The organism is Streptomyces sp. NPDC006872 (assembly GCF_040635845.1).
GTDB lineage: Bacteria > Actinomycetota > Actinomycetes > Streptomycetales > Streptomycetaceae > Streptomyces.
On record NZ_JBEYIL010000024.1, the window covers coordinates 57,415 to 164,818 of the forward strand.

The 107,404-nt window shown below is 69.8% G+C and carries 72 protein-coding genes and 5 pseudogenes (1 of these 77 cut by a window edge); 33 read left to right on the forward strand and 44 right to left on the reverse strand.

Annotation, left to right across the window (positions count from 1 at the left end; translation table 11 throughout):
* A protein-coding gene (locus ABZ725_RS45510; RefSeq protein ID WP_358808252.1) for a DUF2809 domain-containing protein crosses the window boundary here: on the reverse strand, window positions 1–59 show its beginning. Its footprint begins 376 nt before the window's first position; the window shows 59 of its 435 coding nt (coding positions 1–59); it begins with the start codon at window positions 57–59; its stop codon lies beyond the left edge, outside the window.
* Window positions 60–657: 598 nt separating this feature from the next.
* On the opposite strand from ABZ725_RS45510, the gene ABZ725_RS45515 reads away from it, so the two are divergent.
* Complete coding sequence (locus ABZ725_RS45515; RefSeq protein WP_358808253.1) at window positions 658–1,380, forward strand: hypothetical protein; 723 nt, start codon at window positions 658–660, stop codon at window positions 1,378–1,380.
* A 401-nt stretch (window positions 1,381–1,781) separates the two neighbouring features.
* Window positions 1,782–4,274, forward strand: a complete 2,493-nt coding sequence (locus ABZ725_RS45520) for a glycoside hydrolase family 2 TIM barrel-domain containing protein (protein ID WP_358808254.1) — start codon at window positions 1,782–1,784, stop codon at window positions 4,272–4,274.
* Between the two features lie 16 nt (window positions 4,275–4,290).
* On the opposite strand, the gene ABZ725_RS45525 is transcribed toward ABZ725_RS45520, so the two are convergent.
* Window positions 4,291–4,866 (reverse strand): helix-turn-helix domain-containing protein, encoded by a 576-nt coding sequence (locus ABZ725_RS45525; protein WP_358808255.1) that lies wholly within the window; start codon window positions 4,864–4,866, stop codon window positions 4,291–4,293.
* Window positions 4,867–4,946: 80 nt separating this feature from the next.
* Between ABZ725_RS45525 and ABZ725_RS45530 the strand changes: the two genes are divergently transcribed.
* Entirely contained in the window at window positions 4,947–5,714 is a 768-nt protein-coding gene (locus ABZ725_RS45530) for an SDR family NAD(P)-dependent oxidoreductase (protein ID WP_358808256.1), read from the forward strand.
* Window positions 5,715–5,814: 100 nt separating this feature from the next.
* On the opposite strand, the gene ABZ725_RS45535 is transcribed toward ABZ725_RS45530, so the two are convergent.
* The 12 genes and pseudogenes from ABZ725_RS45535 to ABZ725_RS45590 all read right to left on the reverse strand — a co-directional run bounded on the left by ABZ725_RS45535 (window position 5,815) and on the right by ABZ725_RS45590 (window position 24,533).
* Complete coding sequence (locus ABZ725_RS45535) at window positions 5,815–7,164, reverse strand: alpha/beta hydrolase domain-containing protein (protein ID WP_358808257.1); 1,350 nt, start codon at window positions 7,162–7,164, stop codon at window positions 5,815–5,817.
* A 19-nt stretch (window positions 7,165–7,183) separates the two neighbouring features.
* Window positions 7,184–8,935: a CocE/NonD family hydrolase gene (locus tag ABZ725_RS45540; RefSeq protein ID WP_358808258.1), complete on the reverse strand. Its 1,752-nt coding sequence runs from the start codon at window positions 8,933–8,935 to the stop codon at window positions 7,184–7,186.
* Window positions 8,936–8,972: 37 nt separating this feature from the next.
* Window positions 8,973–9,722, reverse strand: a complete 750-nt coding sequence (locus ABZ725_RS45545) for an SDR family NAD(P)-dependent oxidoreductase (protein WP_358808259.1) — start codon at window positions 9,720–9,722, stop codon at window positions 8,973–8,975.
* A 4-nt stretch (window positions 9,723–9,726) separates the two neighbouring features.
* The gene (locus tag ABZ725_RS45550; protein WP_358808260.1) at window positions 9,727–10,485 is read right to left on the reverse strand and encodes an enoyl-CoA hydratase/isomerase family protein; all 759 of its coding nucleotides are present in this window, start codon (window positions 10,483–10,485) and stop codon (window positions 9,727–9,729) included.
* Window positions 10,482–12,146: an AMP-binding protein gene (locus tag ABZ725_RS45555; protein WP_358808261.1), complete on the reverse strand. Its 1,665-nt coding sequence runs from the start codon at window positions 12,144–12,146 to the stop codon at window positions 10,482–10,484. Before ABZ725_RS45555 ends, ABZ725_RS45550 begins: the two co-directional genes overlap by 4 nt.
* A gap of 151 nt (window positions 12,147–12,297) precedes the next feature.
* Window positions 12,298–12,969: a TetR/AcrR family transcriptional regulator gene (locus ABZ725_RS45560; protein ID WP_358808262.1), complete on the reverse strand. Its 672-nt coding sequence runs from the start codon at window positions 12,967–12,969 to the stop codon at window positions 12,298–12,300.
* 48 nt (window positions 12,970–13,017) lie between these two features.
* On the reverse strand, window positions 13,018–14,829 hold the full coding sequence (locus tag ABZ725_RS45565; protein WP_358808263.1) for a glycoside hydrolase family 3 N-terminal domain-containing protein: 1,812 nt from the start codon (window positions 14,827–14,829) through the stop codon (window positions 13,018–13,020).
* Window positions 14,826–16,460 carry a hypothetical protein gene (locus tag ABZ725_RS45570; protein ID WP_358808264.1) on the reverse strand — a complete coding sequence of 545 codons (1,635 nt, stop codon included), beginning with the start codon at window positions 16,458–16,460 and terminating at the stop codon, window positions 14,826–14,828. Before ABZ725_RS45570 ends, ABZ725_RS45565 begins: the two co-directional genes overlap by 4 nt.
* Window positions 16,461–16,506: 46 nt before the next feature.
* Entirely contained in the window at window positions 16,507–18,324 is a 1,818-nt protein-coding gene (locus ABZ725_RS45575; RefSeq protein WP_358808265.1) for an NAD(P)/FAD-dependent oxidoreductase, read from the reverse strand.
* 62 nt (window positions 18,325–18,386) lie between these two features.
* A pseudogene (gene uidA / locus ABZ725_RS45580) lies at window positions 18,387–20,186 on the reverse strand (beta-glucuronidase).
* A 73-nt stretch (window positions 20,187–20,259) separates the two neighbouring features.
* Window positions 20,260–23,310 (reverse strand): glycoside hydrolase family 2 TIM barrel-domain containing protein, encoded by a 3,051-nt coding sequence (locus ABZ725_RS45585; protein WP_358808266.1) that lies wholly within the window; start codon window positions 23,308–23,310, stop codon window positions 20,260–20,262.
* Window positions 23,307–24,533, reverse strand: coding sequence for a family 1 glycosylhydrolase (locus ABZ725_RS45590; protein ID WP_358808267.1), 1,227 nt, complete (start codon window positions 24,531–24,533; stop codon window positions 23,307–23,309). The genes ABZ725_RS45585 and ABZ725_RS45590 overlap by 4 nt, the downstream gene beginning before the upstream one ends.
* A gap of 195 nt (window positions 24,534–24,728) precedes the next feature.
* Here ABZ725_RS45590 and ABZ725_RS45595 point away from each other — a divergent pair, with 195 nt between their 5' ends.
* On the forward strand, window positions 24,729–25,349 hold the full coding sequence (locus ABZ725_RS45595; RefSeq protein WP_358808268.1) for a TetR/AcrR family transcriptional regulator: 621 nt from the start codon (window positions 24,729–24,731) through the stop codon (window positions 25,347–25,349).
* Window positions 25,346–26,329: a Gfo/Idh/MocA family oxidoreductase gene (locus ABZ725_RS45600; protein WP_358808269.1), complete on the forward strand. Its 984-nt coding sequence runs from the start codon at window positions 25,346–25,348 to the stop codon at window positions 26,327–26,329. The genes ABZ725_RS45595 and ABZ725_RS45600 overlap by 4 nt, the downstream gene beginning before the upstream one ends.
* Window positions 26,330–26,396: 67 nt before the next feature.
* On the opposite strand, the gene ABZ725_RS45605 is transcribed toward ABZ725_RS45600, so the two are convergent.
* The 4 genes from ABZ725_RS45605 to ABZ725_RS45620 form a co-directional block, all read right to left on the reverse strand.
* On the reverse strand, window positions 26,397–27,257 hold the full coding sequence (locus ABZ725_RS45605; RefSeq protein WP_358808270.1) for an ATP-binding cassette domain-containing protein: 861 nt from the start codon (window positions 27,255–27,257) through the stop codon (window positions 26,397–26,399).
* Window positions 27,254–29,044: a dipeptide/oligopeptide/nickel ABC transporter permease/ATP-binding protein gene (locus tag ABZ725_RS45610; RefSeq protein ID WP_358808271.1), complete on the reverse strand. Its 1,791-nt coding sequence runs from the start codon at window positions 29,042–29,044 to the stop codon at window positions 27,254–27,256. Before ABZ725_RS45610 ends, ABZ725_RS45605 begins: the two co-directional genes overlap by 4 nt.
* A 20-nt stretch (window positions 29,045–29,064) precedes the next feature.
* Entirely contained in the window at window positions 29,065–30,006 is a 942-nt protein-coding gene (locus ABZ725_RS45615; RefSeq protein ID WP_358808272.1) for an ABC transporter permease, read from the reverse strand.
* A gap of 86 nt (window positions 30,007–30,092) precedes the next feature.
* On the reverse strand, window positions 30,093–31,643 hold the full coding sequence (locus tag ABZ725_RS45620) for an ABC transporter substrate-binding protein (protein ID WP_358808273.1): 1,551 nt from the start codon (window positions 31,641–31,643) through the stop codon (window positions 30,093–30,095).
* 416 nt (window positions 31,644–32,059) lie between these two features.
* Here ABZ725_RS45620 and ABZ725_RS45625 point away from each other — a divergent pair, with 416 nt between their 5' ends.
* Both ABZ725_RS45625 and ABZ725_RS45630 read left to right on the forward strand, forming a co-directional pair.
* A complete protein-coding gene (locus tag ABZ725_RS45625; protein ID WP_358808274.1) occupies window positions 32,060–32,701 on the forward strand; it encodes a TetR/AcrR family transcriptional regulator in 642 nt (213 codons plus the stop codon).
* Between the two features lie 130 nt (window positions 32,702–32,831).
* Window positions 32,832–34,568, forward strand: a complete 1,737-nt coding sequence (locus ABZ725_RS45630; RefSeq protein ID WP_358808275.1) for a CocE/NonD family hydrolase — start codon at window positions 32,832–32,834, stop codon at window positions 34,566–34,568.
* A gap of 68 nt (window positions 34,569–34,636) precedes the next feature.
* Here the strand turns inward: ABZ725_RS45630 and ABZ725_RS45635 are convergent, their stop codons facing one another.
* The 6 genes from ABZ725_RS45635 to ABZ725_RS45660 all read right to left on the reverse strand — a co-directional run bounded on the left by ABZ725_RS45635 (window position 34,637) and on the right by ABZ725_RS45660 (window position 42,301).
* A complete protein-coding gene (locus ABZ725_RS45635) occupies window positions 34,637–35,137 on the reverse strand; it encodes a flavin reductase family protein (RefSeq protein WP_358808276.1) in 501 nt (166 codons plus the stop codon).
* A 19-nt stretch (window positions 35,138–35,156) separates the two neighbouring features.
* A complete protein-coding gene (locus tag ABZ725_RS45640; protein WP_358808277.1) occupies window positions 35,157–36,539 on the reverse strand; it encodes an NtaA/DmoA family FMN-dependent monooxygenase in 1,383 nt (460 codons plus the stop codon).
* 21 nt (window positions 36,540–36,560) lie between these two features.
* Entirely contained in the window at window positions 36,561–37,505 is a 945-nt protein-coding gene (locus ABZ725_RS45645) for an alpha/beta hydrolase (protein ID WP_358808278.1), read from the reverse strand.
* 35 nt (window positions 37,506–37,540) lie between these two features.
* A complete protein-coding gene (locus ABZ725_RS45650) occupies window positions 37,541–39,880 on the reverse strand; it encodes a glycoside hydrolase family 2 TIM barrel-domain containing protein (RefSeq protein ID WP_358808279.1) in 2,340 nt (779 codons plus the stop codon).
* Between the two features lie 169 nt (window positions 39,881–40,049).
* Window positions 40,050–41,120 carry an ABC transporter substrate-binding protein gene (locus tag ABZ725_RS45655; protein WP_358808280.1) on the reverse strand — a complete coding sequence of 357 codons (1,071 nt, stop codon included), beginning with the start codon at window positions 41,118–41,120 and terminating at the stop codon, window positions 40,050–40,052.
* Between the two features lie 41 nt (window positions 41,121–41,161).
* Window positions 41,162–42,301: a hypothetical protein gene (locus ABZ725_RS45660; RefSeq protein WP_358808281.1), complete on the reverse strand. Its 1,140-nt coding sequence runs from the start codon at window positions 42,299–42,301 to the stop codon at window positions 41,162–41,164.
* Between the two features lie 183 nt (window positions 42,302–42,484).
* Between ABZ725_RS45660 and ABZ725_RS45665 the strand changes: the two genes are divergently transcribed.
* The 4 genes from ABZ725_RS45665 (at window position 42,485) to ABZ725_RS45680 (ending at window position 47,845) form a co-directional block, all read left to right on the forward strand.
* Window positions 42,485–43,450: an Lrp/AsnC family transcriptional regulator gene (locus ABZ725_RS45665; protein ID WP_358808282.1), complete on the forward strand. Its 966-nt coding sequence runs from the start codon at window positions 42,485–42,487 to the stop codon at window positions 43,448–43,450.
* A gap of 254 nt (window positions 43,451–43,704) precedes the next feature.
* On the forward strand, window positions 43,705–46,113 hold the full coding sequence (locus ABZ725_RS45670) for a glycoside hydrolase family 3 N-terminal domain-containing protein (protein WP_358808283.1): 2,409 nt from the start codon (window positions 43,705–43,707) through the stop codon (window positions 46,111–46,113).
* 37 nt (window positions 46,114–46,150) lie between these two features.
* Window positions 46,151–47,593, forward strand: a complete 1,443-nt coding sequence (locus tag ABZ725_RS45675) for an NtaA/DmoA family FMN-dependent monooxygenase (protein ID WP_358808284.1) — start codon at window positions 46,151–46,153, stop codon at window positions 47,591–47,593.
* Window positions 47,594–47,626: 33 nt separating this feature from the next.
* Window positions 47,627–47,845, forward strand: coding sequence for an IclR family transcriptional regulator C-terminal domain-containing protein (locus ABZ725_RS45680; protein WP_358808285.1), 219 nt, complete (start codon window positions 47,627–47,629; stop codon window positions 47,843–47,845).
* Between the two features lie 9 nt (window positions 47,846–47,854).
* On the opposite strand, the gene ABZ725_RS45685 is transcribed toward ABZ725_RS45680, so the two are convergent.
* From ABZ725_RS45685 to ABZ725_RS45695, 3 genes are all read right to left on the reverse strand, one after another.
* Window positions 47,855–49,393, reverse strand: coding sequence for a carboxylesterase family protein (locus ABZ725_RS45685; protein ID WP_358808286.1), 1,539 nt, complete (start codon window positions 49,391–49,393; stop codon window positions 47,855–47,857).
* Window positions 49,394–49,397: 4 nt separating this feature from the next.
* Window positions 49,398–51,851, reverse strand: coding sequence for a glycoside hydrolase family 3 C-terminal domain-containing protein (locus ABZ725_RS45690; RefSeq protein WP_358808287.1), 2,454 nt, complete (start codon window positions 51,849–51,851; stop codon window positions 49,398–49,400).
* Window positions 51,852–51,993: 142 nt separating this feature from the next.
* On the reverse strand, window positions 51,994–53,649 hold the full coding sequence (locus tag ABZ725_RS45695) for a CocE/NonD family hydrolase (protein WP_358808288.1): 1,656 nt from the start codon (window positions 53,647–53,649) through the stop codon (window positions 51,994–51,996).
* Window positions 53,650–53,977: 328 nt separating this feature from the next.
* Here ABZ725_RS45695 and ABZ725_RS45700 point away from each other — a divergent pair, with 328 nt between their 5' ends.
* The 4 genes from ABZ725_RS45700 to ABZ725_RS45715 all read left to right on the forward strand — a co-directional run bounded on the left by ABZ725_RS45700 (window position 53,978) and on the right by ABZ725_RS45715 (window position 57,940).
* The gene (locus tag ABZ725_RS45700) at window positions 53,978–54,799 is read left to right on the forward strand and encodes an ABC transporter permease (protein ID WP_358808289.1); all 822 of its coding nucleotides are present in this window, start codon (window positions 53,978–53,980) and stop codon (window positions 54,797–54,799) included.
* Entirely contained in the window at window positions 54,796–55,617 is an 822-nt protein-coding gene (locus tag ABZ725_RS45705) for an ABC transporter ATP-binding protein (protein WP_358808290.1), read from the forward strand. Before ABZ725_RS45700 ends, ABZ725_RS45705 begins: the two co-directional genes overlap by 4 nt.
* 42 nt (window positions 55,618–55,659) lie before the next feature.
* Complete coding sequence (locus ABZ725_RS45710) at window positions 55,660–56,715, forward strand: 2-oxoglutarate and iron-dependent oxygenase domain-containing protein (protein WP_358808291.1); 1,056 nt, start codon at window positions 55,660–55,662, stop codon at window positions 56,713–56,715.
* 115 nt (window positions 56,716–56,830) lie between these two features.
* Window positions 56,831–57,940, forward strand: a complete 1,110-nt coding sequence (locus ABZ725_RS45715; RefSeq protein WP_358808292.1) for a hypothetical protein — start codon at window positions 56,831–56,833, stop codon at window positions 57,938–57,940.
* 54 nt (window positions 57,941–57,994) lie between these two features.
* On the opposite strand, the pseudogene ABZ725_RS45720 reads toward ABZ725_RS45715, so the two are convergent.
* Both ABZ725_RS45720 and ABZ725_RS45725 read right to left on the reverse strand, forming a co-directional pair.
* Window positions 57,995–58,624: pseudogene (locus tag ABZ725_RS45720) on the reverse strand (CoA ester lyase); the annotation flags it as partial.
* Between the two features lie 27 nt (window positions 58,625–58,651).
* Window positions 58,652–59,266, reverse strand: coding sequence for a TetR/AcrR family transcriptional regulator (locus tag ABZ725_RS45725; protein WP_358808293.1), 615 nt, complete (start codon window positions 59,264–59,266; stop codon window positions 58,652–58,654).
* A gap of 152 nt (window positions 59,267–59,418) precedes the next feature.
* Between ABZ725_RS45725 and ABZ725_RS45730 the strand changes: the two genes are divergently transcribed.
* The 7 genes and pseudogenes from ABZ725_RS45730 to ABZ725_RS45760 form a co-directional block, all read left to right on the forward strand.
* Complete coding sequence (locus ABZ725_RS45730) at window positions 59,419–60,885, forward strand: MFS transporter (RefSeq protein WP_358808294.1); 1,467 nt, start codon at window positions 59,419–59,421, stop codon at window positions 60,883–60,885.
* Between the two features lie 52 nt (window positions 60,886–60,937).
* Window positions 60,938–63,193: a glycoside hydrolase family 3 C-terminal domain-containing protein gene (locus ABZ725_RS45735; RefSeq protein WP_358808295.1), complete on the forward strand. Its 2,256-nt coding sequence runs from the start codon at window positions 60,938–60,940 to the stop codon at window positions 63,191–63,193.
* A complete protein-coding gene (locus tag ABZ725_RS45740; protein ID WP_358808296.1) occupies window positions 63,190–64,215 on the forward strand; it encodes an alpha/beta hydrolase in 1,026 nt (341 codons plus the stop codon). The genes ABZ725_RS45735 and ABZ725_RS45740 overlap by 4 nt, the downstream gene beginning before the upstream one ends.
* Window positions 64,208–65,089: an alpha/beta hydrolase fold domain-containing protein gene (locus tag ABZ725_RS45745; protein ID WP_358808297.1), complete on the forward strand. Its 882-nt coding sequence runs from the start codon at window positions 64,208–64,210 to the stop codon at window positions 65,087–65,089. The genes ABZ725_RS45740 and ABZ725_RS45745 overlap by 8 nt, the downstream gene beginning before the upstream one ends.
* A 78-nt stretch (window positions 65,090–65,167) precedes the next feature.
* Window positions 65,168–66,370: a family 1 glycosylhydrolase gene (locus tag ABZ725_RS45750; protein WP_358808298.1), complete on the forward strand. Its 1,203-nt coding sequence runs from the start codon at window positions 65,168–65,170 to the stop codon at window positions 66,368–66,370.
* Window positions 66,367–67,341 (forward strand): alpha/beta hydrolase, encoded by a 975-nt coding sequence (locus ABZ725_RS45755; protein WP_358808299.1) that lies wholly within the window; start codon window positions 66,367–66,369, stop codon window positions 67,339–67,341. Before ABZ725_RS45750 ends, ABZ725_RS45755 begins: the two co-directional genes overlap by 4 nt.
* A gap of 306 nt (window positions 67,342–67,647) precedes the next feature.
* Window positions 67,648–68,025: pseudogene (locus ABZ725_RS45760) on the forward strand (IclR family transcriptional regulator C-terminal domain-containing protein); the annotation flags it as partial.
* A gap of 46 nt (window positions 68,026–68,071) precedes the next feature.
* Here the strand turns inward: ABZ725_RS45760 and ABZ725_RS45765 are convergent.
* Window positions 68,072–68,878, reverse strand: a complete 807-nt coding sequence (locus ABZ725_RS45765) for a PaaX family transcriptional regulator C-terminal domain-containing protein (RefSeq protein WP_358808300.1) — start codon at window positions 68,876–68,878, stop codon at window positions 68,072–68,074.
* Between the two features lie 202 nt (window positions 68,879–69,080).
* On the opposite strand from ABZ725_RS45765, the gene ABZ725_RS45770 reads away from it, so the two are divergent.
* Genes ABZ725_RS45770 through ABZ725_RS45800 form a run of 7 tightly spaced genes read left to right on the forward strand, consistent with a single transcriptional unit; the run spans window position 69,081 to window position 77,710 of the window.
* Complete coding sequence (locus ABZ725_RS45770) at window positions 69,081–70,577, forward strand: FAD-dependent monooxygenase (RefSeq protein ID WP_358808301.1); 1,497 nt, start codon at window positions 69,081–69,083, stop codon at window positions 70,575–70,577.
* On the forward strand, window positions 70,574–72,616 hold the full coding sequence (locus ABZ725_RS45775; RefSeq protein WP_358808302.1) for an acetate--CoA ligase family protein: 2,043 nt from the start codon (window positions 70,574–70,576) through the stop codon (window positions 72,614–72,616). The genes ABZ725_RS45770 and ABZ725_RS45775 overlap by 4 nt, the downstream gene beginning before the upstream one ends.
* A gap of 11 nt (window positions 72,617–72,627) precedes the next feature.
* A complete protein-coding gene (locus ABZ725_RS45780) occupies window positions 72,628–74,301 on the forward strand; it encodes a (2,3-dihydroxybenzoyl)adenylate synthase (protein ID WP_358808303.1) in 1,674 nt (557 codons plus the stop codon).
* Window positions 74,291–75,394, forward strand: coding sequence for a cupin domain-containing protein (locus tag ABZ725_RS45785; protein ID WP_358808304.1), 1,104 nt, complete (start codon window positions 74,291–74,293; stop codon window positions 75,392–75,394). The genes ABZ725_RS45780 and ABZ725_RS45785 overlap by 11 nt, the downstream gene beginning before the upstream one ends.
* Entirely contained in the window at window positions 75,391–76,224 is an 834-nt protein-coding gene (locus ABZ725_RS45790; RefSeq protein ID WP_358808305.1) for a fumarylacetoacetate hydrolase family protein, read from the forward strand. Before ABZ725_RS45785 ends, ABZ725_RS45790 begins: the two co-directional genes overlap by 4 nt.
* A complete protein-coding gene (locus ABZ725_RS45795) occupies window positions 76,221–76,928 on the forward strand; it encodes a maleylpyruvate isomerase family mycothiol-dependent enzyme (RefSeq protein ID WP_358808306.1) in 708 nt (235 codons plus the stop codon). The genes ABZ725_RS45790 and ABZ725_RS45795 overlap by 4 nt, the downstream gene beginning before the upstream one ends.
* Before the next feature lie 53 nt (window positions 76,929–76,981).
* Complete coding sequence (locus tag ABZ725_RS45800) at window positions 76,982–77,710, forward strand: alpha/beta fold hydrolase (protein WP_358808307.1); 729 nt, start codon at window positions 76,982–76,984, stop codon at window positions 77,708–77,710.
* A 140-nt stretch (window positions 77,711–77,850) separates the two neighbouring features.
* On the opposite strand, the gene ABZ725_RS45805 is transcribed toward ABZ725_RS45800, so the two are convergent.
* From ABZ725_RS45805 to ABZ725_RS45850, 10 genes are all read right to left on the reverse strand, one after another.
* A complete protein-coding gene (locus tag ABZ725_RS45805) occupies window positions 77,851–80,970 on the reverse strand; it encodes an alpha-N-acetylglucosaminidase (protein WP_358808308.1) in 3,120 nt (1,039 codons plus the stop codon).
* A 20-nt stretch (window positions 80,971–80,990) separates the two neighbouring features.
* A complete protein-coding gene (locus ABZ725_RS45810) occupies window positions 80,991–81,905 on the reverse strand; it encodes a beta-glucosidase (protein ID WP_358808309.1) in 915 nt (304 codons plus the stop codon).
* On the reverse strand, window positions 81,902–82,834 hold the full coding sequence (locus tag ABZ725_RS45815) for a hypothetical protein (RefSeq protein ID WP_358808310.1): 933 nt from the start codon (window positions 82,832–82,834) through the stop codon (window positions 81,902–81,904). The genes ABZ725_RS45810 and ABZ725_RS45815 overlap by 4 nt, the downstream gene beginning before the upstream one ends.
* A gap of 5 nt (window positions 82,835–82,839) precedes the next feature.
* Complete coding sequence (locus ABZ725_RS45820; RefSeq protein ID WP_358808311.1) at window positions 82,840–84,270, reverse strand: alpha-L-fucosidase; 1,431 nt, start codon at window positions 84,268–84,270, stop codon at window positions 82,840–82,842.
* 55 nt (window positions 84,271–84,325) lie between these two features.
* Window positions 84,326–86,473 carry a GDSL-type esterase/lipase family protein gene (locus ABZ725_RS45825; RefSeq protein ID WP_358808312.1) on the reverse strand — a complete coding sequence of 716 codons (2,148 nt, stop codon included), beginning with the start codon at window positions 86,471–86,473 and terminating at the stop codon, window positions 84,326–84,328.
* Complete coding sequence (locus ABZ725_RS45830) at window positions 86,473–90,183, reverse strand: beta-galactosidase (RefSeq protein WP_358808313.1); 3,711 nt, start codon at window positions 90,181–90,183, stop codon at window positions 86,473–86,475. Before ABZ725_RS45830 ends, ABZ725_RS45825 begins: the two co-directional genes overlap by 1 nt.
* A gap of 20 nt (window positions 90,184–90,203) precedes the next feature.
* Window positions 90,204–93,863 (reverse strand): beta-galactosidase, encoded by a 3,660-nt coding sequence (locus ABZ725_RS45835; RefSeq protein ID WP_358808314.1) that lies wholly within the window; start codon window positions 93,861–93,863, stop codon window positions 90,204–90,206.
* Complete coding sequence (locus tag ABZ725_RS45840; RefSeq protein ID WP_358808315.1) at window positions 93,860–95,728, reverse strand: glycoside hydrolase domain-containing protein; 1,869 nt, start codon at window positions 95,726–95,728, stop codon at window positions 93,860–93,862. The genes ABZ725_RS45835 and ABZ725_RS45840 overlap by 4 nt, the downstream gene beginning before the upstream one ends.
* Before the next feature lie 39 nt (window positions 95,729–95,767).
* A complete protein-coding gene (locus ABZ725_RS45845) occupies window positions 95,768–98,752 on the reverse strand; it encodes a TIM-barrel domain-containing protein (RefSeq protein ID WP_358808324.1) in 2,985 nt (994 codons plus the stop codon).
* Between the two features lie 351 nt (window positions 98,753–99,103).
* A complete protein-coding gene (locus ABZ725_RS45850) occupies window positions 99,104–100,003 on the reverse strand; it encodes an SIS domain-containing protein (protein ID WP_358808316.1) in 900 nt (299 codons plus the stop codon).
* Window positions 100,004–100,198: 195 nt separating this feature from the next.
* Here ABZ725_RS45850 and ABZ725_RS45855 point away from each other — a divergent pair, with 195 nt between their 5' ends.
* From ABZ725_RS45855 to ABZ725_RS45865, 3 genes are read left to right on the forward strand one after another with little or no spacing between them, the layout of a single operon-like run.
* Window positions 100,199–101,458 carry an extracellular solute-binding protein gene (locus tag ABZ725_RS45855; protein WP_358808317.1) on the forward strand — a complete coding sequence of 420 codons (1,260 nt, stop codon included), beginning with the start codon at window positions 100,199–100,201 and terminating at the stop codon, window positions 101,456–101,458.
* Window positions 101,459–101,484: 26 nt separating this feature from the next.
* Window positions 101,485–102,426: a sugar ABC transporter permease gene (locus tag ABZ725_RS45860; protein WP_358808318.1), complete on the forward strand. Its 942-nt coding sequence runs from the start codon at window positions 101,485–101,487 to the stop codon at window positions 102,424–102,426.
* A complete protein-coding gene (locus ABZ725_RS45865) occupies window positions 102,423–103,310 on the forward strand; it encodes a carbohydrate ABC transporter permease (protein WP_358808319.1) in 888 nt (295 codons plus the stop codon). Before ABZ725_RS45860 ends, ABZ725_RS45865 begins: the two co-directional genes overlap by 4 nt.
* 50 nt (window positions 103,311–103,360) lie before the next feature.
* Here the strand turns inward: ABZ725_RS45865 and ABZ725_RS45870 are convergent, their stop codons facing one another.
* Window positions 103,361–104,149, reverse strand: a complete 789-nt coding sequence (locus tag ABZ725_RS45870; protein WP_358808320.1) for a DeoR/GlpR family DNA-binding transcription regulator — start codon at window positions 104,147–104,149, stop codon at window positions 103,361–103,363.
* A gap of 173 nt (window positions 104,150–104,322) precedes the next feature.
* Here ABZ725_RS45870 and ABZ725_RS45875 point away from each other — a divergent pair, with 173 nt between their 5' ends.
* A complete protein-coding gene (locus ABZ725_RS45875; RefSeq protein WP_358808321.1) occupies window positions 104,323–105,177 on the forward strand; it encodes a class II fructose-bisphosphate aldolase in 855 nt (284 codons plus the stop codon).
* Window positions 105,178–105,545: 368 nt separating this feature from the next.
* Here the strand turns inward: ABZ725_RS45875 and ABZ725_RS45880 are convergent.
* The 3 genes and pseudogenes from ABZ725_RS45880 to ABZ725_RS45890 all read right to left on the reverse strand — a co-directional run.
* Window positions 105,546–105,713 (reverse strand): annotated as a pseudogene (locus ABZ725_RS45880) (IS30 family transposase); the annotation flags it as partial.
* A gap of 6 nt (window positions 105,714–105,719) precedes the next feature.
* On the reverse strand, window positions 105,720–106,778 hold the full coding sequence (locus ABZ725_RS45885) for an IS110 family transposase (RefSeq protein WP_358808322.1): 1,059 nt from the start codon (window positions 106,776–106,778) through the stop codon (window positions 105,720–105,722).
* Between the two features lie 254 nt (window positions 106,779–107,032).
* Window positions 107,033–107,311, reverse strand: a pseudogene (locus ABZ725_RS45890) (IS30 family transposase); the annotation flags it as partial.
* Window positions 107,312–107,404: the final 93 nt, after the last annotated feature.

Sequence of the window (107,404 nt, forward strand, 5' to 3'; positions counted from 1 at the left end):
GTCAGGCGGATCCGTGCCGGTTCGACGGCTCGGTCATGGTCTCTGGGGATGAGGGGCACAGGGGCATACTGCCGGACGCCCGGTGCTCGCGGCGGAGCACACCGCAGGCTGGACAGGAACATCCGGACGTCGCCTGTTGGTTCGGTATGGGTGCAGGTGGTGCCGGGGCTGTTGGTGATGGCTGCGCGGGAGCCGAGGGCCGGTGAACTCTTCTCCCTTACCCAGTACGAGTGAATGAGCTGATTGTTCAGTTCGGGGCCGGTGGCGAGTCTTTTACGGTCTCTGCATGGATCCGGGGGCTGCAGGAAAGGCCCTGCGGGTGGGGGGACCGGTGGAAAGGCGCACCTGATGTCGGGGTTGGGGAAGTCGCCGGACCTGCTGAGGGTCCGGGCGGGCCGCTGTCATCGGACCGGGGCGTGGGCCTGGGGCGCGGTGGGCGTGGCCTGTCTCGTGGGAACAGCGCTGACTTTCAGCGGGCCGTGGGTGGCCGGGGGCGTGGCGGCGCGGATGGTGGCTTTCGGGCCGTCCATCGGTTGCTGGGGGTTGGCGGTCTCCCTGGTGCTCCGTGCGTGGGGGGCGAGTGGACGGGTGCGGACGCGTCTGTTGCTGTTGGGGGGTTCGGCGGTGGCCGGGGGTGTGTACCGGGGGGCGGTCAACGTGCTGTCGGCTCAGCCTCCGGGTTCGGGACCGTACGAGCGATCGCTGCTCGGTTCGGTGGTGGTCACCGGAGTGACGCTGGCGATCGGCCTGGGGATGGCCGGTCTGGTGGTCGCGGCCGATGCCGGCAACGGCCGGCGTGTGTTGCTGCGGCGCGTGCTTGACGGGGTCGTCACAGCCGGGGCCGTGCTCATGACGGGATGGGTGCTGCTGCGGGGGGCCAGTGACGGCTGGAGGCTGGGGACGGGGATGGTCGGTGTCCTGTGGACCGCGGAGGTGGTGTTCCTCAGTTTTCTGTTCGCCCTGCGCCGTCTCGTACGGAGCGACCAGAGAGCTGTTCTGTGGGTGGGGATCGTCGGGCTGTCCCTCATGCTGATCGGCGACACTCTGCGAGTGTGGACGGTCGGTCCCCACAGCCCCGAGGTGATGTCCTGTCAGCTGGCCGACGCCTGCAATACCGCGGGCCTGCTGGTGGTCGCTGTCAGCCCTTGGGCGCCCGGTGGGGCGAGCGTCCTGGGCACTGCTCAGCCGACGTTGCGATGGGGGATAGAGGGTGCGGCCGCGTTCATTCCCCTGACGGTCTGCACGGTCACGGCGCTGGGATATGTGTTGGCGCCTCCTGCCCGAGACCCGGTGCCGCTGTTGGTCGGTGGGATGGCGGTGCTGAGCCTCTGGGCGCGCCAGACGTTCCTGCCGAGCGAGAACACCGGCGACGACGACTGAGTCATGTACCCATATCGGCGCCACGGTAGACGAGTTGGTGGTGCGAGTCTTCCCCGTACCCAGGGCCGGGCTCGGGCGTTGAGCTGGGATGTTGCGAGGCGGGTGGCGTATTCGATCTCGGCTGGTCCAGCACCCGCCCCCGAGTACCCGACGTACCTCGCCACCAGATGTGGTCGATCTGCTCCTGACTGCTGTCGGTCACGGACCACGGTGTGGGCATCCCGGCCGACGGCACCGCGTTGGTCGATTTCGGCGCTCTGGGCCGTGAGAGCCTCCCTGGTTGCGATGCTCGCCACACCTCGGAGCTGTCCCGGTCGGCTCCCTCGCGCTGCCCTCTGTTCAGCGATCCGTACGGTGGCGTACGTTTCCTCTTGCCAAGTGGCCGACCCGGAGGAACGCTGATGAGCCGCAGCAGCTTCAACGGCGGATGGCAGTACCGCGAGAAGTCCAACCCGTTCGCCGAGATGGGCGGAGCCGCCGTCCCGTACCAGGACGTCACCCTGCCGCACGACGCGATGATCGCCCGCACCCGCGATCCCGAACTGCCGCGGGGAGCCTGGACGGCCTATTACCCCGGCGGCGTCTACGAGTACCGCAAGGTCTTCGACCTCCCCGAGGCCGAGGCCGGCAAGCGGGTGGTCCTTGAGTTCGAGGGCGTGTACCGCGACGCCGTGATCCATGTGAACGGCGACTACGCCGGTCAACGCCCTTCCGGATACGCCCGGTTCCTGGTGGACGCGAGCGACCTGGTCCGCGCGGGCCGCAACGAGATCCACGTCGAGGCACGCAACCACCAGGACGGCCGCTGGTACACCGGCGCCGGCATCTACCGGGACGTATGGCTGCACGTCCTGGAGCCGGTGCATCTCGCGGTCGACGGAATCCGGGTCCGCACACCCGACATCGAGCCTCAACTGGCGGTCGTGGAAGCCGAGATCACGATCGTCAACGACTCCGCCGCCACGCGCACGGTCGAGGTACGCACGGAGATCACCGACCCCGGCGGCCGGGCCGTCGCCTCGTCGTCCGTCGTCGTGACCGTGCTGCCCGGCGAGCCGGCCGTCAGCCGCCTCAGGCACTACGTCGACGAGCCCGCCCTGTGGAGCGTCGACACCCCGCAACTCCACACCGTCACCGTCGAGTTGTACGACGACGGCCGGCTGTCGGAGTCGCGGACGGTCCGATTCGGCATCCGGCGGCTCCAGCTGGACCCGGCCTCGGGACTGCGGATCAACGGCGAGACGGTGAAGCTGCGGGGCGCGTGCGTCCATCACGACAACGGCGTCATCGGCGCCGCGACCATCGCGCGGGCGGACGAGCGCCGGGTGGAGATCCTCAAACGGGCGGGGTTCAACGCGATCCGGTCCTCGCACAACCCCGTCAGCACGGCCATGCTCGACGCCTGCGACCGGCTGGGCATGCTGGTGATCGACGAGGCCTTCGACATGTGGACCACGGGCAAGACCGAGTTCGGCGCTGCCCTGCACTTCGTGGAGTGGTGGGAGCGGGACCTGGAGTCGATGATCGCGAGGGACTTCAACCACCCCAGCGTCGTCCTGTACTCGATCGGCAACGAGATCCCCGAGACCGGCACGCCCAGGGGCGGGGTGTGGGGCCGCAGACTCGCCGAGAAGGTGCGCGCGCTCGACGACACGAGGTTCGTCACGAACGCCGTCAACGGCATGCTCGCCGTGCTGCCCGACGTCGTCGAGATGATGCAGCCCAAGCCCAAGCCCGAGCCCAAACTCGAGCCCGAGCCCACGGACGCCGACCTTGCGCCCGCTGTCGGCGATGACAGCCCCGGCATCAACACGCTGATGTCGGATCTCGGCGACCTGATGAACGGCATCGGATCCTCCGAGATCGTCACCCGCAAGACGGCCGAGTCGTTCGGCGTGCTCGACGTCGCCGGCATGAACTACCTCGACGGCCGCTACGAAACGGACCGCGAACTGTTCCCGAACCGGATCATCCTGGGCACCGAGACCTTCCCGACGCGGATCGACCGGTACTGGGACCTGGTCGAGCGCAACGCCCACGTCCTCGGCGACTTCACCTGGACAGGCTGGGACTACCTCGGCGAGGCAGGCATCGGCCGCGGCCGCTACCCCGATGACGAGCACCCCGGCGAGCCGCTGAGCGGCCCGTATCCCTGGCTGGTGGCCGGGTGCGGCGACATCGACATCACGGGGTGGCGACGACCCGCCTCCTACTACCGCGAGATCGTGTACGGCCTGCGCGCCGAGCCGTACATCGCCGTGCAGCGGCCTTCGCGCCACGGCCAAAAGGTCGAGGTCGGTCCATGGGCGTGGAGCGACAGTGTCGCGAGCTGGAGCTGGGGCGACTTCGAGGGGCGCCCCGTGGTGGTCGAGGTCTACAGCGACGCCGACGAGGTCGAACTGCTCGTCAACGACCGGTCGATCGGCCGTAGGCCCGTGGGTTGCGACCACCGGTTCCGCACCGTTTTCGACACCCTCTACGAAGAAGGGGCCGTCACCGCGATCGCCTATCGCGACGGCGTCGAAACGGGCCGCTTCGGCCTGCGGTCGGCGACCGGTCCCGTGCTGCTCCGGGCGGTCGTCGACCGAGCCGTGATCCGGGCCGACGCCTCCGATCTGGCGTTCGTCGAGATCTCCCTCGTCGACAGGGAGGGACATCGGTTCGTGGCGGAGCGCCAGGTGACCGTGACGGTGACCGGCCCGGGTGTGTTGCAGGGGATGGGCAGCGGCAACCCGGCCACCGAGGAGACGTTCCCCTCCGCCACGCATAGCACGTACGACGGACTGGCCGTCGCGGTCGTCCGGCCGAGCGGAGCGGGAAAGATCGGCGTCACCGTCACGGCGGCCGGGTGCGCGCCGGTCGAGGTCGTCGTGGACGCGATCGAGCCGCCGTAGGGCCTGCGGCCGTCCGTCAGCCGTGGCGCTCCTGGCCCGTGAAGAGGGCCCGGTGGAGCATGGCGCGGACGCGGGCGTTCAACTCCTCGCGATGGACGACGTCGTTGTCCGCCATCGCTCCCGCCGCCATCGGGAACGTCAGCATCAGGTCCTCGACCTCGACGTCCGGACGGACGAGTCCGGCCGCACGGCCGCGCTCGAAGTGGGGCTGGAACGCCGCGACGGTCCTGCTGGAGAGGCGGGTCAGCCAGGTGACGTCCGCGCCGGACAGGATGTGCGCGAGGGTCCGGTTGTCGCGCTGCATGTCGAGCACGAAGTCGAGGAGACGTACGACGGCGTCCGGGCGCTCGCCCAGTCCCGCGGAGTGCTGCTCGATGCGCGTGACGTTGTCCTCGTAGACCGTCGCCGCGAGTTCCTGCCGGGTGGGGAAGTTGCGGTAGATCGTGGTCCGGCTGACCTCGGCGGCGCGGGCGATCTCCTCGAAGGCGACGTCGGGGCCGTGCTCGGCGAACGCCTTGCGGGCGGCGGTCAGCAGCCGCTCCCGGTTGCGGGCGGCGTCTCGCCGTTTCGTGCGCTGAGCCTCTTCTGACATGCGTCGCAGACTACTGGTCATTATCCGTACACCACTGTACGTTTCTTGGAACGTGGCACTCGGCTTGAAGGAGATCGTTGATGGAAGGCCTCAACAACAAGGTCGTCGTCCTCGCAGGTGCGGGTGGGCTCGCCACCGCGACGGCGAAGTTCCTGGGTGCGGGCGGCGCCACGATCGTGGTGAGCGACGTCGTGGAGGCCTCGGCCGAGGCCACGTTGCGGGCCGCTCGGGACGCCGGCGGAGACGGCGTCGCGATGGTCGTCGACATCTCGGACGAGGGGCAGGTCAAGAACCAGATCGACCGGACGGTGAAGGAGTACGGGCGGATCGACGGGCTTTTCAACGTGGCCGCCAACATCCATCCCGACGAGGTCGCCAAGGACACGAACGTCGTCGACATCGACCTCGCGGCCTGGCAGCGCACGATCGACGTCAACCTGACGGGCTACCTGCTGACCCTCAAGCACGCCCTGCCCCACATGATCGCGAGCGGCGGCGGATCCGTGGTGAACACCCTGTCCGGCGCGGTCTACGCCGGTATGGCGGACAAGGTCGCGTACTCGGTGACGAAGGCCGGCATCGGCGCGCTGACCCGCCATGTCGCGCGCAAGTACGGCAAGGACGGCATCCGCGCCAACGGCATCGCCCCTGGCCTGGTGATGACGGAGGCGACGAAGCTGAACCTCCCCGAGGAGTTCCGCGACATGATCCTCACGGGGACGCCGGCGCCACGCCATGGAGAGCCCCGGGACATCGGCGCCACCGTCGCATTCCTGCTCTCCGACCTCTCGGAATGGACCACCGGCCAGATCCTGTGCGTCGACGGCGGCACCACCATGCGCGTCTAGAGCCGCTCACAGCACGGGAAGGGTCACCTCGACCTCCCGGTAGTCGTAGGGGGAGGCAGCTGAGGGAACGGGGAGGGTCTCCCCGTTCCCTCAGCTGCTGCTACGGGATCTCCAACTCCCGTGCCTCGCGGCGCAGATCGTCGGCGTCCTCGGCGAGCAGCCAGCCCTCGCCGATGAGTTGGTCCAGGCGCTGCTCGAAGCGCTGGAGGTAGTCGGCGGAGTCCCGGTACAGCTCCCGCAGCTTCGCCGCGTCGAACGGCTCGTCGCTGCCGACCGTCAGATGGCTGGAAGTGCCGTCCGGATTGGTCGGGTTGGGTCGGTAGGTGGAGTGCGGTACGTCCAACTGGGCGGTGCGCACCCCGCCTTGGGTGTTGCCGTGCTCATCCTTGGTGAAGTAGCCGTCGGGGCCCACCTCCAGGCGGTCGGCGCGGGGCGGCACCGTGCCGTTCGCCACCCACTCGACCAGGTGGTGCAGGCCCATGTTGAACAGTTCGAAGTGGGGCAGGCTGTTCATCCTGGGGCCGAAGGTGACGTCGTCGTCCGGGAAGTTGGCCTTCCACAGCGACACGTCGTTGTACGGCGCGTAGCGGGTGCCCATGTGGGGGATGCCGGCGAGTTCGTAGAGACGGAACCGGTCGCCGGGCTTGTCGCTGTCCTCGCGCCGGTACCTGCGGCCCTCGTGGCCGGGGACGAACGAGTAGTCGGGGACGGAGACGTCTCCGTCGCTCATGACCTGCACGATCGGCACGTCGACGTCGTGGAAGGGGGCGAGAGGGAAGCCCGACGGGAAGAAGCCGTCGTAGACGGGCGAGCCGTCGGCCAGGCGCCGCACGTCGTGGGTGTCGCCGATGTAGGCAGTGGTGACCCAGCCGGTCTGCGAGTGTCCGACGAGGAGGACCTGGGCCGGCTCGGTGCCCGCGAACGGTCCCGCGGGCGATCGGAGGGCGGCTCCGACCTGGGCGAGGATCGCGCTCGTCGCGCGGTTCCGGCGTTTCAGCTCGCCGAAGAACACCTTCGACGCCTCGCGGTCGCCGAGGTTCGCGTTCATGTCGAAGTCCGCGCTGTCGGGCCCCTCGATGTGCAGGGACTCGTAGCGCCGCGGGGCGGAGGCCTTCACATGCAGGTCAAGGGTGGTCTTCTGCGCGGTGATCTCGACCCACGCGTGCCCCGACCGCAGGATGTAGGGCGCGCTGTAGATCCAGATCGGCGCGATCCCGTGGACGTGCAGCGGCTCGGCGATCACGGTGCCGCTGAAACGCGCCCCGTCCCGGGGGCGTCGTACGAGCACCGTCGTCGCGTAGGCGTGCCCGTCCTCCTCACCGGTGGCGATCCACTCCTCCTCGACGTAGTCGTAGGTGTCGAGGGAGGGGACGTGGGTGCTGTAGGGGGAGAACGGCGGCGAGTCGCCGTCCGGCGATCGGCGCATTACGGCGGGAACTACGGCTTCCATAACGCTCCTTGACGGTTCGTCAGCGGGGGATGATCGGGAGGATCAGGCGGGAGGGGCGCAGTTCGTCGTGGAAGACGCGCTGGATCGCCGGGACCGTCTTGTCCGTGGTGGCGTGGGTGATGCGCTCACCCGTGTTCGGGTTCAGGTCGAAGGTGGGGAACTCGCTGGAGGAGATGTCGAGTCGGATGCTGTGTCCGGCCTTGAAGACGGTGCTCGTCGACCAGAGGCTGATCTCGTAGCGGTACGGTGTCCCCGGCGTCCGGGGTTCCTTCACGCCGTGGCCCGTGCGGACGACGCCCTGGCAGACGGGGACGGCGCTGCCGTCGGGGAAGACGTCGATCAGCTTCGCCGTGAAGTCGGTGTTCTCCACGGACGACGACGCCCACAGCTCCAGCTTCACCGGACCCGTGACCTCGACCTCGGCCTCCAGCGGGGGAGTCGAGTAGACGAGCACGTCGGATCGGCCGGCCACCACTTCGAGGTCGACGGGGTCGTTGTACGTCGCGCCCGTCCGGAGCGAGCCGGGCACCGGGTCGCTGGGGTCGTACACGTACCGGTCCGGCTGTTCATCGGCGGGCGCCTGGGTCGACAGGCTCCGGACGTCGTCGGCGTGGAGGTAGTACGGGGTCCACAGCGTCCGGGCCAGCGGCCACTCCTGCTCCTCGCGCCAGACGTTGTCGCCCATCACGTACAGCCGGACCGGCGGCTCCTCCCGCTGGTAGTGCGGGAGTTCGCCCTTGAGGTGGTGGGCGAAGAACCGCATGACCGGGGCGTCGGGGCCGAAGTCGACGAACATTCCGGCGTTCTGGTCGGCGTCGGGCCGGATCTGTACGCAGTTGTGGTTCCAGGGCCCGACGACCAGGCGCTGTGTCTCGCGGGTCCGCTCGGTGGCGCCGTCGTGGGCCAGGGCGGTGTAGGCGTCCAGGTTGCCCTTGGCGAAGAAGTCGTACCAGCCGGCCAGATGGAAGACCGGCAGGTCGATGTCGTCGGCGTGGGCGGCGGCGCTGATCCGCCGCCAGTACGGGTCGTTGCCGTCGTCGTGGTCGCAGTGGTCGCGGAACCACGGTGCCAGCTCCCGCAGTTGCTCGACGTCCCGCAGCGGGCGGTGGCCGAGCATGCCGCGGGTGTCCTCCATCTCCAGCCGGATCAGCTCGGCGAGCTTCGCCGGGTCACCGAGGCCCCGCTCGTCCATGATCCGGCCGGCGGCGGCGAATCCGGGCAGCGGCGACGGCACGCCCCGGCGATCGGCCTCCTCCGTGGTCATGAGACCGCTCCAGCTCAGCGCGAGGCCGAGGTGGAGCACGCCGGGTGCGTAGTACCAGGTGCTCTCGCTCCAGTCCCAACTGCACGTGAACGGAGCGAGCGCGGCCAGGTGGGGCGGCCGGGCGATGGCGGCGGCCCACTGCGAGAAGCCGCTGTAGGACATGCCCCACATGCCGACCTTGCCGTTCGACCACGGCTGGGCCGCCGCCCACTCGACCGCGTCGTAGCCGTCCTCCACATCGGGTACGAAGGGATAGAACTCGCCCTCGGAGCCGAACCGGCCCCGACAGCTCTGCACGATCACGGCATAGCCCTGGCGGGCGATGGTCTGCGCGAACATCGCCGAGATGCCGTCGCGGGGGGTGTACGGGTAGCGCTGGAGCAGCACCGGGTGGGGGCCGGGTCCGGCCGGTCGGAAGATGTCCGTGCGCAGGCGGACGCCGTCGCGCATCGGGACCATCACGTCGTTCTCGACTACGAGTTCAGCGGTGTCGGCCACATCAGCCATGTCTCTGTGCCCTTTCACGTCGATCCGTGGTGTGCGGTCAGCGCAGGGCGCTGCCGATGCTGATCCCGCCGTCCACGTCCAGGACCACGCCCGTCACGTACCGGGCCGCCTCCGAACACAGATAGGAAGCGGCCTCGGCGATGTCCGTGGGGTCGCCGATGTGCCCCATGGGCACCCGGGCGGCGAGCTTGGCGCGGCCGGCGGCGTTCATCGAGGCCAGCATCGGGGTGTCGATGAGGCCGGGCGCGATCGCGTTCGACGTCACGCCGTGCGGGGCGCCCTCGAGGGCGATCGTGCGGGCCATGCCCACCACACCGGCCTTCGCGGCCGCGTAGTTGACCTGCCCGAAGTTGCCACGCCAGGACATGGAGGAGAAGGACAGGATCCGGCCGTAGCCCTGCCGTTTCATCTGCGGGAACACCGCCCGGCAGCAGTGGAACATGCCCCGCAGGCTGACATCGACGACGGCGTCCCACTCGTCGTCGGTCATCCGCTCCAGGCGGTTGTCCCGGATCACCCCGGCGTTGTTGACGAGGACGTCCGCGCGGCCGAAGGCAGACACCGTGCCGGCCACCCATTCGTCGACCTGCCCGGCGTCGGCCACGTCCACGACCGACGTGCGCACGTCGACACCGCCGCACTGTTCGGCGGTCTCCTTCACCGAGGCGTCGTTGACATCGCACAACGCCAACCGGGCGCCCTCGGAGGCGAATCGGAGGGCCATGGCACGGCCCAGGCCCTGCCCGGCCCCGGTGATCAGGACGACTTGGTCTGCATAGCGTCGCACGGTGCTACCTCACGGCTCGCTGGTCGAAGAAATGGGTGAGCTTGGCGGCGATGTCCTGCTCGCGCCAGTGCTCGGCGAACACGTCCAGTTCCTGCAACAGGGCCTCCGGGACACCAGGGTCGGCGAGCAACCGCTTCAACCAGGCCTGGCCGGGCGGCAGTCCCGTGAAGGACCGCGCCACGGCCGTGACGGAGGCCTCGAACTCCTCTTCCTCGGCGACGACTTGGACGAAGCCGCTGGGCACGAAGTGCTCTGCAGGCAGCAGTTCACCGGTGAGCACCAGGCGCCGGGCCAGTGGCTCGCCGACCTTGCGGGGCAGCCGTACGCTCGAACCGGCCCCGGGCAGCAGGCCGTTGCGGATGTGCCCGTCGCCGATGACCGTGCCCGCCCGGGCCACGACCGCGTCGCAGGCGAGCGCCAACTCCAGGCCGCCGGCGACCACATGGCCGTGCACGGCGGCGATGACGGGCTTCGGCGCGACCTCCAGCCGGGTGAAGCATTCGGAGACCGTGCCGAGGAACGCCAGTGGATCGCCGCCCGTGCGGGCCAGTTCCAGCAGATGGCGCAGATCGGCTCCGGCGCAGAAGCTCGGGCCGTTCCCGGAGATCACCACGGCTTCGGTGTCAGGGTCGCGCATCGCGTCCGCGACGGCGGCGTCGAGGGACTCGATCAGGTCCGGGTTGATCGAGTTCCGGCTCTCGGGCCGGTTGAGCCGGATCCGGCGGACGGCGCCGGTCTGCTCGGTGAGTACCGCTGTGGTCACGCGTGGGCCCCTGGGTCGGTCTGGCGCTGCTGACGCAGCACGAATCGCTGGATCTTTCCGCTGGGCGTCTTCGGCAGGTGGTCGGCGAAGTGCACCGTGCGGGGGTAGGCATGGGCGGCGAAGCGCTTCTTCACCAACTGCTGAAGTTCGACGGCCAGCGCGTCGGAGGCGTCCACGCCGTCCTGGAGCACGACGAAGGCCTCCAGGACCTCGCCGCGGACCTCGTCGGGTGCCGCGATCACCGCGCACTCGACGACCGAGGGGTGGGTGACCAGGACGGACTCGACATCGAAGGGGCCGATGCGGTAGCCGGCCATGATGATCACGTCGTCGTCGCGCGAGGAGAAGTGGAAGTAGCCCTCCTCGTCCACCCGGCCGACGTCACCGGTGTAGTACCAGCGGCCGTCGGGGCTGAACTTCTCCGCGCTCTTCACCGGATCGCCCTCGTACCCCCGGAACCAGGCCAGCGGACTCGCCGCGAGATCGGCGGCGATCCGGCCGACCGTGCCGACCGGCGCGATCTCGTCCCGGTCCTCGTACAGGACGTGCAGGCTCCACCCGGGCATCGGATGGCCCATGGACCCCGGTCGCACCGGGTGTCGTAGCGCCGGGAGCTGGTGGTTGTTGATCAGCATGCCCGCCTCGGTCTGCCCGTAGTGGTCATGCACCTGGATGCCGAACGTCTCCTCGGCCCAGGCGTTGACCTCGGGCGTCAGCGGTTCACCCGCACTGGACGCGCAGCGCAGCGCGAGACCGTCCGGCACCGGGACACCGGAGGCGCGCAGCGACCGGTAGACGGTGGGGGCGGCGGCGAAGTTGGTGACCTTGAGGTCGTCCATCACCCGCCAGGTCAGCTCGGCGGAGAACCCGGAGTGCAGCAGCACGCTGGGTGCCCCCAGGCTCAGCGAGGCGATCACGCCGAAGTAGAGCCCGTAGGCCCAGCCGGGGTCGGCGGCGTTCCAGAAGACGTCGTCCCCGGTCACCCCGCAGCCGAACTCGGCGTAGAGCCGGAAGCCCGCGATCGCCGCGGTGGGCACGACGACGCCCTTGGGGCGGCCCGTCGTACCGGACGTGAAGATGTGCACGAGCGGCGCGTCCCCGCCCAGGGCGGCGGCGGGCAGGCCGGGCGTGTGGGCGTCGAGCAGCTCGGCGAAGCGAAGATCACCGGGCTGGCCGGTACCGCCGCTGACGACGACGTGCCATTTCGCGTCGGCCGGGATGTCCTCGCCCGCTTCGAGCTTCGCCCGCTGCGTCTCGTCGCAGATGACGACCTTGGCGTCACTGGCCAGCAGCCGCAGGGCGATGGCCGGGGGCGCGAAGGCGGTGAACAGCGGCACCGTCACCGCGCCGAGCCGCCAGGTCGCGAGCAGCGCGACGAGGTAGTCGGCGCTCTTGCCCATCAGTGTCGCCACCCGGTCGCCCGGGCCGACGCCGAGGTCGGCCAGGGCGGCGGCGAACCGCTCGGACTCCGTCTTCAGCCGGCCGTACGTGAGCACGGTGGCCGACAGGTCCGGCTCCACGACGGTGTAGGCGACGGCGTCGGACGGATGCCCGTCGCAGAGCAGGTGGGCGACGCTCGCGTGCGGGTCGCTGTAGAGGGTGACCAGCTCTTGGACCCGGTCGAGCGGGTCGGCGGCAGAGCGGGGATCGGAGAGGGCCATCGTTTGCCTCATAACGGAACGACGAAGGCGACCTTCGATGTGCGGGTACGATTTCGCGTACGTTAGTACTCTGTGAAGTATTCATCAAGGGTGTGAGCGGCGACGACCCTGATGAGTGTGTGTACGGCGTGGTGGAGGCGCCGCCCGCCGGTCAGCGAGCGGTTTTGGAGACCGCCCCGAGGACGAGATCGCTCAGCTCGACGAAGGCGTCCCCCGAGGACAGACCCGTCGAGACGAGCAGCTCACGGCTGTGGATGCCGTCGATCAGCAGCCCCACGGACCGGCTGACGAACTCGGCGTGCACCGCGCGGAAGTCGCCCGACTCCACGCCCGCGTGGATCATCCCGCGCACCCGGCTCGTCGCGGCCAGCGAGTTGACCGTGTAGATCTCCCGGGTCAGATCGTCGTCGAGCATGTCCTCGTAGCAGGCGACCGACATACGGCGCATCTGGTGGCCCACGGCCGCGAGATACGTGGCGATCTGCTGGGCCGGGTCCGCGACCTCGGAGACCTCCTTCTCCACCCGCTCCGCCGCGTCGTGGAAGAAGCTCTTGAGAGCGGTCGCCACGAGGTGGTGGCGGTTGGAGGAGATCGCGTACAGCGTGGACTTCGAGCACTGGAGTCGGGCGGCGAGCGTGTCGACGGTCAGCCCGGCGAAGCCCTCCGCCAGGACGATCGCCTGGAGCCGCCCCAGCAGCTCCGCCCGCCGGTCGTCGTCGAGACGCTTGCGCCCGGTGCCGGCCGCACGCCGACCGGTCCGCGAGCCGGTCCGCGCGGCAGCGCCACTCCCCACCGGGGACGAACTGTTCGGGTACGACGTCATGCCTCATCGTACTGTGAGGCCCCGAAGCCATGATCGAGGACGACGGACTCACCCCACGCCCGGTGTCGCGTAGGCGAGCCCGTGGCCGTACTCGAACACGGGGTCCGTTCCGTCGCTCGGCACGTCGGACCGCTGGCGTTCCACGTCGGCCATCGAGCGGGGCAGCTGGAACGGCAGCCTGCCCTCGGGGGCTCGCCGGCCGAACAGTACGTCGAGCAGCGGGCCGTCGCCCGCGCCGTAGTTCCCGACCAGAGCGGCCGCCGCGTCGGCGATCTCGGGAATCACGGCGGGGCGTTCCAGGTAGATGTCGACGACGGTGGGCGCCTTCGCGCACACGTCGAGGACGGGGGCGAGTTCGTCCGCGTCGAAGGCGAGGCGGCCGGCGTGGAAGTACCGCTCCAGGGGGCCGGTGCGCTCGTCGTAGGGGGTGCGCAGCCGCAGGATCGCCACGTCGGCCTCCTCGGGGGCGGCCACGACGGTGCCGTACTCGGCGGCGGTTTTGGGGTCGACGCCCTCGACGTAGACGCGGGTGCCTTCGGCGAGCGGGAGCATGGCGTCGGTGTTCTTGAGGAGAGTGAGGGAACGGCTCTGGGCGCTCCGTCCGGCCTGAGCCGCCCCCACCGTACCGACGATCGAAGCGGCGGCGTCGACATCCACGAACGGGTTCTCGAACAGGCCGAGGACGAACTTCTCGCGCAGCAGGCGCCGTACGGAGGTGTCGATACGTTCCTCGGACACCTTGCCCGTGCGGACCAGGTCGACGACCAGGTCGGGGGAGGACTCGCCGCCGAACTGGTCGCAGCCGGCCTCGATGACCTTCAACGTCCGCTCGGACGGGGTGAGTTGCTCGACGCCCCAGGCCCGGGCCGCTCCGTAGACCGTGTCGTTGAGCAGGCTCCAGTCGGTGCACACGATGCCGTCGAAGCCGAGTCTCTCGCGCAGCAGGCCGGTGATCACGCCCTGGTTGAAGCCGAAGCCGACGGCCTCCATGTCGGTGTCCACCGGCATGCCGTAGTAGGGCATCATCTGCGAGGTGCCGGCCTCCAGGGCCTTGAGGAAGGGTGCGAGGTGGAGGTCGAACATCCCGCCGGGATAGACCTGTTCGCGTCCGTGCGGGAAGTGAGGGTCCTCGCCGTCCTTCTGCGGTCCGCCGCCAGGGAAGTGCTTGGTCATCGCCGCGACCGAGTGCGGGCCGAGGGCCTCGCCCTGAAGCCCCTTGATGTAGGCGGCGGCCAGCCGGCCGGTGAGGTCCGCGTTCTCGCCGAAGGTGCCGCTGGTCCGTGACCAGCGCGGCTCGGTGGCCAGGTCGATCTGCGGGTGCAGGGCGACCCGGATACCGACGGCGAGGTATTCGCGCCGTACCAGTTCGGCGAATTGACGCACTGTCACCTCGTCACCGATCGCGGCGAGGCCGGTCGTCTCCGGGAACTGGGCGAAGCCCCGTGCCGTCGCCGACATGGCCCAGTTCTCGGTGAAGTGATGGCGCGGGTCACTGGACAGGGTCACGGGGATGCCGAGGCGGGTGGACAGCGCGACCTGCTGTGCCTTGTTGTGCCAGGCCGCGATCTCCTCGGGTTCGGCGGCGCCGACCAGGTTGAAGTGGTTCATGTGCCGGTTCTCGACCATGTCGCGCACCAGCTCGCCCCACTGCATCCGCGCTGCGTCCTCGACGAACTCGCCGGCGGGGCCCATGACGCCCTGGCTGTGGAACATCAGCCCGGCCTTCTCCTCCAGCGTCATCCGGCCGAGAAGGTCCTCGACGCGCTCCGGGACCGGGAGGGACGGGTTTTCGTACGGGGCCGTCGCGCCCCCGCGGAAGCGGTTGCGGGGTGAGACGGCGGCCGGGCTTGTGCGGGTCAATTACCTGTCTCCTTCACGGTCGTTCGGCTGTCTCGTCCAGCCGCAGTCAGTCGCAGCACGCTTCCTTCTCCGTTCGCCGACAGGAGGAGGGAGCCGTCCGGGCCCACGGCCAGTCCGGCGAACTGGCGCGGCGGACCGGCGGGAGGCGAGACCGGCCCCGGGTGGGGGCGGGTGATTCCCGGGGGCAGGCCGACCGCCAGGTCCTCGGCCTCGATGCGGCCCTCCCCGGTGGTGAGGGAGATCGCCCGTAATCGGCGGTGCTCGACCTCGATGGCGAACAGTTCGTCGTCGAGTACCGCGAGCCCCTGGGGCGCGCCGAGTCCGTCCGCGAAGGTCACCGCCTCGCCGTCGTCGATGCGGAGGATCGCACCGAGCCGGTCGTCGCTGACGTAGCAGGTCGCACGGTGGTCGAAGGTCACGTCCACGGGGTGGGTGAGTCCCTCGGCGAGCACCGTCAGGGTGTCGGTCTCGTCGATCCGTAGGACCCGGCCCGCGCCGGACTCGGCGACGACGAGCGAACCGTCCGGTGCGACGGCGAGTCCGCCGGGCTCGTTCAGGCCGGTCGCGCGCACCCGTACGGTGTCGTGTGCGGGGTCCTCGGTGCGCACCTCGCCGAACTGCGAAGTCATGTGCAGGAGCCCGCCGTCCGCGGTGACGGCGTGGACGAAGGGCATCAACGCCGGGGTGGCTCCGCCGGGTTGGTCCGTGGGGGAGCCGGTCAGCCGGGCCAGGCGGTAGTGGTCGGCCGCGTGGACCGTACCGCCGAGGTCGACGGTGATCCCGTAGGGTCCGTCGAGGCCGCGCGGCACGATCTCGCGGATCCTGCCGTCGGCGTGCATCTCCGTGACTCCGCCGCTGGCGAAGCTGGAGACGTACATACGGTTCTCCGCGTCGAAGGCCGCGTTGTCGAGACCCGCTACGCCGGAGGTGACGACCGACCGGTCACCGGTGGCGAGGTCGACACGGGTCACGATGCCGGCGATGCCCCGGGACAGGACGGTCAGGGTGCCTCCCTGGTCGAAGCGGACCGCGACCGGGTCGTGCACGTCCGTCGCGAACAGCTCGGGTGTGCCGCCGTCCGGGGGGATGCGCCAGACCTGGGCGTCCATCATGTGCGGGTAGTACAGGTAGCCGTCCGGGCCGAGTTGCATGGCGTTGCCGAAGGCCAGCCCGTCGGTCAGGACGACCGGGTCGCCGCCGTCCGGGAACAGCTCCAGCAACTGGCCGTTCATCGCCATCTCGTTGACGAAGAGACGGTCCCCGATGCAGGTGATGCCGTTCGGTGCCCGGAGCGAGTCGGAGACCAGGCTGTAGTCGCCCGACGGGCTACGGCGCCACACCCGGCCCGGCGTCAGATCGGTGATGTACATCGAGCCGTCCGCGCCGAAGGCGAGGTCGTCCGGCGCCTGGACAGGACTGTCGAGTTCCACCACGACTTCGACGTCGGCGGACGCGGGGTCCACGGCGCTGATCTGCCCGGCGAGGAACTGGGCCACGTACAGCCGGCCGTCGGGACCGAACGTGACACCGTTGGCGCCCCACAGGCGGTTGGGCGGGTTGAGCCTGCGCACGTCGAAGCGCTCGCTCGTCGGCCGCCGCAGGCCGGTGTAGTCGAAGCGACTGCGATACATCAACGCTGCCTGGTCCGTGGGTGGTTGACCGGAGCGGCCGGGCGGGTCATCCGACGACGACCTCGTCCGTGCCGCCCTCCGCGCGCCAGCGCCTGAGCAGTTCGTGGAAGGCGACAGGACCGTCGCCGAACGTCTCGCTGCGCTGCCTGGGCATGCCCTCGTTGTTGTAGTAGCCGGGCGTGCACTCGGCCTGGAACTTGTGCAGGCTGTGCGCCTTCTCATGGATCGTGGTGACCCAGGCGGCCTCGGCGTCGACACTCGGCTCGACATGGCGGGCCTGGCGTTTGTGGGCCTCGGCGAGGACCGCGGCGACATGGACGGCCTGCTCGTCGAGGATGTGGACGTAGTTCACGGAAGCGGCGTTCTGCACCGGGCCGAGATGGAAGAGGTTGGGGAAGCCGTGGCTGTACAGGCCGTGGAGCGTCCTCGGCCCGTCCTTCCACCGCTCGGCGAAGGTGACACCGTCCCGGCCGCGGACCTGGAGTTCGCCGGACAGGATCCCCGAGACACCCACCTCGAAACCGGTGGCGAGGACGACACAGTCGACCTCGTACTCGGTGCCGCCGACGACCAGCGCGTTCTCCGTGACGCGCTGCACGCCGCCGTGGTCGGCCGTGTCCACCAGGGTGACGTTCGGCCGGTTGAAGGTCTGTAAGTAGGTGTCGCTGAACGTGGGCCGCTTGCACATGTAGCGGTACCAGGGCTTCAGCGCCTCGGCTGTGGCCGGGTCGTCGACCAGGTCGTCCACGCGGGCGCGCAGTTCGTTCATCTTCTGGAAGTCGGCCAGTTCGCCGAGGCGTTCGCGCTCCTCGGCCGGGAGGTGGGCGTAGCTGTCGGTCGGGACGAGGTTCTGCAACAGCCTGGCGCTCGCGGTCCAGCCGTCGTTCACCAGGTCCCGCTCCACCTGACCGCCGCTGACGAGCGAGAGGAAGTTGTCCCTGCGGCGCCGCGACCAGCCGGGGGTCAAGGACTGCGCCCACGCCGGGTCCGTACGGCGGTTGGCGCGTACGTCGACCGAGGACGGGGTGCGCTGGAAGACGTACAACTCCCGTGCGTCGCGGCCGAGATGGGGCACGATCTGGACGGCGGTCGCGCCGGTGCCGATGACGGCCACGCGCTTGTCGGCCAGCTTGTGGAGGCCCCCGTCCGCGTCACCGCCGGTGTAGGCGTAGTCCCAGCGGCTCGTGTGGAACATGTGCCCCTTGAACGTCTCGATGCCGGGGATGCCGGGAAGCTTGGGCAGGCTGAGCGTGCCGCTGGACACCACGACATGGCGGGCCCGCATCCGGTCGCCGCGGTCGGTGGAGACGATCCACTCCGACTCGTCCTCGTCCCACCGCAGTTCGGTCGCCCGGGTCCCGAAACAGGCGTCGCGGTAGAGGTCGAAGTGCCGGCCGATGGCCCGGGCGTGCTGCCGGATCTCCTCGCCCGGCGCGTACCGCCACGTCGGGACGTGGCCGATCTCTTCGAGCAGCGGCATGTAGACGTACGACTCGATGTCGCAGTGCACGCCCGGATAGCGGTTCCAGTACCAGGTACCGCCGAAGTCGGCGGCCAGCTCGATCATCCGGATGTCCTGCACGCCGGCCTGCCGCAGCCGGGCACCGGCGAGCAGACCGCCGAAGCCACCGCCGATGACGGCCACCTCGACCCGGTCGTCCAGCGGCTCGCGGGTCGACTCGGGGTCCGCGTACGGGTCTTGGGCGTATGTCTCCAACTCGCCTGTGACACGCCGGTATTGGCCGGAGCCGTCGGGGCGGATCCGACGGTCGCGTTCTCTCCGGTACCGGGCGCGCAGGGCTTCCGGGTCGAAACCGAGCTGGTCCTGTGCTGCGGGGGCGGGCGGCTGGTGGGGGGTGAGCATGGGGCCTCTCTGCTGTCCGTGGGGGTGGCTGTCAGCGGGCCGTGCCATCTGGCGCCCGGGCGCTACTCGCCGGTGCTCGACGGCTTGCGTCCGTTGAGCGGCAGCCAACGTTGCCGCAGTGCGTGGGCGGCCGCCTTGGGGTGCCGTTCGCGGGTGAAGATTCCCTTCTTGTTGCCGCCGACACGGTGGATGCCGTTCGATGTCTGGAAGTCGGCGAAGTTCCACACGTGTTCGCCGATGAAGCCGTCGATGCGGTCGAAGGCGCGGTGGTTCGCCTCCAGGTAGGCGAGCTGGTACTCCTCCGTCCACGGCGCGTCCCAGACCGAGTGCAGTCCCGGCAGGGTGTCCGCCCCGTACTCGCTCACCATGATCGGCTTGCCGAACTTCTCGGCTCAGCCGCGCAGATCGCCCTCCAGGTACATCTCCGCGGTGGCCAGGTCGCCCGTGGCGATGTACCAGCCGTAGTAGCGGTTGATGCACAGCACGTCGAAGAGGTCGGCGATACGGTCGTTCTCGTGCGTCGCGAACATCACCGCCGCATAGGTCACCGGGCGCGTGGGGTCGAGCTTGCGGGTCAGCTCGACGAGTGGCTCGAAGTATTCGCGTGCGCCTTCCTCGTTGGAGGACGGCTCGTTGGCGATGCACCACATCACGACGCTGGGGTGGTTCTTGTCGCGGGCGATCAGTTCCCGGATCGCCTGCGCGTGCGCCGCGCGGGTGTCGTCGCCGAACGTCTCGTCGGAGAACGTGGGCCGGGGCGGGGTGCCCAACAGCCCGCTCTCGACAGCCAGGTTGAGACCGACGGCCGCGGTCTCGTCGATGACGACGATGCCGTGCCGGTCGGCGAACTCCATGACCTCTTCGGCGTACGGATAGTGCGAGGTGCGGAAGGAGTTGGCGCCGATCCACTCCATCAGCTGGAAGTCGTGCACGAGGTAGGCGTCGTCGTGCCCCTTGCCGCGCACGGGCGTGTCCTCGTGCTTGCCGAAGCCGGTGAAGTAGAACGGCTCCCCGTTGATGAGGAACCGGTTCCCGCGCACCTCGACCGTGCGCACCCCGAACGGTTCGCCGAAGGTGTCCACGACCTCGCCGTCCTTGTCCAGGACGTCGACGACGAGGTCGTAGAGGTACGCCGCACCCGGCCGCCACAGGGTCACGTCGTCGATCCGCAGCGTGCCGTTCGGCCCTTCCCCGGCGGCGACCTGGATACCGCCGGCGTCGAGCGCGCGGACCCGGACCGTGGCCGGCACGTTCGTCTCGACGGAGTAGTCGACGGTCCCGGTCGTGCCGTCGAGGCCGGTGACGACGGTGATGTCGTCGACGTGGACCGCGGGCCTGCTGTACAGCCACACCGATCGGGCCAGGCCCGCGTAGTTGTAGAAGTCGTGCAGGTACGTCTGCTTGCGCCGGCCGTCCTGGGAGACGGTGATCGTGCCCGGCGGCATCGTGACGTCGGTCAGCTCGTTGTTGACGCCGATCGTGAGCCTGAACTCCCCGCCGGGCCGCACGTGTTCGGTGATGTCGGCCTCGAACGGCGTGTAGCCGCCCATGTGTCGGGCGACCAGCACGTCGTCGACGTACACCTTCCCCTCGTGCGTGGCCGCGTCCACCCGCAGCACGACCCGCTCGCCCGCCCAGCCGCGCGGCACCCGCACCGGCCGCTGGTACCACACCCAGCCGACGTGGTCGCGGATCGCGCTGTCGGTGAACAGGTCGTTGTAGCTGGCCGGTACGGGTGCCTCCAGCGGTGTGTCGAGCGGGCCGGTCCAGGGCTCGGCACCGGCTGTCGGGGCGACGGCGAACCGCCAGAGCCCGTCGAGGTTCACCAGTTCGCGGGTGGCGGTGGGGCGGGGCTTGAGCATCGAGGGTTCTCCTACGCGCTGTTGTCGGGGGCCCGGTGGACAGCGGGCCGACGGGCGGGTGTGGCGTGCGCCGTCAGTCGGACTGCTCCAGCGTCAGGCGCCACTCCCACGCGTACTCGCTGCCCGTGAGCCGGTGGCGCGGATGGGTGTCGGGGCCGAGGACCGCCGTGCCGAGGCCGCGATGCGCGATGTCGAGGTGCACCACGGTGTTGTCGCTCGGCGGGAGTTCCCACCAGTGCTCTGCCGCCTCGATCTCGCTCACCCGGTACCGGCCCACGTTCATGTGCAGTGGCGTCGGGTGGGTGGTGCGGACCGTGCCGGCGGGGCCGGTCAGGGTCAGTGCGGTGACCTCGCCGCGGGTGCCGTTCTCCTGCGGGAGGAGGTAGGGCACGGCCAGGTCGTCGATGGGGCTCTCCCAGGCGCCGAGCAGGGCCGACGCCCGCCGGTCGGGGTAGTTCTCCCACGGCCCGAGACCGACCCAGCCCGCGTCCTCGAACCCGTCGACGAGTTCGAACTCCATGCCGACGCGCAGCCCGTCCCGTGTGCCCTCCGGCAGGGTCACCTGCTCGGCGAGGACCCAGTCGCCGTCGGCGAGCGCCGTGATGGTCCGCCGGTGGGTGACCTCGTCGCCGAAGGCGGCCTCGTAGCGGGTGGTGACGACGGCTCCGTCGCCGGTCTCCTTGACCTCGACGTCGACGGGCGTGAGCTGGAAGAAGCCGGAGCGGACGAACCGGTTGTCGAGCGAGAACGACTTGTCGTGGCAGGTCAGCGCCCGCCACAGGCTGAGCTGCGGGGAGCGGCGCAGCAGCGGGTGGACCAGGTCGCCCTCGCCGTCGACGGACAGCACGGGCCTGCGCGCCGGGGCGGCGGGGAGCCGTACGGGCGCCTGCGGGAAGGTGACCTGCTCGGCCGCGACCTCGGTGCCCGCCGGCGCCCACAGGGCGTCCTCGCGGGTGCGCACGGTCAGGGTCAGCGCGAGCGCGGGTCCGGCGGCGAGCAACTGCCGTATGCGATCAGGGATGTTGATGGTGCCTTCGGCGCCCGCGGCCACCTCCGGTGTCGGGACGGACACCGCGCCTGCCGGACCGGTCGGCGTCTCGACACGCAGTTCCAGCGTGTACGTGCCGAGGTCCGCGAACGACTGGCGGTTGCGGATCCGGAGCGTTCCGGCCCGCGCCTTCTCGGCGTCCGAGACGACCCGGACCGGGCTGAACAGGCCGCGGGCCTCGAACAGCGCCGGCTTCGGGGTGAGGTCGGGGAAGACCACGCCGTTGACGAGCATCGGCCCGTTGTGGGTCTCGTCGCCGAAGTCGCCGCCGTAGCGCAGCCTTCCGTCGCCGTCCCGGTCCAGGGAGTGGTCCGTGAACTGCCAGATGAAGCCGCCCTGGAGACCGGGCAGCGACTCGAACAGCTCCCAGTAGTCGGAGAGTCCGCCCGTGCCGTTGCCCATCGAGAACGCGTACTCGCAGGTGATCAGCGGTCGGTCGGCGCGCGGGTCGGCGGAGTAGCCGGTGAGGCTGGCGAGGGCCGGATACATTGGGCAGAGGATGTCGCTCACGGCGTGTCCGGAGTGCCAGTCGGTGGAGATCGCGCCCTCGTAGTGCAGGGGCCGGGTCGGATCGAAGCGGCGTATCCAGCCGGCCGCCGCGTCGTGGGCCGAGCCGTAGCCGGTCTCGTTGCCCAGGGACCAGGAGATCACCGAGGGGTGGTTGCGGTCGCGCAGCACCATCCGGGAGACGCGCTCGACGATCTCGGACAGGTAGGCGGGGTCGTCGGCGATCGTGGAGGCGAACGCGTGGCCTTCGACATCCGCCTCGTCGATGACGTAGAGCCCCAACTCGTCGCACAGGTCGAGGACCTGGGGGTCGTTCGGGTAGTGCGAGGTGCGGATGGCATTCACGTTGAACCGCTTGAGCAGGGACAGCTCCGCCAGGTGCCGTTCGCGGGACATGACCCGCCCGGTCTTCGGGTCGACGTCGTGGCGGGCGACGCCCTGGATCAGGATCCGCTTCCCGTTGACGAGCAGGTCACGCCCCTCGACGCGTACCCGGCGGAAGCCGACCCGGACACGGGCCTCGTCGGCGACACTCCCGTCCGGTGCCACGAGGTGGACGACGAGGTCTTCGAGGCGCGGGACCTCCGCCGACCAGGGCGTGACGGGCAGGTCGGAGAGGGAGAAGGCCGCACGACCGGCCGGCGCCGCCGGTTCCGGCAGCTTCGTCATGGTCGCCGGGATCGCGCGGAACTCCGGGGGGACGGGCGCGCCGGCCGCGTTGATGCTGAGCAGGTCCATGAAGTCGTCGGGCAGCAGCGGCTCGGGCCGCACCGATCTGTCCAGGGACGGCAGCGGGAGGGTGCGGGTGCCGAGGCGGGGGGAGACCGGCAGCCGGACCGAGCGGTCGAGCACCTCGATCCGCACCGACCAGCCGCCGACGTCGTAGAGGTGGTCAAGTCCCGTCGTGGACACGTCCACCTGAAGGTCGCCGCGTCCCGTCTCCGGGTCGTAGTCGGCCACGGCGGACACGTCGGCCAGCGCGATGTCCGGCACGGTGTAGAGGTGGACCGGGCGGGTCAGCCCCGACTGCCACCAGTGGTCCTGGTCCTCCAGATAGCTGGCCGAGGACCACTTGGCGACCCGCAGGTCGATCCGGTTCGTCCCGGGCACGACGGCCTCGGTGATGTCGAACTCGGCGGCCAGGTGCGAGTCCGAACTGCTGCCCACCGAACGGTCGTTGACGACCACGCGCAACAGACCCGAGGCGGCGCCGACATGGAGGACCGTGCGGCGCCCGGGCACGGGAGCCAGCTGGATCACCCGCCGGTAGACACCCGTCGGATTGTGCGCGGGCACCTGCGGGGGCACCTCGTCGAACGGCATCGGCACGTTCGTGTAGTGCGGCACGTCCCCGTCCGCGAGGTCCTCCTGCATCGTCCACAGACTCGGGACCTGGACCTTCTTCCAGACCAGGCCGAGCGGCGAGGTGGGCGTCGGCAGCAGCTGGAAGTCCCAGGCGCCGTCGAGTTCGATGTCGGGGACGCGGCGCAGCGCACGCATCGGCAGCCGTCCGACGGAGTGCAGCCCGGAGGCGTCCCAGGGTCCCGTCGCGTTCTCGGTCGTCGTCATGCGGACTGCTCCTTCAATGCCTTGCCGCCGCTGCGGGAGACGTCTCCCAGCCAGCCGAGGCTCGGCTTCGGGTGTCGTTCGAACGTTTCGCGGTCGACGGCGATCAGTCCGAACGTGGGCTCCCAGTGGCCCCATTCGTAGTTGTCGAGGGCGCTCCAGTGGAGGTAGCCGCGGACGTCGATGCCGTCGTCGACGGCCGCGACCAGGTGTCGCAGGGCCTCACCCGTGTACGCGATCCGCTGGGTGTCGTCGGCGGTGGCGATGCCGTTCTCCGTGACGAGGACCGGGACATGGTCGGTCGTCTCCCAGGCGTGCCGGACCGCGATACCGATCGCGTCGGGCCGGTACGCGTTCCCCGTCAACGTGCTGTCGGGGCCCAGGGGATGGGGCACGATGCCGTTCTCGTCGACGGCCTGGCTGGAGTACGACTGCACCCCGATGAAGTCGTCGCCGCGAGCCGCTTCGAGGTACAGGTCCTCGCGCACGTACCGCACTTCACGGAGCTTCTCCTCGTTGCCCGGCGTCGGGGTCAGCGCCTGACAGGCCACCGTCCACCCGGACTTGGCGTCGGTGCGCGCCTTGAGGATGTCGCGAGCGGCCTGGTGCGCCTCGGCCAGCCGGCGCCCGATCTTCGGGTCGGGGGAGGGCAGTACCGGACGCGCGGCACCCTCGACGGTGGGGCTCATCCACTTGTCGGCCTCGTCCTCCGACGGTGCCTGCTGTGCCTGGCCCATCATCGCCATCAGGGCGAGCATGTTGGGTTCGTTGATGGTGCAGACCCACTCGACGCCGTCGAGGATGCGGGTGGCCGTCTCGACGTAGGACCGGAAGCGGTCGATCGCACGGTCCTCCAGCCAGCCGCCGTCCTCGGTGAACCAGCGCGGGTTGGTGAAGTGGTGCAGCGTGACGACCGGGGTGAGGCCAAGGTCCACGGCGGTGTCGATCATCCGCCGATAGTGGGCGAGTTCGGCCAGGGAGACATGTCCCTCGGCCGGCTCGATGCGGGCCCACTCGATCCCGAAGCGGTAGGAGTTGAGGCCCGCGTCGGCGAGGAGTCGCATGTCCTCGGCGTAGCGGTGGTAGCTGTCGATCGCGTCGCCGCTGCGCGCCATGCCGGGCATGTTCGGCTCGTGCGCCCACCAGTCGCTGTTGACGTTGTTGCCCTCGATCTGGTGCGGGGCGGTCGATGCTCCCCAGAGGAAGCCGGGAATGAGTTCGGTCACCGTCGAGATCCTTGCTGGAGACGGGAGGGGAGGCCGCGGCTCGCAGGAGGGGAGCGGCGGCGAGAGTTCCACGCTAACATCGAAATTCGAATCGCGATACTATTTTCACGACAGGCCGCCTCCGGTCGGCCTCTTCGCGATGGCCGACAATGGGGCCGCCGGTTCCGTCCGTGTTCCGTCGAGGGGAGAGAGTGCATGAGTGCCACCACCGGCCGTGGGCCGTACGCGAAGTCGGCCGAGGTGCGCCGGCGCATCCTGGAAGCCTGCGTGGACGCCTTCGGCGAGACCGGCTTCCACGGCGCCACGATGAAGGACATCGCGAAGCGCGCCGGCATCAGCCACACCGGGCTGCTCCACCACTTCGCGCGCAAGGAGGACCTGCTCATCGCGGTGCTGGAGCTGTGCGACGAACGCAGCGCCGACTTCCTGAAGTCCGCCGACGCGATCGACCCGGCGGAGCATCCCGTCGAGGCGCTCCGGGGCATGCTCACGGTTGTCGTCGGCAGCGAACTGCAGCCGGGAATCATGGAACTGCATTGCGTCCTCTCCGGCGAGGCGACCTCTCCCGAGCACCCCGCCCACACGTACTTCGCCCAGCGCTATCGCAGCGTCCGCCGCTTCTACACCGAGGCCTACACAGCGCTCGCGGCACGCGGCGAACTGCGCTCGGAGGCGGACCCGGAGGCCCTCGCGGCGACGACGCTCGCCCTTATCAACGGCCTTCAGGTCCAGTGGCTCTTCGACCGGGAGTCGGTCAAGGTGGAGTCCGTCATCCGCGACTTCCTGGTCTCCGTCGCCCCGGGGCTGGCCCGATGAGCGTCTCCGTCGGCGTGCTCGGCGTCGCCCGCATCGTGCAGTCGGCGCTCCTGGAGCCGGCCGCCGACCTCGACGGCGTCGAGGTGACCGCCATCGCCGCCCGCGAGCACGGGCGGGCCGTCGCGTTCGCGCGCGAACACGGCATCCCGAGGGCGCTCCGCTCCTACGACGAGATCGTCGACGACCCCGCTGTCGACGCGGTGTACGTCCCGACGCCTGCCGCTTTGCACGGGCACTGGACGCGACGCGCCATCGCGGCCGGCAAGCACGTCCTGTGCGAGAAGCCGTTCACGGCGAACGCCGAGGAGGCCGAGGCGATCACGGAACTCGCCGAGTCGAGCGGGCTCGTCGTGATGGAGGCGTTCCACTCGCGATACCACCCGATGTGGACGCGGATGAGCCGGCTCATCGACTCCGGGGTGCTCGGCCGACTCGGCACGGCCCGGGCGGAGTTCACCGTGCCGCATGCCGACACCACCGACATCCGGTGGCAGCCGGACCTCGGCGGCGGCGCCTTGATGGACCTCGGTTGCTACCCGGTGCGGCTGCTGCGCCACCTGTTCGGCGAACCCGAGGTGACCGGGGCGCAGATCCGTGACATCGACGGCGTCGACGCCTCGACGACAGCGCAACTCACCTTCGCGGGAGGGGTGTCGGGCGAGGTCGTCGCCGACATGGGGCCGGGCGACGGCCACGCCGCCGAGCTCCACGTCAGAGGTTCGGCGGGCACCCTGCATGTGCGCATGCCCTACCACCCCTACCTGTACGGGGAGTTGACGCTCACGACGGAGTCGGGCGTCGTCGTCGAACAGGGTGACCCGCGCACGACCTACTCCTTCCAGCTGGAGGCGTTCCGCGACGCCGTGATCGACGGGGGCCCGAACCCGACGGACGCGCGGGAGGCGACGGCGACGATGCGGGTGATCGACGCGATCTATCGGGCCGGGGGTCTGCGACCGCGAACGCCTCTGGTTCCGTAAGGGAGTCGACGCGACCGTGACGGAGGCCGGACCGGCCGCCGTCCGGACGTCGTGGCCCCGTCCGTGATCAGGCCGCATCGGCCCGCGCAACCCGCTCGGCGTCCGCCTCGGCCAGGCGCCGCCGCTCGGTCCGCCGTCGCTCCTGCTCCACCGGATCCGCGACCGGCGCGGCGAGCAACAGCCGCTGTGTATAAGGGTGTTCGGGAGTAGAGGTGACGACGCCGGCGGGACCGGTCTCCACGATCTCGCCCTGGTAGACCACGCTCACCCGGTGGCTCACATGCCGTACGACCCCGAGGTCGTGCGAGACGAAGAGGTACGCGACCCCGGTGCGCCGCTGGATGTCGATGAACAGGTCGAGCACCCGGGCCTGCGTGGACAGGTCGAGTGCGGAGACGGGCTCGTCGCACACGATCAGCTTCGGCTCGGGGGCGAGCGCGCGGGCGATCGCGACGCGCTGGCGCTGTCCGCCGCTGAACTCGCCCGGCAGCCGCTCCGAGGCGTCCTCGGGGAGCCCCACCTGATCGAGCAGGTCACGCACCCGCGCCCGCGCGTCACGCGGCGTCGCTCCCTGGACCACCAGCGGCTCGCTGAGGATGTCACCGATGGTCAGGGACGGGTTGAGCGAGGTGTAGGGGTCCTGGAACACGACCTGGATGTCGCGCGCCAGAGCACGCCGTGCCCGGCCCGCCGTATGCGTGATGTCCTCGCCCGCGAACAGGACCCGTCCGCCGCTCGGCCTCACCAGGCCGAGCACGGCACGGCCGATGGTCGTCTTGCCGGAGCCGGACTCGCCGACGATCCCCAGGGTCTCGCCGTGACAGGCGGTCAGGGACACGCCGTGCAGGATCTCCACGGGGCGGGCCCGGAAGCCGCGCCCCGGGTAGGCCACGCGCAGGTCGCTCACGTCGAGCAGGGGAGTGGTCATGACGCCTTCTCCTCAAGGACCTCGGTCGTGCCTGTCGCGACCTGGACGGGTGCACCCGGGGGATCGGTCCGCAGACCGCTCTCGTCGAGGATGGAGCCCAGGAGCATCCGGGTGTACGGATGCCGTGGCGCTCCGAAGATCTCCCCGGCCTTCCCGATCTCGACGACCTCACCACGCTGCATGACCGCCACGCGGCTGCAACTGTCCGCCACCACCCCGAAGTTGTGAGTGACAAGCAGCACGGCCATGTTCAGCTGCTGCTGTATGTCCCGCAGGAGATCCAGGATCTCCGCCTGGACGGTCACGTCGAGCGCGGTCGTCGGCTCGTCGGCGATGAGCAGTCTCGGACTGCTCGCGACGGCGCCGGCGATCAGTACGCGCTGGGCCATGCCGCCGGAGATCTGGTGCGGGTAGGAGTCGAAGGTGCGCCTCGGGTCGGGGATGCCCACGCGGTCCAGCAGCGCGAGCACATGGGCTCGCGCGGCCTGCCGGGACATGTGCTGTGAGGCACGCAGTCCCTCCATGAGTTGCGAGCCCACGGTGAAGGAGGGGTCGAGGTTCGACATGGGTTCCTGCGGGACGTACGCCACCGACGTGCCGCGCAGGCCGCGCAGTTCTCCCTCGTTCAGGCCGAGGAGTTCGCGTCCGTCGAGCTTGATCGAGCCGCGGGTGACGACGGCCTCCGCCGGCAGTACGCCCAGGAGCGCGAACGCGGTCTGGGTCTTGCCGGAACCCGACTCCCCTACGAGGCCCAGGGTTTCCCCCGCGTCCAGGCTCAGCGACACACCGCTGACGACCTCCCGCAGTTCACCCGAGGGCGTGGGGTAGGCGATGGCGAGGTCTTCCACCCTCAGCAGATGCGCGGCGGGGGAGCCGACGGTGGTGTCGGCGCCGTTGGCGGTCCGGGGCCGGGCGGGCGTGGTGATCTTGGCCGGCTTCGGCCTGCCCCGGTCCAGGGCGTCGCGCAGCGAGTTGCCCAGCAGGACGAACGACGCGTTGATGACGCCGAGCATGAGGCTGGGCCAGATGAACTGCATCGGGGTCTCATAGAGGTTGGCGAAGCCCTCGGAGATCATCGCGCCGAAGCTGGGCACGGTGGTCGACCCGAGACCGAGGAACGCAAGCCCCGACTGCAGGCTGATGGACGATCCCATCAGGAACGCGGTCGCGATGATGATCGGCCCGCGGATCACGAACAGCACGTGCCGGCCGAGGATGCGCAGGTTCGTCAGGCCCGACACGCGCGCGGCGTCCACGAACAGCTCGTTCTTCACCCCGACGACGAGGTTGCGTACGAGGCGGAAGATGCCGGTGGACGACAGCACGCCGAAGATCAGCATGGTGGCCCGGTAGTCCCCGTCGGTCAGGGGGAGCAGGACGATCAGCAGAAGCAGACCCGGGAAGGTCATGACGAGGTTGAACACCCAGTCGGTGACGGTCCGTACCCGGCGGCCGAAGTATCCGCCGACGAGCCCCGCCGTGACGCCGATGGTGAGCGAGACGCTCGTGCCGATCAGGCCTGCGATCATGCTGGTGTTGATGGAGTGCAGCAGCCGGGAGAAGATGTCGCGGCCGCTCTGGTCGCCGCCGAGCAGGTAACCCGCCCTGCCGGGATCGGCGTTGATCGCGTCCAGCGAGGCCTGGTTCGGGCCGTGCGAGGTGAGCAGCGGGCTCAGCACGCCCAACAGCACGATGACGAGCAGCACTCCGGCCGTGATGAGGGCCTGCGGGTCCCGGAGGAGCTTGCGCAGCGGCGACGTGCGGCGCGGGGTGGTCGAACTCGCCATGGTCGCACGGTCGTTGGCGGTCACTGCTGCCTCGCCTTCGGGTTGAGCCAGCCGTTGACGATGTCGACGATCAGGTTGATGCCCACGACGAACAGGACACCGAAGAGGGAGAGGCCCATGATGATCGGGACGTCTCCCTGGAGGGCCGCGTTGAAGGAGTAACTGCCGATTCCCGGCAGCGCGAAGACGTTCTCGATGATGAGGGCGCCGCCGAGCATGGCGATGAACTCCAGCGACAGGACGGTGAAGGCCGGCCCGGCGGCGTTGCGCAGGGCGTGCCGCAGCACGATCGACCGGGGGGAGATGCCCCGGGTGCGCAGGGTGCGGACGTAGTCCTTGCGCAACTCGCCGATCATCGCGCCGCGGATCTGGGCGGAGAGGTTCGCGGTGCCGCCCACCGTCAGGGCGATCACCGGGATGGTGATCGAGGCCAGCCAGCGGCCCGGACTCTCGGAGAAGGGCGTGTAGCCGGTGGCCGGCAGCCAGTCCAGCTTGACCGCGAAGATGACGACGAGGGCGATCGCGAGCAGCAGGTTCGGCACGATGTAGCCGACGAGTGAGGCGACCTGGGCGAGCCGGTCGATGACGCCGCCGCGCGACGCCGCCAGGACTCCGAGGACGACGCTGATGGCGGCGGTGATGAGCAGGGCGACGACCACGACGGACAGGGTGACGGTGAGGTGGTCCGCGACGGCTGTTCCGACGGGTTGACTCGTGAAGTACGAGACGCCGAAGTCGCCCTTGAGAGCGTGGAACAGCCAGTTGAAGTACTGGACGATCACCGGACGGTCCATGCCCATCTCGGCCTTCTTCGCCTGGACCGTGGCGGGGGTGGCGGCGGTTCCGAGAATGCTTCTGACGATGCCGTCGAAGGACGTGCTCAGGAGGAGGAACGTGATCATTGATACGAGGACGGTGAGCACCAGGCTCGTGCCGAGCCGGCGCAACACGTAGGAGGTCATGGGTGGTGGTGCTCCTTCGGACCAGGACCGACGGGAGGGGGTACCGGGCTCGGGGCGGCCCGCCGCGAGCCCGGAACTCGCGCGGGCTAGCCGGAGACGCCGAACGCCCGGATGGTGCTGAAGGTGTTGGAGCCGTCGCCGAGGTACTCGACGCCCTTCGTCGCCCAGCTGTTGCCGAGGTAGGCGATCGGCGCGTCCCACGCGTTCTTGACCACGAAGTCGTTGACCTTCTTGTAGGCGTCCGCCGACTTCGCCGGGTCGAGTTCGCCCTCCGCCTGGTCCAGCAGCTTCGTGAGCGCGGGGTCCGTGGAGGCGAACGGGTTCAGATAGCCGCTCGGGGCGAAGTTGTTGGTCGCCTCACGCGCGGAGGGGCTCAACCCGTCGAGGAAGAGGATCAGCGGGTACTTCTTCGAGCTGATCGCCGAGAAGTTGTTCTGTGCGGGCACCGGCGTCCACTTCACCTTGATCCCGATGTCGTCGAGCGCCTGTGTGACGGTCGGCTCGAACGCCTTGGTGTAGACGAAGCCCGGCATCGTGACGGAGAACCCGTTCGGATATCCGGCCTCGGACAGCAGCTTCTTCGCGGCCGCGGGGTCGAACGGGTATGTCTTCTCGAGCGCGGCGTCATAGGCCCCGCTCGCGGGGTTGAAGACCTGGAGCGTCGGCTGCGCGGCGCCCTTGAGCAGTTGCTTGGCGATCTTCGCCCGGTCGAACGCCATGTTGATCGCCTGTCGCACCCGCGTGTCCCCGAGCGGCTTGAGCACGCTGCCCGCCCGGTCGGCGATGACCAGGTTCGCCACCGCCGTGGCCCTGAGGGGCGAGATGCCGTAGCCCGCCGCCTTGAGCTGGGCGGAGTTCTGGGGGTCGGCCGAACCGGCGTTGATCTGTCCGGCCCGCAACGCGTTGGACGAGGCGGTGGGATCCTGGATCACCTTCACCGTCACGGTCCGGAACGGGTAGGCCTTCACGTTCCAGTAGTCGTCCCGCCGCTTGAGGACGTACGTCGAGCCGGTCACCGACGACTTGTCGAGGACGTAGGGACCTGAGCCGACAGGGTTGAGGGCGGTGCTCTTCGCGGACATCGTCGCCGGATCGCCGATCGCTCCCGCCGACATCGAGAGGCTGCTCAGCAGTGAGCCGTCCCGTTGCTCGAGGTGGATCACGACGGTCGCGGCGTCGGGGGCCTCCACCGACTTGATCGAGGCCAGCAGGCTCTGCGTCGATCCGGGTGTGGCCATGGTGCGATCCAGGGTCGCCTTCACCGCAGCCGCGTTCACCGCCGCGCCCGAACTGAACTTCATCCCTGGGTGCAGTTTCAGGGTGAGGGTCAGCCCGTCGGCGGAGTAGTTCCAGCTCTCGGCCGCGTTCGGCTTCAGCTCGCCCTTGTTGTCGGTGTACAGCAGCGTGTCGTAGAGGGCGCTCCAGACATAGGCCGCCTGTCCGTCGTTGATCTGCGCCGGATCGAAGGAGTTCGGAGTGGACTGGATGGCGAGGGCGAGTGTCTTGGCGCTGGGCGACGACGAGCTCTCCGTCCCCCCGCCGCACGCTGTCAACGCCAGCAGCGCCGCCGCCGTGATCGCGGTCGAGGGCACTGCTCGAAACCGCGGTCGCGGGTCGTTGGATCGAATGCGCGTCATGTGGATTTCCTTTGTCCCGTGCGGTCCGGGGCCGGTGCGTGGCATGCGGCTGACACCACCCCGGGGCTCCTGCCGACCGGCTCGCGGTCGGTTCCTCGACGCCGGACGCAGGCGCGGTGCGTGAACATCTGAACCGGCGCTCTGCGTCTCGAACGTGTTAACTCGGCAACGCTTACCAGGCGGTTGGAATTCGCTCGTGGAACGTAGGCGTCGGTGAGAGCGGTCGGGAAGAGGGCGTGCGCTGTTCGTGATCAGAGCGTTATATTTCGGCCGGGGTTCGGACCCGGTACGGCTCATTTGAATCTTGACCATCTGGATGTTTTGGGGGAGGGGCGCTACGGTGCCAGAGGCAGCTCCGATGGGGACCCGACTCCGGCCGCCGTCGACAGGCGCGGCCACCAGCGAGGGGACGTGACGTGGACCGGGCAAAGGTGCGCGGGCCGTACGCGAAGACGGCGGCCCGGCGGGCGGACATCATCCGCGCGGCACGGGACAGCTTCGCCGAGCACGGTCACGGGGGGGCTTCACTTCGGGACATCGCGAAGCGGGCCGGCATCAGCCACGCCGCCGTGCTCCACCACTTCGAGAACAAGGACGAACTGCTGACCGCGGTTCTCGCGAAGCGCGACGACGAGGAATGGGAACTCGCCTTCGCCGGAGGCGACGACGGCGGTGGCAGCGGTGGTCCGGACTCGCCTGTGCGGTACCTCGCGGAGATTCTGCGCGGGCACCAGAAGACGCCCGAGTTGATGCGTCTGTGGGCGGAACTGGCCGCCGCCGCCTCGCGTCCGGACCATCCGGCCCACGCGTACTTCGTCGACCGCCACGAACGAGTACGTGTCTATACGACCCAGGCCATGCGGGAGCGCGCGGCACAGGGGGAGCTGCGGGACGGGCTGGACCCGGACAGCGCGGCCGCTCTCCTCCAGGCCGTACTGCACGGTCTGCAGATGGAGTGGCTCCTGAACCAGGACCTCGACATCATCGAGCCCCTCAACCGCTTCTTCGACCTCATCCTCCCGCCGGACGACGGACACGCGGCCGACGCGGAGCGGTAGTACGTCAGCGGGTGTTGACAGACGGCGCCGCATGGCTTCAGTAGGGTGCGCGACCGTTGACCGGTTCATATCACGGTACTAACGTACGCGATTACGTACCCGCACAGCTTGATCACAAGGGAGTGGCGCTGTGGCACGTCTTCCCCGCTCATGGAGCACCGGAGCGATGGCCGCGGTCGTGGCCACCGCGCTGACCCTGGCCGGATTCGCCTCGGCCCCGGCGAGCTCCACCGGCGGTTCCGCGGCGGACTCGTATCCGACCCCCGGGTTGCTGAACTCGCCCGCCCCGAAGGCGATCCACGACTGGCTCGGCTACGACCGGCCCGCCCAGTACGACAGCATCGACACCGAGGTGCGCGTGCCCATGCGGGACGGCACCCGCCTCGACTGCTACCTCTACAAGCCGGGCCACGACGGCAAGGTCGACAGCGGCAAGCACCCGAGCCTGCTCGTCGACTTCACGCCGTACCGGATGTACCGCCGGAATCCGGCGAACAGCTATTTGGCCCAGCGCGGCTACAACGTTCTGACCTGCAACGTCCGAGGCTCGGGCAGCTCGACGGGCACCTTCCCCTCGTGGTTCCAGCCCAAGGAGGCCACCGACAACCACGACCTGATCGAGTGGCTGGCACGACAGCCCAACTCGACTGGCGACGTAGGCCAGATGGGGCAGAGCTACGGCTCCATCTCGTCCTACCGCGCCGCCGCACTCCAGCCGCCGCACCTGCGCGCCATCATCCCTATAGTCTCCCCGACGAACATCTACTCGGAGTGGGTGTACCCCGGCGGAGTCCCGTCGACCAACGGCACCTGGTGGGCCAACGGCGGCCCGATCCTCAGCCCCGCCGACCACACCAGCACGCTGCGCAGCTTCCAGCAGAACCCGCTCTACGACGGCTACTGGAAGCAGGCGGTCACCACCAACAAACTGCACGATGTGAAGGTCCCGGCGCTGCACATCGGCGGCTACTTCGACATCTTCAAGAACGGCGGCTTCGACGCGCTCGAGCAACGGCCCCAGCAGACCTGGCTGTTGAACGGACCGTGGATCCACGGCGGCTTCCTCCAGATCCCGGGACTGGACCCGGCCCTGCAGGGCATCGACCCCACGAACTCGATCTCGCTCTCCGTCGTACTCCAGTGGTTCGACCACTGGCTGGCCAAGCTCCCCGGGGCACAACCGCCCCCGGACCGTGTGATCAGCTACGCGTCCACCTCCGCCAAGGCGGCGGGCAGTTGGCACGGATACGACCAGTGGCCCTCGGCGGCGACTGCGGGCTCACGCCTGTATCCGACATCGGACGGCACGCTCGCCGAGAACGCGCCCGCGTCCACGGGATACCGCTACCAGGTGAACCCGATGGACGGACCATCAGCCGCCGTCACCGGATCCCTGCCCTACGACCCGGGCCAGAACCAGGCCACGGCGGAACAGAACAATGTGCTGTCCAACGGCCGTTATGTGACCGACCGGGCCACCTTCACCCTCCCGGCGTTCACATCGAACACGACACTCGCCGGCCCGGTCACGCTGCACCTGAACGCGTCGATCGACACGAAGGACACGTACTTCGTCAGCAAGTTGGAGACCGTCCTGCCCGACGGCCGCGTCCTGCCGGTCGAAACGGGCTACCTGCGCGCCCAGTTGAGGGACAGCCTGGAGAAGGCCAAGCCCGTCACTCCCGGCGCGCCGACGCAGTACACGATCCAACTAGGCCAGACACACTGGCAGTTCAAGCCGGGAGAGAAGCTGCGTATCACGATCGGCGGCGGGGACTATCCGCGGATCGTCCCCGCCAACCCGCTCGGAGACGTGACCGTACATCTCGGCGGCAAGACCTATGTGGAGCTTCCTGTGGTCAAGTAGGAGGGCTCGCAGAGCAGTTGAGGCGCGGCCCACGTCATTGTGAGGTGCGCCGGCTGGTCCGGTGTGGCTCAGACGGCCACGGGGGTGTGGAACCGAGAGTTGTGGAAGACCAGCGGCAGTTGCTCGGGGTTCGTGTTCGTCGCGAGGACTCCGAGGACGATGACCCGGTGGTCGCCGGCCGCGTAGTCGTGCACCACGCGGCATTCGAGGTGGACGGGCGACCCGTTGATGAGCAGGGCGCCGGACTCCAGCTCGGTGACCTCGATGCCGCGGAACCGTGCGGCCTTGTCCTTGCCGGCCAGTTGGTGGACCTGTGCGCTGTGGCTGATCCCCAGGACGGAGACGCCCAGGCGTTCGGCGCGGGCCAGGACCGGCCAGGTCGTCGAGGTGTTCTGCACCGCGAACAGGCACATCGGCGGCTCGAGGCTCACGCCGACCGTGAAGGACGACGCGACGAGTACCGTGGGCTCACCGTCGACGGTCGCGGCCAGCGCCGCCACTCCGGAGGGGTAGGCGCCGAACGTCCGCCGCAGCAGCTTCATGTCGGAGGGCTCATGAAGAATAGACACGGCTGTTCCCCCAAGTCGTCTAGTCATCGGCTGACGGTGTCGTCGTGAACGTGAGCTCCGCCCCGGGGTGGGTCGCTGCCACGCGCGGCCCCGCGCCGAGAAGCTGCTCCCGCAGCGTGACGTCCTCACGGGTGGGCCGCATCAGATCGCGCTTCAGCAGCTCCGGCCTGAGCAGTTCGATGAAGTCGTCGTGCGTGCCGGGAGTGATGTGCTGCTGGACGAGGAATCCGTCGGCGCCGGTGGCGGCCACGAAGGCCTCGACCTCGTCGGCGACCTTCTCCGGGGTGCCGATGAAGGTGGTGCCGTTGATGCCGTGCCGGCGGTAGTCCTCCAGGATCTCCCGGACGGTGGGGCCGTTGCCGTCCGCCGAGCGGTAGCGGTCGAGGTTGGTCTGGCCGCTCTCGCTGTGCACCTCCGGGAGCGGCTTGTCCAGGTCGAACTTGAGCAGGTCGACGCCGGTCGACCAGGCGAACGTCGCCGCCGCGTGCTCCAGGGTCGAGAAGCTGAGCAGGCTGTCGTACTTGCGCTGGGCGTCCGCCTCGGTGGTGCTCACGACGAAGCCGGCACCGACGAGGAACTTGACCGAGTCCCGCGGCCTGCCGATCTCTTCCGCGCGGTCCCGGATGGCGGTGATGTTGCGCTCGACGACCGCCGGATCGCCACCGCCGACGAAGACGCACTCGGCGTAGCGGGCGGCGAAGTCACGGCCGGCCGAGGAGGTGCCCGCCTGGAGCAGCAGGGGGGTGCGCTGCGGGGACGGGGGAACGGTGAGGATGCCCTTGGTCCGCAGGTACGTGCCCTCGTAGGAGACCTGCCGGACGCCGCCGGGTTCGGCGTAGACGCCTGCTTCCCGGTCCACGCGAAGCGCGTCGTCGGCCCAGGACGCTTCCCACAGGCGCAGGCAGATCTGCAGGTAGTCGTCGGCCTGCAGGTAGCGCTCGTCGTGCGGGATCATCGGTTCGCCGAAGAGCGCGGTCGACGACGACTGGCCACCGCCGCTGACGATGTTCCAGCCGATGCGTCCCTTGGTGAAGTGGTCGAGGGTCGCGAAGCGGCGGGCGAGAGCGGCGGGCTTCTCGTGCGTCGTGCTGTTGGTCAGCACGACGCCCAGCTTGGAGGTGGCCGCGGCGATCGCCGTCACGATGGTGATCGGGTCCGCCATGGGGATGTTGTACCCGGCTTCGACGGCGAAGGGGATGAGGTCGCCGTCGAGGGTGGGGTAGCCGTAGGTGTCGGCGAAGAAGAGGAAGTCGAACCCTCCCGACTCCAGCTTCTTGGCGAGTTCGGTCCAGTGCTCGATCATCAGATAGTCGGTCTGAGTGTTCGAGGGGTCCCGCCAACTGGAGCCGATCACTCCGTTGGGGCTCAGCGCCTGGAACGATGCGAAGATCAGTGGGCTCATGTGTCTCTCTCTTTGGGTCGTTCAGAGCCGCAGGTAGGCGGCCATACGGTCGAGCGTGGCGCGGGTCTCCGGCAGAAGCGGCAGCATGCTGAGGTGTCCGTGGATGACGCCGGCCGCGAAGTACCGTTCGACGCGCAGTCCGTCCTCTTCGGCCCGGGCCAGGACGGCTTCGGCCGGGGGGCGCAGATCGTCGTACTCGCTGAGGACCACGAGCATCGGCGGGAGTTCGCCCAGGGACGGCATGTTCTCGAACGACAGGTACGGGGTGTCGGTCTCGCCGGCGGCGTAGGTGTGGAAGATGCTGCCGATGGCTTCCTGCTCGAAGCGGAAGAGCGGGGGGATGTCCGCCATCAGCTTCTCGTGCGGCTCACTGGTGGTGAACGTCGCGCTGAGGGCCGGGTACACCAGGAGCAGGCGGGCGGGCACGCGTTCGCCGTTGTCCCGGAGTTCCATGGTGGCGGCCATGGTGAGGTTCCCGCCGGCGGAGGCGCCGCCGAGGACGACGGTGTCGGCGTCGATGCCGAGTTCGGCCGCGTTGCGCAGGGTCCACCGGAACGCCTCGGCGAGGGCGCGGTGGAGTGTGGGGTAGCGGACGGTCGAGCCGTTGGCGTGGGGATAGTCGACCGACACGACGACCGTGTCGGCGCGGGCGCACAGGTCCCGGCTGACGGTGTCGGCCTCGTGGTCGTCCAGGGTGCCGGCGACGAAACCGCCGCCGTGGGCCCACACGAACGCCTGCCGCCCGGGGCGGACGCCGGACGCGGGCGTGTACACCCGCACACGCAGCCCCTCGAACCCGGCGATGGTCTCGTCGCGTACGTCCACGTCGGGCTGGTCGTAGGGACGGTTGTCACTGAACACCTTGGTGAACCTGTCCCAGAGTGCCTCGTCCGCGTTGAGGGCTTGCTCCCGGGTGACGTCGGCGACCAGGGCGACCTTGTCGGCCAGAAGGGGATCGAGCGGCATGGGACTCCTCGGTTCTGGTGATGGACTGCGCGGTGTCAGTTGTCGACGGCGTGCACGGTGGCGGTGGCCTCCGGGCAGCCCTCGGCGCGGACGCGGACCTGGACGGCCCCGGGGCCGGTGGGCCGGACGACGGCCATGGCACGGCCGTCGAAGGTGGTGCAGGCGTCGGCGTCGAACCGCTCCTCGGTGTGCGTCCGCCCGGTGCCCAGGCCCGCCAGGACAGCCGGCCCGGTCACTTCCACGTGGACCCGACGGTCCCGGTGACTGGCCAAGTTGCCTTCGGCGTCGTGCAGTTCGATGGAGACGTAGGCGAGGTCCTTGTCGTCCGCGCGGATGTCGGACCGGTCTGCCGCGACGGCCAGTCGCAGGCTGTCGCCGGCACTGCGCAGGACGCTGCGTCCCGTCTCGACACCCGCCCGATAGGCGACCGCCGTCAGCTCACCGGGCCGGTAGGCCGACTCGAAGCGTGCGATGCAGGGTTTGTGCCCGCCGACCTTCAGCCGCTCCGACGGCGCGCCGTCGAGAAGCAGTTCCACTTCGTCGGCGGAGCTGTAGACGTCGATGGTGACCGGCGACCCCGCCTCGACGTCCCAGCTCCAACTGGAGACCGCGTCTGCCCAGGACCAGGGGGTCTGGAACATCGCCCGGCCGTGGAACTGCGGCCGGTGCACGGCGATGTACGGCTGCTTGCGCAGCCCGAACACGGTTTCCCGGTAGTACGACATGGGACGCCGGTGACCGGTGATGTCGATGTCGCCGCAGCCGGCGGTCAGCGCCGGGAACACGTCGTGAATGCCGCCGAGCATGTCCTCCTTGGGGCCGTCGTCCAGGTAGTCGGTGCGCCCGACTCCCGACTCCCCGAGGTAGTCCCAGCCGGTCCAGGTGAAGTCGCCCAGCACATGGCTGTTCTCGCTCACCAGCCGCCACAGCTCGTCGATGTGGCCCGGGAAGGTCTCGGTGCCGACGATCAGCCGGTTCGGGAAACTGATGGCGTCGGGTACGTACCGGGCGTCGCCGTAGTTGATCCCGGACACGTCGAGTACGGCGTGGGACTCCTCGGTCCGCTCGCTGACCAGTTGCGACGCGCTGAACTCGTTGATCTTCTCGCCCAGTGCGGTGATCAGGGAGTTGATGTCGCTGGGTCCCTCGGTCGAACCGACGACCAGGGAGGGCAGCTCGTCCGGTACGGCGACCAGGCCGTTCACGGCGTTGGTGACGTACCGCGTGTCGTCCAACTCCCGTACTTTCTCGGCGAGTCGGCGTCCCCAGGTCGAGCCGACCGGGCTGCCCGCCTCGAAGATCTCGTTGCCGATGGAGTACATGATCACGCTCGGATGGTTGAAGTCCTTCGTGACCATCGCCTCCACATCCCGCTCCCACCACTCGGGAAACGCCAGCGAGTAGTCGAAGGGCCGCTTCGGCTTGGTCCAGGCGTCGAACGCCTCGTCCAGGACGAGCATGCCCAGCCGATCGCAGGCGTCGAGCGCCGCGACGCTGAGCGGATTGTGCGCGCTGCGCACCGCGTTGAAGCCCGCCGCCTTGAGGATCTCGATACGGCGCTCTTCCGCGCGCGCGATGGCGGCCGCGCCCAGCAGACCGGTGTCGTGGTGGATGCACGCGCCGCGCAGTTTCACAGTCCGGCCGTTGATCCGCAGCCCCCGCGCCGGGTCGAGTCGGAGGGTGCGGATGCCGAAGGTGGTGTGCTCCTCGTCCACGGCCTCGCCACCGCCCTCGCCGTCGCTCAAGGTGGTGCGGGCCACGTAGAGGTTCGGCGAGTCGACGTCCCACAGGGCCGGCCGCGGGACGTGCAGGCGCAGCCGCGCCGTCGCGCTCGTGCCCGGCAGCAGCGTGACAGGCGCGGTGCCTTCGGCGACCGTGGTCCCGTCGGCCGCGGTGATGGCCGTGGACACCCGCATCGTCCTGGTGAAGCGCTCCTCGTTCACCACCGTCACAGCGACGACGACCACGGCCAGTTCGTCGTCGACCTGCGGGGTGGTGACGCGGACGCCGTCCAGGACGATGTGCACCGGGTCGCCGACGACCAGATACGTGTCACGGTGGATTCCGGCACCCGAATACCACCGCGAATCGAGGTGGGCACGGGCCTCCACCCGAATCGAGTTCGGCTGCCCGTAGCGCAGATACGGGTCGCACTTGACGTTGAACCGGCTGTATCCGTTCGGCCGTTGGGCGACGAACTCCTCGTTGATGTACACGACCGCGTCCCGGTAGACGCCTTCGAATTCGAGGAAGACGCTTTTCTCACGGAAGGCTTCGGGCACGTCGAAGCTCTTGGAGTACTGGAAGTAGCCGCCCGGGAAATAACCCGTGTGGGCGCCCTCGGAAACTGTCGCACTGCGCGTCAGGTCCCGCACGGAGTCGTGCGGGAGGGTGACTTCCTGATCGTCTTCGCCACCTACGGCGCTGGCGAAACTCGTCTCGGCGGGACCTGTGGTCCAACCGCGATTGAAAGACTGGCGAAACATCGAGTTCGTCCTTTGCGAAGATACGCGCCGAGCGTCAGCGGACAGGGCGCCCGGGCTTTTACTTGGGCAGGTAGGAGTTCGTGACCAAGGACTTCACGTCGATACTCTTGAGAGGCTTGCCGTCGGCCCCCGTCAGGATTCCCTGCTTGATCATCCAGTCGGCGTAGGTCTGCCAGATCTGGACCGACTGGGTGCCGATCGGACCGTAGGGGTTGACCATGCCCTTGGCTTCGCGGGATGAGACGTAGGTGGCGAGCTTCGCGCTGATATTGGCGTTCGGGAACTGGGCGATGAGCGCCTCGTTCGCGGCCTTCGGATCGGCGATCGCGGCCTTGTACCCCTCAGCCATGGCTTTCACCAGACCGCGGGCGACGTCAGGGCTTTTCTGGAGGAAGCTGTTGCCGCCCAGCATGAGGAGACCGGATGCCTCCGGGAGACCGTAGTCGGCCGGCAGGAACCTTGTGTACTTCATGCCGCTCTGGGCGAAGTCGTACTCCTGGTCGGGCCAGGTGACCGCCACATCGACCTTCTTGGTCTTCAGCGCCTCGGTGGAACCGACCTGAAGCACCACCTGCTTGACCTTGCCGTGCCCCCCGGCCTTCGCGATCATCGAGTTGATCAGCGCGAGTTCGAGCTTGCTGCCGTACCCGCCGTAGGTCTTGCCCGCCAGCTGGGCGGGCGAGGTGATGCCGGACGAGTTGAGGACCGTGATGGCGGACGGGTCGTGCGGCATCGCCGAGAAGATCGCCTTGAGCGGCGCCCCGGCGGAGACGCTGGTCAGGGCGGTCGCGTAGTTGCTGGTGAAGCCGGCGTCCGCCTGTCCCGCCGAGATGAGGGCGTCGGAAGCCGTGCTGCCGACGGGGAGGATGTTGAGCTTGATCCCCTCCTTCGCGAACAGACCCTTCTGCATGGCGTACGCGAGGCCGTTGTGCGTGGGGTTCGGCATGAAGTCGAGCGCAAACGTGACGGTGGTCAGCTTGGTGCCGGCACCGGCCGCGGATCCGGTGTCCGTTCCGGAGCCGCTGTCCGTACACGCAGTCAGCACGAGCGTGCCGACGGCGAGGGCGGATCCGAGGCGAATGATGGAGCGACGCGAAACCGGTGCGCCTTCTCGTATGTCTCTGGCCATAGCGAGCACTTCCTTTTTAGACGTGCTGGGGGGCACCTGTTTCATGAGGGATTCTGCTGGGCCGCGGCTGCCGGTGCGACCTCTGTCGCTCGGGCCGTCAGCCGGTTGATCTCGTTCTCGAAATCGCGCCGGAGCGATGCCTTGTCGCTCTTGTCGAGCCAGGTCGCCGAGATGCCGTCGAGCGATGCTTGAACGACGTCTTCGGCGCTCAGTCCGTACCAGTCGGCGATGGTGCCGTATTCGGTTCCGATGTCGGTGTGGACCATCGATTTGTCGTCGGTCCCGGGAACGATCCAGACGCCGCCTCGCAGCATCGTGCCGATCGGATGAGTCTCGGGCCGACTGTATTCGGGGAGGGCGTCTCCTGCGACGAGCTGCGTGATCGTCGGACAGACGGTGAACGGGACACCCGATTCCGCGGCGCGGCGCAGGACCGGCTCGTCCTCGATGACGGGGTAGCCGTGGTCTATTCGGTCACAGTCCAGGAGATCGGTGTACACCGAGTATTCGGCGGCGCCGTACCGCACGTAATGCGCGGTGCGCTTGAATCCGTGCCTGCGTGCCCGACGATAGACGTCGGCGAAGTGGATGGGGCGATGTTCGTCGAGGAATTCCGGTCCGTCAAGACCGATACCGATGAATTCCTCGCGCCGGTGCGCGATCAGCTGGTCGAGCATCTCCTCGGCGTACGAGACGGGCTCGTCGCGCAGGACGCACGCGATGAAGCCGGTCCGGACACCGAAGTCCTCCTCGGCCGCTCTCGCGCCGTCGATCAGCCCGTCCTGGATCCGGGTGAACGACATGCCGGTACGGGCGAGCGCGGTCGGGTTGACGAAGAGTTCGAGGTAGCGGAGGTTACTGGCACGCACGTCATGAGCCACGAGCCCGTAGACGGCGTCACTGAGATCACGGGGCGTCCGCACGAGAGACCCCAGCAGTTCGAACGCGTCGAAGAAGGCATGCTCCCGCGCCTCCCCGCTGTGCCGCCGCAGGTCGTACGCCGCCTCGATCGCCGAACGGCTGGCGCTCACCTTGTTGCGTCTCGCCAACTCGACAGCGGTGTCGCGAGGCATCGAGCCGATGAGGTGACAGTGCACGTCGACCTTCGGCAGCGTTCGGGAGAGCTCTCGGACGTCCATGCCTGTGACCTCGAACGAATGCCGCTCGCCCGGTCCGTTCATGGCCACTCTCACCTCCGCTCGCATCGGCGAAACCTGCCGAAGTGGCTGTACTATGACAGAAACCGCGAGCCTGGGGAAGAGGGTTCTTGCGGGTCCGTATACAGATGCGGCGGTTCGACTCATCCGGGGACGAAGCGACGGCACCGTCTAAACTCCCCGGGATGTCACCAAGGGGAGGCTGATGTGCTCGACGCCGTTGACGGCCTGATCGTCGCCGCGCTGAGAAGCGACGGACGGGCGACCGTCCGGTCGATCTCGAAGCTGGTCGGACTCCCGGAAACCACTACCCGGGCCCGGGTGAACAGTCTGCTGGAGTCGGGCCGGGTCAGTGTCATCGCTGTCCTGCACCCCTCCGTGGAGCCCAGTGAGATCACGCTGTACATCCGTGTCCGGCTGTCGTCGGGCTGGGCTTCGCAGATCGCGGACTCCATCCTCGGGCACTCCTACTGGCTGGCGGAGATCATCGGGGAACCCGAGGTGATCGCCACGTTCGACGTGACGTCGCTGAGTCATGCCGCCCGGCTGACCGACGAGATCGCCCAACTGCCCTTCGTGTCCATGGTCACGACGGACCCGGTTCTGGGGGTCTACATGGGCGCGGGAACGCCCGTCGAGACGGGCGGCGAAGCGGGGCTGTGGCCCGCGCTGGACGAAACGCGACTTGACGCCCAGGACCGCCAGCTCATCCGCTCCCTCCAGGTCGACGGGCGCGCCACCTACACGGCACTCGCCCGCTCGGCCGGCCTGTCGCTCTCCCAGGCGAGGCGACGAGTCCTCGACCTCATCGACTCGGGCACCATCCGGATATGGACGACGGTCCAGACGGCAGAACACGATCTGGCCCGGGCTGTGCTCGACCTGACCGTCAACCCCAAGACCGTCATGACCACGGTCGAACGCCTCGTCCGGCGCCCCGGTGTCGTCTCGGTCTCGCGCATGTGCGGGACCTCGGCGCTCGCGCTCGACGTCGCCGCCCGCGACGCGGCGGAACTCGGTCAGCTCGTCGGCGACATTTCCGCGCACTCCGATCTCATCAGTTGCCGGGTGTACCGGATCCGTCTCCTGCGTCGCCAACTCCAGCAGCGGCTCCGTAGCACTCCCGACGCGTCCTCGGAGGAGGGCGACGCCAAGTCGGAGGCCTTGGACTAGTCCCGGTCCCGTCCTGGTCCTGTCCCGGTCATCGGGAGGGTAAGTACGGTGGCATTCGCATATCGGTACGATTGCACGTACAGGCGTACCCTGTCACGTACTCGCGCCCCATCCCTTACAAGCTGGAAACGCACGGCTCTCGCCACGCCGGCCTGGGTGGTGTTTTATGTCGTAGCGCTGGACTTGCGAACGAAAGCGCCAAGTCCCGCATCGGGAGATACGCCGCTCGTCCGACAACCGTTGAGGAGCTTCCCATGCCCCGGTCCGTCGAGGATCTGCTCAGCCGGCTGACGTTGGAGGAGAAGGTCGCCCAGCTCAGCGGGCCCGGCTTCCCGCAGCTGGCGCCCCTGTTCGCAGCACCCCCTGCCGATCCTGACGTATCTCTGGTCAAGGGGTTCCAGGAGATCGCGCCCCATGGAGTCGGGCACCTCGCCATGCTGGGCAGCTTCTGTCCCGACCTGGACGCGCTGCCCTCCTTTTTCAAGTCGGTGCAGGACGCCGCGATGGCCTGCGGACGCTTCCCGATCCCCGCACTGATCCACCTGGAGGCGCTCAACGGCCTCGTTCACCCCGGCGCGCCGACCTACCCCACCGGAATCGGACAGGCCGCCACCTGGAACCCCGCCCTCACCGCACGCATGGCGACGCACACCCGGGAACGGATGCGCGCGATGGGCGCCCGCTTCGCCCTGTCCCCGGTCCTGGACATCAGCCGCGACCCGCGCTGGGGCCGCGTCCACGAGACCTACGGCGAGGACCCGGACCTGTCGGCCGCCTTCGGCGTCGCCTTCGTCCGCGGCCTCCAGAGCGAGGACCTGCGCCAGGGCGTGGCAGCCTGCGGCAAGCACTTCATCGGTTACGCGGCCTCGCAAGGGGGCTTGAACTGCGGCGGCGTGAACCTAGGACCCCGCACCCTCAGGGAGCAGTACGCCCGGCCCTTCGAGGCGGCCGTCCGCGAGGCGGGGCTCGCCACCGTCATGAACTCGTACGCGGAGATCGACGGCCTTCCCGTCGCCGCCGACCCCGAGAAGCTCGGCACGCTGCTGCGCGACGAACTCGGCTTCACCGGCGTCGTCGTCAGCGACTACGCCTCCCTGGACCATCTGGTGGCGCTGTTCCACCTGGCCCCCAACCTGAAGGAGGCGGGCCGGATCGCCCTCGGCGCGGGCATCGACGTGGAGTTCCCCGAGTTCCGGGCGTTCGCGGACCTGGCGGAACTGGTGCGCGAGGGCACCCTGGACGAGTCGGTCGTCGACCGTTCGGCCCGGCGCGTCCTCGAACTCAAGGAGCGCCTCGGCCTGCTCGACCACCTCCTGACTCAGGGCACCCCCGTGGCGGCCGTCCCTCCCCTCACCACTCCGAAGGCCGAGGTGGAGCTGGACCTGAGCCGCGCCATGGCTGCACAGGCCGTCGTACTGCTGCGGAACGACGGAGTCCTGCCGCTGCGTCCGGCGCCCGGGCGGGTGGCCGTGATCGGGGAACTCGCCGCACAGGTCCGTGTGCACTACGGGGCCTACAGCGGAGTCGCCGCGCACGAGTCGACCGTTTCCGGGTTCGAGGTGTCCTTCGAGGGCGGCGGCCTGGACAACGTGCACGCGATGCGGCTCATCCCCACGCCCGGCTTCCCGCACCGCTTCGAGGAGCTGGCGCGTGAGGTCGAGCCGCACGCGGTGAGCGTGAGCGACGCCCTGGAAGCGCTGCTGGAGGATCCGGCCCCGCTGGTCCGCGCCCCCTTCGGCGGCCCGGAGGCCACCACCCCCGACGACCTGGCCCGCGCCGCCGAAGCCGCCGCCGGTTCGGACATCGCCGTCGTGGTCGTCGGCGAGCGCACCGGCTGGGTCGGCGACGTGACGGCCGGCGAGCAGGTCGACCGGCAGGATCTGCGCCTGCCCGGCGACCAGGAAGCCCTGGTCGAGGCGGTCGCCGCGACGGGTACCCCGACCGTGGTCATCGTGATCAGCGGACGCCCGCTCCTGCTGGACCGGGTGACCGGCAACGCGAACGCCGTCCTGTGGGCGCCGTTGCTCGGCCCCGCCGCCGGCCCGGCCCTGGCGGACGCCCTCCTCGGCCGCACCGCACCGGCCGGGCGGCTGCCCGTCTCCTTCCCCGCCTCGATCGGCCAGCTCCCGGTCTTCCACGGGAGCCGCGCGGGCAGCGGATACGAAACGGCCGCCGGCGCCGAGGTCGCCTACGTCGACGGCCCGGCCCGCCCCCTGTTCCCCTTCGGACACGGGCTCACCTACACGCACTTCACCTACGGTGACGCCCGGCCCGCCGCCCGCGAGGTCACGGCCGGCGGTGACATCGAGGTGAGCGTGGACATCACCAACAGCGGTGACCGGGACGCCGACGAGGTGGTCCAGCTCTATGCCCGCGATGTGGTCGCCTCCACCGTTCGCCCGGTGCGGCAGCTCCTGGCGTTCACCCGGGCACACATCCCGGCCGGCGCCACCAAGCGCGTCCGCCTGACCGCCCCGGTCGACGCGCTCGCGCTCATCGACCCGCGCGGTCTGCTCGTCGTCGAACCCGGAGAGGTCGACCTCATGATCGGCGCGAGTTCCTCCGACATTCGCGCGCGCACCACGCTCACGATCACGGGCGAGGTGACCGGCGTTCCTCGCGACGGCCGATTCCTCGGCAGCGCCGACGAATCTTCCCTGTAAAAAGCCCGCAGTTGAACGGTAGTTGGAGGCAGCAGACATGAGTACCGAGCGAAAGCCACTCACTTTCGGAGTCATCCAGGGCCTGAGCATGGCGGGCCTGGTCACCGGCATCTGGGCGCACCCGGACAACACGTCGGGGGAGTTCCTCACGCTGGACTACTGGACGAACATGGGCCGCAAACTGGAGGAGGGAGGCATCGACTTCCTGTTCCTGGCCGACCAGTTCGCCTATCCGCTGAAGAACGGCACGATGGCGGCGCGTGCGGTCGAGGACGCGGTCGCCTTCCCGATGGGCGATCCGCTCGTCGCCCTGTCCGCCATCGCGGCCGCGACCTCCCGGCTCGGACTGGTGGCGACGATGTCCACCATGACGGAGCCACCCGCCCACATCGCCCGCCGGCTCTCGACGCTCGACTCGCTGAGCGGGGGGCGCATCGGATGGAACATCGTGACGGGCGCCAACCAGGAGTCCACCACGCGCCTGTTCGGAACCGCCATACGGCCGCATGCCGAACGCTATGCGATCGCGGAGGACTTCCTGGAGCTGGCCCTCAAGCTGTGGGAGGGCTCCTGGGAGGACGACGCCGTCGTCTACGACAAGGCCGACCGGATCTACGCCGATCCCGCCAAGGTGCACGAGATCAAGCACGAAGGCCCCTACTTCAGGTGCGAGGGCGCGCTCCCCGTGCCGCCGTCCCCGCAGCGCACACCGCTGCTCTTCCAGGCGGGCACGTCGAGCGCCGGCCGCCGGTTCGCGGCCAAGTACGCCGAAGCCGTCTTCATCCCGGGAAGCCACCCGGAGAAGGCGATCGCCGACATCGCGGCCATCCGTACCCTGGCGCAGGAGGAGTTCGGGCGCGACGCCGATGCGATCAAGTTCGTCTGCGGCGCGCTGTTCATCACCGGTGACAGCGCGGAGGAAGCCGTACGACGGCGTGCGGAGATGGCCGGCTACTCGACGCTGGAGTCGGCCAAGCTGGAGTGGTCGTACCACACGGGCATGGAACTGTCCGACGCAGACATGGACAAGCCCATCCCCGGCAGTCGGCAGACGACGGAGGACAGTTCCAAGTCGCTGGTCGAGAAGTACGCGAGCGGCAAGGGCGCGGAGCGGCAGCCGCAGACGATCGGCGAGATGCTGGAACATCTGAGGGTCCACGGGACGACCGGGCTGGGGTTCGTCGGCACTCCCGAGCAGATAGCCGACGAGGTCGAGGAGTTCGTGGACCGCACGGGCGTCGACGGCTTCCTCGTCGAGCCCTTCACCACACCCGGCACCTACGACGACTTCGTCGACCGCATCATGCCCGTCCTGCGGGAACGAGGTCTCGCGAAGACGGCGTACGAGGGCTCCACCCTCCGCGAGCACCTGTTCGGCGCGGGCCGGGTGACCCTTCCCGAGAGTCATGTGGGGGCGTCGTTCCGACACGGGGCTGTGGCACTGGCCCCGAAGCCCGACGACGCGGCTGGGGGCAACTGACGAGTCCATTGCCCGCAGCCCTCCGGGCCGTTCTTGACGAGGACGGCGGCATCGGCGACGACAACGACGACCGACTTCGGCGCTCTGCGCCATCAGATCGAGAGCGTGCGCACGGACGGCTTCTCCCTCGACCTGGGCGAGATCCTCGAAGAGGTCTGCTGCCTGACCGCCCCGGTCCCCGCCGCCGCACGACGACTGACCGCGGACGCCATCGTCTCCGACGCCACGGTCGACGGGATCGAACCCAGGTGACGTAGTGCCTCAGCGATCCGTACCTTGCGCAGCACCGGGTGTGCGCCGTCCGGGGACGGTCGGCGGGTGCGGCGCGAGCTGCCAGGACGCGGCCGTGGCGGCGGGCGGCTCGGTGACGGGGCCGGGGGCGCCGAACACCTGGACGTCGGCGGTGCCCGGCCTGTGCGGGGCCCACCCCGGGGCACCGGTGCGGGCGAAGGCGCTCCAGGCGGTCATCATCCGTCGGCCGAGTGCCGCCGAGTCGGGCCACTGCCGGTACAGCGGAGCCAGCGGGTTGTCGTCGCTGTCGTGGTTGCCGAACACAAGGGCCGTCTCCATGCCGTGTGACGGTCCGAGGTCCGGCAGGTCGGCGGCGAAGAGGTAGCGGTGCGCGGTGCCGCCGGCGCGGACGTGGGCCTCGGCCATACGGGCGGCCGGGACGCGGTAGAGGTGGTCGCCGAGGAAGCGCAGGCGCAGCCGCGCGGTGGTGGCGTCGGGCTCGGCGGCCCGGTAGGCGTTCAGCAGGCCTCGGGCCGCGGCGTCGCCCACCGCGCCGGCGATCTCGTCATGCAGCGCGCCGGTGGTGGGCGGTGTGGTGCCGGGCTGCCCGAACGCCTCGGCCGCCAGCATCTCGTCGCGGTTCGCGCCGATGAGCAGCGGTACGCCGGCGGTGTCGCCGGCTTCGGCGGCCTGTACGGGCGTGCGTGGCAGAACGACGCCGTCCAGGACCGGTCCCCAGGAACGTCCGCCGGGCAGGGCTCGCGCCCCCATGTCGACGGGGACGATCTTCGCCTGGGCGGCGAGGATGTGCTCGACCGGCATGTCGAGGAGCTGCTCGGGGCGGCGGACGCCGACGGTGTCGAGCAGATCGGCGGCCAGTCGGCGTGCCGTGGCCGGAGCGTAGATCCGTGCGACGGGCGGGCTCATCAGCATCGCGCGCCGGAACAGGCCTCGGGCGAAGGGCATGGCCAGCAGGCAGCCGACGGAGCTCGCCCCCGCCGAGCCCCCGAAGACGGAGATGTTGTCCGGGTCGCCGCCGAACCGCCCGATGTTCCGGCGCACCCAGTGCAGCGCGGCGACCTGGTCCTGAAGCCCCAGGTTGACCGAGCCGGACCAGCTCTCGCCGCCGATGCCGGTCAGGTCCAGGAAGCCCAGGGCGCCGACCCGGTAGTTGAAGCTGACCACGACGACGTCGCCGTCCCGCATCAGCCATTGCCCGTCGGTACCCGGTGGCACCGCGCTTCCGGACTCGAAGGCACCGCCGTAGATCCACACCATCACCGGCCTGCGGCCGTGGACGTCCGGCGTCCAGACGTTCAACTGCAGGCAGTCCTCGTCCTGGACGGCGTCCGGGGGCGACCATGGATCGGGGTTCTGCGCGGGTGACACGCCGAAGGCCGTGGCGTCTCGCACGCCCTGCCACGGCCGGCGCGGGCGCGGCGGACGCAGCCGCAGCGGCCCGACCGGCGGCTCGGCGAACGGGATTCCCGCGAACACCGATCCGCCGTCGTCCAGCGCCCGCCCGGCCAGCTCCCCTTGCTCGGCGGTTACGGAAACGGTGTCCGACAACTGCTCACTCCTCATCAACAGCGACGGTGATCTTGGTGCTCACCGGACAGTCGGTGACGCTGCGCCCGGCCTCGACGGCATAGGTGCCCGGGACGGTGGTCCAGGCGGACGCGTCCTCGTCCCAGATCTGGAAGGCGCGGGCCGGAAGGTCGACGGCGACCTCGGCCGCCTCACCGGGGGATGCTTGTACCGAGGCGAAGCCCGCGAGCCAGCGGGCAGGGCGCTCCACGCTGTCGGCGACCGGGGCGAGGTAGAGCTGGACGACCTCACGGCCGGGCCGGGAGCCGGTGTTGCGGACTCGGACGGTCGCTGTGCGGCCGTCGACGGACACCGCCTCGTACGACCACTGGGTGTAGCCGAGGCCATGGCCGAACCAGTAGGCGGGGGCCGGGGCGCCGGGACGCTGCCAGGCGCGGTAGCCGATGAAGAGGCCCTCGGTGTAGGGGAGGGTGCCGTCCTCGGCGGGGACCACCTGGGTGACGGGGGCGTCGACGAGACGGACGGGCCAGGTGGTGGGGAGCCGGCCGCCGGGTTCCTCGGCGCCGAGCAGGACGTCGGCGAGGGCGGCGCCGGCCTCCTGGCCGGGGAACCAGCTGAGGAGGATCGCGGCGACATCGTCGCGCCAGGGGAGTTCGACCGGCGAGCCGGAGTTGACGACGACGATGGTGCGGGGGTTGGCGGCGGCGACCCGGGCGACGAGTTCGTCCTGGCGGCCGGGGAGCCGGAGGGAGGTGCGGTCGAAGCCCTCGCTCTCGACGCGCTCGGTCGTCGCGACCACCACGACGGCGACTTCGGACGCGGCGGCGACGGCGACGGCTTCCTCGATCAGTTCGTCGGCGTCACGCTGCGGCTCGCCGTGCACCAGCGAGAAGTCGATGATCTGGATCACGGCGTCCTCGTTGTCCGGCACGGTGTACGTGAGGCTCACCGCGACCGGCTGTCCTGCTGTCAGCTCGACGGTGCCGTGCCTCGTAGGGGAGCCGAAGAACGCTTCGAGGGGATCCTCCGCGTCGCAGACCTGCACCCCGTCGAAGAGCACCTCGCCGTTGACGACCAGGGTGAAGCCGCCGAACCCACTGGTGCCGAAGGCATGGGAGCCGCTCTCACCCGGTGTGAAGGTGCCGACCGCCTCGATGCTGTGGACCGTCTCGTACGACACGCCCTCGGGCAGGTCGATGCCGGACCACCACACCTTGCCGTTGTGCAGCGAGCCGGTGCCGAGTACGTCACCCTCGGCGTCGCGCACGACGGCCCGCAGGTCGAAGCCCTGGTCGGCGACGCCGAGTTCTTCGCTGGGGTCGGCGCCGACGGCGAAGGTCAGTGCGACACCCGTCGGGAGGGCGGCCCGCAGACCGTCGAGGGGTGAGACGACGCTTTCCGGGAGTACCTGCGCGGATCCGCCGCCTAGCACCCGGGCCTCCCGTGCCGCCTTGCCGATGAGGGCGACGCCGCGCAGCACGGAGGGGTCCAGCGGCAGTGCGGCGCCCTCGTTCCGCACGAGGACGAAGGCGCGCCGTGCGATCTCGTGGGCGAGGGCCTTGCCGTCGATGGTCTCGGGGAAGACGGTCACCGCCGCCGGAGCGCCGTCCAGGATGCCGACCCTGGCGGCGAGCCTCAGCACGTTGCGCACCGCTTCGTCGACGATGTGCTCCGCGACCCGTCCGTCACGCACGGCAGCGGCGAGCGCCTCGCCGTAGACGGTTCGCGGACCGGGCATGGCGACGTCGAGGCCGCCGGTGATGTCGCCGACGGTGTCGCGGGCGGCCAGCCAGTCGGAGACGATGTAGCCGTCGAAGCCCCATTCGCCGCGCAGGACTTCGTTCTGCAGGTAGCGGTGCTCAGTCATGGTGGAGCCGTTGACCGAGTTGTAGGCCGCCATGATGCCCCAGGGGTGGGCGTTCTTGACGATGGCTTCGAAGGGTGCCAGGTACAGCTCGCGCAGCGCCCGCGCGCTCACGATGTTGTCCACTGTGAAGCGGTCGGTCTCGGCGTCGTTGGCGACGAAGTGTTTGACCGTTGTCCCGACGCCGCCCTCCTGGACGCCCCTCACATAGCCGGTGCCGATCTCACCGGTGAGGTGCGGGTCCTCGCTGTACGCCTCGAAGTGCCGTCCGCCGAGCGGCGAGCGGTGCAGGTTGACGGTGGGCGCGAGCAGCACATGGACGCCCTTGCGGCGGGCCTCCTGGGCGAGAAGGCGACCGGCGCGGAGGGCGAGCTCCGGGTCCCAGGTGGCGGCGAGCGCGGTGGGGCTGGGCAGTGCGATCGACGGTTCGTCGGCCGTCCAGCGCACACCGCGCACACCGATCGGGCCGTCCGACATCACCAGGGAGCCCAGCCCGATCTCGGGCAGCGCGGGCAGCGTCCACATGTCCTGGCCGGCCAGGAGCCGTGCCTTGGTGTTCAGGTCGAGGTTGCCCAGAGCCGCCTCGACGGCGTTCGTGAGCTCTGCGTCGGTCATGGGATGTGTGTTCCCTTGTGAGGTCGTACGGGTGGTTCAGCGGGTGCTCTTGACGCGGGTCACCGACAGGGTGCCGACGAAGCGGGCGGCCGGCTCGACGGGCCCTTCACAGGAGCCCGGCCACGTCGAGGGCATCGCCACGTCAGACCGCCGCCGGGATCACCGGGAGTTCGATCCAGCTGTCGCCCGCGCCGAGCAGGACGTCGCTGATGAACGAGCCGTCCTCCTGGCTCAGGCCCCAGCGCGGGAAGTTGCTGTGGGCCACGTGCACGCGCAGTCGGTGTCCGGCCGCGAGCTCGATGCTGGTCGACCACAGGTCGACGGTCACGGTCCGCTCGCCCGACGCGTCGGACAGGCCGTCGGCGGACTCCACCCGGCTCACCCCGTCGACCAGGTTGATCGACTTGCCGTCAGGGCGGACGTCGCACACGCGCACCACCCAGTCCGAGACCGCCGCTCCCGGACGCACCCGGAGGTGGGCGCGGACCCGGCCGGTGATCTCCAGCGGCTCGTCCAGCGGATCGGTGGTGAACACGAGCACGTCGTCCCGGCACTCGACGTCGCGCTGGTCCCAGGCACCCCAGGGGAACTTCTCGTGCATCGCGGTGTTGCCGCCCACGGTCTGCACCGGCTCGGACGCCTCGAACGTGAGCGCCGCGACCGCCGGCGACGGGCTGTCCGCGTCTCCATCGGCCGAGGATTGCCCGGGGCTGCGCAGGACTGCGCGCTCGGCGGCCCCCAGCTCCAGCCGGGTGGTCACCGCCCGGGCGAGCGGCCAGCTCTCCTCGTCCCGCCACTCGTCGCGCCCCATGACGAACAGCCTGACCGGTGCCCGGTCAAGGGGCCGGTCGTCGAGGACCGCGTCGAAGAAGTCGAGGTGCTCCGCCGTAAGGGACGAGGTGAGGCCCATGGACTGTCCGCCGCCGGCGAGCCCGAAGTTCACGTCTCCGTTCTGCGAGGCGAAATCGGTGCCGTGCGTCCAGGGGCCGACGATGAGATGGCCGGCGATGCCCAGTTCGCGCTGGCGCGCGAAGTTGTCGAGGGTTCCCTGGAGGAAGACGTCGTACCAGCCGCCCACGTGCAGGGCCGGGATACGGATGTCGTCGATGACGGAGACGACGTCCAGCTCCGCCATCGTCTTGGGGTCGGCGTCGGCCCGGCGAAGGCCGATGTCGGGTACGTCCAGCTCCTCCAGCCATGGGATGCGGCCCGCCGGATAGCTCGAGTACTCGCCCCGGGCCAGTCCGTCGATCCGGCGCACCGCCTCCATCGCCTCGGCGGCCTTGCCGCGGCGCATCAGCTCGCTCATGCCGGTCGACAGCGACCAGAGCACGTTCAGCCCGTGTTCCGGCACGCCGCCGCGGCGCAGCGGGCCGTCCAGCGGATCCGACCAGGTCATGCCGGGCGCGATGGCACGCAGTCCGGGGGCGCCCGAGGCGGCTGCCCGCCACTGGGTGTTGCCGAAATAACTGCCGCCGTACATGGCGACACGGCCGTCGCAGAAGTCCTGCCCGGCCACCCAGGCGACGGCGTCGAAGCCGTCCTCGGTCTCGTGCTTCCACGGCACCCATTCACCGTCGGAGGTGCCACGGCCCCGTACGTCCTGGATGACCACGACATAGCCGCGGCTCACGGCGATCCGCTGATCGAGGTACACGGACGTGTAAGGCGACGACTTGTCGTACGGCAGCCTGACCAGCAGCGCAGGGTGTCGCTCGGTGTCATCGGGACGGTGGACGTCGGCGCGCAGCACGACTCCGTCCCGGGTGGTCATCGGAACGTCGGTCTCGAGTGTCATCCGCATTTGGGTACCATTACACGTACATTCGTACTCTGTCACGTACTTGTTGCTCTGGTGGAGCGGGCTGCGGGCCCCTCACGGGCCAATGTGTCGAGATCCTTACAAGCTCGAAATGCGAGACCCTCGCCAAGATGGCCGGCTGTGGTGTTTTATGTCATCACTCGGCGCTGGCGAACGAAAACGCAAGCGCCCTCGGGCCCCGGGGTGTGAAACACAAGTCAACCGCGCCAGTGCCGGTACGGCCCCCTTTGAGTAAGGACATCCTGCGATGACGGAGATCCAGGCAAGCGCACGCAACGGGCCGACTGTTCAGCAGTCGCCGGCCGTGAGCGTCAGTTCTGCCCGTAAGGCGAAGCGGGCACGTCGGGAGTGGGGAGACTCGCCGCTCTTCCGCACGATCACGCCGACCCTGGCCGTACTGCTGGCGGTGGTCGCATGGCAGGTCGCCACGAAGGTCGGGAACATCGCTCCCACGGTCCTGCCCTCCCCGACGCGCGTCGCCGAGGCCGCCTGGACGGATCGCGCAGCGCTCTGGCAGAACACGGTCCCGACCCTGCAGGTGACGGTGGTGGGGCTGGTGGTGTCGGTCGTCGTATCGGCGATCCTGGCGACGCTCCTGAGCTTCGTGCCCCTGCTGCGCAACGCGACGCTTCCGCTGCTGATCGTCGCCCAGTCCATCCCGATCATCGTGCTGGCACCGCTGTTCGTCATCTGGTTCGGGTTCGGCCTGGGGCCGAAGATCGGGCTCATCGTGATCACCACGGCGCTGCCCATGACGATCTCTCTCCTCCAGGGATTCCTGTCGGCGGACCCCGACGCGGCGACCTTGATGAAGTCGCTGGGAGCAAACCGCGTCAAGGTGTTCCTGCGCCTCCAGGTCCCCTCCTCGCTTCCCTATTTCTTCACCGGTCTGCGGGTCGTCGCCAGTTTCGCCGTCCTGGCGGCCATCTTCGCCGAGACGGTCGGCGCGGTGAACGGGCTCGGCATCTACATGGCGACACAGAAGAACATGCTCCGGACCGATCTGGTGCTGGCCGCGGCCGTCGTCAGCATCGCCGTGAGCCTCCTGCTGTTCTCGCTCACCTACCTGCTCGAAACTCTCGCGATGCCGTGGGAGCGCCGTCGGAAGGCGATGAGGTCCGAATGACGAACACCATGACAACCGGCACCACCACCAGCCGGCTGACCGGCCCCCTGCTCTCGGTCCAGAACGTGACCAAGACCTTCCCCGGCCCGCGCAAGACCCGTAACCCCGTGATCAACGACGTCTCCCTGGACCTCGCGCCCGGTGAGTTCGTGTCGGTCATCGGCCCCAGCGGCTGCGGCAAGTCCACGCTGTTCCAGATACTCGCCGGGCTCCTGCGGCCGGACGAGGGGTCCGTCACCTACCACGGTGATGCGACCCGAGGCCCGTACTCGGCGTACATGCCGCAGAAGGACCTGCTGTTGCCCTGGCTCACCGCCCAGGACAACGCCGCACTCGGTCTGACGCTCGGCGGTATGTCGAAGGCCGACGCCCGCAAGAAGGTGTCCGACCTGCTGGGCACGTTCCGGCTCGACGGATACGCCGACGCCTACCCGTTCGAGCTGTCCGGCGGTATGCGGCAACGCGTCGCGCTGCTGCGGACCATGGTCCTGGAACGGCCGATCCTGCTGCTCGACGAACCCTTCGGCGCACTCGACTACCTCACCCGCACGGAACTGCAGATCTGGCTCTCCCAGATCTGCGCCGAACTCGGCCAGTCGACCATCCTCATCACCCATGACGTCCCCGAGGCGCTCATGCTGTCCGACCGCGTCTACGTCCTGTCCAACCGGCCGGCCGAGGTACGCATGGTGCTCGAACAGTCCGAGCCGCGTCCGCGCACGCTGGACTTCATGGAGACCGAGGTCTTCACCCACAACGAACGCACGCTGCTCGCCGAGCTCACCCAGAGCGCGGCGCGACCGGCAGGCGTCAGCTGATCACCCGACCCGAAAGTCCACTCGACAGTCCAAGGGGGCACCATGTCATCCGCGTCGTCCCAGTTCCGCGTTCCGGCCATCGACATCGGCCCGTATGTACGTGACGGGTCCGCTGCCGACAGGGCAGAGGTGGCGCGCCGACTCGACCACGCCTGTCGCACCGTGGGTTTCATCCAGGTCGTCGGCCACGGGATCGCGGACGAGATCCTCGACGGACTCGGCAACGCGATCGACGGGTTCTTCGCACTTCCCCTGGAGTCGAAGAAGCAGTGGGTCCGTCCGTCGGGCGAGAACCGCGGCTACAGCCCGCCCAAGAGCGAGTCGTTGAGCTACAGCGTCGGCCTCGACCCCGTGACCCGTATGAACGACTTCTTCGAGGCGTTCAACGTCGGGACCTCCGCCGTCGAATACCCGGGCGCCGCGGTGTCCGAAGCGGACTACCCGCCCTCGGTGTGGCCCACCGAACCGTCGTCGTTCAAGGGGCAGGTCGAGGCCTACTACGCCGAGGCCCGGCGCGTCGCCCGCACGCTCACCGAGGTCGTCGCGGACGCCCTCGGGGTCGAGCAGTCCTACGTCGAGGGTCTCACCGACCACTCGATCGACGTGCTCCGCATGAACAACTACGCCCTGCCGCCCGGTGAGATCGAGCTGGGCGCCGAGCTGACCGGCATGAGCGAGCACACCGACTTCGGTCTGCTGACCGTCCTGTGGGCCGACCAGGTCGAAGGCCTTCAGGTGCTCGGCACCGACAACGCATGGCACGACGTCCAGCCCGCCGACGGCGCACTCCTGGTCAACCTCGGCGACGTGGCGGCCCGGTTGACGAACGACGCGTGGATGTCCACGCTGCACCGGGTCACGCCGCCCGTGGTCAACGGAACCATCAAGCGCCGCAGGTCGGCCGCGTTCTTCCACGACGGGAACGCGGACGCCGTCGTCGCGCCCCTGCCGTCCTTCGTCGCCGAGGGGGAGGAAGCGTTCTACGAGCCGATCACGGTCAAGGACCACATCCTCGCGAAGCTGAAGGGCTCCCGGGCGGGCCGCAAGAACCCCCACGCCCCGCGCGAGGCCGCCAGGGTCACCGCCGCCGCCGGCTGACGGAGCGGTACGCCATTACATGACCGGTCCCGTCGGCCGTCGGCATGCCCGCCGCCGGCCGACAGGAGCGCCCTTGCGCTGTCGCCGACCGCGCTGCGACCCAGGAGGTACGACCATGCCCTCATCCGGCGACCCGAACGCCACCGACGCGTTCCCGCCGATGGCACGGGAGGAGGAGCGGGTGGTGCTGGCCCGGCGGCTCCCCAAGGCGGAGCTGCACATGCACCACGTGGGCTCACTGGCCCCGTCCGAGCTGGCCCGGCTGCACAGACGGACCACGGGGTCCAGCCTGCCCCGGAGGGAGGCGGACGCCGCCTACGACCTGCGCAGCCTGGGCAAGTTCTTCGACGACCTGGACAAGGCGGTCCGGCTCTGGGGCGACACCGCGCTGGTCACCGAGGGTGTGCTGCGCATGATCGCCGGTGCCTACGACCGAGGTGTCCGCCATCTGGAGCTGCTGTGCACCCCGGATCTGCACCGGGACGAGATCGGTATGGAGCCCGAGGTGCTGCTGCGGGCGGTCGGCGAGGCGTTCCGCGTCGCAGGCGACGAACTCGGGCTCACCGGCGGCATCATCATCGAACTGCACCGCTTCGGCGGCCCTCAGGCCGCCCTCGACCTGGTCGAGCAGACCGCCGCACTGCGCGAGAAGGGCATCCCGATCCTCGGCTACGGCAACGACGGCGACCATCACACCGTCCCGTTCGAGGCCCTGGCGCCGGCCTACCAGCGGGCCCGGGCCGAGGGCTACCGGCTCACCGGCCACGCCGACATGATCGAGGACGTCGCCGCCGCACTCGACCTCGGCCTCGACCGCATCGACCACGGCTGGATGGGCGTCGACGACCCGGAGGTACTGCGCCGCCTCCGCGCCACCCGTACGCCGATGACCTTCACGCCCACCGCGTACGCGCTCGGCGGACTGGTCTCCCGGACCCGGTACGTCGACGCCTGGCGCGTCCTCGACGACAGCGGCGTACCGATGCTGATCGGCACGGACGACCCGGAGCTGTTCCACACCGACCTCGCCCAGGACTACGCGCTCCTGGCCAACGCGCTGCGATGGTCCAACGAACAGCTGGGTGCCGCCGCGAAGCGGTCGCTGGCCCACGCCTGGTTCTTCGACAGCGACGGCGCCGACGTACGCGCACACTGGTTCGCCGAGATCGACGCACTCGTCGCCGACCCCCGTAGTCCGCGCCGGGAACGACCGACGGGAGGCTGACGACGCCCGGCTCGGCCCAACTGTCCCACTGCACATGCCAGTTGGAGGTATCCGTCAGCCCGTCCCCGCAGCCATCGCGAGAACGTTGGCCGCGAGCCGGACGTGGGCCGCGTCGACGAAGCGGCCGTCGTGGCCGATGGCGCCCGTGCCGCCGGCTTCGGCGTCGCGGTACAGCGCTGTGATCTCCTCGGCGGCGGCGATCTCCGCCGGGGTGGGGGAGAACACCTCGTTGGCCAGGGGGACCCGGCTCGGATGGATGGCCCACTTGCCGTCGAAGCCGAGGAGGGCCGCCTGCCTCGCGGACCGTAGGTAACCGTCGGGATCCCGGTACGCCGGGTGAGGGGCGTCGATGGCGGCGATGCCCGCGGCGCGGGCGGCGGCGAGGATCTGGACACGGGCGTAGTGCCAGAAGTCGCCGGGGTAGGGGCCGACGGGGTCGAGGTCGCCGTCGACGCGGGCGTGCAGCGACACCGAGAGGTCGCCCGCGCCGAAGATGATTGCCTCCAGCCGGTCGCCGGCGCGGGCGATCTCGGTGGCGTTGGCCAGCCCCTCGGCCTCCTCGACAAGCACCTCCAGGGCGATGGGCCGGGCGAGGCCGAGCTTCCGCTCCAGCTGGGGCAGCAGTACGTCGACCCACCAGATGTCAAGGGCCCGGCGCACCTTGGGGACGATGATCACGTCGAGTGCCTCGCGGGCGGTCTGCCGCCAGGGTCACTGGTCGGCGTTGCGGCCACCCTCGTTGGCGAGGGCCAACAGGGCCCCGAGAGCCCTGAGTCCGCGCGTCATGTCGATGCTCTTGTCGTACTGCCAGAGCAGCTGAAGTCCATCCACCGCGGCGATCATCAGCTGGGCGAGGTCGCCGGGATCCACCCCGGCGGGAAGCTCGCCCAGCTCCTGGAGGTGACTCAGGGAGTCCCGGCCGAGGTCCTGGCTCTGCTCGTAGCGCTCCCGGAAGTACTCGTGAGAGGGGTGTTCGGGGGCCGCGGCGTCCGCCGAGAGGTTCGAGTACAGCGTCACCAGTCCGGGAACGGCGGCGTTGCGGTCCACCAGGGTCGCGAGGCGCTCGATCATCGTGGCGGCCGTCTCGGGAAGCCGGTCCATCTCGTAGGCGTCCGCGTCGACCTCGTCGCGTCGGCGGAGCACCTCGGTGAGCAGTTGCTCCTTGGTGCCGAAGTGGTGGACGAGTCCGGTGATGCTGAGGTTGGACGCGTCGGCGAGCTGACGCAGGGTGGCTCCGCCGAACCCGTGTTCGGCGATCACTTCGAGGGCGGTGGCGAGGATCTCCTCACGCTTCGCGAGCCCCTTGGGGTACGAGCGGCGGGTCATGGCCCCGAGATTACTCGACGACGAGATCTTGCCGAAAAAAAACCGTAAGGCTTACTGTTTCTGTCGTGCGACGGGGACGCCGGCTCTCGGACAGCCACGCACCGGGCACCAACGGGAACTTCTTCGTTCAGTGACGAGCGATCGGGTAACGCATGACAACGCCTTCCTCCGCTGACGTGTCCAACAGCGATCCGCCACCTTCCGAGGCCGCCCCGACCGCCCAGGTCCTCGCGCCGACCGAACTCGGCACTTCCCTGAAGTACCTGCGCGGTCGCGTCCTCCGGCGCTATGCGCTGTGGTACGGAGTCGCGCTCGCCGCGTTCTCCAGCATCTGGGGAGGAGTCGGCACGCTGCTGCTCCCCAACCAGGTCCAGTCGCTGGAGGCGGCGAGGTTCTTCACGGGCCACGACGCCGGGACGGATCTCCAGAAGCTCACCGCACTCAAGAACGCCATCGCCGCCGGCACGGCGACGGCGACGGCGGACCAGAGCCGTCTGCTGGGGATCCTGGCCGACTTCGACGCAGGCCGGGCGGAATCGCTGGCGCTGGTCACCTCCGTCGGACTGGTCGCGACGATGGTCGCGCAACCGCTGATCGGTGTCTTCTCCGACCGGACCCGGAGCCGAATGGGCCGTCGCGCCCCGTGGATCCTCCTGGGCGCACTCGTCGGCGCCGCGTTTCTCGTCGCGGTCCGCTTCGCGCCGACCGTGGCCGTCCTCGTGGTGCTGTGGGCCATCGCCTCGGTGGCGCTGAACGCCGCGGTCTCTCCGCTCGGCGCGACGCTCGCCGACCGCGTGGTCGAGACTCAGCGTGGCAGCCTGTCGGCGATCGGCGGCTTCGGCTCGTTCCTGGGTGGCGTACTGGGGAGCGTCGGCGCGGGTGTCGCCCTCTCGGCACTCGGTCCGAACAGCTACTTCGTCTTCGCCGGACTGGTCGTGCTGTGCGTCGCACTCTTCGTGACGCGGGCCAAGGACGGCTCCTCGCTCGACCTGCACGTGGCGAAGTTCGAGTGGAAGCCGTTCCTGCTCGGCTTCACCTACGCGGTGCGTACGCGAGACTACTTCTGGGTCTGGACGGCTCGCATCCTGCTCACCTTCGGATACGGGGTCTCGGGAGCCCTCGGGTTCTACATGCTCCAGAGCTATGTGAAGCCCGCCCTCGGCGTGAGCGAGGCCACGAAGCTCGTGCCGTTGCTCGCCTTGACGGCACTGCCCGCCACGGTGGTCGCGATCCTTGTGGCCGGCCCGCTCTCCGACCGGCTGAAGCGACGGAAGTCCTTCGTCTTCGCCGCCTCGGTACTCATGGCCGCGTCCATGGTCATTCCCCTGCTCTCGCCGACGGTCGCCGCACTGTTCGTCCAGGCGGTCGTCGCCGGGTTCGCCTTCGGCATCTACATCCCCGTCGATCAGGCCCTGGTCGTCGACGTGCTGCCGGACCCGAACGCCGTCGGACGTGACCTCGGTGTGGCGGGCCTCGCCATCAACCTGGGGCAGGCGCTCGGTCCGGCCCTCGCCGGATCGGTCGTGTCGGTCACCGGCGGATACGCGTTCGTCTGGGTGGCCGCACTCGCACTGGTCGGCCTGGCCGCACTCGCCATCCTGCCCGTCCGCAGACCCTGATCTCCCGTCCTGCCCTCGATCCATTGACGTACCGATTCGCCTTAGGGGACCCATGCTCGAAATCGCCTCCGCCCTCGATGAAGCGACCCTGGAACAGAAAGCAGGTCTCGGCAGCGGGTCGGACTTCTGGACCACCACGGCGGTCGGTCGCGTCCCGTCGATCCTGATGACGGACGGACCGCACGGACTGCGCAAGCAGGAGGGCGCCACCGACCACCTGGCGCTCTCCGGCAGCCTCCCGGCGACCTGCTTCCCGCCGGCGGTGGCCCTCAGCCAGACCTGGGATCCCTCGCTGGTGTTCCGCGTGGGCGAGGCGCTCGGCCGCGAATGCCAGGCCGCGGGCGTCCACGTCCTGTTGGGGCCGGGTGTGAACATCAAGCGCGATCCCCGAGCGGGGCGGAACTTCGAGTACTTCTCGGAGGACCCGCTCGTCTCGGGAGCCCTCGGCTCCGCGTGGGTGTCCGGTCTCCAGAGCATGGGCGTCGGCGCGTCGCTCAAGCACTTCGCCGCGAACAACCAGGAAACCGACCGGATGCGGGTGAGCGCCGACATCGATCCGCGCCCGCTGCGGGAGATCTACCTGCGCGCCTTCCAGAAGGTGGTCCAGGAGGCGCAGCCGTGGACGGTGATGTGCTCCTACAACCGCGTCAACGGTGTGCACGCGTCACAGAACCGCTGGCTGCTCACGGAGGTGCTGCGCGAGCAGTGGGGCTTCGAGGGGGTCGTGGTCTCCGACTGGGGCGCCGTGGCCGACCGGGTCGCGGCGGTCGAGGCCGGCCTCGACCTCCAGATGCCCGGCAATGACGGTTTCGACGACGCCAAGGTGGTCGCCGCCGTGCGCGAGGGGAGTCTCGACCCCGCCGTCGTCACGGAGGCGGCGGCCCGAGTCGCCCGTCTCGCCCACCAGGCCGAGGCGGCCCGCCGCCCGGACACCGCGTGGGAGCCGGAGGACCATCACGACCTCGCCCGCGAGGTCGCCTCACGCGCGATCGTGCTCCTCCGCGACGACCAGCGGATCCTTCCCCTGGATCCCGCCCAACGCCTCGCCGTCATCGGCGAGTTCGCCGCCCGGCCGCGTTACCAGGGCGGGGGCAGCTCGCACGTGAACGCGATCCGCGTCGATGTGGCCCTCGACGAGATCCGCGCCCGCGCTCCCCGCGCCGAGGTGTCGTACGCCGCGGGCTTCTCGTCCGACAAGGAGGCGGATCCGGCAGCGCTTCGCGCGCAGGCGGTACGGGCGGCGGCGGCCGCGGACGTGGCCGTGGTCTTCCTGGGCCTGCTCGACAGTCAGGAGAACGAGGGCGTCGACCGCGCCGACATCGAGCTGCCCGCCGATCAACTGGGCCTGCTCGACGCGGTGGTCGCCGTACAGCCGCGCACGGTCGTGGTGCTGTCGCACGGCGGAGTCGTGCGGCTCGCACCCGTCGTCGCCGGACCGTCGGCCATCCTCGACGGCGCGCTGCTCGGCCAGGCCGGCGGCAGCGCGCTCGCGGACGTCCTGTTCGGCATCGTCAACCCTTCCGGACGCCTCACGGAGACCGTCCCCGAGCGGCTCCAGGACGCGCCCTCCTTCACGAACTTCCCCGGCGAGCGGATGCACGTCCGCTACGGCGAGGGAATCCTCGTGGGCTACCGCTGGTACGACGCACGCTCGATCGACGTCACGTTCCCCTTCGGACACGGCCTGTCCTACACGACCTTCGCGTACGACTCGCTCACGGTCGAGGCGCACGGCGACACCGTCGACGTACGCGTCACCGTCCGCAACACCGGTGAACGGGCAGGGCGCGAGATCGTCCAGCTCTACGCGTCACGGGACCGGTCCACGGTGGTACGCGCGCCCCAGTGGCTGGTCGGCTTCGGAACCGTCGACCTCGCACCGGGCCAGTCCGGCGAAGTCGTCGTCGCCGTACCGAGGCGGGAGTTCGAGCACTGGGACGAGGAACTCCAGCGCTGGCTGGTCGAGGGCGGCGAATTCCGCATCGCGGCGGGCGCCTCCAGCCGGGACATCCGCCTCTCCGACACCGTCGAACTCCACGGGGAGACCGCCCGATACCGACTGGGAGCCGATTCGTCCATCGGGGAGATCCTGGCCGATCCCATCGCCGGGCCCGCCTTCCGCGAGGTCTTCGCCGCGATGTTCGAGCAGTTCTCGGGCGCCGAGGAGACCGACTTCGCGCCGATGCTGGACTCACTGCCGTTCGGGCGCTTCGTGAGCACGACGGGCTCGGCGCTCCCCGCAGGCATGGTCGACGACGTGCTCGCGCGCGCGAACGCCGCCAACGGCTTCCAGGAGAACCGGACATGACGAAGCCGGCCGACGACAGCGAGCGCCCCTACGTCACCCTGGCCGAGCGACGCGTACCGGTTCCCCGCTCGATCAGCCCCGAGGCACAGCGCAAGCTGGCCGAGCTCGCCGACATGCCACGCACCTCCTTCCCGGACGCACGGGACGAAGCCGGCTGGCGCGCCAGTGTCGCAGCGCAGATCGAGCACGAACTGTCGGTGCTTCCGCCCGGCTCGGCGCAGAGCATGGCCCCCGCGTACGGGGTGGATCTGACGGTCGGGAACGTCGGCCATGTGCCCGTCCACGAGGCCACGCCGCACGGGTGGGACGAGAGCGACGAGCGGGTCGTGCTCATGCTGCACGGCGGCGGGTGGATACAGGGCGGCGGCGAGCCGGCCGCGGTGATGACCGTCCTCGAAGCGGCGACGCTCGGACTGCGGGTGAGAGGGGTGGACTACCGCATGGCGCCGGACCACCCCTATCCGGCTCCTCTCGACGACTGCCTGGCGGTCTACGGCGCACAACTGAAAGAGACGGAACCGGGGTCGATCGCCCTCACCGGAACGTCCGCGGGCGCGAACCTCGCGGCCGCGACCGTACTCCGTGCCCGCGACGAGGGGCTGCCGCTGCCGGGCGCGGTGGCCTTGTGGTCTCCGTCGGTCGACCTCACGCGCGACGGCGACACCTGGTACACCCTCGACGGTCTGGACCCGATCATCGGCCTGCACATGAGCACACTGATGGACTACTACGCGCGCGGCCAGGACCCTCGCGACCCCTACCTGTCACCGGTGTTCGGCGATCTCTCGGGATTCCCCCCGACGCTCCTCGGGTCCGGCACCCGCGACGGGCTGCTGTCGGACACCGTGCGCTTCCACCGCGCGTTGCGCCGCGCCGGCGTGGACGCCCACCTCCATGTGCACGAGGCCATGACGCACTCCGCCTTCTTCGGGGGAGCCCCGGAAGAGGCCGAGGTGGGTGCCGAGGTCAAGGCCTTCCTCCAGCAACACCTGCGGTCCGGCAAGGAGGCCGACGATGCCTGACACGACGGCAACTCGACTACACCGCACCGCCGTTCGCACGCTCGACAGGACGGTCGAGGGCCGGGGCGGAGCGATCCCCGTTCGCGACTACCTCCCGGAGAACACCCGGGACAGCGCCGTGCCACTGCTGTGGATCCACGGCGGCGGATGGATGTCCGGCGGCCTCGACCAGAAGGAGTCGCACGCCATCGCGAAGGCGATCGCCGGCACCGGCCGGCCGGTACGCACCGTCGACTACCGCCTTGCACCCGCACTCGGATGGCGTGACCTCGCGTCCCGCTCGCCCCTCGTGCTCGAACCGTCCGAGAACCGCTACCCGGCCGCGCCGGACGACGTGGTCTCCGTCATCGTCGACTGGGCGGAGTCGGGGCACGGCCGACTCTTCGTCGGCGGGGCGAGCGCCGGAGCCAACCTCGCCGTCACGGCGGCCGTTGCCCTCCAACAGGCAGCAGGCATACGGCTGTTGGGACTCATGCTCGCGTACGGCGGGTTCCACTCCACCCTGCCCCCGCTCCCCGAACGGGTGCGGTCACGACTGACCGGATTCGCCGGACGGATCGCCTTCACACCGGCGTCCTACGACCGGATGGCGCTCAACTACGTCGGTGACGAGCGCCTGTTGCCGGGAGCTTTCCCCGCCGGAGCCGACCTCGCGGGACTGCCGCCGGCGCTCGTGATGGACGCCGACCGGGACAGCCTTCGCGCCTCCGGCGAACAGTTCGCCGCCGATCTGCGGGCAGTCGGGTCCACGGTCGACCACCTGGTCATCGAGAAGACCTTGCACGGGTTCCTCGACCACCCCCGCGGCCGCGGCTTCCGCCGGGGCGTCCATGCGATGAGCCAGTGGCTCGACGCCCACGACCGACCGGCCTGACCGACCGGCATGACCGACCCCCGAAAGCCACCTCCCACAGACCGGCCGGACCGGCCGGATCGACCCGAAAGAGACACCATGAACGGCATACCGCCCGACTTCCTCTGGGGCGCGTCCACAGCTCCGCACCAGATCGAGGGCAACAACGTCAACAGCGACTGGTGGGCACGCGAACAGGTCACTCCGGGCATGGCGCTCAGCGGGGACGCCATCGACAGCTACCACCGCTACGGCGAGGACATGCGACTGTTGGCCGACGCCGGGCTGAACGCCTACCGTTTCGGCATCGAGTGGGCGCGCATCGAACCGATCCCCGGCCACTTCTCGAAGGCGGAACTCGCGCACTACCGCCGCATGATCGACACGGCGATCGGGCTGGGGCTCACACCGGTCGTGACGCTTCAGCACTTCTCGACCCCGAAGTGGTTCGCCGACGAGGGCTCGTGGATGGTCGAGAGCGCGATCGACCGCTTCGCGAGCTACGTCACCACGGCGACGTCCATCCTCGAAGGGGTCGAGTGGGTCTGCACCATCAACGAACCCAACATGCTGGCGATGATGGGCACGATGATGAAGGCCGCCGAGTCGGGCGAGGGCGACTGGCAGAGCCCGACGGTCGAAGGCGACGTACAGATGGTGCTGCCCCCGCCCGACCCGGAGGTCGGACGCCGGCTCGCGCGCGCCCACGACGCGGCCCGCGAGATCCTTAAGGAACGGACCGACGCCAAGGTCGGCTGGACGATCGCCAACCAGGCGCTCACCGCCAAGCCGGAGCACGAGGCGCGGCTCGTCGAGGAGCGCTACGTCCGGGAGGACCTGTACCTGGAGGCCGCGAAGAACGACGACTTCGTCGGAGTCCAGGCCTATTCCACACAGGAGGTCGACGAGAACGGCCTGGTGCCGCACGCACCGCACCCCGACAACACCCTCGTCGGAACCGCGTACCGGCCGGACTCCCTGGCGATGGCGGTGCGTCACGCGTGGCAGGTCACCGGTGGCGTCCCGGTGCTCGTGACCGAGAACGGCATCGCCACCGAAGACGACACCCGCCGCATCGCGTACACGGGCGAGGCCCTGCGACACCTCTCCGCCGCCATGGACGACGGCGTCGACGTTCGCGGCTACCTGCACTGGAGCGCGCTCGACAACTACGAGTGGGGCCACTGGGAACCGACGTTCGGGCTGATCGCTGTCGACAGGGAGACCTTCGAGCGGCGGCCGAAGCCGAGCCTGGCCTGGCTCGGCAACCTCGCACGATCCGGAAAGGGACCGACGTCATGACAGAGCGGACAGAACGCGACACCGAGCACGGGCTGAGCCCCGAGGCCCAGGCATGGCTGGAGATGCTGAAGGCGAACCCGCAACCGCCCGCCCCCGAACCGGACGACATCGAGGCATGGCGTGCCCTCGTCGCGGTCACCTCGGCACCGGAGCTCGCCGACGCCATCGGGCTCGCGACCACGGGTGCCGTCGCCACGGGCGTTCCGGTCGAGGTCCACACCGTCGACCTGCCGAACGCGGTCGTCCACGTCGGCACCCCGGAGGGTCTCGCCCCCGACGACCGGCGCGTCCTGCTCAGCGTGCACGGCGGAGCGTTCACGGTGGGAGGAGGCGCGGCGACGAGAGCGGCGACGGGATTCGTCGCGGGCGCCTACGGAGTCACCGCGTGGAGCGTCGACTACCGGATGCCGCCCGACCACCCCTTCCCCGCGGCACTGGACGACTGCCTCGACGCCTACCGGGCCCTCCTGGAGAGCCACGACCCGGCCTCCGTCGCGGTCGGCGGAGTGTCCGCCGGCGGAAACCTCACCGCCGCCCTGCTCCTCCGGCTCCAGGAGGAGGGACTGCCGATGCCCTGCGCGGCCGTACTCAACTCGCCCTGCGCCGACCTCACCCTCTCCGGCGACACCCTGGTCAACGACGCCACCGGAGATGTCGCCGGGCTCACGAACAACCTGAAGCTGTACACGGGCGACCACGACCTCACGGATCCCCACCTCTCCCCGCTCTTCGGGCGGATCGGCGACGACTGGCCACCCACGATCCTGTTCACCGGCACCCGCGACTTCCTGCTCTCGGACACCGTCCGCATGCACCGGAAACTGCTGGCGGCCGGTGTCCGGGCCGAGCTACACGTCTTCGAGGCGGCACCGCACGGGATGTTCGGCGGCAATGCCCCGGAAGACCGTCTCCTCGTCGCTCAAGCCCGGCAGTTCCTGGAGGCAGCGTGGAACGAAGGTGCCAAGACGTGAGGCATCGGGTTCCGTTCTGCGCGGCCCTTCCCATGGCGCCCGCGGAACTACGCGGGGCCACCGGCGGCCCCGCGTACCGGCGCCGATGCCGATCGGTACCTCGCCGACCCCGCCGAGATCCCGATCCGCGTGTTCTGAGCGCGATGACACATCCGGGCGCCTGAGGGGTGTCTGCTCACTCCTTCCTGAGGACGATGTCGAAGGTCGTCGAGGTCCACGGGCCCGCCGGCTGTCGGCTGTCCGGCGTCGAGCGCAGCTCCGAGGCGCCGCGCCGCCTCGGGTGACGCGGCCAGGGTGAGGCCGACCATGTGCGGCACATGGGCGTACGGCACGCGGCGGCTGCCCCTGACGGTGCGCGTCGGTGCCACGCTTCCCCTGCTCACGTCGTCCGTGGGCCAGGTCTTCCTGGCCCACCTGCCGGAGAGCCTCACAAACGAGGTGCTGGGCGGAGAGCTGCGCGGCAGGGAGACGGAGTGGACGGGCGAGCGCCTCGTGGCCCTGCGGGTCCAGATCCGCGAGCAGGGGCATGTCGTGACGTGCAGCGGCGTCATCCCGGGCATCATCTCCGTCGCCGCGCCCGTTTTCGCGGCCGGCGACCCGCTGCCGCTCGCCGTCTCCGTCGTCCTGCCCGAGAGTCTCGGCACACCGGACCACCTGGCCGAGGTGATCCGCGACCTGCGCGACACGGCGGCAGCGTCGCACGAACCGGGACACCTGTCCTGGACAGGTCCTAGGTTCGGCGTGTGCCCGCCACCTCGTCGTAGTAGGACTCGGCCGACGGGCCGAGGAGTTCGTGGGCCTCCAGGAACATCTCGTGGGCATCGTGGCCCACCCAGCCCGCCGGGAGGAGCTCGGTCGGCAGGTCCGGGTCACGGAAGGGGAACTTGCGGTAGTCGTACGTCAGCCGCATGCGCTCGACCAGCGCCTCCTCGGGGCTGAGGTGCCCGGCCCGGTACGACGGCATCCGGCTGCGGTAGGTGCGCAGCAGCTCCTGGTAGTCCTCGTTGAGGGCGGCGAGATCCCAGCTGCGTGCCGCCATCTCGCGGTCGACGGGCAGCCCGCCGGACTGGCAGCGCAGGGTGTCCAGACGGATGGCCGGCTCATCGGCGAACTTCTCCCGGACCTGCTGGAGCCGGTCGTGCGCAGAGACGTACGTGGAGGGGGCCAGGGGGCCGAAGCCCAGCCAGGCCAGCTCCTTGCGGATGCGGTCGCGTACGCCGCGCTCGGTCTCGGGGACCGAGTAGATGACCATGTACCAGTGCCGGTCCCAGTCGGACGGCGCCCGATCGAAGATGCGTGAGCGGCCCTCGTCGAGGAGTTGGAGACTGCGCTTGTTGAGCGCGTAGATCGTCTCCCTGCCCTCGCGCCGGACGTCGAACCAGTCCTCCTTGCGCAGGCGCGCGAGGGCCACCCGCACGGTGCTTTCGCCGACACCGAAGCAGCCCATCAGTGCGCTGAGGGTGCGCAGCCTGGCGGCGCCGCCGCGGTAGCGGACGTAGTCGCCGAACAGGTCGAAGACGATCGATCGAGGCTTCACGAAACCGACTATGTCACACGGACGGCCGTCGTGAAGGTGAGCGATCCGGCCGGGAAATCCCATGCTGCCGCCAGGGCCCCAGCCAAAGATGCGCAACAAATTATTGACGCCCGTGCATCTATTGACACTGGATGCGTCCGGGGCTGAGTCTGGGCCTGTACCCGACGTAGAGGCAGGAACCATGGTTTTTCGGATCGCTTGCGTGGGAGGCGGCCCCGGCGGGCTGTTCTTCGCGGCGCTCGTCAAGCAGGCCGATCCGTCGGTCGAGGTGACGGTCTTCGAACGGAACCGCGCGGAGGACACCTTCGGCTTCGGCGTGGTCTTCTCGGATGCGACGCTGGCCGCCATCCACGCGGCGGATCCCGTCCTGCGCACGGCTCTCGCGGACCACGGCCGGCACTGGGACGACATCGAGGTACGGCTGAAGGGGCAGCGGATCCGGTGCGGCGGCAACGGGATGGCGGCCATCACCCGCAAGACCCTGCTCCAGCTGCTGCACCGGCGGGCCGAGGAGGTCGGGGTCGAGCTCCGGTTCAGCCATGAGGTTCCCGCGGATCCGGCGCAGCTGGCCGACTACGACCTGGTCGTGGCCGCGGACGGGGCGAACTCCCGGTTGCGTGACCGTCTCGCCGACGAACTCGTGCCCGAGGTGGAGGTCGCGACCGCCAAGTTCATCTGGTTCGGCACGAACTACCTCTTCGACGGCCTGACCTTCGTGCACGAGCACGGCCCGCACGGCACCTTCGCCGTGCACGGCTACCCGATCAGCGACAGCGTCAGCACCTTCATCGTCGAGACCGACGAGGAGTCCTGGCGACGGGCCGGGCTCGACGAGTTCGACACCGCGCAGCCGCCGGGCCCGAGCGACGAGAAGACGAAGGCGTATCTGGAGAAGCTCTTCGCCGAGCAGATCGACGGACACGAACTGCTGGTCAACAACTCCCGCTGGGGCAACTTCCGCACCCGCCGCACCCAGCGCTGGCACAGCGGCAACGTCGTCCTGCTCGGCGACTCCGCACACACCGCGCACTTCTCCGTCGGCTCCGGCACCAAGATGGCCATGGAGGACGCCGTCGCCCTCGCCGACAGCCTCCTCGCCCACCGCGACGACCTGGCGAGCGGCCTGGAGGCGTACGCGGCGGCGCGGCAGCCGTCGGTGGCGAAGATCCAGGGCGCCGCCCGGCCGAGCCTGTCGTGGTGGGAGCACTTCGGGCGCTACCACGACGCGTTCGAACCGACGCGGTTCGCCTTCCACTTCATCTCCCGCAGCATCGGCAAGGAACGGATCGCGCGCCGCGACCCGGAGTTCGTCGAGCAGGTCGTACAGGGCTGGCGGGCCGCACATGACGGGCATGCCCCCTTGGACACGCCGTTCAGGGAGTTCGACGGACGGCGGCTGACCGCGGCGGAGCTCGCGGCGTTGCGCTCCGGGGGGTGCCTGTGGCTCACCGCACCGGAGGGCGAGGCGCAACTGCCCGGAATCCATGACGAGTTGGCAGACGCCATGAGCGCGGACACGCCCCCGGGCCTGGTCGCCGTAGAGGGCGGAACACCGCTCACACGGTCGCTGCTCGCCGAACAGGCCCGGCTGGTGCACGGCGTACCCGCACTGATCGTGGAGGACGGAATGGACGACGACCGCGCTGAAACGTTGCTGCTGTCCGGGCGCGCCGACCTGGTGGCGGGGGAGCAGGCATGAGCACCGATCTGACGCCGATGTTCGCGCCCGAGGGCGTGGTCGTGATCGGCGCCTCACGGCAGAGCGGCAAGCTGGGCGCCGCCATGGCCCGCTCGCTGGTGACCTTCCCCGGCGCCCGCGCTCTGGTCAACGCACGACGCCCCGAACCCGACGAGGGTGTGTACGCCTCGGTCGCCGAAGCAGCCGCGCACACCGCCGGACGGCTCGACCTGGCCGTGCTCTGCGTACCGGCGGCCGGCTGCGCCCAGGCGCTGGCCGAGGCGGCCGCCGCGGGCTGCCGTGCCGCGCTGGTCTGCGCGGGCGGTTTCGGCGAGGCGGGCCCGGAGGGAGATGAGTACGCGCAAGCACTGCTCCGCATCGCCCAGGAGACGGGGGTCCGGCTGCTCGGCCCCAACACCTCCGGCTTCTTCGCCCCCCACCTCGCACTGACGGCCAGCTTCGTGCCCGCCGCCGGACAGCTTCCCGCCGGGGACATCGCGGTCGTCGCGGCCAGCGGCGGCGTCAACCACGCGCTCTCCTTCGACCTGGTCACCGCCGGGAACGGCATCAGCCTCGGAGTCGGCATCGGGGCAGGCCTCGACGTCACCGCCGCGGACGTCCTGGAACACCTCGCGGAGGACGACCGTACGACAGCCGTCGCGCTGCATCTCGAGACGGTGCCGGACGGGCCCCGGCTGGTCGAGGCCGTACGGCTGGTGGCTTCCGTCAAGCCGGTCGTGGCACTGGTCGTCGGCCGCAGCGATGTCGGTGACTTCGCCCGGTCGCACACCGGGGCGCTCGCCACCTCCTGGCGTACGACCCGTGCCGCGCTGCGGCAGGCGGGGGCGGTCGTCGTCGACGACGAACGGGAGATGGTGGACGCCCTCACCGCGCTCTCGCGCATCCGACTGCGCCCCGACCCCGACCCGGGGCTCGCCATCGTGACCGCCCAGGCCGGGCCGGGGCTGTTGCTCGCGGATCGTGCGGGCAGCGACGGGATCCGGACTCCGGAGCTGGCCGAGGCCACGCAGCGCACACTGAGCGAGCTGCTTCCCCCGCTCACCTACCAGCGCAACCCGGTCGACACCGGCCGGCCCGCCGAGACCTTCGCCCGTGTCCTCGACGCCACGGCCGCGGATCCGGCGGTGGACCTGCTCGCCGTCTACGCCCTGACCGAGCCCGACAGCGTCGACCTCGCCTCGGCCGCGCAGGACGCCGGCCTCGGTGCGGACTCCCCGGCCGTGGTGGTCGTCGGAGGCCTGCCCGAGGATGTCGCCGAGCAGCGGGCTCGGCTGCACAAGGCGGGGATTCCGGCGCTGACCGGACCGGCGTCGGCTGCCAATGCCGTACGGGCTCTCGTGACGCATGCTCGGCAGCGGGCGGTGCGGGCCGAGGCGGCTTCGCCGGGGACGACCGCCTCCGTGCCCGCCGGCCCTCTGAACGAGGACGCTGCCAAGACCTTCCTCGCGGGGCTCGGCATCCGCACCCCCGACCGCGTCGCCTGCGACACCCGCGACGACGCCCACTACGCCCTGCGCCTGCTGGGCGGGCCCGTCGCGGTCAAGGTGCTCGACGCCGCGATCCTCCACAAGACGGAGATCGGCGGAGTCCACCTGGGCGTGTGCACCCCCGACGAGCTGGACGCGGCCCTGGACGCCATCGGCCCCGAGCGCCGCTACCTGGTCGAGGCCATGGCCCCGGCCGGCGTCGACCTCGTGCTCGGCGCGCGCCGCGATCCCGTGTTCGGGCCGGTCGTCCTCGCCGGGCTCGGCGGTACGGCCGCCGAGGTGCTCGCCGACGTGGCGATCCGGCTCGCCCCGCTGTCCGAGGCCGAGGCCGCCGGGATGCCCGACGACCTGGCCGCCCGCGCCCTGCTCGACGGCTGGCGCGGCGGGCCGGTGCTGGACCGCGCCGAGTTCGGGCGGGTCGTATCGGCACTCGCCGCCGCCCTGGCCGCGAGTCCGGACACCGCCGAGATCGAGATCAACCCCCTGCGAGTCACCGCCGACGGGCTGATCGCCCTGGACGCCGTGATCGTGCACACGGCCGACCGCACCTGAGGAGAACGACCATGCCAAGGCCGAGCAGCAACGGCGCTGTCCCCTGGCCCGCGGAGTACGCCGAGCGCTACACCGCGAAGGGCTACTGGGAGGGCCGGACCATCGGCGACCGGCTCCACGCCGCCGCCGACGCCACTCCCGACGCGGTCGCGCTCGTCGACGGCGACCGGCGACTGACGTACCGTCACCTCGCTGAGCGCGCGGACGCCGTCGCGCTGCGCCTGGTCGCGCTCGGGCTCCGCCCGGACGACCGGCTCGTGGTGCAACTGCCCAACACCGCCGAGTTCGTGATCCTGACCTACGCCTGTCTGCGCCTCGGCGTCATCCCGGTGATGGCACTGCCCGGGCACCGGCGACACGAGATCGGTCACCTGGTCGAGCACAGCGAGGCCGTGGCCATCGCGGTGCCGGACCTCCTCAAGGACCATGACCACCAGACGATGGCGTTCGAGGTCGCCGACGCCTCTCCGACCCTTCAGCATGTCCTCGTGCTCGGCGACAAGGTCGGCGACGATGCCGTGGACCTGCGGGAGTTGTGCGCCGCGCCCGGCACGCCGGCGTACCGGGCCGCCGTGGACGCGTACCGGCCCGACAGCCGCTCGATCGCCGTCTTCCTGCTCTCCGGCGGTACCACGGGGCTGCCCAAGCTCATCGCCCGCACGCACGACGACTACATCTACAACGCCCGCCGCAGCGCCGAAGTCTGCGAATTCGGCCCGGACACGGTCTACTTCGCCGCTCTCCCGCTCGGCCACAACTTCCCGCTCGCCTGCCCGGGCCTGCTCGGCGTGCTGGTGAACGGCGGACGGGTGGTGCTGGGCTCGCCCAACCCGGAGAGGGCGTTCCCGCTCGTCGAGCGCGAGGGCGTCACCGCCTCCGCCCTGGTCCCGGCCGTCGCCCAGCGCTGGCTGGACCACCACCGGGAACACCCGGGGGCCGACCTGAGCTCGCTGCGTGTCCTCCAGGTCGGCGGCTCCCGGCTCGCCGACCACGTCGCCCGCCGCGTCCGCCCCGAGCTGGGCTGCACGCTCCAACAGGTGTTCGGCATGGCCGAGGGACTGCTCAACTACACCCGCCTGGACGACTCCGAAGACGTCATCTGTACGACGCAGGGGCGCCCCATGTGCGAGGACGACGAACTCCTCGTCGTCGACGACCTGGGCAACCCGGTCGCCGACGGGACACCCGGCGTACTGCTCACCCGCGGCCCGTACACCCCGCGCGGCTACTACCGCGCCGAGGAACAGAACGCCCGCGCCTTCACCGAGGACGGCTGGTACCGCACCGGCGACATCGTGCGGCTGCTGCCCGACGGCAACCTCGTCGTCGAGGGCCGCGACAAGGACATGATCATCCGAGGCGGGGAGAACATCTCCGCCGAGGAGATCGAGAACTTCGCCTACCAGACCCCCGGCGTCGCCCGCGCCGCCGCCGTGGCCATGCCCGACGACCGACTCGGCGAGCGCGTCTGCCTCTACGTCGTACCGGAACCTGGCCACACGGTGACCCTCGACGACGTCCACCACGTCATGGAGCGCGCCGGGATCGCCCGCTTCAAGTTCCCGGACCGGCTGGTGACGGTCCCCGAACTCGCCGCCACCAAGGTCGGAAAGATCGACAAGAAAGCGCTGCGCGCCGACATCACGCGCCGGCTCGACGCCGAAGGAACCCCCGATGACCACTGACACCGACGGCATGGTGCCCGCCATAGCCCCGGCGGAGACGGACCCCGAACTCCGCAAGCTGTACGACGGGTTCGCGGAGGCAGGGCTCATCCCCCTGTGGACCGAGATCGGCAACCTCATGCCGCTCACCCCGCAGCCCGAGGCCGTCCCGCACGTCTGGCAGTGGGACACCCTGCTGCCGCTCGCCCGCCGGTCCGGAGACCTGGTGCCGGTCGGGCGCGGCGGTGAGCGCCGCGCCATCGCCCTCGCCAACCCCGGCTTGCCCGGACGGCCGTACGCAACTCCCAACCTCTGGGCGGCGGTTCAGTACCTGGGCCCGCGCGAGGTGGCCCCCGCACACCGGCACTCGCAGGGCGCGTTCCGGTTCATCCTGGAGGGCGAGGGCGTGTGGACGGTCGTCAACGGCGACGCCGTCGAGATGCGGCCCGGCGACCTGCTGCTCACCCCGTCGATGCACTGGCACGGCCACCACCACGTCGGCGACGCGCCGATGGTCTGGCTGGACGGCCTCGACATCCCGCTCGTGCACCGCCTCGACGCCGGGTTCTTCGAGTTCGGCGAGGACGGGGTGTCGGACCGGTCGACCCCGTCCCGGTCGCGCAACGAGCGGTTGTGGGGCCACCCGGGACTGCGCCCGATCGGTGCGCCGGACAGCGTCAACTCCCCTCTGATGGCCTACCGTTGGGCCGACACAGACGATGCCCTCACCGCCCAGCTGGAGCTGGCGGACGAGGGGCACCCCGGCGTCATCGAACCCGGCCACGCCGGCATCCGCTTCACCAACCCCGCCACCGGCCGCGACGCCCTGGCCAGCCTGCGCACCGAGATGCACCGTCTGCGCCCGCGCACGGCCACCGCGACCCGCCGCACGGTGGGCTCCTCGGTCTGGCAGGTGTTCCGGGGCAGCGGCACCGTCACCCTCGACGACCGCGTGATCGACGTGAGTGCCGGAGACCTGATCGCCGTCCCCTCCTGGTGTGCGCTGACCATCGCCGCGCACACGCAGCTCGACCTGTTCACCTTCAGCGACGCGCCCCTCTACGAGGCGCTCAACCTCGCCCGCACCGAAACGACCGGGAGCACCCTCGCATGAAGCTCGCCACCATCCGCACGGCCGACGGTACGGCGGCCGTCCGCCTCGACGGCGACCGGGCCGTGGAGACCGGCGCTCCCGACGTCGCCGCCCTCCTGCGCCGTCCCGACTGGCGTACCCACGCGGCCGCCGCCGACGGCCCGGCGCACGACGTGGCCGCCCTCGACCTCGCCCCGGTCGTCACGACCCCGGCCAAGATCTTCTGCGTGGGCCACAACTACCGCACCCACATAGCGGAGATGGGCCGCGAGATGCCGTCGTACCCCGCCCTCTTCGGCAAGTTCGCCAACGTCCTGCTCGGCGCCCGCGACGACATCGTCCACCCGGGCGAGACGGAGGAGCTGGACTGGGAGGCCGAACTCGGCTTCGTCATCGGCTCCCGGCTGCGCCGCCGGGCCACCGAGGAGGAGGCGGCGGCCGCGATCGCCGGCTACACCGTCGTCAACGACATCTCCATGCGGGACTGGCAGTGGCGTACCCCGCAGTGGCTGCAGGGCAAGGCGTGGGAGGCCAGCACCCCGGCCGGGCCCTGGCTGGTCACCGGCGACGAGGTAGGCGACGCGGCCGACCTGGAGATCCGCCTCGAGGTGGACGGCGATGTCATGCAGCGCTCACGCACGTCCGACCTGCTCTTCACCCCGGCGGACATCGCCGCGTACCTCAGCACGTTCACCACGCTGGAGCCGGGCGACCTGGTCCTCACCGGTACGCCCGGCGGGGTCGGCGCGGCCCGCGACCCCAAGGTGTTCCTGAAGCCGGGGCAGGTCGTACGGACCGCGATCGAGGGGCTCGGGGAGTGCGTGAACACCGTCGTCGAGGACAAGTCGTGACGGAGCCGGAACGCGTCCTCGGCTGGGTCGAGGACGGGCAGCGGCGGCTGCAACAGGCCGTCGATGCGTTGCCTGCGCACGCGGTGGCCGAACCGTCCGCCCTGCCCGGCTGGACCCGCGGCCACCTCCTCACCCACCTCGCCCGCAACGCCGACGCCCTGGTCAACCTCCTGACCTGGGCCCGGACGGGCACCCCGACCCCGATGTACACCTCGCCGGACCAGCGCGCGACGGACATCGACGCGGGCGCCGGCCGCCCGCTCGCCGAACAGCGGTCGGACGTACGGGAATCCGCCGCCCGGTTCGCCAAGGCGGCCGAGGCGCTGACGGACGACGCCTGGTCCGCCACGGTCACCAGCGGGCAGGGCCGCGAGATCCCGGCGTCCGAAGTGCCGTGGCTACGGGCCCGCGAGGTGTGGATCCACCTGGTCGACCTGCGGGTGGGCGTCGGCATGGACGCGCTGCCGCCCGACCTGGCCTGGGCCCTCGTACGCGACGTGGCCGGGTGGATGTCGGCCCGCGTGGCGCCGGACACCGGGGCCGAGTTGACGGCGGACGGCCACGGCACCGTCGTACTCGGAACGCCCTCCCCGAGCGGCGGCACGGTCTCCGGACCGCCGTACGCCCTCGCCGCCTGGCTCACCGGCCGGGGCGGCGCCGAAGAACTGCGCGGCGAGCTGGCGAAGCTCCCGCGCTGGCTGTGACCGAGTGCTTGTCAGTTCTTGTCAGTGATTGTCAACGATCAAAGGAGATCGGCATGAGCGAGACCTTCGTCCTGGTGACCGGCGCTTGCCACGGAGGATGGGCCTGGCGCCCCGTCGCGAACGAGCTGCGGGCCGCCGGACACGAGGTGCACACCCCCACCCTGGCCGGTCTGGGCGAGGACGACGACCCGCGCGACGTGACCCTGACCGACTGTGTGAACAGCCTCGTGGAGTACGTCGAACGCGCCGGTCTCACGGATGTCACGCTGGTCGGCCACAGCTGGGGCGGCTACGTGCTGGTGGGTGCGGCGCCCCGGCTGGCCTCCCGACTGCGCCGGCTGGTCTTCTGGAGCGCGTTCGTGCCCAACGACGGCGAGTCGCTGATCGACGCGTGCCCGCCGCACTACGGCGAGATGTTCCGCGCCGTGGCGGCTGCTTCCGGCAACAACGGAGTGACCTTCCCGTTCGAGGTGTTCCAGCAGGCGTTCATGCAGGACGCGGACGAGGAGACACAGCGAATCGTCCACTCCCTTCTCGTGCCGCAGCCGCTCGGCACTTTCACGGAGAAGCCGGACACGAGCGCGTTCTACGCGCTGGACATCCCGACCGCTTACGTCCTGTCCGAGGAGGACCTCTCCCTCCCCGGCGAGTGGCACTGGGCCGAGCGCTTCCCCCAGCGTCTGAAGAACCCGCTGATGATCGAGACCCCCGGCAGCCACGAGGCCCTCTTCACCCGCCCCGCCGAACTGGCCGACGCGTTCGTCCGGGCCTGCGCGGCATAACGGGGTCATGGCGTCACCCGCAGAGAAGGGCACCTGACCCGCACCGGGCGCGGGTCGGGTGCCGTTCTCAGGCTGCTGAAAGAAGCCGGCTTCCGGATGGGGTGTCCGCCCGCGTATGGTCCGCTTCGCGGTCACGGAGATCAGGACACCGTGAATCCGTCGAACGTGGCGATGCCCCGTGCGCCGGTCCAGCCGTTGGCCGCGGTCATGAAGACCCCGACGTCCTGTGGGGCGGCTGCGCCTCCCGGCGTGGCCGTGCCCACCGTCGTCCAGGTGACGCCGTCCGCGCTGACCTCCCCGGTGTACGAGGCGCCGGACCTGGTCAGCCGCAGCCGCACCGGCGCGGTGAAGGAGCCCGACAGCGCGATCGAGTCGAAACGGCCGTCGCCGTCGGCGTCCCAGCTCAGCGCGCAGCCGTTGGACGGCGTGACCGCCAGGTTCACATAGCCCGCGCTCCCCTGAGTGCCCAGGTCGTTGCGGACGACGAGGCCCGCCCGTGCCCAGCCCCCGGTCGCGTCCTGGGACGTGACCGTCACCTCGGCCACGGTTCCGTCGCCGTACACGCCCGCCCGGTACACCGCCCCGAACTCGTTGGTGGCGCCCCACAGGTCGGCCCCGGCGCCCTCGACGGCGATCTCGTCGCCGGCCTGGCCGAACACGGCATCGTTGTAGGAGACCGTGCGGTACGGGTCGCCGACCCCGGCCGCGGCCACCAGCCGTACCGGCGCGACCGCCTTCCCGCCGCCCGCGTACACCGCCGCCGCGACGACCTGGCCGACCAGTTCCGCCGGCGTACCCGCCAGAGAGACCTCGAAGCGAGCGGCGAACGTTTCGCCGGACGCCACCGACTCCGCGCGCACCGGGTCGAGCGGCTTCACCGCCATGCCCTCGGGAGCGGTGACGGAGAGAGTCACGCCGCGCGCCGCGGCGAACCCGTTCCTGTTGGCGAAGGTGACCGTCACCGTCGCGGGCGCGCCCTCGGCCACCGCTCCCCGGTCGACCCCCGCCGTGAGGGATGCCTGATGGGGAGAGACAGCGAGCAGGTCGCGCACGCGGCGGGCCAGGGCGTACGGGGAGCCGTGGGGCTTGGTCGGGTGTGTCTCGTGCGCGTGCGCCCAGCGGTCCTCCAGGGCGAACCAGTCGATCGTCGCCGGGTCCTTTCCGGTGGCGAGTCCCGTGGCCAGCGCGTCGAAGTACGTCTTCCAGCGGGTGCGGTACAGGCCGCCGACCAGCCCCGCCCACTCTCGGTTCGCGTAGTCGTGCAGGCCCTCTTCGCTGCTGGCGCGTCCGCCCCAGGTGGTGATGAGGGAGCGGACGTCGTACTCCAGACGGTCCTTCTCGGCTCGGTCGGCGCCCCAGGAGCGTGCGTCGGCGAGCCACCGCCCGAGCAGATGCGGGCCGGAGGTCGCCAACAGGTCGTCGAGGAGGTCCATCCAGTCCAGCCAGGTCCTGGTCAGCCTGCCGAACAGGGCCTTCTCCCCGGCCTCGTACGCGGCCTTGATCTGTGGCAGCAGGACACGGCTGCGGTTGGACAGGATCTGCCGGGCCACGTCGACGACGTCGTACCGGTAGGCCGAGCTGTTCCTCAACTCCGTTCGCACGGCGAGAAGTTCGGTGAGCGCGGTGTCGAAGGCCGTGGTGTCGTAGCGGTCCTTCTCCGGGCCCCAGGCGGCGGCCTTGTTCGCCGTCAGGCTCGGACGGGCGCCGAACAGGCCGTCGGGTGCCTCGCTCCAGGAGTCCGCGCGGGACATGTTGTACGCGGTGTCGCGGATCGTCTGCCAGGCCGCGGCGGCGCGCCGGTCGGGGCCGCCGTAGCGGGAGAGGGCGTATGCCGCGAACCAGTCGTCCAGGTCGATGGTGCCGGGCGTCCAGGCCAGGTCGGTGAGAAGCGCGAGGGCGGGTGCGTTGTTGTCGGCAGCCTCCGGCATCGCCGCGATACCGGCGAGCGAACTGCCCTCCCTGTCACGCCACTTGGGGTACTGCTCCACCCAGTCCGGGGCGTTGGCGCCCATCGGCGTGTGGCCGCCGAAGTTCCAGATGCTGCCGAGGGCGTACGGGGTGCCGTCCCAGTCGCTCTCCCGGTCGGTGACGGTGGTGTAGCGGTCCGACAGACCGTCCACGATCAGCATCCGGCTCTTGTCGACGCCGTCGAGCAGCGCCTTGGACGGGTTGGTCTGCCAGCCGAGGATCGCCCAGACGGCCCCCGGGTGGGCCTTCTGCAGCGCCGCCTCGACGGCCTGCGCGGCCTCGCCCACCGGCACGTCACCGGGGTTGCCGCCCTCGTGCAGCAGGTCCATCTTGTACATCGTGCTGTCGCCGAACCGCTCCGTCTGAGCCCGGTAGAAGGCGGCGGCCACGTCGTCGAAGGCCGTGGTGCGCGGGTCGAGCCAGTCGGGGCGTTTGAACGCACCCCAGCTGCCCTGCGCCACCACCGCGGCGTCCCCGCCGTGCCGGGCGGGGAAGTCGTCCGGGACGGTGCCGTAGTAGCCCGGCAGGACCGGCGTCATGCCCAGGTCGCGTATCCGGTCGACGATCTTCTCGGCAAGCGCGGCGCGTCTCTCGATGAGCTGCCGGGAGACCGGTCCGCCGAAGCCCGACATGTTCTGCAGCAGCCACCAGGGCTGGTGGGCGGGGGCCGGGATCCAGGCGCGCAGCGCGGCGTCGGAGTAGCCGAAGCGACGGAAGGTGTCGTAGTACACCGCGTCGCCGCCGATGTAGACGAGGACCCGGTTGACGCCGTGCACGGCCAGCACGTCCAGCTCGTGCTGCCAGGCGTCCCAGTCGCGGTAGGCGCCGGTGTAGCCCTCGTTGGTGTCGTTGAAGGCGAACCGGTGCGGCACGTCGGCCGTTCCCGTGAGCTCCTCGGCGGGCGCGGGGAGGGTGCGCGGCAGGTTCAGCTGCTCGCCGGTCCAGGAGACGGAGGCGTGCGCGGTCCGCCGCAGGTAGGTGTGGAGGCCTGTGAGCAGCACGGCGGGGCTGGTGCCCTCCACCGTGATGTGTCCGGCCCGGCCGGTGACCCGGAAGCGGTCGGTGTCGTCGTCGACGGCCCGCAGGGTGAACTGCCGGTGGTGGTCGGGAAGCAGACGTTTCAGCGCGGCTGCGGCGGAAGCGGTGTCGAACAGGGCGCCGCCGACCGCGTACGCGCCCTGCGGACGGGGCAGCAGCGCGGCGCCGCCCAGCGCGACCGCACCCGTGAGGATCCGTCTGCGGGTGACACCTGTGATGCCGATGATGCCGAGGTCGCCTCGGTTGTCGTGCATGAACGTCCTTCCGGGAGAGCTCAGTTGCTCGTCGTGGTCGTCGTGAGCGTCATGGCGAAGAGGTGCAGGGCGGGGACGCCCGACTGGAGGCCGTCGCTGACCTGGGGCAGGACCAGGGAGCGCAGCTCCTTGCCGGCCGCCAGATCGACGCCGAAGGTGAACAGGCTGACGGGGGTGTCGTCCCGGCCGGTGGTGATGTGGCGGTACGGCAGCACCACCGCGGCGGAGGAGTTCGCCCCGTACCAGTCGGGGACGGCGACCGGGAACGCCTGCTCGGTGCCGTCGGCGTAGACGACCTTGCCGTTGCCCTTGCCCTCGCCCCAGGTGCTGGTACCGAGGAAGGACAGCCGGGAACCGGAGCCGGACAGCAACACGGTCTGGCCGGAGGAGACGACGTTGTCCTTGCTCCCGGGCCGGGTGTCCGGCCAGGTGAAGGGCACCCCGTCGTAGGTGACCGTGGCACCCGGAGTCAGCCCCGCCGACGCCAGTGCCTCGGCGGACAGACTGGAGTTCGAGCCGTCGATGTTCGCGACGGTGAGGGCGTCGTCGGAGGCGATCCCCGCGTTGTCGAAGGCTCCGGGCAGTGAGCGGTACGGCAGCAGGACGGAGGAACTGGCGCGGGTGCAGTCGGAGCCGTGGCGGTGCACGTCGAAGAGTGCGTGCGCGGTGAACACGATCCGGCCCTCGGCGTCGTCGGCGAGCCGGGTCCGCCAGGTGCGGGTCACCGACCGTCCGGGCGCGAGGCTGCCCAGGCTGTCCGGTTCTGCCGTGTCGTCCACGGCGAGGTACAGCACGGTGCCGCGCAGCGCGATCCCGGTGCTGTTGGTGAGGGCGGCCGTCAGGGTCACTGCCTGGCCCGCGTCGGGGGCGGGCGGGGTGACCGTGAGAGTGACGGGCGGCGCGAGGAAGTCCTCCTCGGGGCGGTAGACGTTCATGATTCCCCCACGGCGAAGTGGTCGAACACGGCCCGGACCGTCGTGCCGGGGTAGTTGAGGTTCACGGCGCTCGCCACCACGCCGGCGTCCAAGGCGCCGTTCGCGGAAGGCACGGTCACGCTCGCGATCTCGTTCCAGGCGAGGCCGTTGTTGGTGCTGCTGTACGCGGTGCAGGTCGTGCCCTCGCGGACCAGGCGCAGCCAGGCCGGGTGGGTGGAGCCGCCGCCACCGGCCCAGGTGTCGAGGTGCCCGTCGCCGTCGCTGTCGGTCATGAACTCCAGGCCGTACGACTTCGACATGGTGAGCACGGCGTAGCCGCCCTTCTCCGGGGCGGTCAGGTCGTTGGCGACGGCGATCCCGTACTTGGCACTGGGGTTGTCGCTCCCGCTGAGGCCGACCGTCTTGACCTGCACCACGCTCGACGCGGCGACGGAGCCGGGAAGGAGGATGCCGCCCTTCTCGTCACGGCCGCCGGACAGGTCACCGCCGCCCGCCCAGATCACCAACTGGCTGCCGTACTGGCCGAATCGGGCGTCGTCGGTGGTCGCGAACGTCCGATACGGGTCCCGCACCCCGTTCGGCTCGTAGGGCACGCTGACGGTCTTCGCGGCCCGCGCGCAGTCGGCGCTGCGCCCGTCCACGTCGAAGAGGAGGTGCGCGGTGAACGCGACGTCCCCGGCGACGTCGGCCGGCATGGACGTGCGCCAGCTGCGGGTGACCTTCGCGTCGCGGCGCAGATCACCGAGCGGGATGGTGCGTGCGGCGGTCGTCGCGCCCGGGTCCACCAGGTACAGGACGGCGCCGCGCAACGGGAACGGGCAGTCGTTGACGAGGGCGGCGGTGGCGGTGACCGCGTCACCGGCCGCCGGTTCGGCGGGTTCGGTGGTGACGGTGAGGGTGGGGCCCAGGGTGTCCGTTCGCGTGCTCACGCCGCTCACCGCCGTTCCCAGTCGACCGTGAAGGTGTTGGCGAGCTCGCTGGGCAGGGTGTCCGGGACGGTGATGTGCACCTTGCCGTCGGAACGGGACCATTTCAGCGGGCGGTTGTGGCCGAGCAGCCGGATCCGCGAGGTCGCGGAAAGAGGGATGTCCGCGGGCACGGAGAGGGTGCCGCTGGGGGCGCCCAGCACGATGATGTTGAACTTGCCCGGGGTGACGGTGTACCGGATGCCGAAGGCGCTGCCCTCCTCCTCGGCCCGCACCCAGGGCGTCGAGCCGTAGATCGCGGGCCCGTTGACCTTCAGCCAGGCGCCGATGTCCAGCAGGCGCCGCTGCATCACGTCCGGAATGGTGCCGTCCGGCTTCGGCCCGATGTTGAGCAGCAGGTTGCCGTTCTTGCTGGTGACGTCGGCGAGCAGATGGACGAGGAATTCGGAGGTCTTGTAGTCCTCCTCGATCTCGAACCTGTTGTAGCCCCAGGAGTAGCCCATCGTGATGCAGCACTCCCACTTCTGGGGGTCCATCGTGGGGTTGGTGCGCTGTTCGTAGGTGGCGAAGTCGAAGTGCGTGTCGAAGCGGTCGTTGACCACGACACCCTTGGGCTTTCTGCGGTTCTTGGCCTGGTTGTAGTAGTGGGAGATGGCCTCCTCGCTGCGCCACGGCGGTTCGCCGGTCGGCCGGAACCACTGGCCGTCCGCCCACAGCAGTTCCGGGTCGTAGCGGTCGACGATCTCGTACAGCTGCTTCAGTTCGTAGTCGCCGATGTAGTCGTCGACCGGCAGGTAGCCGGTCATCGGGACCTCTGCACCGGTGTAGAAGTTCTTCATCGGCCGCCCGATCGCCGGGTTGAAGAACTCGCCGAGCGAGTAGTACAGGCCGGGTCGTACCGTGCCGCGCCTGCGCGCGGCCGTCATCAGCTCGCCGACCAGGTCACGCTTCGGGCCGTGCTTCCCGGAGTGACGGTCCGTCACCTTGCTCGGCCACAGGGCGAATCCGTCGTGGTGCTTGCTGGTCAGCGTGAAGTACTCGGCACCCGCCTGCTCGAACAGCCGCACCCAGGCGTCCGGGTCGTAGTTCTCGGCCGTGAACTGTGGGATGAAGTCGTCGTAGAGGACGTCCTGGCCGTAGGTGTCGCGGTGGTACTTCCAGGTGGGATCGGTGTTGAAGCTCTGGTACCAGAGGTACCACTCGGCAGCCATCTGCCGGGCGGAGCCGGCCGGGACCGAGTAGACGCCCCAGTGGATGAAGATGCCGAACTTGGCGTCCTTGTACCAGCGCGGTACGGGGTGGGTGTCGAGGGAGGCCCTGGTGGGCTCGTAGTCGGGGATGCCGCCGGTGATCGCCTGGGCGGCGCCGGGTGGGGCCAGCAGTACTGCTGAGCCGAGAGCAGTGGCCGTGGTCAGGAAGCGTCTACGGCTGACGTTCACGGGAGGCCTCTCAGTCGGTGGTCACTCAGTCGGTGGTCACTCAGTCGGTGGTCACTCAGCCGGTGGTCGAGAAGGAGTCGAAGACGGCTGTGGTGGTCTGGCCGGGGTAGTCGAGGTTGACGGCGCTCGCGACCATCCCGGCGTCGAGGCCTGCGCCGTCGGCGGCGGACGGCACGGTCGCGGTCCCGATCCGCTGCCAGACGACGCCGTCGGTACTGGCGTACGCGGTGTAGGCGGTGCCGTCGCGGGTGAGCCTGAGCCAGGCCGGGTGGTACGAGGCGCCGCCGCCCGCCCAGGTGTCGAGCCGGCCGTCGCCGTCGCTGTCGGTCATGAACTCCACGCCGTACGACTTGGACATGGTCAGCACCGCGTATCCACCGTTCTCCGGGGCGGTGAGGTCGTTGGCGACGGCGATCCCGGCCTTGGCGGAGGGGCCGCTGCCGGTCTGGCCGACGAGGCGGGCGGTGACGCTGCCCGAGGCGGGCACGGCGTCCGGCACCTGGACGGCGGCCTTCTCGTCCATCCAGCCGGCCAGGTCCCGACCGCCGGCCCAGATCGCGAACTGGCCGTCGTTCTGGGCGTATTGGGCGTCCTCGATGGTGGCGAACGTCCGATACGGGGGCCGGACGGCGGACGGGACGGGGGTGACGTCGGCGGTCACGCTGTCGGTGTCGTGGCGCGTCCGGCCGTCCTGCCGGAAGGAGGTGCCCACACCGATGTCGTACGGCCCCCAGGCTGCGTCGGCGGATGGGGTGACGCGCCAGGTGACGGCGTGACTCCCGCCAGGGGCAAGGGAGTCGGTGCCCGTCATTCCCTCCGCTTCGGCGGTCCAGCCGGCCGGTAGGCGCAGCCCGGTGGTGACCCGGGTGACCGCCTTGGCACCGGTGTTGGTGACCGTCGCGGTGATCTCCGTGGCACGACCGGCCTGGAGACCCGGGCGGTACGGGGTGAGCCGGACACGGGCCGAGGGGCAGCCGCGGGCCGCTCCGAGACCGGCGAGGTCGACCGCGTCGGCGAACGCCTTCATCCCGGTGTCGTTGGGATGCAGATGGTCACCGGAGTCGAACGCGGCGGCGTAGCGGGTGGGATCGTCCGGATCCCGTACCGCCTTGTCGAAGTCGGCGTAGCCGTCGAAGACGCCGCCGTCGCGCACGAACGCGTTGACCTGCTGCCGGTCCGCTTCCTTGACCTCGGTCCAGTAGTCGCCCCAGCCCCGGTACGGGACCACGGTCGCGCCGATCACCCGCAGCCCACGGGCGTGGGCCCGCCGCGCGATCTCCTTCATACCGCCGATCACCTGGTCGCCGGAGGCGCCGCCCCAGCTGAGGTCGTTGACGCCCTCGAAGAGGATCACCGTCCGGGCGCCCGGCTGGGACAGCACATCGCGCTCCAGCCGCTCCGGTGCCGAGGGGTTGCCGTCGGTCCCGGCCGTGATGCGGTTACCGCTGATGCCCGCGTTCAGTACTCCGGCGGGGGAGGTACAGGCCGACAGCCGGGCCGCCAGGTAGTCGGGCCAGCGCCGGTTGGCGTCCGAGGTGGAGGAGGCGCCGTCGGTGATGGAGTCGCCGAGCGCGACGACAGAGCTCTGCGCGGGCCCACCCCGCACGTCGACACCGGTGAGGAACGGGAAGGTGGAGTCGGTCGTGGTGAACGCGTCGCCGCCGGCGTCCCCGGCGTGGTCGCCGCCGCCGTCGGGCGTCCAGTAGACGGTCTGGAGGCCCATCCAGTGCTGGCTGACATGGGTGAGGCTGCCGGGGAAGTACAGGCTGACCACCAGATCGCTGCGGGCGGCCACGGGAATCCGCAGCCCGTCGCTCGTCGCCTGCCCGCCGGCCGGGATCGTCACGTCCTCCTTGCCGCCGAACGTGAGATCGCGCGGGCGGCCGGACACTGACGAGCCGCTCGCGCGCCGCCCCACGGTCGCGTGTCCGATCGTCACCGGCTGGTCGGTGAACTCATTGGTCAACCGGATCCGGACGCTCGTCCCGCCCGCGCTGACGTGCACCGGGATCCGCACGGTCACCTCCGAGGTGCCCGGGTCGTACGACGCGTGCTGCGCGGTCGCCCAGGTCCCCGTCCAGTCCTGCTGCCGGGCCCCGGCCTCGGCGGGAGTCGCCGGAAGCAGTCCCGCCAGGACGGCCGCCACGGCCACCGCCAGGGCGGCGAACCTTCGGGGTCCACGCAGGTGTTCACGCAAGGCCATCAGGAACCGCCCCCACAGGTCAGCTTGGCGTCGGCCCAGTCGGCGTGGTCGAGGGCGTTGCCGTCCCCGGCGTCGGAGACGACGAGTTCGAGCCGGCGCGCGCCTGTCACGTCGACGTCGATCTTCTTCGTCGCGGTGTCCCGGTCGACGGTGCCGCTCTCGTAGACGGGGGTTCCGTCGGCGAGGACGGTGTAGGCGACGGTGGCCGGGCCGTCGGACCGGCCATAGGTCTCCTGGTCGAGGCCGAGCGCGGCGTGGAAGGTGGTGCAGGTGCCGCCGAGCCACACCTGCACGCTGCTGGCGGCGTGGGTGCCGAGGCCCTTTTCGTACACGGTGTCGTGGAGAGTGAGTGGCAGGCCGTCGCCCTCGGCGTTCTCGCCGACGGACTGGTCGCGTTCTACCGGCCCCCAGCCGTTGCTGCTGGAGGCGAACGGCAGATCGCTGACGTGGTGTTCGCCGGCCGTCAGCGGCGGTGGCTGCGCCGCCACCACCTGTTCCCCGGTCACCGAACCGGGCCTGCCGGCGCGGGTGAAGTCGGCGGTGGCGCGGAGGACCGCGACCGTGCCGGTCTTCTGGTCGGCGGGCACGGTGACGGTCCACCGGGCTTTCGCCGAGGCACCGGGCTTGATGGTGCCGAGCCGCACCGGTTCGGCCGGGGTCGCGGTCCAGCCGTCGGGCAGCTTCGGGCTCAGGGTGAGGTCGCGGAGCGTCCTGCCGTCGTCCGGTACGGCGGCGGTCGTCGTGACCTGGTAGCTGTTGCCCGGCTCGACGGTGTCGGGGGCGTCGACGGCCACCCGCGCCGGGACGGCCGGGTCGGCGTAGACGGCGGCGTCGTAGGCCGGGGCGGGCACCTTGCCGACCCGCAGCGAGGAGGTCACATTGCCGAGCGTGGTGAGACCCACCTTCCCGAGGCCACCGCTCTTCGCGTCCTCGCTCCACGACGCGATGGCGATGGTGTTCTTGCCGTCGGTGCGCAGGATGCCGTTGGGGATGGGGAAGGTGTGCTGGGGTCCGGTGTCGTTGACGTACTGGCCCAACAGCCAGCCATTGACGTAGATGAGGGCCCGGTAGTTCCGGTCGGGGGCGTCGGTGATGGTGACGCCGAGGGAGATGTCCTGGCCCTTGGGAAGCTTGGGGTTGAAGGTGGTCCTGTACCAGGCGATGCCGGGGGTGGTGTCACTGACCGGCAGCGTGGTGTCGTCCCAGGACCGGTCCGGGTAGCCGGGCAGGGTCCAGCCCGAACGCTCCCCGTACAGTCCGCCGTTGTTCATGTGCCCGCGTACGGTGTCGATGGGCTGCTCACCGCCCCGGGCACCCTGGATGCGCCAGGTGATCTGTGCGTCGGAGCCGGCGAGATACGCCGTGGTCAGGCCGCGCGGCTGCTTGTGGTCGTCGCTGTTCCAGGTGAAGTCCTCGTTGTGGCCCATATTGCCGACCAGGACGGAGATCACGTTCTCCTCGCCCTTGCGCAGCAACCCGTCGGCGAGGGGAAAGGTCTTGCGACCGGTCTGGCTCGTCCCGGCGAACTTCCCGTTGATCCACACCGAGTACGCGCCCACCGCGGCCGAGCCGGTGTCCGGGTTGGTGGCGTAGGCGGTCAGGGAGAGGGACTTCTCGGTGCCGGTGGCCCTGAAGCGGCCGCGATACCAGACGTAGCCGTAGTGGTAGCCGTACTCGTCCTGGTAGAGCACCGGCAGAGTCCCGGGCTTGGTCGGGTTGTTGCTGCTCAGCTTGTCGGCGTACGTCCAGGACGAGTCGTCGAAGTCCGGGTCGGCCTCGGGGGTTTCGGCGGATGTCTTCCAGTCGGTCAGCTCGGGGAGCTTGACGTCCTTCGGGCCGGGCACGGTGCCCAGCAGGCTGCCGGAGGAGGTCGGCTTCACCTTGAGGGGTGCCCCGTTCCAGGTGATCTTCCGTACGCCGGGCGGGGCGAAGACCTCCAGAGGGCCCGCCTTTTTCGCATCTCCGGTGAGGGAGAGCGTCGTTCCCCGGCCGGTGACGGACGCCGTACGGACCAGTTCGGCGCCGCGTTCCAGCACGGGACCGGCTGCCGTGTCCTGCCGCCAGAAGCCGGCGGCCTCGGCGTCTGTTCCGATGAGCAGCACCAGATCGGGGCGGCCACCGCCCTGGACGAGGACCCGGGTGAGGCCGGAGTGGGTGTAGTCCAGCTTCAGGTCGCCCCGTTCGGCGTCCCAGGTGGCGTCCGCCTTGCCGTCCAGCACGGTGACCTCAGGCTTGGCGGAGTAGCGGAGCATGGTCTGCCCGGGATCGCCCTCGCCGCCGTACAGCACGGCCTGGGTGCGGTCTCCGGTCCGTGCGCTGGTCAGCAGCTCGCTGGTGGAGTAGACGAGCCGCTGCCCGCCGCCTAGGTCGTGGCCGGCGACGAGGATCTTGCCGGTCTTGCCGTTCAGCCGTGCGGTGACCGGATACGTGCCGTCCGTGGTCTGCCAGTCGAAGGCGGTGGTGGCGTCGGCGTCGGCCATCGGGTCGCCGTGCCGGAGGTAGAGGAACCGGGTGCCGGTGTCCGGGTTGGCGCGGGCCTCGATGTGCACGGCGGTGTTGGAGGAGGCGGGAGGGTCGGCCGGATCGGTCGCGGTGAGCGGTCCGGTGGTGGTGTAGAAGAGGCCCTGCCGCTTCATCTCGTCGTAGTCGGCGCCGGTCTGGCGGGGTTCGCTGATCGGTGCGCCGTAGTCGTACGAGGTGTAGACCTGGCGCGGGTCGGCGAGCCAGCCCCAGTTGGTGCCGCCGTAGGTCATGTAGAGGTTCTCGATCGTCGTGCCCTGCATGACCTCGTGCTTGTTGACGATCTTCTGGTAGGCGGGACCCATCTTCTCCGGGCACTTCTCGTAGCCGGTGTCGCCCCAGGTCTGGAACCATCCGGTGCCCGCCTCGAAGATCGCCAGCGGGGCGTCGTCCTGCTGCCGTTCGAGGGTGGGCAGCCACCACTCGCCCTTGCAGAAGGAGTTGTACTGGTCCAGCTCGCCGACGAAGTCCAGGCCCTCGCCGCCCGCGTACTGCGGCATCGGCTCGTTGCCCACCAGGGGCACGGTGATGCCGTCGGCCCGCACCTGCTTGGACAGTTCGACGATGTAGTCGCGGCCTTCGGGGTCGTACAACTCGTTCTCGACCTGGTAGAGCAGCACCGGTCCGGTGCCGTCGGTGACCTGGCGGCGGGCGAGGATCCCGTCGATCTCCCTGAGCCACTCGCGGGCGGCGTCGAGGTATTCGGGGTCGGTGGAGCGGGCCTGTCCCTTCTGCGTCATCAGCCAGCCGGGGAAGCCTCCGCCGTCCGTCTCGGCGTTGATGTACGGGCCCGGCCGGGCGATGACATAAAGCCCGGCCTCCTCGGCCATGTCGAGGAGCTTGTCGACGTCACGGACACCGGTGAAGTCGTAACGGCCCTTCGCCGGGGAGTGGAAGCCCCAGTCGAAGTAGATCGAGACGGCGTTCATGCCGCTCGCCTTGATCTTCTGCAGCACGTCGCGCCAGAGGTCGGGGCTGGGGAGCCGCCAGTAGTGGAACTCCCCGGACCAGATGAAGAGCCGCTCGCCGTCGACCTTGACGGAGTACTTGTCGTAACTGACCGTGTGAGGTGTGGGGTTGGCGGCCGCGGCGGCCGGGACGGTGGCGGGGGCGGTGGCGTGGGCGGGGACCGCCACGGTCAGGATCGCGAGCAGTACGGCGGCCAACGCTCCGGCCAGTACGGTTCGCACTTGTCCGATTCGGGCGAGTTTCACGAGGTGCCTCCCGCGCAGGTCAGTTTGGCGTCGACCCAGTCGGCGTGGTCCGTGGAGACATCGCCGTCCCCGTCGACCAGCAGGTCCAGCCAGCGGGCGTCGGTCACGTCCACGTCGATTCCGGTGCCGCCGTCGGAGCCGTGCACCACCGGAGTCGTGGTGAGGGAGCGGCCGTCGGCGATCACCTGGAAGGAGACGCTGCCGCCGTCACCGACCTCGTCGTCCACCCCGGCCGTGGCGGTGAAGCGGGTGCAGCCGCCGCCGAGATAGACCCGGATCCGGCTGTTCGCGTGCACGCCGAGTCCCTTGGCGTAGGTGGTGCCGCCGATGCTCAGGGGGCGTCCGTCGCCGGCCACGGACTCCCCGTTGGAGGCGTCCCTTTCCACCGGGCCCCAGCCGTTGACCGCCGTGACCAGGGTCAGGTCGCTCACATAGGAGTCGGCGGACAGCCCCGGCGGTGGCACCTGCACAGCCCGTACACCGGTGACGGTGCCCGGACGGCCGGACTGTGTGAGCTCGGCGGTCGCGGACAGGACGGCGTAGTGGACCGGGTCGCCGGGCGGGGTGACGGTGTAGGCGGCGGTCACCGTCGTGCCGGGCCGGACCCGGTCGAAACGGGTGGCGTCGTCGGTGGTGGCGCCCCAGCCGTCCGGGACCTTCAGCGCCAGCTCGACGTTCCGGGCGGTCGGTGCGTCCTTCGGCACGCTGAGGGTGACGGGGACCTTGGCGGCGGTGCCGGTGCTCAGGAACGGCTCGGCGTCGACTGTGACATGGGCGCCCGTGGTCGGCAGGGCGTAGGTCTTGGGGTCGTACGAGGGCGCGGCCACCGTCCCGACCTTGATCCCGCCCGCCGAGGCGCCGAGGTCGACGATCTTGGCGGAGCCCGGGCCCGCGCCGGCCTCGGTGGACCACACGGCCAGGGCGATGGTGTTGCTGCCCTGCTCGCGCAGGATGCCTTTGGGGATGACGAAGCGTGTCTGGGGTCCGGTGTCCGGCAGATAGCGGCCGATCAGCCAGCCGTTGACGAAGATCTGGGCGCGATAGCCGGTGCTGCCGCCCTCGGATTCGCCCCCGCCTTCGGCGAGATCGATCGCGAGCGCGTTGTCCTGGCCCTGCGGCAGATCGAGCCGGGCGGTGGTGCGGTACCAGCGCACGCCGGGCCCGGTCCTCCCGGTCTGCCCAGCGAGGGTGGTGCTCTTCCAGCTTCCGTCGGGGTAACCCGGCAGCGACCAGCCGACCCGCTCCCCGTACAGCCCGCCGTTGTTGTAGGGGCCCCGGGCGGTGTCGACCGGGTCCTCGCCACCCTGGCTGCCCTGGATCTTCCAGGTGAGGGTGGAGGCCCCGCCGATCACCTCGGCGCCGAGCAGACCGCGCGGCTCCTTGGAGTAGTCGTGGCCCCATTCCTCGTTGTGTCCCGCGTTCTCGGCGAGCACGGAAAGGACATTGTCGCCTTCCGCCCTGAGCGTCCCGGCCGGGATGTCGAAGGTGTGCGCGCCGTCTCCGGAGCTGCCCAAGTAGTTCCCGTTGAGCCAGACCGTGTACTGGCCGGTCGGACCGGTGTCGGCGTCGAGTGCGAGCGCGGTCGCGGCCCCGGTGGTCCTGAACCGGCCGCGATACCAGACGTCGCCATGGTGGAAGCCGTACTCGTCCATCGCGAGGACCGGCAGCGACCCTGCCAGCTCCGGATTGTTGGCGGTGAGGTGGTCGGCGGTGGTCCAGGTGGCGTCGTCGAAGCCGGGTGCGGACTCCGGCGCCTCCTCCTTGTACTTCCACGTCGTCAGCGCGGGCAGCTCGACCGGGCGCGGCACCTGGGTGACGGCGACCCCGCGGCCGTTCCACGTCACCTTCCTGGCGTCCGCGATGACCTCGATCTTCGCGGCCTCGATGGAGTCGCCGGTCAACTTCAGGGTGCCGCCCGCCAGTTCGGCCGTACGGACGAGGGACGGGCCGCGTACGAGGACCGGGCCGGCGGCGGTGTCCTGCCGCCACCAGTGGGCGGTTTCGGCGGTGTCGGCGATCAGCAGTTCCATGCCGTTCACCAGCACCCGGGCCAGCCCCTCGTGGGTGTAGTTCAGCCGCAGGTCGCCGCGTTCGGCGTCCCAGGTGGTGGTGACATCGCCGTCGAGGACGCTGACGTCGGGCCGCTCGGCGTACCGCAGCACGGTCTCGCCGGCCTCGCCTTCACGCCCGTACAGCAGCGTCACGTCCCGGTCGCCGATCCGGGCGTGCGTCATGATCTCGGATGTGGAGTAGACGAGCCGCTGGGTCTCGCTCAAGTCGTAGCCTGCGACGAGGAGTTTGGCGTCCCGGCCGTCGACGGTGATCGTTCCCTGCTGGGGTACCCGCGGATAGTCGCCGTCCGCGCCCTTCAGCGAAAGGGTCGTCTCGTCCTTGTCCTTCACGCGAGTGTCGGCGTGCCTGACGGTGAAGAACTGGGTGCCGTCGTCGGGGTTGACGCGCCGGTCGACACGCAGGGCGTCGTCCGACAGGACGGGCGCCTCCGCCTTGTCCGTGCGCGCCAGCGAGGTCACCGAGTTGACCAGGTAACCGAGGCGCTTGAACTCCTGGTACTTCTCCGTCAGTTGACGGGACTCGTTGATCGGGGCCCCGTAGTCGTACGACGTGTAGACCGCGTTGGGGTCGGCGAGCCAGCCCCAGTTGGTGCCGCCGTACGTCATGTAGAAGGACTGGCCGCTCACCCCGGCGGCGATGTTCATCTTGCTGAACACCCGGGTGAAGTCGGTGCCGGTGAGTTTCGCGCAGTCCTGGTATCCGGTGCCGCCCCACGGGTCGAAGGCGCCGCCCTGCGCCTCCGGGATGATCAGCGGGGACTCGGGCTTCCACTCGTTGACGTACGAATAGTCGGGCAGGTTCTTCCAGGAGTCGGGGTCCTTGCAGTCGAAGCCCTGCGGGTAGGCGTCGAAGCCGTAGATGTCCGGGGCGCCCTTGCCGCTCACCCAGTTCTTGTTGGCCCCGCCGTCGTTGACGAAGGTGGGCACATCGATGCCGTCCTCCTTCGCCCAGTCGATGAGGGTCTGCATGTAGTCGGCGTCGTGCCGACCGCCCTGGTACTCGTTCTCGACCTGGTAGAGGATCACCGACCCTGTGCCACGGGTGAGTTGGTGGCGGGCGATGACCGGGTTGATCCGGCTCGTCCACTCCCGGGCCGCCTTCATGTACTCCGGCTCGGAGGTGCGGTTCACGCCGGCTTGCGTCTTCCGCCAGGCGGGCATGCCGCCGCCGGAGACCTCCGCGTTGATGTAGGGACCCGGGCGGGCGATGACGTACAGGCCCGCGCGCTCGGCCTCGTCGAGCAGCCGCTCCACATCGCGGATGCCGGTGAAGTCGTACAAGCCCGGCTTGGCCGAGTGGTAGCCCCAGTCGAAGTAGAGCGAGACCGCGTTGAATCCCCCCGCCTTGATCTTCTGGAGTACGTCGCGCCACGCGTCGGGGCTGGGCAGCCGGAAGTAGTGGAACTCGGCGCCCCAGAGGTACAGGGGCTTGCCGTCGACCTGCACGGAGTACTGGTCATAGGTGACGGTGTGCTGCGCCTGGGTCTGTTGCCCCGCCCGGGCCGGTGTCGCCGCACCTGTACTGGTCAGGGGCATGACAGTCAGGGCTCCGGTGAGCAGCAGCGATCTCCACTTGCCCCTCATGAGGTCAGCTCCCTCACGACGGCCGCCCGCGCGGTCTCGATGTCGCCCACGTCCTTCGTCCGGCCGTCGAGGTTCCGGGTCGCGGTGGTGAGGGCCTCGGTCAGCGCGTCGCTGTCGGTGCCGCCGTTCTTGTTCCGCAACTGGGCGATGAGTTCGTAGTCCTCGATGCCCTCCTTCAGCTGCTCCCAGCGGATGCTGGACATCGGGCCGTCCTTGCCCGGATAGACCAGGTACTCGTCGCCCTGCGTGAAGATGTGCACCGGCTGCTTGAAGGGGTCGCTGGTCCAGCTGTTGTACGACCAGCGCAGGAAACCGTCCAGGTTCCGCTGGGCGGAGATCCACGGCAGCATCCGCGACTCGACGGCGGGCGAGTACGACAGCGTGTTGGGGTGCGCCGGCGAGCCGTACACGTAGAAGGTCGTGATCTTGCCGGCCTTGCGCCGCTCCGCCGCCTTCTCCTTCGTCATCGCGTCGATGCCGCCCCAGTCGACGGACAGGTTGGACGCGACGCCCTCGGTGCTGATCGAACCGGCCACGGAGATGCGGTCGTCGAAGACCGGCGCGACCTCGTGGACGAAGTCCTTGACGACCGTCATGGTGTCGATGGGCCGCTCGTCGAAGGACAGCCAGGTGTCCTCCAACCAGCCCTTCGCCTTCAGGTGCTTCTCGAAGGCGGGGAGGAACGCCCCCCACGCCTCCCGCCAGCGGTCCCCGCCCAGATCGACGTTCTCGTAGACGGTCCTGCCGGTGCTGGTGTCGGTGTAGGTGAGGTGCTCCTGGTCCTGGAACGCCAGCATGGAGAAGGCCCCGATGTCGGGCCCGAGACCGGCGCGTCTGGAGGTCCGGACGTACTGGTCGAAGCGGCCGAAGTCGAAGGAGAACGCCTTTCCGTTCCACTTCCAGCCCACCATGCTGGTGTACGGCGTGGCGGTCTGCGACTCCCGGGTGCCGAGCGACCACTGGTGATGCCAGGGGTTGTCGACGATGGTGGTGTTGATGACCTTCTGGCCGCGCGAGGCCAGATCGCGGCCGTACTTCTCGATCAGCTTCCAATGCTGCTCGGACCAGAGTTTGACGCCGTGGTTCTTGGCGATCGTCTCCGGCTGCGCCCATACGTCGAGGAAGAAGTCGTAGTCCTCCGGGTCGGGCACGCTCGTGTCCGCGACCTCGACGGTCAGTGGGTAACTGGCCTGGGTGCGGCCGTCGGCGCTGACCTTGACCGTGCCGGTGTAGGTGCCGGGCCTGGCCTTCTCGGGGATGTGGAAGGTGAACCACAGCGGCTGCGCCGCGTAAGCGGGCACGTCCACGGAGTCCCGCTCATCGAGCGCGTCGCCGACCACGTCGGGGTTACGGTCGCCGGACACTTCCTTGCCGGAGCTGACCTGGTCGATGGTGGCGGACCAGTCGACCTCGCTCTTGGAGCGCTGCACGGGCACGTACCTGACGAACCGGACCTGGGTGTCGTCGCCGGACAGCTTCGCTCCGTCGGGCCCGGTGAGGTCGCCGACCACGGCCTTGACGTCGTCGAGGTGGTGGCCGGAGGCGATCGCCAGCTGCGCCGAGACCTGCTCGTTGCGGACGGCGGAGAGCTTGAGCTCCTTGGTGTCCTTGCCTTGGATGGTGGTCATCGGGTAGCGCGGGACCCGTTCCTCCGCGGAGCCGGCGAAGGAGCCGGTGGGAACCCAGGTGATGGTGTCCCTGGTGCCCATGGCGTCGGCGACCTTGACGGTCAGCCAGGTGGGGGTGGCCTTGGAATCGAGGTCGGTGCCGGTGGGCGTCGTACCGGTGACGGCGATCGCGGTGGTGCTCGCGGCCACGACCACGCCCGCGATGAAACCGGCGACAGCTGAGGACGTACGTGCCATGGGGCTGGGTTCCCTCTCTCACGGCGCTGCGGGGAGGTGTCAGGAGGTGACGGTGAATCCGCTGAAGACGGCTTCGATGTTCTCGCCGGGGTGGTTGGCGTTGGCGGCGCTCGCGACCATCCCCGCGTCGCCGGTTCCGGTGGCCGACGGCACCTGCGCGGCACCGACCTGCGACCAGGTCTCGCCGTCCTTGCTCGCGTACGCGGTGTAGGTGTCGCCGTCCCGGGTCAGCTTCAGATACGCCGGGTGGTAGGTGGAGCCGCCGCCCGCCCAGGTGTCGAGCTTCCCGTCGCCGTCGCTGTCGGTCATGAACTCCAAGCCGTACTGCTGGGTCATGACGAGCACCGCGTAGCCGCCCTTCTCGGGCGCGGTGAGGTCGTTGGCGAGGGCGATCCCTGCCTTGCCGACCGGTGAGGCGCTGTTCTGGGAGACCAACCGGGCCTGCACGGTGGCCCCTGCCCCGGCCGCGTCGTCGCGGTAGATGACGCCCTTCTCGTCCTTCCAGCCGGACAGGTCCTGGCCGCCCGCCCAGATGGCGAACTGGTCGCCACTCTGGGCGTATTGGGCGTCCCCGGAGGTGGTGTCGGCCGTCAGGTAGGGCTCCTGCACACTGCCCGGGGCGGCCTTCACTCGCGCCTGCACGGTGTCGGACACCCTCGTCGATCCGTTGTAGGTGGCAGTGCCGGTGAGGTCGTGGCTGCCCCAGCGGGCGTCGCCTGCCGGGGTCACCGTCCAGGTGGTGGTGAGGGTGGCGCCGTTCCTGAGGGACTTCGCGGTGGTCGGGCCGGTCGCCTCGGCAGTCCAGCCGTCGGGCAGGTCCAGTGCGGCCTCGGCGTTCCTGAGGGTTCGGTTACCCCAGTTGGTCACCTCGGTCGTCACCTCGAAGGGCGTACCGGAGTCGGTGGCCGGGGCGTCGGGGGTGATCAGGACGGAGGCGGCCGGAGCGTCGTCGCGCTTGAGGGCCTTGACGGCCTTGGCGGCACCCTTGGCCTTGAGGTCGACGAAGGCCGGGGTGACGCCGAGCGGCGCCGCGTACCCCTTGAGGGTCCTGGGGCCGCGGATCACCGTGCCCTGGTTCACGTCGTACCAGGTGCCCGGCGGCAGATGGACGGAACGGGTGGCGCCGGTGCTCGACTTGGGGGCGGCCAGTACGGCCGGGCCGAGCATCCACTCGTCGGTGACCGTGTAACTAGCCTCGTCCTGCGGGAAGTCGAAGAACAGCGGCCGCATGATCGGATCGCCGGTCTTCAGAGTGCTCTGCACCTGGTCCCAGATGTAGGGGGCGAGCTTCTCGTGCGTCTCGATCGCCTGCCGGTAGAGGTCGACCGTCTCCTGGTCGTAGTCCACCTTCTGGCCGGTGGTGGTGTCGTTGGTGTCGACCGGGGAGGTCGAGGCGTACATCAACGGCATCAGCGAGGCGGACTGCGCCCACCGCACCAGCACGTCCTTCGACGGTGCGGGCTGGCCGCCGGAGCCGCCGATCATGTCGGACTCGACGAACGGGTAGCCGATGGTGGAGATGGCCAGGTTCTGGGTGGCGGAGGCGCGCAGGGAGTCCCAGCCGGTGCCCTTGTCGACCTGACGGGTGACGAAGCCCGCCTCGTGGGCCGTCTGATTCCAGTGCACCCGGATGCCCGCGCCCTGGAGGTCGAACTCGTCGGCGAGCTGCGTGCCGAGCTTCTGGTAGTCCGTGGCCTGGTGGCCCTCGCGCGGCGCGCACTTCTCGTCGAAGAAACGGGTGTCGAACTTCAGCCCGTCGATGTCGTACGTGTCCATCAGGGCCTTGAGGTTGCCCTCGTACCAGGCCTTGGCGTCGGGGTTCGCCAGGTCGATGATCCCGGCCTGGCCGTTCCACCAGGTCACTTCACACGGCTTGCCGGTGTTCTCGGCGTCCATGAGCAGATAGCCGTGGTCGACCGCGTACTGGTAGTTGTCGGAGTCCAGGTTGATCCACAGGGTGACCCAGATGCCGAAGTCGAACCCCATGTCGTGGATCTTCTTGGACAGGCCCTTGGGATCGGGGAAGGTTTTGGGATCCCAGGTCAGATTGCCGTAGTTCGACTCCCACTTGTCGTCGAGCTGGATGGTGTGCCCGTCCAGACCGTTGTCGTGGAGGTCGGTGGCGTAGTCGAGCAGTTTCTCCTGGTCGACCTTGGTGTAGAACTGCGCCCAGGAATTCCACAGCGGCTTGGCGTACTGCTCGTACGTGGCGTCGCTCTTGGCCGGTTTGCCGACGATGCCTATGTAGTCGCGGTAGACCGCGAGCGGGGTCGACTCGACGAACACGGTGGCCTTGTAGGTGTCGGGCGACTCGACGGTGAAGGTGCCGAGGCCGTCCTTGCCCTTGCCCAGCGCCACGTCCATGACGTTCCCGGTGTCGACGCGCAGACCGGTCGACTTGGACGTGTACCAGAACGGGTCGATCATGTTGTACGACGCCGGTCCGAAGGTCTCGTGGTCGACCTCGCCGGCGTCGAGCGGCCAGGGCTGGTTGACGCCGGGACCGCCCTGCGGAGTCTCCGCCTCGCCGTGGCCGTACCAGTGGCCGGCCGATGACAGGTCGTAGACGAGGCCCAGTTGCTTCGGTGCGCTTCCGTGGACGTCCCAGTCGAGCTGGTAGCGGTCGGCGCCGGGGGTGATCCGGACCACCACCGTGGCGCCGTCGAGCGTGCTGTCGGCGGTGACGGTCAGGACGCCGTTCCTCCACGTCCAGTCGGTGACGTCGGTCGCGTGCTGCCACGTCCCGTCGGCCGCGGTGAAGCGCAGGGCGCCGGTGTCGGCGGTGGCGGTGGCGGTGGCGGTGGCGAGCACGGTCTTCCCGGCGCGGCGCGTGGTCAGGGCGAGTTCGTCGGTGGCCACGTCGAGGGCGTAGCCGGGGGCTCCGGCGGAGGCCGGTACGGAGACCGTGACGGCGTGCGCGGTGTGGGCCACCTTCGGCCCGTCGGCGGTGGCGGTGGCGGTGGCGGTGGCGGTGGTGGGGCGGGCGGCGGCCGTTGCCGCGGCAGAGCCGGTGACGGGCGCCATCAGCATGGCGGCGGTCAGGGCGCCGGCGAGTAACAGGCCGCCGGGACTGCTCAGTCGGGCGTGCACTCGTGTCCTCCTGTCGGACAGGACGGTGACGGTGACTCAGGAGCTGCGGTGCGTGGTGCCGGTGGTATGTAGGCTGCTTGGTTCTGCGTGCAGATGCAAGATTTAAGCGATTTCGCTCATGTTCTTGCGGTAGCCGCCACCTGTCAACAGGCGGGAAAGGTGACCTCCCGAGTGGCAGGGGGGCTCTCGTGGAGCAGCTCTTGTACCTGGTGGCGGTCGGTCCCGGGTCCCGCCGAGAGGCCTCGACGGGCCCGGAAACCGTTCGTAACGGACGGGTAAATTTCCTCAGGTCAGGATCACGGAACGGGCCAGATGACGCGGATTGTCCGGGTCCAACCCGCGTGCCGAGGCGAGGGCGGCGGCCAGCCGGTGCACCACGACGAGGTCCGCCAGTGGGTCCCGGCCGAGTGCCACCAACTGCCCGCCGGTGCGGGCGATCTCATCGGCGAGACCGGACGGCAGGGCTGCCGGATCCCCGAACCACCACGCCACACGACCGGGTCCGGTGACGCTGATCGGGCCGTGCCGGTACTCCATCACCGGATAGGCCTCCGTCCAGGCGCCCGCCGCCTCACGCATCTTCAGTGCCGCCTCCTGGGCGATCCCGTAGGCCCAGCCCTGCCCCAGGAAGGTGAACTGCTCGGCCTCCAGCACCCCGGCCGGCAGGGGTTCGTCCAGCGCCGAGTGCCCTTGCTGCGGCAGATGTCCGAGGTCCTCGCCCAAGTGGGCCCGAAGAAGCACCAGTTCGGTGCTGGCGAACCGGGTCTGGACGACCGAGGTCTCGTCGGCGAAGTCGAGCACGACGACGACGTCCGCCGGCCCCGTCACCGGCGACTGCGGTACTGCGGTCACCGCAGTGGTGGGGGTGCGCCCGCGCAGTCGGCGGAGCAGCTCCAGCACCTCGGTCGTGGTGCCGGACCGGGTCAGCGCGATCACCCGGTCGTAGGCGCGGCCGGCCGGCATCTCGGAGGCGGGGAAGGCGTCGGTCTCACCGTGGCCGCCCGACTCCCGCAGCGCCGCGTAGGCCTGGGCGATGAACCAGGACGTGCCGCAACCGACGACGGCCACCCGCTCGCCGGGCCGGGGCAGTGAGGCGGAGGCGGGGCCGTCGGGCTGCCGGGCCAGCGTCAACGCCTGCCGCCAGCAGTCGGGTTGGGTGGCGATCTCGATCTCGGTCCGACTCATCGGGAGTCTCCCCTCTCGGGCGCACGGCGTGACCGATACGTGATGCGGCGGCCCTTGACGCCGTGCGCGTTTCATTGAGCATCATGTCGTTTAGTGATTGATAGCACTATGAATCGAGCATAAACAAGCAAGCGGGCGCGCAATCAGGCGAGCACGCGCTGGACGAAGCACGCGATGCGTGCGGAGGGGTACTCCGTGAAACGGCACCTCGCAGGCCTCGCCGGGGGACTGTCCCTGGCACTGGCCCTCACCGGATGCGGCAAGGGCAGCTCCTCGGACAGCGGCGGATCCGACGGCAGGACGATCAGGTTCGTCGCGGCGAAGTACGACGACGACACCCAGGCCTACTGGACGGCACTGATCAAGGACTTCGAATCCGCGAACCCCGGCTACCGGGTGAATCTCGAAGTCGTCGACTGGGAGCAGATGGACTCCAAGGTCAAGACGTACGTCCAGACCAAGCAGGAACCCGACATCCTCAACTACAACAAGTTCTCCGACTTCGCCCGCGACGGCCTGGTCCACAAGGCGCAGGACGTGGTCTCGCCCAAGGTGCTGGCCGACTTCCTCCCGCTGTTCCGGCAGAAGGCGCAGTACGAGGGAACCCAGTACGGCCTGCCCTTCATCTCCAGCGCGCGCCTGTTCTTCTACAACAAGGACATCTTCGCCAAGGCGGGCATCGCCCGGCCGCCGACCACCTGGGCCGAGGTCGAGGCCGACGCCAAGAAGATCAAGCAGGCCGGTTACATCGGCCTCGGGTTACCCCTGGGGGCCGAGGAGGCCCAGGCCGAGTTCCAGATCTGGGCGATGAACAACGGCGGCGGCTGGACCGACGCCTCGGGCGCATGGACGATCGACCAGCAGGCCAACATCGACACGCTGACCTATCTGCGGAAACTGACGAAGGACAAGGTCACCCAGCCCAACCCGGAGACCACCAACCGCAAGGACGTCTTCAACCAGTTCGCCCAGGGCAGGATCGGCATGCTGAACGGGGCGGTCTTCATGCGGAAGGGCTTCATCGACCCGGTCGACGCGAAACTGAACTACGGAGTCGCGGCCCTGCCCAGCACGGACGGCAGTACGCACAAGACGCTCGGCGTGCAGGACTACCTCGTCGCGTTCAAGAAGGGTGACGGGTCGAACAAGACGGCGGTGAAGAAGTTCCTCGACTTCTTCTACCAGAAGGAGAACGCCGCCGAGTTCGTCTCCACCGAGGGGTTCCTGTCGGTCACCAGGTCGGCCGGTGAGGTGCTCAGTTCCGACAGCCGGAACGCCGCCTACTACAAGCCGTTCGTCGACGCCCTCTCCGCCGCGGAGTTCGCCCCCACCGACGACCCCGCATGGGCCGCGGTCGACGGCGCCGTGAAACAGCGCATCGGCACGGCGGTGGCGGGCGGCGACCCGGCGAAGGTCCTGGGCGAGATCCAGAAGACCGCGCAGAAGGACGACTGACCAAGGTGGCCGTACACGATGTCACCGTGAGCGCCACCGGGGCCGAACACCCGGCCCCGGTGGCGCCGGAGCCACCCTCGCCGCGCCGCCGTCGCAGGACATGGCGCGCGCTGGAGCCCCTGCTGTGGCTCGGTCCCGCGATCCTCCTCATCCTGACCATGGTCGTCTGGCCGGTCGTCGAGATGATCCGTACGTCCCTGACGCGCGTGAGCTCCACCGGACAGTCCCAGGGCTTCGCCGGAATCCGCAACTACACCGACCTGTTCGCCGAGGGCGATCTGCCCGGCGTGCTGCTGCGCACCCTCGTGTGGGTCGTGGGAGTCGTCACCGTCACGCTCGTGCTCTCGCTCGGCCTGGCCGGGCTGCTGAACTCCCGTTTCCCCGGGCGCCGGTGGGTGCGGTGGGCGCTGATCGTGCCCTGGGCCTCGTCCGTGCTGATGACGGCGCTCATCTGGCGCTGGATGCTCAACAACTTCTACGGCGTGGTCAACCGGCTGCTCATGGACCTCGGCGTGCTGGACGCGCCCGTCAACTGGCTGGCCGATCCGGGGCAGGCCCTCGCCGCGATGATGGGCGTGGCGGTGTTCGTCTCGCTGCCGTTCACCTCGTTCGTCCTGCTGGCCGGTCTGCAGAGCATCCCCGCCGAGGTGTACGAGGCGGCGCGGGTCGACGGTGCCGGCCCGGTCCGCGGCTACCTGGGCATCACTCTGCCGCTGCTGCGGCCCTCGCTGGTGGTCGCCGCGATCATCAACGTCATCAACGTGTTCAACTCGTTCCCCATCATCTGGGCCATGACGCGCGGCGGCCCCGGCTTCGCCACCGACACGACCACCACCTACCTGTACAAACTCGCCTTCGACAACCAGTCGGTGGGGGAGTCGGCAGCGATGGCCGTCGTCAACTTCGGGCTGGTCATGGCTGTGGTGCTGGTCTATCTGCGCATCGTCCGACAGGAGGACACCGCGTGAGCCGGACCGCCGTCATCCCTCGTAGATCCGCGCCGCGCAGGAAGCGGTCCGGACCGATGAAACTGCGCACCGTCCTGCTCACCGCCGTCGGATGGCTGGTGGCGCTGGCGTTTCTCGCGCCCTACGCGCACATGCTGCTGACGGCGCTCAAGCCGACGCCCGAACTGATGAAGTCCCCGCCGTCCTATCTGCCCTCCCGATGGGAGTGGTCGAACTTCACACACATCTGGTCGCTCACCGACCCGCGCGTCGCGGACGCGCTGGTGTTCTCGCTGTACGTCGCCGGGGCGGCGACGCTGCTGACCCTGGCCGTCGGGCTGCCCGCCGCGTACTACACCGCCCGGCACCACTTCCGAGGGCGTGGCGCCTTCCTGCTGCTCGTACTCGTCACCCAGATGTTCGCGCCGACCGCGCTGCTGGTCGGCATCTACCGGGAGATGGTCAGCCTCGACCTGACCGACACCGCCGAGGGCCTCATTCTGGTGAACGCGGCGTTCAACCTGCCGTTCTGCGTGTGGATCCTCAACGCGTACTTCGCGAGCATCCCCCGGGAACTGGAGGAGGCGGCCTGGCTCGACGGCACCGGGCGGTTCGGCGCCCTCACCCGTGTCGTCCTGCCGCTCGCGATGCCCGGTGTGGTGACCGCGCTCGTCTACACCTTCATCGGCGCGTGGAACGAGTACGTGGTGGCACTCACCATCACCTCGTCCAGCAACCGGATGACCCTGACCAGGGCGATTCCCGGTTTCGTCACCTCGTACCACGAGCAGTGGCAGTACCTGTTCGCCACTTCGCTCGTCGCGATCGTGCCCGTGGTGGTGCTCTTCGTCTTCGTGGAGCGCCACCTCGTCTCCGGCCTGACCGCGGGCGGCGTCCGGGGATGACGCCGGGATGCGCGACGCGGCCGGGTACGGTACGGGAGAGGCGGGCGGTGTCAGGCGCGGATGACCTCCACACCGGCCGCCGCGAACGACTTGGTCAGCTCGTCCGAGGCGGCCTTGTCGGTCACCAGGATGTCGATGTCCTCCACCGGGCAGATACGGGCGAAGGCCCGCCGGTCCAGCTTGGTGGAGTCGGCGACCGCCACGACCTGCTGCGCGCGGCGGGCCAGCGCCCGGTTGATGCTGGCCTCGCCCTCGTGGTGGGCGGTCGCCCCGTGGACCACGTCGATGGCGTCCACCCCGATGAAGACCTGGTCGAGTGCGATCTCCGCGAGCAGTTCGGTGGCCAGCGGTCCGATCAGCTCATAGGACGCCGGCCGGGCCACCCCGCCGGTCACCACGAGTTTGACGTGGCGCCGTACGACCAGCTCGTTGGCGATGTTCAGCGCGTTGGTCACCACGGTGACCGCCGTCTCCGTGCCACCGGAACCCAGGTCGGCGCGGGTGGCCAGGGCCCGCGCCACCTCGGTGGTCGTGGTGCCGCCGTTCAGCCCCACCACGGCGCCGGCCTTCACCAGTCCGGCGGCCGCCTGCGCGATCCGCTCCTTCTCCGGAGCGTTGCGCGCGGCCTTGTAGCGCAGGGGCAGGTCGTAGGCGATCGCGTTGAGCGCGGCTCCGCCGTGCGTGCGGGTGACCATCTGCTGGCGGGCCAGCTCGTCGAGGTCGCGCCTGATCGTCGCGGCAGAGACCCCCAACTCCTCGGCAGCCGCCTCGACTTCGATCCGCCCGTCGCGCGTCAGCATCTCCAGCAGCGCGCTCCACCGGGCCTGCGGTGCCGCCATGTCTCACAACTCTCTGTCGATGGTGTGCGCCACAATGTGCGCACCTCCATGAAACCACAGCGTTTGATTGGGTGCTTTATGGTCGTGAAACGAGCAAAATCCTACACTCTCCGCACTCTCCGCAAGCCCTTGCCGCTGTCGAGGTCCTCGCACGCCGTGATCGGAGGCCACCTGTGCCGCTGACACCCACCGCCGACATGGTGAGCTCCGCATGCCGCGACGGACGGGCCGTCGGCGCGTTCAACGTGATCACCCTGGAGCACGCCGAGGCCGTGGTCACCGGGGCGGAAGCCGCGGGCTGCCCGGTGATCTGCCAGATCAGCGAGAACGCCGTGCGGTTCCACGGCAGTCGGCTCGCCCCGCTTGCGCGTGCCACCGCCGCGCTCGCCGAGGCGGCCGCCGTCCCCGTGGCGCTGCACCTCGACCATGTCACCGACGAAGCGCTGCTGCGCCGTGCCGCGGACTGCGGCTTCGGATCCGTCATGTTCGACGCGTCCGCGCTGCCGCACGCCGAGAACGTCGCCGCCACGCGCGCCGCCGCAGAGTGGGCGCACAGCCAGGGGCTGTGGGTGGAGGCGGAACTCGGCGAGATCGGCGGCAAGGACGGAGTACACGCACCCTCGGCGCGTACGGACCCCGATCAGGCGCGCGACTTCGTTTCCGCCACCGGGGTCGACGCACTGGCCGTCGCGGTCGGCAGCTCGCACGCGATGACCACACGCACCGCCCGGCTGGACCACGGCCTCATCGCCCGCCTCGCCGAGGCGGTCCCCGTGCCGCTGGTCCTGCACGGCTCGACGGGCGTGCCCGACGCGGAGCTCCGGCAGGCGGTGGCGGCCGGCATGCTCAAGGTCAACATCGGCACGGCACTGAACGCCGCCTTCACCGGCGCGGTCCGCGACGCACTCGTCGCGGCGCCCGCAGCGGTCGACCCCCGGCCGGCCCTCACCGCGGCGCGCCGGGCGATGGCCGACGCCGTGACCTTGGCGCTGCGGACCCTGTCGGGCGGCGGGTACGGGACGAGATGAGCCGACCGGGGTCGGTCGGCCCCGGCGGGTCCCCGGACCGCTGCCGGGCAGTATGCCGATGGACCGACGTGCTGAGTCGGCGTGGAGGCGGTGCTCGGTTCGGCATTTCGGGCAGTCGGTGTCGAGCCGATGACCGTCAGGTGGCCGACCTCGGTGCTACGAAGCGATCGGGCGGTCGGACAGGTGGGCGAGCCCGGCCGGACGCTGCATCCGGCCAAGACCCGGCTCGTCCAATGCCAGGACGGCAAACGCCAACGCTCCCTCGAGCACACGGTGTTCACGTCTCTCGGGTACACGTTCGGGGGACCTGATACGACGACGCCCCGTCGGCTTGGCGGATTCTCGGGGTCCTCGCAACACCTGATGGCTTATGCGGCCGTCAGTAGATCACGCAGGCGCTCGGCTGGGGTTCTCCAGCCGAGCGTTTTGCGTGGTCGGCCGTTGAGTTGCTGGGCGACGTGTTCGAGGTCTGCGGGACTGTGCGGGGACAGGTCGGTGCCCTTGGGGAAGTACTGCCGCAGCAGTCCGTTGACGCTTCTATGTCAAGCGGTGAGCTGGTGTTGGGTGATGTGGTGCTGCCAGGTAGCTCGATCTTGGGTCATGGCGCGGTGGATGACGTCGATCAGGTGGCGTTTGAGGATGCGTCGGGCTCCGCGGGCTCCCTTGGCCGGCTCGTGGCGGGCCAGGAGTGCTCGCGCGCCCGCATGGAATCGCTGCTGGACGATGGACGTCGTGTAGAGCACGCTGTTGAGCCGCCGGTTGCCGCCTCGGTGCAGTCGGTAGCGTTCCTTGTCGGATGAGTAGACCGGGATCGGTGCGGTCCCGGTGTAGCGGGCGAGCTTTGCTGAGCTGGTGAAACGGGTGATGTCACCGATCTCAGCGAGGAGGACCGCTGCAGAGACGTGGCTGATCCCTGTGATCTCCAGCAGCGCGGGTGCCAGCGGGGTGACCAGTTCCCGGATCGTGGTTTCGAGTCCGCGGACACGTTTGTTCAGCCCGTCTATCTCCGTGATCATCTCGACCAGCACCCGGCGGACATGCCCGCTCATGTCCGTGGTGTCCACCATCGCCGTCAGCGAGGTCATGCCAGGCCGGCGGGTGAGGTCGCCCGGGGTGTGGTCGAGCCAGAGGTGCGTGTATGCCTTGATCTGGTTGATCACCATGGTGCGGCGTCGGACGAGGTCGGCCCTTGAGTCGACCAGAACGCGCAGCTCGCGCACGCGGTCATCGATGCGGTGACGGTCCAGGCCGGGTGTGGCGATCGCGGCGTGGGCGACTGCGGCAGCGTCGACGGGGTCCGACTTCGAGCCGGTGGCGGCGTGCAGTTTGCGGTGGGCGGCCATCAGCCGGGTGGGGACCCAGACCACCTCGTGGCCGGTCAGCAGCAGGCCATCAGCCAGGCGGCGGGCGAAGCCACGGCCGTCCTCGATTGCCCAGGTGATGGAGGTGCCGTCGGTGATCGTGCGGATCCACTTGAGCAGGACGCCGATCAGGTTCGCGTCGTTTTTGACGGTCAACGGCCTGGTCAGCCGCTTGCCGTCAGCATCGACGGCCACTGCGACGTGGACGTGCTTGTGCGGGTCGATCCCCACTGTCACCATCGAGTCGTCCTCATTGTCTGCTGTCGCGGATGACGGGACAGACGCGAGGGCCCTGGCCAGGGGACAGACCTATTGCGAGTTGACGGCTCAGCAGGCTTCTATCAAGTCACTCCCGGCCAGGGCTCTCGCCCTGTTGACCGCCGTGGACATCTCAACGGAAAGCCTTTCGGCACGTGTTCTCCGAGTCACCCGGCGGTCCCACCGGAACTCTCCCGTCGAAGAGGTCCGGCCCGCCAAGGCTGCACCAACAGGTCGTTCTCGTTGGATCCGCGCTGCCAGGGCGAGTGGGGGTCGCAGAAGTAGACCGGCACTCCGGTGGCCACGGTGAACTGCTTGTGCGCGGCCATCTCCGAGCCCTGGTCCCAGGTCAGCGAGCCGCGTAGGTGCTCGGGCAGGGTCTGGATCAGCGGCACCAGCACGTCGCGGACTCCCTCGGCGGTGTGTCCGCCGGGCAGATGTCCGAGCAGGACGTAGCGGGTGGAGCGCTCGACCAGGGTCACTATCGCGCTCTCGCTGCGGGGGCCGACGATCAGTCGGGTAGCGGGGACGCATTACTGCGTCCCCGCCCCCTCAGAACCGTGCAAGCAGCTTTCACCGCACACGGCTCAAGCAAGCCCCAAAGGCTC

Bases quoted from the DNA above. Each gene is read 5' to 3' on its own strand.
- ABZ725_RS45520 (WP_358808254.1), top strand. From the start codon at position 1,782: ATGAGCCGCAGCAGCTTCAACGGCGGATGGCAGTACCGCGAGAAGTCC.
- ABZ725_RS45525 (WP_358808255.1), bottom strand. From the start codon at position 4,866: ATGTCAGAAGAGGCTCAGCGCACGAAACGGCGAGACGCCGCCCGCAAC.
- ABZ725_RS45530 (WP_358808256.1), top strand. From the start codon at position 4,947: ATGGAAGGCCTCAACAACAAGGTCGTCGTCCTCGCAGGTGCGGGTGGG.
- ABZ725_RS45535 (WP_358808257.1), bottom strand. From the start codon at position 7,164: ATGGAAGCCGTAGTTCCCGCCGTAATGCGCCGATCGCCGGACGGCGAC.
- ABZ725_RS45540 (WP_358808258.1), bottom strand. From the start codon at position 8,935: ATGGCTGATGTGGCCGACACCGCTGAACTCGTAGTCGAGAACGACGTG.
- ABZ725_RS45555 (WP_358808261.1), bottom strand. From the start codon at position 12,146: ATGGCCCTCTCCGATCCCCGCTCTGCCGCCGACCCGCTCGACCGGGTC.
- ABZ725_RS45560 (WP_358808262.1), bottom strand. From the start codon at position 12,969: ATGACGTCGTACCCGAACAGTTCGTCCCCGGTGGGGAGTGGCGCTGCC.
- ABZ725_RS45570 (WP_358808264.1), bottom strand. From the start codon at position 16,460: ATGTATCGCAGTCGCTTCGACTACACCGGCCTGCGGCGGCCGACGAGC.
- ABZ725_RS45575 (WP_358808265.1), bottom strand. From the start codon at position 18,324: ATGCTCACCCCCCACCAGCCGCCCGCCCCCGCAGCACAGGACCAGCTC.
- ABZ725_RS45585 (WP_358808266.1), bottom strand. From the start codon at position 23,310: ATGACGACGACCGAGAACGCGACGGGACCCTGGGACGCCTCCGGGCTG.
- ABZ725_RS45595 (WP_358808268.1), top strand. From the start codon at position 24,729: ATGAGTGCCACCACCGGCCGTGGGCCGTACGCGAAGTCGGCCGAGGTG.
- ABZ725_RS45600 (WP_358808269.1), top strand. From the start codon at position 25,346: ATGAGCGTCTCCGTCGGCGTGCTCGGCGTCGCCCGCATCGTGCAGTCG.
- ABZ725_RS45605 (WP_358808270.1), bottom strand. From the start codon at position 27,257: ATGACCACTCCCCTGCTCGACGTGAGCGACCTGCGCGTGGCCTACCCG.
- ABZ725_RS45610 (WP_358808271.1), bottom strand. From the start codon at position 29,044: ATGGCGAGTTCGACCACCCCGCGCCGCACGTCGCCGCTGCGCAAGCTC.
- ABZ725_RS45615 (WP_358808272.1), bottom strand. From the start codon at position 30,006: ATGACCTCCTACGTGTTGCGCCGGCTCGGCACGAGCCTGGTGCTCACC.
- ABZ725_RS45620 (WP_358808273.1), bottom strand. From the start codon at position 31,643: ATGACGCGCATTCGATCCAACGACCCGCGACCGCGGTTTCGAGCAGTG.
- ABZ725_RS45640 (WP_358808277.1), bottom strand. From the start codon at position 36,539: ATGAGCCCACTGATCTTCGCATCGTTCCAGGCGCTGAGCCCCAACGGA.
- ABZ725_RS45645 (WP_358808278.1), bottom strand. From the start codon at position 37,505: ATGCCGCTCGATCCCCTTCTGGCCGACAAGGTCGCCCTGGTCGCCGAC.
- ABZ725_RS45655 (WP_358808280.1), bottom strand. From the start codon at position 41,120: ATGGCCAGAGACATACGAGAAGGCGCACCGGTTTCGCGTCGCTCCATC.
- ABZ725_RS45660 (WP_358808281.1), bottom strand. From the start codon at position 42,301: ATGAACGGACCGGGCGAGCGGCATTCGTTCGAGGTCACAGGCATGGAC.
- ABZ725_RS45670 (WP_358808283.1), top strand. From the start codon at position 43,705: ATGCCCCGGTCCGTCGAGGATCTGCTCAGCCGGCTGACGTTGGAGGAG.
- ABZ725_RS45675 (WP_358808284.1), top strand. From the start codon at position 46,151: ATGAGTACCGAGCGAAAGCCACTCACTTTCGGAGTCATCCAGGGCCTG.
- ABZ725_RS45690 (WP_358808287.1), bottom strand. From the start codon at position 51,851: ATGACCGACGCAGAGCTCACGAACGCCGTCGAGGCGGCTCTGGGCAAC.
- ABZ725_RS45695 (WP_358808288.1), bottom strand. From the start codon at position 53,649: ATGACACTCGAGACCGACGTTCCGATGACCACCCGGGACGGAGTCGTG.
- ABZ725_RS45705 (WP_358808290.1), top strand. From the start codon at position 54,796: ATGACGAACACCATGACAACCGGCACCACCACCAGCCGGCTGACCGGC.
- ABZ725_RS45710 (WP_358808291.1), top strand. From the start codon at position 55,660: ATGTCATCCGCGTCGTCCCAGTTCCGCGTTCCGGCCATCGACATCGGC.
- ABZ725_RS45715 (WP_358808292.1), top strand. From the start codon at position 56,831: ATGCCCTCATCCGGCGACCCGAACGCCACCGACGCGTTCCCGCCGATG.
- ABZ725_RS45725 (WP_358808293.1), bottom strand. From the start codon at position 59,266: ATGACCCGCCGCTCGTACCCCAAGGGGCTCGCGAAGCGTGAGGAGATC.
- ABZ725_RS45730 (WP_358808294.1), top strand. From the start codon at position 59,419: ATGACAACGCCTTCCTCCGCTGACGTGTCCAACAGCGATCCGCCACCT.
- ABZ725_RS45735 (WP_358808295.1), top strand. From the start codon at position 60,938: ATGCTCGAAATCGCCTCCGCCCTCGATGAAGCGACCCTGGAACAGAAA.
- ABZ725_RS45740 (WP_358808296.1), top strand. From the start codon at position 63,190: ATGACGAAGCCGGCCGACGACAGCGAGCGCCCCTACGTCACCCTGGCC.
- ABZ725_RS45745 (WP_358808297.1), top strand. From the start codon at position 64,208: ATGCCTGACACGACGGCAACTCGACTACACCGCACCGCCGTTCGCACG.
- ABZ725_RS45750 (WP_358808298.1), top strand. From the start codon at position 65,168: ATGAACGGCATACCGCCCGACTTCCTCTGGGGCGCGTCCACAGCTCCG.
- ABZ725_RS45755 (WP_358808299.1), top strand. From the start codon at position 66,367: ATGACAGAGCGGACAGAACGCGACACCGAGCACGGGCTGAGCCCCGAG.
- ABZ725_RS45775 (WP_358808302.1), top strand. From the start codon at position 70,574: ATGAGCACCGATCTGACGCCGATGTTCGCGCCCGAGGGCGTGGTCGTG.
- ABZ725_RS45780 (WP_358808303.1), top strand. From the start codon at position 72,628: ATGCCAAGGCCGAGCAGCAACGGCGCTGTCCCCTGGCCCGCGGAGTAC.
- ABZ725_RS45785 (WP_358808304.1), top strand. From the start codon at position 74,291: ATGACCACTGACACCGACGGCATGGTGCCCGCCATAGCCCCGGCGGAG.
- ABZ725_RS45790 (WP_358808305.1), top strand. From the start codon at position 75,391: ATGAAGCTCGCCACCATCCGCACGGCCGACGGTACGGCGGCCGTCCGC.
- ABZ725_RS45800 (WP_358808307.1), top strand. From the start codon at position 76,982: ATGAGCGAGACCTTCGTCCTGGTGACCGGCGCTTGCCACGGAGGATGG.
- ABZ725_RS45805 (WP_358808308.1), bottom strand. From the start codon at position 80,970: ATGCACGACAACCGAGGCGACCTCGGCATCATCGGCATCACAGGTGTC.
- ABZ725_RS45810 (WP_358808309.1), bottom strand. From the start codon at position 81,905: ATGAACGTCTACCGCCCCGAGGAGGACTTCCTCGCGCCGCCCGTCACT.
- ABZ725_RS45825 (WP_358808312.1), bottom strand. From the start codon at position 86,473: ATGGCCTTGCGTGAACACCTGCGTGGACCCCGAAGGTTCGCCGCCCTG.
- ABZ725_RS45835 (WP_358808314.1), bottom strand. From the start codon at position 93,863: ATGAGGGGCAAGTGGAGATCGCTGCTGCTCACCGGAGCCCTGACTGTC.
- ABZ725_RS45840 (WP_358808315.1), bottom strand. From the start codon at position 95,728: ATGGCACGTACGTCCTCAGCTGTCGCCGGTTTCATCGCGGGCGTGGTC.
- ABZ725_RS45845 (WP_358808324.1), bottom strand. From the start codon at position 98,752: ATGGCGCCCGTCACCGGCTCTGCCGCGGCAACGGCCGCCGCCCGCCCC.
- ABZ725_RS45850 (WP_358808316.1), bottom strand. From the start codon at position 100,003: ATGAGTCGGACCGAGATCGAGATCGCCACCCAACCCGACTGCTGGCGG.
- ABZ725_RS45870 (WP_358808320.1), bottom strand. From the start codon at position 104,149: ATGGCGGCACCGCAGGCCCGGTGGAGCGCGCTGCTGGAGATGCTGACG.
- ABZ725_RS45885 (WP_358808322.1), bottom strand. From the start codon at position 106,778: ATGGTGACAGTGGGGATCGACCCGCACAAGCACGTCCACGTCGCAGTG.